Here is an 82,151-nt window from a genome sequence, read left to right on the forward strand (position 1 = left end):
CGTCGGTTATTGAGGCCATCTTGTGCACATTAACCGATTCTTGACATCCCCTCTCCCCAACCCTCTTCCCGCGAAGAACAGTATTACTACTCAAATTCCTTGCGCGGGAGAGGGAGCAGATCGAAGCAAGATTAAGTGATGTGCCTAGATGAATGCGGAAGAGAGCCTACAAAAAAAATTTAGGGACATTACCTATTGCAGGAGAGCAAAATTTTTACCGGATAGTAGTGTGCCTTCGCAGGGATGACCGCCTTTTTGACTTCGATATAGGGCGTCCATTCCTTAGGCTGGATGGATTCAAGTAACAAATGAATTCTACCTGGTTAAATTTTGTGAGGCTCTCTCAGGGACAAGCCGCGGGCCGTAGAAATAAAAGAAGTGACGATCCCTCAGCCTATTATTTTTAAATAATACTTTGTGCTGATACAGCGCGTTCACAAAGAATGCGTAATGCAGCTGCAATGTGTTTTAATTCATCATTGTGTAAATGGTATTTTTTACCTAATTGAATCGGATCAGTGAAACTTAACCACACTTGACCGCTTTGGTCTTCCGTAGCCATGACCCGCAAAGGTAAATCAAGGGCGATTGCTGCATTTTCTTGCATTAATACGGTCCCTTTTGCTGGGTTGCCTATAATAAGGACCTCGGTAGGAGGAAGTGATTGATTTACCTTTTGGGCTTCATTGCTGTGATCAATGTGAGCAAAGATTTTTCCGCCTTTTTGGGTAATCATATCAATTATTCGTTGAATTGTTTGGGAGACGGAATAAGGACTTTGAAGTGTCTCTGAACCAGAGCCGTCTGGTGCCCCCAGTTTTATATCAAAAGCCGCTGCAATTTTACGGCCTAAGATATTTAAATCAGACAAATTCTCTTTATTCGCCAAAAGGGTGACACACAAAAGTTCATTTGGTGCAGTAAATCGGCTTAAAAAAGCAGAGAAACCAGGAAGATTCCCTTTTATTTCCATTAATCCTGGATGGCCTGGGAATAACCAACCCACATTCCCAGGTATGACCGTTTCATTGTCTAAGGTAATACAATGATACAGAAAATCTCTATTCTCACTTTCTTTGACTAAAATGGTTCCAGCCAGGCTGATATCCCATAAGCTAATGTCTTCCGCTGAGGCAATGACGCCGCCGTGTGCAAAAGTAGTTGTCCACGTGATTCCCGGGGCTGTATTGTTATCCGCTGTATAACCAACAGCCATTTCCGAAGGGTCTATATAAGATGGATTATGTAAAAATTCGCTGTGCTTAAAAGGAAGGGTGTTGTTGTGAACTTCGTTATTGATTGAGGACGTGTTTTTGATAAAAAATGTACGTTTTAAACCCACACGCTCAATTTGATTTTTGGTGACATATGATTCATAACTTATACCACTGATATTTTCAATAATGATCCCGAGTAGGTAATAATTTGAAGCGCTGGGTTGCATTTTGGTGCCTGAAGGAAAAAGCAAATTGGGATCTTTGATTAAATTAAAAATCTCTTCAGGTTTATAATCTTGATGATAAGAAAAACCTTCATATTCTGAGTAATCAGGTATTCCTGAGCTATGTGTTAATAATTGTCGAATGGTAACACCTTGCCATGCTTGCGGAAGAGACGATAAAGAAGCGGAAATTACATCATCTAATTTCAATTTTCCTTCTTCTATTAATTGCATTATAGCAACTGCAGTAAATGCATGAGTTAATTGACCCACATGAAAGAGTGTGCGTGTCGAAACCAAACGTTTTTTTTCTGTATCAGCGAATCCATAACCGACTACTCGCGTAATATATGGGGCTTGAACAATCGCCAGAGATATTCCCGGAATATTATTTTCTTCCATGTACTCTATTATGAGATCATCTACAGATTGGCCTCGATAAAGAGTATGAAAATCGCCGCGGCTACTACCAGGGTGGGTGTTCATTTTGTTATTCCTTTCTATATGCCACAAACTATTTTTAGTATAGATGAGGATTGAGGTATTGCGGCAAGAGTGAGTGAAATAGGGCCTTGGATTCTAGGTGTCAATCGCTTGGTTCCGCTTCGTAGCAGATAGCTCCGCTTAATTATGTATTTGATGTTTCAAGTAAATTTACTATATTGAATAAATATAGGATTGTTTGAGTTAACTTCTTTCAATTTAATCAGTACTGTTTAATGATTAAGGAAAAACGGTTCATTTTTTCATACTGATAGATTAATAAATATGCATGTGAACAGCAGTTTCTAAAGAATATGGATTTAAAAAGGATACTTTGGTATGCATCATGCGCTTCCTCTGATCACTACAGTTGCAATGGGATTTGCTCTAGCATTAATCCTGGGATTTATTGCGGTACGATTTAAAATTCCTGCCTTGGTAGGTTATTTATTAGCTGGCGTCGCTATGGGGCCATTCACTCCAGGGTTGATGGCAGATGTTGAAATTGCTCAGGAACTTGCGGAAATTGGCGTCATGCTCCTTATGTTTGGAGTAGGCTTGCACTTCTCATTGTCTGATTTGCTGCATGTTCGGAAGATTGCCATTCCGGGAGCGATTGTGCAAATGATTGTAGCAACAATATTGGGTGGTTGTACTGCCATCATGTGGGGTTGGAACTATGGCTATGCCTTGATTTTTGGACTTTCTTTATCCGTTGCAAGTACGGTTGTATTATTGAGAGCACTTGAAGAACGAGGCATGTTGGGAACAATTAATGGGCATATTGCAGTAGGCTGGCTTCTGGTTGAAGATCTGGCTATGGTTGTTGTGTTGATATTACTCCCGCCATTATCCCAATGGTTAGGCAATAGTCCATCAGTCAGTATCCACAAGCCACTGTGGTTTGTCCTTGGTCTTACTCTCATAAAAGTTTCCACTTTTATTGCTCTGATGTTCCTAGTAGGGCGGCGATTTTTTCCCAAATTGCTTTGGCATGTTGCCCGTACAGGATCACGCGAGTTATTTACTTTGTGTGTTGTTACCGCAGCAATTAGTATTGCCTATGGAGCTGCTAAATTGTTCGGGGTTTCCTTTGCTTTAGGTGCTTTTTTTGCTGGGATGATCATGAGGGAGTCCGCCTTTAGTCATCGTGCGGCCGAAGAGTTGTTGCCACTGCGGGATGCATTTGCTGTATTGTTTTTTGTTTCGGTCGGCATGTTGTTTAACCCTGCTGTTTTAGTGGAGCAACCACTGCAAGTATTAACTGTTGTAGGTATTATTGTTATTGGAAAATCAATTGCAGCATTTATTCTCGTTCTCGCTTTTCGTTATCCATTACAATCGGCATTAGTTGTATCAGCAAGCTTGGCGCAGATCGGTGAGTTTTCTTTTATTCTCGCTGAACTTGGAACGCGCTTGGGTCTTCTTCCTATAGAAGGACGAAGTTTTATTTTAGCTGGTGCATTGATCTCAATAGCCATTAATCCGCTTATATTTAAACTAATTACCCCTATCCATATATGGGCAACAACTCAATCTAAATTGACGGAGATTTTTGAGCGTTCAAAAGATCCTTTAACTGAGTTACCTTTAACTACTACAGAAAACTATCTTGCAGGACACGTTGTTCTGATAGGATATGGACGAGTGGGAAAGCGTGTTGCTCGGTTACTTTCTGAAAAAGCGGTTCCTTATGTGGTAATCGATGATAATCGAGAGCTAATAGAACGCTTGCGAGTTTCTGGTATACCCGCGGTTTATGGCGATGCATCTAAGCCTTCTGTGCTGATTCAAAGCCATATTGCTCGTGCCAGTATGCTTATTATTGTAATATCAGATACGGTGCATGTAGGAAAGATGATTCAATATGCTAATCAACTCAATCCAGAAATTGAAATTGTTATCCGGACACATAATGAGGAAGAGGCTACGTTATTACAAAAAGAAATCAACGGAAAAGTGTTTTTTGCCGAGGGTGAAATAGCAAAAAATATGGGACTTTATGCCTTGAATCGATATGGAAAATTGCCAACTTCAAAAAATTAAAATAATAGGTGATTGGTAAAAATCAATACAAGATGTATTCTTATTCTCCTCTAAACGCTGTTTACGACTCGCTATCTTGAGCCAAAATGCTGCGATTTTAGAGTACTGAAACGGGGTCGAAGTATGTGCGCATCGGAGCACATAAAATTGCAGCATTTTGGTCAAGAGCGTAGAATTGTAAAAAATTATTGGGTATTTAAAAATGATAAGAATTGATCTTTTGCAAAATAATCTTGATGCGATCCCTGAGCTTGCCCTCATTTGGCAAGAAGGTCTTGGAAGAATTTGGTTGCCCGATGTGCCGCTAGAAGTTGTAGAACAGCGTTTTCGTGATCATGCAAACCACGACAAGTTGCCAATCACTTTTGTTGCATTTGATGAAGAAATGCCGGTAGGTATGTGCAGTTTACGTGAAAATGATGGTATCCGTCCTGATTTAATGCCCTGGCTTGGCTCTTTATCCGTAAAACCCGCATATCAACGGCAAGGACTTGGTAAACGTCTTATTGATGTAACGAAAGAGCAAGCAAAAAAAATGGGATATGAAGTGCTTTATCTTTTTGCGTTTGATCAAACAATTCCGAAGTACTACCAATCATTAGGATGGAAAATTATAGGTACAGACCGTTTTAAAGAACACCCTGTCACAGTAATGAAAATTATAATGTAAACCCCCATTAATCTATCGTAGACCTTTAGAAATCCTGCGACGAACGTTAATTTGATCGTCAAGATTTTGCCAATATCCTGAGTCTCTGAGTTAGTTTCTTTGCTTTTTCAAAAATTATTGACTAGCCTTTATTGGGGCTAATAAGAACCATGTTCAATTTTATTAGCGGAAAAAAATTATTAGGGAGAATTAAAATGAATCAGAATATTTTTCAAGGAAAATGGATGGAAATAAAAGGCCAAATGAAACAATTTTGGGGTAAGCTCACAGACGATGACTTAAAACAAATTGAAGGCAATCAACAAGAAATTTTTGGAAAACTTAGAAAACATTACGGTTACACTGAAGAACAAGCTAAAAAAGCGGTACACGATTTTCAAAAGAAAATGCATCATTAAAATTTAAAAAAGAGATTTCACATTAAAAGGAGCTTTAACATGGAAAACAGAGGAATTGTTAAATCTGGTGAGCTTACAGGTTCTAAAGTAATGAATCCAGCTCATGAAAATCTAGGTGAAATTGCTGAGGTTGTTATCGACAAACAATCTGGAAAAGTAAATTATCTTGTATTAGATTTTGGTGGTTTTCTAGGATTTGGAAATAAATATTTTGCTGTACCCTGGAATTTATTTTTGTACGACAATAAAGATGATTGTTTTATTCTCAATGTAGATAAAAAGCAGCTGAAAGATGCTCCTGGCTTTGATAAGGATCATTGGCCTAATTTTTCTACGCCTGAATTTAAAACTAAAATAACCGGTTTCTATACAGGAAGGTAAGAAAATGTCAGAGCATACTGGCTCCGCTGTCAAGCCATTTGCTTTTGCAACAAAGCATTGCTGTGGCTGCACACAAATCACATGTGATGTTAAAAAATAATCCTTTTATCTGCATTTTTTCTAAGAAATGCAGATAAAATCTCCTAAAAATCATTTTTTTTCAAATAATTAATTATTATCCTTAGTTCACCACGATGCACAAATCAGTTATTTTTAAAATTTGAAGAATGTAAAAATTCTTCCTATGCTAAAAAGAGTTTTTAGTAATTCATTTTATGCCAAGGAATGCGAATGAACATTTTAAAAACCCAAGTCTTAAAAGGACCTAATTATTGGTCGAACTACAGAAAAGAACTCATTGTTATTAAACTTGATTTAGGAAAATATGAGGAACTCCCTACGAATCTTTTAGTTGGGTTTAAAGAGCGACTGATAGAGTGTCTTCCAAGTTTACACGGCCATCGTTGTTCTTTGGGAGTTGAAGGTGGATTTTTAAAACGGATAGAAGAAGGTACTTGGTTAGGGCATGTGATCGAACACGTTGCGTTGGAGTTGCAGTGTCTCGCAGGAATGGAATGTGGTTTTGGCAGGACTTATGGGACTAAAGATCATGGTGTTTATCACGTCATTTTTGCATACCAAATTGAAGAAGCAGGTTTGTATGCAGGAGAAGTTGCGGTTAACTTCATAAACTCTATTGCAGAAGGCAAAGAATATCCTCTTGATGAGGCAATTAATCACTTAAAGGAAATTTTTAAAAAACAGGGATTAGGACCCAGTACCCAGGCGCTTGTCGATGAAGCTAAAAAAAGAAAGATTCCTTGGAAACACTATGAAAACACTTCTCTAATTGTATTAGGATATGGGCGAAATCAAAAAAAGATTTGGGCCTCCGTATCTTCGAAAACAAGCTCTATCGGTGTGGATATCGCTTCTGATAAAGAGCTTACCAAGCAGATTTTAAGCACAAATTTTATTCCAACTCCCAAAGGGATGGTTATTAGGGATGAAGAGGAACTCGAAGAAGCAATAAAACAATTGGGGTTCCCATTAGTGATTAAGCCATACAACGGGAATCATGGGAAAGGGGTAACTACAAACATTACGGATCGAGATAAAGCAAATTTTGGCTATGAACGTGCAAAAAAAATTTCCAATGAATTAATAATTGAACGTTTCATAACTGGGAAAGATTATCGATTCTTAGTGGTAAATTATAAAGTGGTCGCTGTAGCTGAAAGAACCCCTGCTCAGGTTAGAGGGGATGGGAAACTTACAATTAATCAATTAATTCAGCAGGCAAATGAAGATCCAAGTCGAGGCGATTCTCATGAAAACATGCTGACAAAAATCAAGATTGACGAATGCACATTCTCTATTTTAAAACAAAATAATCTGACTCTTGAGAGTATTTTACCCGAGAATCATATTTTATACTTAAAAGAAACTGCAAACTTAAGTTCTGGTGGAACAGCTAAAGATGTAACCGATGTGGTTCACCCTTTTAACATGTTTCTTGCAGAACGTGTAGCTCGACTTGTAAATTTGGATATTTGCGGAATCGATGTGATTTCAAATGATATAACTTCTCCTTTGAATGAGAATCATGGTGCCATTATCGAAGTAAATGCTGGACCGGGATTACGAATGCATTTATCGCCTAATGAAGGTATGCCACGTAATGTAGCTGAACCCATTTTGAATATGCTTTATCCACCTAATTTAACTTCAAGGATTCCAATCGTCGCAGTTACAGGTACCAATGGAAAAACATCAGTGGTTCGCTTGATTGCTCATCTTGCACGTTTTGCAAATCATCACACGGGTTATACTACTACAGACGGCATTTATATAAATAATAAATTGATTTATAACGGAGATTGCAGTGGCCCTGCCAGCGCACAAGCAGTTTTATATGATCCTGAAGTGGATTATGCAGTATTAGAGTGTGCGCGAGGCGGAATTTTACGTTCAGGCTTAGGATTTGATGAGTGTGATATTAGTGTGATTACTAATGTTACTGAGGATCATTTGGGTTTAAATGAGATTCATACTCTTGAGGAATTGGCTCAGGTCAAAGCAGTTGTTGCGCGTAGTACGAAAGAAACAGGATATGCTATTTTAAATGCCGATGATAATTTAACCTATGATTTAAGAAATGATTTAACCTGTAACATTGCTTTTTTTAGTATGTTTGAAAGCCCTCGTATCAGGAAACACTGCAGTTTAGGTGGGTTGGCGGCTTATCTTGATCAAGGACATGTTATCGTGCAACGAGGCTCTGAGCGAACTGTTTTGGCTGATGTAAAATCAATACCACTTAGTTTTCAAGGCACTGCAAGCGGTATGATTCTGAATATACTCGCTGCAACATTAGCGGGGGTTATCAGTCATTTCTCTTTAGAGAAAATAAAAGAAGCACTGCAAATTTTTTATCCTACTGTCGAAAACCTTCCTGGCAGAATGAATCTTTTTAAATTCCCTCATTGCCAAGTCATGGTCGATTATGCTCATAACGAAGGTGCATTTTGTGAATTAAAAAATTACCTTGATTCAATTCAGTGTGCTAAAAAAATTGGGATTATAGGGGCGGTCGGTGATCGCCGTGATGAGGACATAGAAAAGCTGGGCTATCATGCTGCTTCCATGTTTGATGAAATCGTCATCCGTCATGATAAAGATGGAAGAGGGCGAACTCATCATGAAATAAATCGTCTTATTGTTGCAGGAATACTTCGATCGAATTTTAAACCGTCTTTAAATATTATTTCAGATGAACTCGAAGCCATTGAATATGTGATGGGAGTCGCAGAACCAAATACGTTTATCTTTTGTGCGGTTGAAGATGTATTTGCAACAACTCATTTTCTCAAGCAAATGGAAAAACAACTGATAATCGCGAACGAGGTTTATAATGACACCCAAAGCTAAATTATTAATTATCGGTGGTGCTGAAGATAAGGGTTATAATGAACCATTGGATATTACGGAACAAAATAAAGAATTTACTCGCTATGAAATTTTAAATGAATTATTACCCCCATCGAATAAGAAAATAGAAATTATTACAACGGGTTCAGAAATTCAGGATGAAGTAAAACAAATCTATCAAAATGTTTTCCATAACATGGGTTATACCAACATAGGATTTATTCCTATAAAAAATAGAAGTGAAGCGCGTCATGAAGAATATTTAAAAAGAGCAAAGGATGCGGGGGCTATTTTCTTTACAGGAGGAGATCAGTTTCGTCTATCCACAATATTGGGTGGTACTCCTATAGTCGACATTATTAAAGAACGCTATATGAAAGATAGTGATTTCATTATTGCCGGAACCAGCGCTGGAGCTATGGTTATGGGTACAGTCATGATTACAGGAGGCGGTTTATCAGAAGCGTTAAGGTATCTCAATTTATTAACTTCTTCAGGATTAGGGATTTTACAATCGTGTGTTATTGATACTCATTTCATAAAAAGAGGACGATTTAGTCGCTTGGCACATGCCATTATCATGAACCCAGAACAATTGGGTATTGGTTTAGGTGAAGATACTGCTCTGGTTATTCGCAATGGAACGGATGCAGAATGTTATGGCTCAGGTATGGTTGTCATTATTGATGGTAGAAATATTAATCAAACAAATATTACGGATGTTGAAGAAGGAGAGCCTGTATTTGTTGAAAATTTAATCGTTCACCTTTTGGTAAAGGGATGTCAATTTTCAATTGCAGATCGTATTCTGGCGAATCCTGCGATCCCTCTAAGTAAATAATTTAAAAAAATGGAATACGGTAATGAATAAAATTGCAATTGCGGTACATGGTGGCGCGAGTGAGGATTATTCTTTTTTGCACGATAATCAAAAGGAATTTGAGCACGGTATGGCTCAAGCAGTTGAAATAGGTTATACAGTTCTTGATAAGGGTGGCTCTGCTTTGGATGCAGTAGAGCAGGCAGTAGCACTTCTTGAGGATAATCCTTTATTTAATGCGGGAAAAGGTTCCGCCTTAAATTGCCGAGGTGAAGTGGAGATGGATGCTTCCATTATGAGTGGCACGGATCTGCAAGCGGGTGCCGTATCTATGGTTCGTACTGTAAAAAATCCAATTCGTCTTGCCCGATTGGTGATGGAGGAAACACGTCATGTTTTTCTTTCAGGATATGGTGCCTTAGAACTGGCAAAGAAGTACGGTATGGAAATGGAGCCTGAGTCTTATTTTATAACTCCGCATCAATATGAGATGTATCAAAAGCTGAATAAAATAGAGAGCATGGAACAAATTCAGCGCAAGAAAATGAAAGGAACTGTAGGTGCTGTGGCTTTAGATTTACAAGGAAATCTTGCAGCGGCAACATCAACAGGAGGTATTAGCAATTGCCTCCCAGGCAGAATTGGAGACAGCTGTGTTATTGGGGCTGGCTGTTATGCCAATAATGCTACATGTGCGGTCTCTGGAACTGGGGAAGGTGAGTATTTAATTAGAGGGGTAGTAGGGCATACTATTTCCATGATGATAGAATTCGATATGTCATTGCAGCAAGCGTGCGATTATGTAATTCATGAACGCAATCAAAGGTTAAATGGGGAAGTGGGTGTTATTGCCCTTAATAAAAATGGCGATTTTGGTATTTCTTTTAATACTGAAATTATGAAAAGAGCTTGGAAAAGTTCATCTCAAGAAGTCCAAATTAAACTGTTCAATTAATTTTGATGAAATTGTAGAAAGTAGCTTGGGGGTGCGAAACAGAACCCCAAAATTTAACCTCCCGCTTGGCTCTGTTTCACTGTTACAATATGATTTTATACTGGAGGAGGTGGCGGACGTCGACCCAGTAATCCCATTATCAGAAATACGACAAAGATAACAAGAAATATAAAGAATAAAATTTTCGCAATTCCTGCAGCAGCCGATGCAATGCCGCCAAATCCAAATGCTGCTGCAATAATTGCAATGATGAAAAATACTAATGCCCAACTTAACATAATTACCTCCTTGTATTTATCAGTGTTCAGTTAATTATAGACTATGTGTGCGCTTACTAAGGAAACTGAAAATTTGAAAATATTCTGGAAAACCTCAGGTTTTGTGGACTTTTACATGAAGTTAAGTAGAAAGGAGCGGAACAGGCTTAAAGACTAGCTTACGATTGCGTTGAGGGTATTAGTGCATGAAGGCGATAATAAGTAACCCTGTGGCTATAAAACCAATTAAAGCAAGACTGGAATTACCTCCTGGAACCAAGTGACTTTCTGTGGTGACTAAATGCGCTTTACGTCCTTTCCAAGCCATGATTGAGGGTAGTAGCAACAATAAAATAACACAGCAAATGCCGGCATAGCTTAAGGCATGCAGATAAATTCCAGGATTTAATAAGACTACTGCGAGCGGAGGAAGAAAAGTTAAAGCTAAGGTATATTTTCCCTGGTTACCGGATTTCTCTAGTTTTAATCCATCTGCCAGAAAATCAAACAATCCCAATGAAACGCCTAAAAACGCCGTAAGCATGCATATCGAAGTAAAAAAGCCAAAAAATCCACTGATCCATTGATTTTGTACTGATTGACTTAAAGCCTCAGTTAGCCCACTCGTAGCGTGTTCTGAATTCATGAGTGCGAGTAAACCATTTTGCCCTTCGCGAGAGACAACACCCATAATGACTGCATCCCAAACAATATAGCAGACAAGAGGGATAAGCGAACCCAATAAGATGACGCGTTTTAGGGTACGTATATCATCTTCAAAATAGTCACGGAGACTCGGTATGATTGATGCATAGCCAAATGAAGTAATTAAGATCATTAAAGTGCCAGTAAATGCACGCGCTGAACCCCCGGTTAAACCCAAAGTAGAGGTATGCGGGCTAATTATAGCAACTAACAAAACATAAATGCCTAATTTACCAAACATTAAACCGCGATTGACATAATCTACGGAACGTATGCCTTTATAAACGATCAAACCGAATAAAAATGTAAACAGAATTGCTGTAGCACTGTTAGGCATATCAATATTCAATTTATGTAATAAGCTATTGAATACATCACTACCCCCAGAAATATAAGCTGATAGTAGGGTATAAAGCAAAAACAGGTAGGTGATCCAGGCAATAATTTGACCAGGTAATCCTAATGTAGATTTAGCCATGGAAATCATATTACTTCCTGCTGGAAGACGTAGATTGACCTCCAAGATGAGTAAAGCACCTGCAGTCATGACCAGCCAACAAAAAAACAGGAAGAAAATGGAATTGCTAAAGCCTACTTCTGCCGTAGAGACGGGGAGGGCAAGCATACCACCACCTATAGATGTTCCTACTATAAGTAATATTCCACCTATTAGTTTTGAATTGATCATGAGATATAATCCAAAATAGTATAAAAATAATTCAATATGATACTTTGTTATTCATTTCAAGTCAATGTATCAAATTCCAAAATTCATGCACCAATAATCCGATAGAAACAGCAACTACAGCACCTTGAGTCCATTTGCCGCCTGGAACGATAAAGACAGGGTGATGATTTCTTCTGCCAAAATAACACATTAATGCGGGTAAAAGTAGTAGCAGAATAATACAAAAGATGCCTGCATAACCTAAAGCATGTATGTATGCACCAGGATAATATATGACGATAAGAAGTGGAGGGACAAAGGTAAGTAAAAATAACCCAACACCATGACTTCCTCGCTCACGCAACTTTAAACCATCTGCAAGGAAACTATACAAGCATAAAGATACGCCAAGAAAGGCAGTGAGCATACAAATGGAAGTGAAGAAATTAAACAAAGCGCTGATTATTGTATTTTGTACTTTATTTGAGAGTAAGCTTGCTAAGGCACTCGTGGTATGTGGATTATGCATTAAGCTCTCAAGGTTTTGGCTTCCCTCGGATGGGAGGGCACCCATAATGACGGCATCCCAAGCCAAATAACAAAATAAAGGAATTAATGAACCAATAAAAATCACTTTTTTCAGTTGCTTAACGTCGTCATCAAAATAATCTCTTAGATTAGGAACAATAATGGCGAATCCAAAGGAAGTAATTAAAATCATAATGGCGCCGCCGATATAACGCATATCGCCATGACGCAGATGTTGTAGTTCAATGTGCGGAGCAATAAGCACCACTAATAATAAATAAACAGCTAATTTGCCAAACATCAATCCACGATTGACATAATCTACATATCGAATTCCACCATAAACAACCATCCCAAAAATAAGCGTAAACAATAGACTTGCTTGCCAATCTGTTAGATGCAATCCAATTTTAAAAAGAAGACTGTTTAATACGTCTGCCCCGCCAGAGATATAAGCAGACAGCAGCGTATAGAGTAAAAAGAGATAGCTGACCCAGGCAGCAAGCAAACCATAATTTCCTAAAGTGGCTTGCGCCATTGAAACCATATGTTTTCCTCTGGGTAAATAAAGATTCGCTTCAAGGATGAAAAACGCTCCTAATGTCATGAATACCCAGCAAAGAAATAGGAAAATTGAAGATTGCCAGAAACCTGTAGCTGCATTGGCAACAGGTAAGGCGAGCATTCCCCCGCCTATAGAAGTTCCAACAATTAATAGAATTCCCCCGATAAATCTTGAACGCATTAATTTGCCCTATTTTGATGCATAAACTACAGGTGATGGTACTGGAGCTGGACATGTTGCACAAGTCTTAATACCATAATTATTGAACCATTGGATCTCAATGCGTCGATTAAATGCACTGCCATGAATCAATTTATTGTCACCTACATCATTTTTATCACCATAACCCTCTGCTTTAAGAAGTTGTGCAGGAATATTATTAGCCCATAAAAAAGTAAGCATCGTTTCTGCTTGAGCCTGGGACAGTAATCGTTTATGGCGACGTGTGCCTACATTATCTGTGAATCCTGCAACATACACAGGACTGTTTGGATAAAACCGCAACAACCTTATAATATTTTCCAACCCCGGGTAACACACTTCATTAAGACGGGGGCTTTGAAACATAAAGTATTTATCAACAGGTACAATTAACGTCATGGTGTCGCCATATTGTACATATTCAATATTTTCTTTATTCAACTCTTTAATAATGCTGCGCCTACTTGCTTTGTAAAAGCCTACAATGGCTCCGGCAGTACCTCCTGCAACGGTACCTGCTAATGCACCCGCCACGGTTCCTGTTGTTGCGGCACCCACTGCAGTTCCTACAACAGCTCCAGTAACGACTCGTCTCGGCATTGGATGTACCGGTTTGAAATTATTATAAGGCGGATAAAAACAACTACTCAGTAAGCATGAACTCAATAAACAGGTGATTAAACCACAACATAGAATTCGTGCTCTAGCTAATTTGAGTGACATATTCACTCCCTTGTTTCGTGATTTTATCATTATTAAACATCTGGTTAAATTTCGCAATTGGAACATCTTCATAAATTTGGCTTATGCACTGGGTTAGAATTCTGTATTTTGCTTGCAAAAGGTATTTAAAAAACGAGCCTCGGTGCAGCGAAGCGAAACCCGGGTTTTACCTTATTTCCCAGGCTCCTCTCATGCTATATAACCGCAGACTTAAGTGGACATTATTAATTAGCAACAATAATTAATTTCTAACTCATCTTCTTCACTGTGTTGAAGGTCTTCTTTTATTGGTTGCAGCTTTGGTTTGAAGAAGGAAACTAAACTTAACTCATTAGTATATTCTGTATCGTGACGACTGAATGATTTAAATTCTGTGAAACATGACAAGGCTTTGTATGCTGCTGCAATCATTGCTCCGACAATGGTTATTCCCACCGCAACACCTAAAACAGGTTGAACAATAAGTACGGGCAGCGCAATGCCAAAAATACCCGCATATAAAGAAAATGCTGTCGCTGCGTAGAACATCAGCTCACATGCTTTGGCGAGATTATGAAATAAAACACCAATTTTTCTGGATTCACAGGAATTGCTAATTTTTTCTGATGCTTCCTTAGGATTCAGTTGTTTATTTTTTACTTTGGTTAATTGGTCTATAAATAATTCATAACTGGCAGCAATTTTTTCAGCTTTTTTTGCTGAATTTGTTTTGGTATATGAAAGGTTGTAATATTCTTGTACATCTATTATTTGTTTGTTTATTTTCTCGCCGACGTCCTGATCAGCAAACAGAGCTTGTAGTGCTTCGTCACAGGTTTCTAAACGTCGTTCTAATTTTCTCTGATTCAAAGGCATGATTCATCTCTTTTTTTATTATTAGTAGTAGGGAAACCATGGTATTAAAACCACTTCAATTGAGTTTGAGCGGTCTAAATGTCTTATATCATAATTAACGTGAGTTCGACATAAAAAGTATAAAAAGGTTTTATACTTTTTATGGCGTTAAACGAACGTTATCCCGTAAAAATGCGACGCATTTTGTACGGGATCCATTCTAAATAACTCTCGACATAAGAAGTATAAAAAGGTTTTATACGTTACTCCTCTCCTTGAAAACGACATAAATTCTGAAAATCACATTGTTGGCAAATAGTTAAATGAGCGGGTTGCGGGGCACAGTGACCCTCTTGGAATTCTTTAGCCAAATCAGTGAGTTGTTTTTGCCAAAGCTCCCTACACTGTGACCATGATTCTTCTTTCTTCAAAGAAGTTATCCCGCTGATGTTGTACTTTTCCTCACTAAGTCCTGCGCAGCTAATTTTTCCAGTTTTTAATTGTAAGAGCAAAAGGGTGTTAATGTGTTCATCCAACAGTGCATAAAGCAAGAGTTGTGATTCTTTAGGTCGTTCCTCATTCCAGGGTTTACTGGCGGGAAGGGTGCTTTTATAGTCAATAACCCATTTTTTATCTTCAACCTGATCCAAACGATCGACGCGCACTTGAAAATCGATACCCGCTAAATTAATCGCATAAGATTGCTCTATCGCTGCTACGGTAAAAGGAGGTCGTTGTTTCTCCCATTCAAGACACGTTTGTACCATTCGTTTTAAGCGGGTGTACTCCACTTCCTGCAGTGAATCTGAAAATGAGTTACCTCGTTGTTTTTTTAGAGAGGCTAAAGTGGTATGAATGGCCTCATCAATGTGCTGTTCCAAAATATCATTGGCTAAATGAAGCAGATTATGTTGATTCTCTAATTTTTGCCATAACAGTTCCATTACCTTATGAATGACTTGTCCTCGCTCTTTATTATCTAAACCATCGGTTGTTTGTAACGAAGTTTTGGCTCGGAGTCTGTGTTCGGCAAATGCTTTAAAAGGACACTTGGCTTGATTCGATAGAATTGCTGTCCCTCCATGAATATGCTCATCCGGTAATAAAGGAATATGAAAATCCTCTTCTATTGTGGCTAACTCAGACGATTTTCCTGCTTCATAATCGGTTGGCAATGGGGCAAAATTGGAAAACCCAACGATTAAAGAACAAGGTAGGTTAGGTGTGTCTGCTTGTAATTGGGCATAGCTGAATACTATAGAATCAGCACTTCTTTGAAACCGTTGCAGGATCTGGCGAGCAAACTGCAGTTCGCGAGCAGGTAAGCTATGGGGCATGCATAATTCACGTTGCAATTGAGGTGGAATAAAAGCGGATAATTGTACTTTTTGGGGCAAACATTGATCGGTTAAGCCCATGATCCATAAACTCTCGAACTCACATCCTGATGCTTCCAGTAGACCAGAAATTTGAATCGGCGCATTGGTTTTTTGCGCTTGGAAAATGGTGTTATCAGCAAGATGACGTACTATCTCAAGAGCCTCCAACTTTGTGAGGCGAGAACTTAGTAAAGAAAATTGTCTCAGCTCATCAAAGAGGGCAATAAAACGATTAAGGCACTGGTAATTCTCTGAGCTAAGAGTATAGTCTCCGGGAAAACCCAAAGTATTTAAACGCTTTTGAAACACGTGTATCCATTCTTCTACAGTAGCTTCTTGAGGGTAAGACGTAAGATTTTTTAATAGGATAGCAAGTTTTGGGGCATAAGCATGGAGTTCTTCTCTAAAATGATTGAGTTGAATTGAATGATTTTCTAATAAGCCCCCTTCGTGCAAGTACTCAGAGCGGGCTATGAATTCTTCTTTAGAACTGTCTAAATACGGTGATTGTAAAAGTAATCCTGCTTGATGCGGGTTTAAGTGGATATCATCTAAATTAAGCCAACATAAGGCATGGGCAACCAAAGGAAAATGACTCAGAGATTGGCCAAGGGAAATATTAAAGCAGGATGGCTCAAAATGATGTGCCAAGATTCTTTGTAATGAATTGGATTCTTGCTCTAAATTCGGTACAACGACACCGATACGTTGATTGCCTTCCTGTATTTTTAAATGCAACCATGCCATGAGTTGTTGATATTCTTCTTTGTTGTCTTGAGCTGCGAATACTTCAGTTTTCGATGATTTTTCCTTCAAATCATATTGGTATTGCGTGAAACCTTTTCTCATCAAATGTTCCTGCAAGAGCGCTTGCTGAGGTGTAAAGTCATCAAAACATACCCAAACAACGTCTTGGAAAAATAAAGAACTATCGGCATTGAGTAAATAGGGGATTAATTGATGCTCCGTGATTAGATGGTGTTGTTTTAATTGTTTATCAAATAATTGCCACCACTGTTGAAACTGTCGCGTTTGTGCCGTGTAGTGAAAAGCGGGATCTTCCATGTTAATTTGCCAGAGTTGGCAGCGCTCCCAAGCACTGATTATCGATTGGAGCAGTCCTTCACTATAAGTTATGTTCGCTTCAGCTTGAATTATTTTGCGCCATAAGTACTGACATTGCGTGCTGTTTAATAAGGTGGGATGGGTATTATTAGGGCTAATAAAATTGAGTTGTTCATAGGCTTTAACTAGAGCAACGCCAAAGGGCATACAACTCGGCTTCTCTATGGTATGTTTTTTACATTTTATAAAATAATATTGAAGTATTGCTTCACTGAGCCGGTTATTCGGGGTGAGAACAGTGGTTTTTTGAGTTAATAGAAGAAAAAGCTGCTCTTTATCAGTGATTGTGTGTTTCGACATAAAAATCCGCAATTGAATTGTAGTCTGGGGCGCAGCGCATCGGAACCCGAAATACTTATACCTGGGAAAACCAATATTATGCTGTGCTGTATGCAAATTACAATGCAATGAAAAGCTGAGTAGTTAGACCATCTTACTCAAATTTTTTTGCGCTGCAAAGTACGGGGTTTTTTTGCTGGTTTAGGTTTTTCTCTATCTGCAGCACCAATATATCGTGGTAAACTATGGTCTCGTCGTTTGTCTGTACGCAAGATTTGGTAAATAAATTTCCCACGTAAATAGATGGAGGCTAAACCTGAAGCAATGGCAAGTAAGAAGCCAAAAAGAATATAACTGTAACCCAGAACGATGAAGTACGCAGAAACAAAATCATTAAAGTTGATTACTTTCAATGCTTGATTTTCTGATGTGTCCATAAAAAGCAGCAAACCCAGATCAAAAAATGGTAAGGAAAGCAGAACCATAATAAAGCCCAACCAAAAAGTCTTGAGCTTGTAAGGTCTAGGACATTGAACGATGCTTTTTCCAAATAGTGCCCCCGTTAGAGAGGCTACAACCATCCCTAGAATAATTGCATAAAAAAGCGGCACAATCTCTTTAAAACCAATTGTTGTAAGAAGTCCATTGATAAGTATCGTTCCGACAACGGATAGTAATCCGTAATAAACAGCTGCCAGTAAACGTGGATTGGGAAAGTCAAGTGCAGGATCTTGTTTATTCATTTGGCACTCCATAGCTCCACCTATATATGTATCATTTTAGTATAAATATTTTACTGTGTTGTGTTTTATTTATTTTTTATTTGAACTTATACAGATAAAATTAGTCTTCGAAGAGATAGAGCTGTATCTGCATAATAATTTGTATATAATAAGAGAAATAATTATTGATTTCGATTATGAAGAAACTTGGCCACTTTATTTTAAAACTGTTTGGATGGAAAGTTGTAGGCGAATTACCGCAAGATAAAAAATATTTGGTTGTTGTAGCTCCCCATACCAGCAATTGGGATTTTGCTGTTGGCTTATTTGCTCGCTTTTCAGTCGGAGTTAAAATTAATTTTTTAGCGAAAAATCAATTATTCTTTTTTCCTTTAGGTTTGTTGCTAAAGGCTTTGGGTGGTGCTCCAGTTGATCGTTCTAAAAAAAGCAATACAGTAGAGCAAGTAGTAGAAATATTTCGTTCTCGAGATGAGTTTAAGCTTGCTATTACTCCTGAGGGAACTCGTAGTCCAGTGACCCGATGGAAAGAGGGATTTTACCATATTGCTTGTCAAGCAGGACTGCCTATAGTTATGGTTGGCCCTGATTATTCAACTAAAGAAGTTCGAATTCATGAGAAATTCCAACCATCAGGAGATATTGATAAGGACTTTCCAATGATTCTTGATTTCTTTAGAACTATAAAAGGTCGTTATCTTAAAGAAATTCCCGAATATCATTCACGGAAAAATAACTAGTTTACAAAATGTAGCCTGGGTGCAGCGCAGCGAAACCCGGGTTCCGCTGCGCTGCACCCAGGCTACTCCATATAAGTTGGTAACTTCACATAACGCACATACCTGAATAGTTCTCTTCTCGACACGGGTGTTTATAAATGCTTTATCATTTTTAACATTTTAAATCTTTTCCCGTCGGGGAGAGCAAAATATTCTGGTTCAATGATTTGATAGCCGCAAATCTCATACAGTTTTGCACCGGGCAGGGTTGCCATCATTTCCATTTTTGTAAACCCATGAAGTAAAGCTTGTTGTTCACAGTGCTCCAGGAGCATTTTTCCAAGGCCCTGCCGAGCATGGTGTGGATGGACAAAAAAAGCTCTGATCTTGGCATAATCTGTTTGCGGATTTAAAAAACCGTCCACACGAGCTCTACATTGATCTCCACCAAACAGGGTTTTTCGTTTACTCCATCCACCACAAGCAATGACATCGCCTTCTTTTTCTATAACATAGTAGGTTTGATCCTTAATAAGTTCTTTATCCACACCAAAAATAAAATGAATTGCACCTTCAATTTCTTGGCTCGTATAGTCTTCTTGGCTTAATCCACGGGTTGAATATTCAATGAGCTGGGTTAGAATATTTATTTCATCAATATGCGCCATTCTTATCACAATTGTTTCCTTTTAAGTCTTGTCAATGGATTGGAGAATTTATCATGAAATAAAAATAAATAAATTTTTAATTTAATGATATTTTATTTCATTTTATAATGTTTAATTTTGATTTTTGGGTAATATATGAAAAAAAATGGTGATAAAAGTACATTGGAAAATAAGACTGATCCGGTATATTTAGATAAAATTGATCGAAAAATTTTGAATTTATTGCAGAAAGACAATCAAATTACCAATCTAGCTCTTGCTGAAAAAGTTGGGATTTCCGCTCCTCCTTGTTTTCGTCGTGTAAAACGATTACGTGATGAGGGTATCATTGTGAAGGATGTTTCTCTGGTCGACCCTTTTAAGGCTGGCCGCGGACTCATTGTTTTTGCAAATATTACTTTGGAAAAGCAAAGAGAAGATTTATTGGCTCATTTTGAGCGCAAAATGGCGGAGCAAGAAGAGGTAAAGCAATGTTATTTTGTTTCAGGAGAAACCGATTATCTATTAATAATACATGTATCAGATATGAATCATTACAATGAATTTGCACGTAGGGTATTTGCTAATGAGCCAAATATTAAAGTGTTTCGAAGCAGTTTTTGCCTCAATCGTACTAAATACAATACCAACATCCATTTTGTGGAGGATTAAGAAAGATAGCATAGAGGAATCAGGTGAATCCAAGGAAAAAGCAGCTCTATACTGGCCTCTTCAGATCATCGTTGTCAAGCTAAGAGCATTTGTAACCAGTGATAGGATGAGTCCATATCATTGGTTACGTCTAATCATACTGTTTTGAACAGTTCTATGGACTTACGGTGCAAACTTGTCCAGAATTCTTGCCTGAGCAGCTGCTTGCTCAGCATCACTAAAAAATGCATAAGAAGACGTTTTCTTTGATGCTTTTTTATGAATAGGGAATTCTTTAGCAACTTCATTAACTACATTTTCAAGTTTTGCAAAAAATTCTGGTCCAGCAGTTTTATAATCTGCATCGGTTGTATCTTGTGATTTAGAAGTAGGATTATGAAGAGCAGAAAACCCTATTATAACCGCGTTTTTAATGATCTCCTTGTTATCATCAATTAAAATGATATCTTTTTTATCTATTTTTGGATATTGCTTCTGCCATTCGGGAAATTTCTGTTCCAGCAGTCTTGATTTTATCATATCTCTTTCAAGATAAGAATTTTCTTGCCATAATTTCTTTATATCTCTGGCATTAAAAAATTCAAATTGCCCTCTCTTTACGCGCCTTGCTATTTTTTCTTCATCTTTTTTGTAATAGAACGTGCTGAACACATTATTTAAGAACGCTATTTTATCATAGCCTCCAGCTGTCATGAATTTAACAATAATTGCTGGCTGACCATCTCTTTTAATAGCGGCTTTATTTACTTTATCTATTTTTTTAACTATTTTTTCCCATTCATTCCTGCTTAAAGCGATTATTGAATAGTCTTCTACCCGTGATAAGGGGACATTTTCTATTAACTGGGGTTTTTTTAAAAAACCATTTGTATCATTTTCTAGACTTAGAGTTTCTTTTGCAGTTTCTGTAAGATTATGCCGTTGATTTGGTCTATGCAATATCATTAAATTTTCATCTATATCAAGTACTAATATTTTGGTCATTATCATAATCCTCAGTTTAAATCGAATTTAAAAATTTTGGCCGTTTTTATCGCTTCCATAATTATTCACCATCCAAGATGGTTATTCGAACTCCAAGTGACCATTATGCGTCCATGTTGTTTATCAACACCATGATCAGTAAACGGACTGCACCTTTAATAATTTTTACGCTAAACCAAGCAAATTTTTCCATAATTTTTACTCGCATATTGAAAATGCGCGCTTATTGTATCAAATATGACCAATTGCATCAAGTTTGTACAGCCGATTGGGATGGAATAAAGATGTGATTTTATTTTTGCGACAGAAACCGACAGTTGTGTACGCAGGTGGGGATCTATCTTTATATTGGCAATGTGCTCAATTATAGATGGATTCCCACCCTTCGCAAGGAATGACAATATCCGCGTGACGACCGATTTTACACTTAACCAGGGTCCTCAATTTATCTTTTTAATATGGATTTACCTGCATAAGGTAATGCGGCCATTTCATGAATGCGTAATAATTGATTGTACTTTGCAACACGATCAGTGCGACACAATGATCCTGTTTTAATTTGACCACAACCCGTAGCAACTGCAAGATCTGCGATAAACGTATCTTCTGTTTCACCTGAGCGATGTGACATCACGCAACGATATCCATTTTGGTGGGCTAATTGAATTGTTTGTCGCGTTTCACTCAAAGTTCCAATTTGATTGACTTTAATCAGGATGGCATTAGCTACTTTTTGAGTAATACCTTCTTGCAGAATTTTGGGATTAGTAACAAATACATCATCACCTACTAATTGAATTTTTTCTCCTAATTGAGCAGTCAAATGGTTCCAGCCACTCCAATCTTTTTCATCCAAACCATCTTCAATACTTACTATAGGATAATTAGCAACAAGATTTGTATAATAATCAATAAGTTGAATTGAGGTAAATTTTTGATTTTCAGAGGCCATATGATAAACGCCTTGTTCATACAGCTCGGAAGCAGCGACATCCAAAGCAAGCACTATTTCATCGCCTAACTTAAATCCCGTTTTTTCAATTGCTTCGCAAAGCAGATCAAGCGCTTGACGGTTCGATTTTATATTGGGTGCAAAACCTCCTTCATCTCCTACCGCAGTATTCAAGCCTTGCTTTTTTAAAACGGATTTCAAGCCATGAAAAATCTCAGTACCCATTTGCAATGCTGTGGGAAAATCGACAGCTCCTGCAGGCATAATCATGAATTCTTGAATGTCCACATTATTGTCTGCATGTGCGCCTCCATTTAAAATATTCATCATGGGTACGGGCATGCACATTTTCTCACCCTGGTTTAATGCGGCATATAAGGGCAACTTATGTTCATTTGCCCGCGCTCTTGCAGCTGCAAGAGAGACAGCAAGAATGGCATTTGCTCCAAGACGTGATTTATTTTCTGTGCCGTCTAATTGACATAATTTATTATCTAAAGCGTCCTGATCTTCAACGGAAAAAAGATGTAACGCTTGATTTATTTCATGATTCACATGAGCGACTGCGTGTTGTACACCTTTGCCATTGTAACGTTTTGCATCACCATCACGAAGTTCACAGGCTTCCCGACTTCCTGTTGATGCTCCTGACGGAACACTGGCTCTTCCTTGGGTTCCATTTTTTAAAATAACGTCTGCTTCAACAGTAGGGTTACCACGAGAGTCCAGAATTTCACGAGCTTGAATTTTTGTAATGTGCATGTTGAGTCCCAATTACGATTGAAATTTTTTGTAAGTGTTCACGCACCATTCACCGAACGGCTGCATTTCGCGCAACCTGCGCTCAAATTTAACCGTTCACCAAGATTCAAACATACTCCTGAATGGTGACAATTTTTTAATTTGAAAAGCGGTAAGTCTTCTTTTCAAATTGAGGTATTGTTTTGATATGTACTTGCTTTGTCAAGAGATAGATTGTTTTCCTATTGTGACTTGCTCAAGATATTCATATTCTTTTATGGTCTGTTCTGATTGAGCGTATCCAAAAAGATAACTTATAAGTCGTTTAAACTGTTGAAACAAGGATTCATCCTTACTTTCTACATTCTTTACCTGAAGTGTATTTTGCATTTTGGTTAAGATGTCGCTCGGGAGGATTTTGTCGAGTTGATTTAGATGTCCTTTTAATTCATAAATACCTTGCGGTACAGATACTTTTTTATCGCCTTTATCAAGTTGATGGCGTGACCCAAAATAGCCCAAAGCCCATGGATTAGCATTTCCATTTAAAGCCTTCTCTATTTTTTTATCGAGATAATTATTAATTTTGAGTAACAAATTACGGATTGCTGCATTTTCTTTTTCTACAATAAAGCGTTGATCCGACTCAGCTTGAACGTGTTGTCTGAGTGCAGCAAAAATATTGGGCGTTGCAAACGTGTATTCACGTGTCGCTACAATAGAGGCTAGAGACTTAATGATTTCCACGTCTTGATGCGTCATAAGTAGCATTTGATCGTTGGAAATTTTGGCGATCAGCGTTGGATTTTTGATAATAAGAAGTGCTGAGTATTTATTTTTTAGCGCTTCCTGAACTAATTCAAGTGGGTTTAAAGAGAATAAAAATTTTAAAGATTTGATTTGAGACAATTGTAATTCTAACTTTTCCAGGTACCTGTTTTGTCTGGCAATTTCATTAGTAATGCGTTCCTGAAGAGTCCATTCTTCGTAATAATATTCGGCTTCTTTTAATTTTCCTTGATAAACAGTGATTTGTTCTCTAACTGTTACCATCATCTGCTCATGTAACTCAATAAGGGCATCATGATCATTGTTTAATTCTAACTCAGCAATTCTTCTTTCAGAATTTAATTTAAAAATTGCACATGTTTTTATATGGTTTGTGAATTTAGTTTTAAATTCAAACAAACTTAATCTAGGTGTTTCTGCAACAGGTTTTTCAATTTTTCCTTCCATTTTTTTCTCAACCCTCAGCAAAATGATAAAGAATCATAACAAAATGATCTTAATAAATACAATAATTCATCAAGGTGATGTTTGAGTATATTTCTGGAGCAATTGTAGCCTAAGTGAAGCAAAGCGGAGCGTAGGATGAATGAGATTTATTTTCCAGGTTCCGCTTTGCTTCACCTGAATTTTCTACACATCACTGAAAACCAGTCCAGCTCTACCCCCGACGCCCCGCGGCTTGTCCCTGTGAGGAACTCTCAGGGCTTGTCCGCGGGGCGTAGGCAGAGATGTGACTAAGAGTCAGTTGCTTCACCAGGGCTGCAAGGAACGGCTCAGAAACTAACTGCACCAAGTTTCATTAAAGCGCTGGATAAAGGAAGTAAAGGTAAACCTAAAATGGTATCTTCATTGCCCTGAACCTCTTTAAATAACCATTTACCTTGGCTTTCATATTGATAACCACCGCAACTATTATAAGGTTTTTCACTGTTTAAGTAAGTCTCAATGGTTTTTTCACTTAATTGGTGCAAGGTTAAGTAGGCTGTTTCATGGTGTTGCCAGAGCAGTTCGTTATTTTTTGCAATGCAAAGGCAGGCAATTTGCAGATGCTCTTTACCATTTAATAAACGCAGATGCTCCATGGCTGTATGATGGTTCAAGGGCTTATTCAGCAGGGTTTGTCCCAACAGGCACAGTTGATCTGCTGCGATAATAAAGTGTTCAGGATGGTGCTGGCTAACTTCCAATGCCTTACTTGCTGCAAGTGCATAGCCTAATTCCAATGCACTATTTGATTTGAAGGATTTTTTAATTGCCTCTTCATCACAATGTGAAGGAACCACTGAAAATTCAATACCAAGAGACTGTAATAATTTTAATCTTATTGATGAACTTGAAGCGAGGATAATGGGTTTTTGTTGTAGAAAATTAGACATACACAGCCACCAAAGCCATCAGTGTGAAGCCTATAATCACGAAGCTGAAATCTTTAAGATTACAGCAGCGCTCTACCATGACACAGCGTTCTAAACCGTGCAGAGTTCCCAGATAGAGGAATGTTCCTGCTGACGCGGCGATTAAAATGGGATCAAAAAGAGAGTTCGTTTCAACTCCATGACCAAAATACCATCCCAAATAGATACCCAAAGGGGTCATCAAGCTGAATAAAATAAAAAAAGTAAGGCTGGTGTTCATACTCATCGAACTTTTATTTAATTGAACTGCGACTGCAAAGCTTTCGGCCCATTTATGGGTGATAATTGCAAGAAAAATCATAATAATCATTGAGTTATATTGCGCCAATCCTAAGGCGGCGCCCAGCATTATAGAGTGAACTGAGAGCATTCCCCATGCTAAAAGGGCAAACGCAGGATGTTTCGTATTATGATGGTAGAGTTCTTTGCCTAAATGTTCGAACCAAAGAAAAATCAGGAATACTGCTCCAGTAATGATAAAGGCGAAAGGGTAGTTGTATCCCATTTTTTTAAATAAAGAATTTGCATCTGGAAGCATATGCAATAAACCTGCTCCCAAAAATACCCCAGTAGCCAGGGTTTCTCCCACAGGAAAATCAATATGTCGATCATCTTTAATACGTTTCTTAAAGGGATACCAGCCCGCAAGTAATATGACTACAAAGATGGAAAATGCAAAAAAAATCTTTAAACTGGTAGCTGATACCATCGTTTATCCTGTTATTTATTCTAGAGTTTTATCATTGAGATTGTTGCTTGGATTATTGTATCCTGAGTGCAGCAAAGGGAAAACCATTGGTTTAAGTGTACTTATTCAACTCGGGTTTCGCTTTATTGCGCCCAGGTTACAATAACCTAGGTCTACAACCAGACTTAATCAAATCCCGTAGTTTAGTTGTGATGCATGGCTTCATGCAAGCTAAATAAACGAACTTCTACAATATCAGACTGCAATTTTAACGCTAAAATCACTCGATTATGCAATTCTTGCCACTTAGAGAATGTTTCATCACAGATTATATCTATCCCTATTTTGCCATCCAGATAATGTAAATTCCAAAATAAAATTTGAGGGAAATCAATATGTACTTCATTTAATAATAATTCGTTTAATACCTTTCTGCTGGGTAAATGCAAGGAGGGACAAAAGCTTTCGTCATCTTCAGGATCAACATGAACTATCACATCTTTGACACTTTCTATTTGATCTGTGAGTGCATGGTGAACATGTTGTGCTATATAATGACCTTCAGACACCGATATTTTAGGTGAAACGAGTATATGTACATCAATTAATACATCTTCTCCCATGGAGCGACTACGCAATTGATGAATTTTTTCAACACCATCTACATTTTGAATTACTTCTTCAATTCGCGTCAATAGTTCTGGGCTGACTGCGGTATCTACCAACTCTTTGACACTATTCCAAGCATAGTTCCAACCCATTTTTACAATCATGAGACCGACTATAATGGCTGCTACGGCATCAAGATAGCTAAATCCTGAGATACTGCCAATTAAGCCTATTAAAACAACCAATGAGGAGGCCGCATCGGAACGATGATGCCAGGCATTTGCTGTAATTAATTTAGAATTAATACGCCTTCCAATGAACAGAGTATAGTGAAACAAAATTTCATTGCTCATGATGGAAATGCAAATTATGGGAAGGGTTAACCAATTTGGCACAAGATAATTGAAATGAAGCAAATCATATATTGAATCCCAAGCGATACCAACACCCGCGAAAATAAGTAGAAGAGAGAGTAATAAAGTCGCAGCGGTTTCGATGCGTTGATGTCCATAAGGATGACTTGCATCTGCATCAAGACTGCCATATTTAGATGCAAATAAAACCATCGCATCCGTTATGAGATCTGATAAGGAATGTACTCCATCTGCAACAAGCGCATGGGAATGAAAAAAATATCCGCCAATGAGTTTTATAATGCCGAGTAGCGCATTTGAAATAGCCCCCAAAAGGGTTACTTTTTTTGCTTGCCAATATCTGTCGTGCTGGGCCATATTGTGTTTTTAAATATTATAACCTGGGTCAAAGTGAGAGTGAGCTCTTGCTTTTCTCACAAAATCCTAGGTTCAGTTTCATCTATATTTTAGTGTTCTATTTAAACATGGTTTAGAATTTTTTTATATTAAAACTTACATTGAATGGAATTGTTCTGGGATATTCTGCTGCCCTCTAAAGAGGGGAGATTTTATAAGCTGTTTTACATCATGTTCACAGGATTATCCACAGATTTTGTGGATAAATGATTTAGACATCATAAAAATTAAATGGATGATAGTCCTTATAGATTAAGGAATTATACGAAATTTATGTGAGATTGAGCTTCTATTAAGCAATATAACAAAAGAAGTTATCCACAGGATATGTTTTTGAAGAGCAGTAAATCTGCATGACTATCTTAACAAAGAAAAAAATAAAAAACAGTCTTGACTTTGGTATTTTTAAAAAATTTTTAACGGGAAATGAATTTATTTTATGATGCCTAAAATATGCCCATTTCCCGATGAGAAAAAAAATTACAATTTAGGATGGTCTCCAAAATTAAAAACTTCAGAGAACACTTTGGAAAGTTCTGAAGCAGGTTCACATTGGGCTGATTTTATAAGGTGTTTTACATCATGTTCACAGGATTATCCACAGATTTTGTGGATAAATAAATTTAGATATCATAAGAACTAAATAGACGAAGGCTCTTATAAAATAAGGATTTTCTGCAAATTGTTCGTATGTTGGGCTTTTATGAAAGGATATGGCAAGAGAAGTTATCCACAGGATATGTTTTTGAAGAGCAGTAAATCTGCATGACTATCTTAACAAAGAAAAAAATAAAAAACAGTCTTGACTTTGGTATTTTAAAAAATATTTTTTATGTAGATCCATTCATTTTTTAATGTGTAAGATTTATCCATTTGTAGACCCCACGAAAAATAAAATTGCCAAATGCTTAAATGAAATTTTAAGCGCGCTTTGTAAAGTTATAAAGCAGCCACAAATAAGTCTGATTTTATAAGGTGTTCTACATCCTTTACACAGAATTATCCACAGATTTTGTGGATAATTGATTTTCTGATATGACAAAATTGAAGTGTAGATAAGCCTTGTAGAATTAAGAATCTTTGGGGATATGTGTGATGATTTTATTTGGGATATGAACTTAATTAGATAAAGTTATCCACAATGTGTGGTTTTGAGGAATTGAAAATCTGCCTAGCCATATTAACAAAGAAAAAAATAAAAAACAGTCTTGACTTGGCTATTTTAAAAAATATTTTTATCCTTGTAAAAATTGTTCAAAATTTCCCAGCCATCGCTGGGTGATATCACGAGCAATTTGCGGCGAGCTTTGTAAAAGCTCTTTTGCTGTAGCGGGCAAAAGAGGGAGCAGGTTGCGATCACGCTGGATATCAGCGATTTTAAATTGCCGATATCCTGTTTGTCGGGTGCCAAGTACTTCGCCTGCCCCCCTTAACTCCATATCTTTCTCAGCAATAATAAATCCATCATTGGTTGCACGCATTATTTTTAATCGTTCAGCACCTTGTTGTGAAAGGGGTGATTGATAAAGCAAAATACAATGAGATTGTGTGGTGCCTCTTCCTACTCGGCCGCGTAATTGATGAAGTTGGGATAAACCCAGACGCTCTGCATTTTCAATAATCATAAGACTGGCATTAGGGACATCCACACCAACTTCAATCACTGTTGTGGCAACCAGTAAATTTATTTCGCCACATTTAAATGCGGCCATAGTTGCTTCTTTTTCTAAAGGTTTCATCCGTCCATGCACCAAGCCTACACGAGCCTCGGGAAGTTGTTCTTGTAATGTATGTGCTGTTTCAGTAGCAGCCATACATTGCAGTTTTTCTGACTCTTCAATGAGTGTACAAACCCAATAAATTTGACGTCCGCTGGCTATGGCAACTTGTAATCGATTAATGACAGTTTCCCGTTTACTCTGGCTTAATACAGCCGTAGCTATGGGTGTGCGTCCGGGTGGTAATTCATCGATAATCGAGATATCCAAATGGGCAAAGTGAGTCATGGATAGTGTTCTTGGGATAGGGGTGGCGGTCATTAATAATTGATGAGGAATGAGTTGATCCTGTTGTCCTTTTTGTTGCAAAAGCAACCTTTGTTCTACTCCAAATCGATGTTGTTCATCAATAATGACTAGACCTAAGCGAGCAAAGCTCACTGATTCTTGAAATAAAGCATGAGTGCCAACAATCAACTGGCAGCTGTGATCCGCCAGTGCAGCAAATGCCATACGCCGTTCGCTAAGTTTCATTTTTCCGCTGAGTCGTATTGTTTTGATTCCCAAGGGTTCAAGCCAATGGATAAGATTATTAGCATGTTGCTCGCTCAATAAATCAGTTGGTGCCATAAAGGCAACTTGTTGTCCATTAGCAATCGCTTGTAATGCTGCCAGAGCCGCAATAATGGTTTTTCCTGCTCCTACATCGCCTTGTACCAAGCGCAACATGGGTTTCATTTGCATTAAATCTTGGCTGATTTCCTGGGCAACCCTATGCTGGGCATTAGTGAGGGTAAATGGAAGCGAGTCTAAAAAACGTTGGTTCAAGTTTTGATCTGCCGGCAATGCGACAGCGTGTAACGCATTTCGTGATTCCCTGGCGAATTGCATACTGAGGCGCTGTGCTAACAATTCATCAAAAACCAACCGTTTTAGGGCAGGATGTTGACCTTCTTCGAGCGATTGCACCGAGATATCCGGAGGGGGATTATGCAATAATTGAATTGCTTCTCCCAGCGGAAAAAAATTATTGGTCTGCAATTGTTCTGGATTCATCCATTCCAATTGCTGAAGTTCCTGTTTACAACTTTTTAAGGCAACAAGTACCAACTGTCTTAAGCGTGTTTGACTTAAGCCTTGTGTACTTGGGTAAATTGGAGTAAGTGTTTCATTAACCTGACATTCATTTTCATCATCGAGTAACTGATATTCAGGATGAGTCATAATCAGAGTATTATTGAATTCGCGTACTTCTCCAAATGCATGAATCATTGTGCTGTTATTTAGATTATTGATTTGATTTTTATTAAAATGAAAAAACTGCAGTTTTATTATGCCTGTTTTATCTTCAATGTAACAATGTAACATGGCACGCTTACCGGTTTTAATTTCTGTTTTACATACTCGCCCGGCAATGACACACCAATCATTGGGACGTAAATCTTGAATAGGTGTTATTCGGGTTCTGTCTTGATAACGGTATGGCAGGTGGAACAGTAAGTCTCGCACTGAGTGAATTCCACATTTGGCAAGTTTTGCTGCAAGTGTTGGTCCGATACCCGTTAGTGATTCGCAAGAGTTAGATAACACAGTATTTAATAATTTGGAATGATGGTATTTTAAGTGTAACTCATAGTTAGGACGGTAACAATTTGCTGTTTTAGCAAGACAGTAAATTGTGCTGTATTGAGGATATAAAACCTTTTCATATGGCACAAAAAAGCGCATAATAGCATCATTTTTGATGGAAACCGAGTCCATGAAACAAACTGTAGAGCAGCTTTTAAAACACGCTTTAATGTCATTACAAAAGTCAGGTGATGTTCCTCCTGATTTGGACATTGAGATTAAGGTTGACCGTGCAAAAGATTCCGCTCATGGTGATTATGCCAGTAATTTGGCCTTAATTTTAGCAAAACCGTGCCGTCAAGCACCGCGCAAAATAGCAGAACTTTTAGTCCAGGCTCTCCCTGTTGAGCCTGCTGTGGAAAAAGTAGAAATTGCTGGGGCTGGATTTATTAATTTCTTTATACGCAGCAGTTCGCGCTCACAAATTATTGGCGAAATACTGGATAAGGAAGAGCAGTTTGGACGTAGCGCGATTGGCCAAAATCAAAAAGTATTGATTGAATTTGTTTCTGCTAACCCAACAGGTCCTTTGCATGTAGGCCATGGGAGAGGTGCTGCTTTTGGCGCTACTTTGGGAAATGTCCTAAAAGCTGCAGGTTATGACGTGACATTAGAATATTATGTCAACGACGCTGGAAGACAAATGAACATTCTTGCAGCCAGTGTGTGGTTACGTTATCTGGAGCTTGCTGGTGAACCTGTTGTTATTCCTGCCAATGCGTATAAAGGTGATTATGTTTCCGAAATAGCGCAGGAATTTTGGGCAAAGCATGGTAAGGAATATGTACATCCATGGACTACTGTGGCAGAAGACTTACCCCTTGATGAGCCTCATGGTGGCGATAAAGAAGTTTATATTGATGCTTTGGTCTCTCGTGCGAAACAACTTTTGGGTATGGATGTTTTTGCTCTGTTTCATCAACATGCGTTAAATACTGTTCTTGATGATATTAAAGATGATCTTGCGGAGTTTGGCGTGGCCTACGAGAACTGGTTCTCAGAACAATCTTTATTTGAAGATGGCTCAATTCAAAAAGGCATTCAGGCGCTTAAAGACAGTGGTCATACTTTTGAAAAAGAAGGGGCACTTTGGTTTAAAGCAACCGATTTTGGCGATGAAAAAGATCGAGTACTGGTGCGTGCCAATGGCCAAACCACATATTTTGCTTCAGATGTTGCCTATCATTGGAATAAATATGATAGAGGATATGATCGGGTAATTGATATTTTTGGGGCGGATCATCATGGTTATATCACGCGGTTGCGTGCCGTAGTTAAGGCTTTGGGACATGATGAAAGCGCACTGGATGTATTATTAGTTCAATTTGCCATTTTATATCGTGGTTCTGAACGGGTCCAAATGTCGACGCGCAGTGGTTCTTTTGTCACTTTAAGAGAACTGCGCCATGAAGTAGGAAATGATGCGGCGCGTTACTTTTATGTGGCACGTAAATCAGAGCAACATATGGATTTTGATTTGGACTTGGCAAAATCAGAGTCAAGTGATAATCCGGTCTATTATATTCAGTATGCTCATGCCAGAATATGCTCTGTATTAAGACAATTAAAGGAACGCGGTTTGCTTTGGGATAAAGCAATTGGACTACAGAATATTGATTTGTTGGATCAACCACATGAGGCTCATTTGATTTCTTTAATCAGTCGATATCCGGAAATTGTGGAATTAGCGGCTGCGTATTGTGAGCCTCATCAAGTAGCGTATTATTTACGTGAAGTAGCCAATGGCTTACATAGTTATTATAATGCCGTTCAGCTTTTGTGTGAGCAAGAGCAATTACGATGCGCACGCCTATGCTTACTAGAGGCGGTACGTCAGGTATTAAAGAATGGTTTGGACTTATTGGGCGTTTCAGCACCTGAGAGTATGTGATGACAAGAGAATATGGAAATAGGCGTTCTTCGCGGTCGCGGAGTAGTGCACCGCATCAACTTCTAGTGAGTACGTTTACTTTTTTATTGGGTTATTTGACTGCTTCTTTTTTCGATATTGAAACCATAAGCCACTGGGTAAATTCCCAAGTTTTGGCTCATCAAGAAATAAAAAAAGAATCGGTTAAACCAGAGGCACAGCGCGCAGTAATACCGCCGAAACCAAAATTTGAGTTTTATACTCTTCTGGCTAATGAAAAAGTTCCTAGTTCACAAGCCAATGCAAATTCTACGGCATCAGTTCAACCTTCTGCCAATGCAGCTGCATCCGTAACTACCTCTACAATACCAACAGCTTCTACATCAACGCTTAAGACAACATCTGTCAATGTCGCTAGTGCAGCAACTACAGCGGTAGCCTCAGCAAGAACAAATACTTCTAAAGCCCAACAATACCCTGGAGCGATTAATAAAACACTTACAGCAAAACCTGCTTCTTCAACAGAAAGAGGAAAGTTTTTGGTGCAAGTTGCCTCTTTTAAAGCACGCAAAGATGCAGAACAAATGAAAGGTACATTGATACTTAAAGGGTTTAGTGTATACATTGTTCCTGTAAGTCATGCTACAAAAGGTAATTGGTTCCGGGTAGTAGTAGGACCTTATCCTAATCGAGCACTTGCCCAACAGGCTCAAATGATTTTAGCCAGAAATGAGCATCTGAATGGGATGGTTACCAGCGCTGGCTAAGTTTAGGGCTTGTTTCCATGGAACAAGGTCATGAAGGATCGTTCACATTAGGCTGAATCCTATACACAACTCACCGAAAAGCCATATTTGGCGCTCAAATCTGACTTTTCCCCAAGAATTTTAACTTGTGACTAAGAGACAGCACATTAGAGATGCATTGTAGCCTGGGTGCAGCGCAGCGGAACTCGGGATCATTAATGCTGCAATTCCCTGGTTCCGCTGCGCTGCACCCAGGCTACAATATACTGATACAACGAAGTGCAGCAGCCAGGATTTGTTTAACGACGAACAACCACCTGAATGTTTCCTGCATTTTTGATTGCATGAGGTTTACTAATTCCCACTGTAATTTGGGGGGCTTTGAATTGTTTTTTGATTAAATCTGCGACTTCATTAGCTACTGTTTCAATGAGTTGAAATGATTTTGATTCAACATACAGAGTCACACTGTTACAAAGTGCTTCGTAATCTATGGTTTGAGTCAAATCTTCCTGACATGTACTGAAATCAGTTTCAACACTAATATCAATTAATAATTGTTGATTAATGCGTTGCTCCCATTCGTAAACGCCAATTTTAGTACTTACATTAAGGGCTTTTATAATTAAAGTATCCAATGTTATCTCTGCCTGCCAAAAAACGATTTATTGATTTTATCGAAATAGTTACTCCTATGTAACCCCAATTCGATGCTTAGTCTCGAGCCTTAGTCGAGTTAATGTTTATGTATGGGGTTGCAAAATGCGGGTGAGATCATGTTTTTCAATGCGCTTCAGAGTCATTTTTGCATTAATTTAGAGTGGATATTAGTGTAAGTATGTTAGCATTAGAGCATTTTGATGATGTTGGGATAACATGATGTATGATCTGAATCAATCTCTGTTCCTCCGTGCTTTAAGAAGACAACCTGTGGAGCGAACTCCAGTATGGATGATGCGCCAAGCAGGACGATATTTACCTGAGTATCGAAAAACTAGGGAGCAGGCGGGTGATTTTTTAAGCCTTTGCAAGAATCCTGAACTTGCTTGCGAGGTTACTTTACAGCCTTTGCGTCGTTATGCTCTTGATGCAGCTATTTTATTTTCTGATATTCTGACAATTCCTGATGCAATGGGACTAGGTTTATATTTTTCTGAAGGTGAGGGGCCTTGTTTTCATCGCCCCATACACGATGCGCAGGCCATTACTCACTTACAACTCCCCGAGACAGAGTCCTTAGCTTATGTAATGAATGCAGTGCGGCTTATTCGTCGAGAAATGCCAAAAGAGCTTCCTTTAATTGGTTTTGCAGGTAGTCCATGGACTTTGGCGTGTTATATGGTTGAAGGTAAAAGCACTAGAGACTTTAAGCGTATTTTGCATTTGATCTATACCGAAAGTGAAGCCGCTCATATATTGTTGCATAAATTGGCACTATCAGTAGCGACTTACCTTATTGAGCAAATTAAGGCGGGTGTGAATTCGGTCATGCTTTTTGATACCTGGGGCGGAATTTTAACACCAGAAAATTATCAAAAATTTTCCCTAGATTATATGCAGAAGATTGTCCATCAAATTAAAGCACATTATCCCGACATACCTGTTATTTTATTTACCAAAGGTGGCGGTCAATGGTTAGAAAAAATGCTGATTACGGGGTGTGATGCTTTGGGAGTTGATTGGACATGTGATTTGGGTGAGGCTCGGCAAAGAGTGGGTAATCATGTCGCGTTGCAGGGAAACCTTGACCCTTCTGTATTGTTGACTTCGAAGCAATGTATTCGGGAACATGTAAAAAAAGTATTGGCATCCTTCGGCTCAGGTTCAGGACATATCTTCAATCTTGGCCATGGTATAACTCCTGATGTACCCCCAGAACATGTTGCTGCCATGATTGAAGCTGTTCATGAGTTTAGCCCTTATTATCATCAAAAATGATCTTAATTGTAGCCTGGGTGCAGCGAAGCGGAACCCGGGTTACGGCTTTGCCTGTACCCAGGCTACATTACTACGAGCCGGGCTATCATACTTGAATTAAGTCCCTCGGATCCTATGAATATTCTTACCTTAATATACGGCGTAGCAAAAAAAGTCACGACTCGTTTTATACCTTTCATTTGGTAACTATGATGACTATCGTACAATAAGCCATTCTATTATTAATTTATTACTACACTGATTAGCCTGCATATAAGTCCAAATTCTGTTCCGAATTTTTTTGACCCCACCACTATGTTAAATGGAATAGTTTATGTCATAATAATTTCCAAGTAATTGATTTTTAATCAAAGAAAAGGATGTCGTCCATTATGACCCGCTCTCAAAAAAATGCTGATGACATTCTTATTGATTTGGCTCTGCAAGGCGGTGGAGCTCATGGTGCTTTTACATGGGGCGTATTAGATCGTTTGTTAGAAGAAAAAAAGCTGCAAATCGATGGTATTTCGGGTACATCTGCTGGTGCTATGAATGCTGTAGCGCTTGTTCATGGTTATGCCAAAGACGGTCCTGAAGGAGCACGCAATTCACTTGAATTGTTCTGGAAGAGCGTCTCTGAAGCAGCACGTTTTAGCCTCTTACAACGCAGTCCTCTCGATATTCTTCTGGGACAATGGTCGCTTGATCATTCTCCTTTTTTCATCACCATGGACATCATGTCGCGATTGTTTTCTCCATACGATCTTAACCCATTAGGGATAAATCCACTCCGCGATATTTTAGCAAAAACCATTGATTTTAAACGATTATCGCGAAGTTCAATTAAATTATTCGTTACTGCGACAAATGTGAGTACTGGCAAAGGAAGAGTATTTCGCAATAACGAAATCACGCCTGAGGTACTTCTTGCATCGGCATGCCTACCTACCATGTTCAAGGCGGTTGAGATCAATGGAGAGCACTACTGGGACGGCGGGTACTCAGGAAATCCCACAATTACACCGCTTGTACGAGAATGTAAATCGCAAGATACGATTTTAGTACAAATTAATCCTGTAACACGGCCAGGTTTTCCTCAATCAGCAAAAGATATCCTCAATCGATTGAACGAAGTATCGTTCAACGCAGTGTTACTCAAAGAACTTCGTATGATTGCTTTATTACGACAATTGGCACATCCAGATAACTCCGAAGGGGCAAAATGGGCAGGCATGCGAATACACCGGGTAAGTAGCGACATCATGCTTGAACTCGGTTCTTCCTCCAAGCTCAATGCTGAATGGGACTTTTTGCTCATGCTTCGAGATGAAGGGCGTCGGGCTGCTGAAGCTTTTCTTAAGGAGCATGCGAATAACCTTGGCCGACGTTCATCACTTGATCTCGATGTATTGCTTGAAGGAGTTTAGTTCATGGGAATCCTCGGGATTTTACTTGGACTATTATTACTTATCGCTTTGGCATTTCATAGCTGGAGTATATTGCTTCTCGCACCTGCCGCCGCATTAGTTTCTGCGCTTTTTTCTGGTGAGCCTTTGCTTGCCAGCTGGACACAAACATTCATGGGGGGTACCGCTCATTTTCTTGCTCAATACTTTCCATTATTTTTGTTGGGTGCACTGTTCGGTAAATTAATGGATGACAGTGGTTCTGTTTCGGCAATTGCAGATTTTATGACACAGAGGTTTGGGACAAAACATGCCATATTGGCTGTTGTATTAGCCGGAGCATTAGTGACTTATGGAGGGGTAAGCTTGTTTGTTGCATTTTTCGTGCTTGCACCAATGAGCCAATCTTTATTTCAAGCTGCTGCTATTCCACGCAGGCTTATGCCCGCTGCGATTGTGCTAGGAACTTCTACATTCACGATGTCCGCTTTACCAGGAACACCATCGATACAAAATGCTATCCCCATGCCTTTTTTAGGCACAACGCCATTTGCAGCACCAGGTCTTGGAATCATTGCCTCAGCTGTGATGCTCTTATTTGGAATGTGGTGGCTCAAAAGAGCTGAGAGACTGCTGCCAAATCCAAAAGCGAACAATTTGGTAATGGTGCTCTCACTGAAGTCGACAATATTGTCAATAATCAACTTATTCGCGAGCGAGCTACCACAGCTCATGAATTTGATACGGCAGAGATTATGCATGGATTTCATAGTAAGAATTCGCCTTCCATTATTCTTGCTGTTTTACCAATTATCATTGTTGTTAGTGTCAATTTCTTAATGGCCTTCATCATACTCCCACGTCTTGATTTTTCATTTTTGTCTGAGGAAAAATGGGGGGCGACCTCTCTTTCAGCAGTTGCTGGCGTATGGTCTGTTGTTACCGCTCTAACTGCAGCAATTTTGGTTGTGATCATCATCAATCGCAAACGGCTCCCCAAATTGCGAGAGACAATCGATGCGGGTGCGAATGCATCTGTCTTACCTGCTTTAAGCGTTGCAAGCTTAGTTGGTTTTGGTGCAGTGATTGCATCACTTCCTGTATTTGGCATGGTGCGTGATTGGGTTTTGGGAATAGGCGGTGGACCATTGGTGTCAATTGCAACAGCAACCAACCTACTCGCTGCGGTCACAGGTTCTGCATCTGGTGGACTTTCTATCGCGCTTGATTCGCTTGGCAGTACTTATTTGACCTTGGCACAGGAATACGGAATTGATCTTGCATTATTGCATCGCGTCGCTGTGATTTCATCAGGCACACTGGATAGCCTTCCGCATAATGGAGCTGTTGTAACGCTTCTAGCAGTATGCCAATCAACGCATCGCGAAAGTTATCTTGATATTCTGGTAGTGGGAATTATTGGAGCAATTATTGCGCTTGGTTTCGTGATCGTTCTGGGTTCGCTATTTGGTTCATTTTGAAGCGAACGTCATTTGTCAATTACGGCAAGCCCTTTGAGATTTTTATATTTTTGCATCATGACTTTCAAAAGGATAATATCCATGAATTTTAAAGAGATGCATTTAAGAGCGTAAAGTGTTTTGTACAGCTTCATCCCGACCTTATAATTAAGTCTTTCTGTCAGTTTTAAACATACATATTGCCAAAAACCAAAAACATTCCAATCATATTGATAGTTATTTTCAATAAATAATAATTTGTATTCTTTTTCTGAAAGTAAGCCGCTACGAATCGTAACTAATCTATAGCCAACATCGAAATTACTCATCAGGGATACATTGAGGTTATATTTGACAAGGATTGATTTTAATTCACGCAGGAATATGCTTCGATTATATAATGTATCTATGCTCTTTTCCTTCCGGGTTAGAGAATTATTATTATCTTGGGAATAGTGGTAATATGCTTGTGGCAAAAAACTTATTTTTGGCTCATTCAAGAGCAGCTCCACCAAAGCTAAAATATCTTCCCCACAGTAAACTGTTCGAGAAAAAGAAATATTATATCCGAAATACACCTTGTGTTTTATCAAAACGCCCCATACAGAACCCGGTGCTTTAAAACGCAGTATATCTTCTGCAAGAGCTATTGTTTTCAATGAAGAAGAGCAACGTGGGATGTACTTGTTATCTAAATAATAATCTGTTATTAAAATATCACTGTCTTCTGTTGTTATTTTTTCATACATATCCAATAACATATTAGGCTCAATCCAAGCATCACTGTCTACATGAGTGGAGTAAACTCCTTTAGCTTCTGTAAGGCCCAATTGCCGCGCACTTCCAACGCCTTCATTTTCTTTATGAAACACCTTTATCCTACTATCCTTTTTCGCATATTCATCACATATTTTTCTGCTATTATCTGTGGAACCATCATTAATCAATAATACTTCAAAATCAGTAAATGTTTGAGACAAAATACTGCGCAATGCTCTTGGAAGAAGTTTTTCCGTATTATATACAGGTACTATAACTGATATTTTAGGTGTATTCATTGCTCAATTTCCTAAAACTTACTTTACTAAAAACTATTCTTCGTACTTGTTGCCTCATTTCCTGATTTAACATAATAAAGTATCCCGAGACAGCGATTGAGACGATAGAGATTACCACCACAATAATAAATCGCAACCATCCCTCTACAAAACAATAGTGCAGATAAATTGGAAATACGGAGGCTACCAGCATCGTTGCAAAACAAATAAAAACAGCTTTAAATACAAACCGACTGAGGGAAAATTGAGGGATTAATAAATGAGTCATAATTAAAGATGCAGCAAAGTAGAATACAAATAAAATAGTATTCGCTATAAATGGTACTATTGGCGAATATCCTGCTTTCAATAAAAAATATGAAATGGGTATCACTGATAAATAAATACTACCCGAGATAAAACTAAATGATCTTATTTTTCCTGTTGCATGAATAGCAAATATAAGAACAAAAAATATAGATGCTTGCAAACTATTTATGAAGTTTAATTGGCAAAATGATACAGTGTAATCAGGTACATTTTTTAACCAAAAATGAAGTATAAAGTGATTCTCAATGATAAGGGGAAGGGATATAAAAAAAAGAAGAAAGAATGATATTTTAGCTGAATTAATTATCAAGTGCTCCATTCTCGCTATTTCATTTGCAGCATAATATTTCACGAGTCGCGGACGAACCGCTGCTAGAAAGTTTCCTGAAAAATTTATTATTGCACTATCTACCAGAGTAGCTATGCTATAGGCGGAATTTACTGCCACACCAAAGAATATGTTGAAAAGTATATTTATACCCTGTAATTTTGCTACAACAGCCATATTGCCGTATAAATCCCAAACAGAAAACTTTAATATTGGATAGATAATTTCCTTCTCCCAGCTAAATTTATATTTACACTCTGAGAAGTTTTTTACACAATAAAACTTATATACCAATGTAATAAAGAATGATACGCCTAAGAGCATAGCGGCATATAAAATTAATTTATCAAAACTACCAATCGCTGACAAAAGGTAAACCGCTATTAATTGCAATGTATAATTTAATATTTCTATGTATGCATACACATTCATTCTTTCATGTGCAATAATCATGGCACTGTAGGGTACTTGAATTACAGAAACCATTGAACTGATCATAGATAATTGGAATACCCAATTTGCGGCAGACATGCGCTCTATAGGAATAACAATTTTATTTTCCAGCCCCCATAATCCCAGCGTTTCAGTTAATATAAATATAATACCTGCAATCAATACATGAATAGTTAATGCAGCGGAGAAATTTTTTTTCAATTTTTCTGAATTATTACATCCTAATTCAAAGGTCAAAAAACGCGAAGTGGCACCACTTATCGAGTTCTTGAGAAAAGAAAAAAATACAGTTATCGCTGAAACTATCCCATAAATACCATAATCAGAAATACCTAATGTATTCAATACAATACGCAAAGTATACAAATTAACCGCCATACAAAATAGCATCCTAAAATATAGGAAAAACGTATTCTTTGTAATTATTTTTGAGTCAGAAGTGAAGCTCATTGTTAAAAGAGCCCTCCTTAATGAATGTGGTAGATGGGCATTGTTTTAAAACGCCACTATATCTTGCGGGTACTATTTTATAATCTTCTCTATGAAAATGACACCATTTGAAACTACAGGATTTTTTAACTCGGGAAAACATAGGTAAATTCAGCTATGCTTTTATTTTGGCAGCGCTAGGGCCTGTTTACATTTCACTAGATTGAGTCAAAATGGCCTGATTTTCGAGCATCGAAGCGCGGCATACATGGAGTATTTGCGCATACCAGCGCAGAAAATCAGGTCATTTTGGCCAAGATAGTAGAAATGTAAACAGACCCTAATATTCTTGGTAAATAGAGCGTTATTCACTCCTAAACTGCCTGCTCAACTGAATGGCCATTTCTATTGACTGTTCGTAGTTGAGTCGGGGATCAACCAGGCTATGATAGGCTTTTTTCAGATCATCGGCTGCTAACCCGCGTGCACCGCCAATACATTCAGTAACATTATCGCCAGTCAGTTCAAAATGAACACCACCAAGATAACTACCCATATTGCGATGAATTTCCAAGGCTTGTTTGAGTTCTAAAAGGATATTATCAAAGTGACGTGTTTTGATGCCATGTTCTGTAGTTTCTGTATTACCATGCATGGGATCACAGGACCAGGTGACTGGGATTTTTGTTTTTCTCACTGCTTCAATAAGCGGGGGAAGCAGTTTATCTATGTGTCGTGCGCCGAGGCGGGTAAACAACAAAAGCCGTCCCTCTTCGCGCTGGGGATTCGCTCTGTTCAATACTTCTTCCAGCCATTCAGGAGTAGCTCCAGGTCCGATTTTGATGCCAATTGGATTTTCTACGCCACGTAAAAATTCCAAATGCGCGCTATCAATTTGTGCAGTACGCATACCAATCCAGGGGAGGTGGGTAGAAAGGTTATACCATAAACCATCTTCCATTTGACGAGTTAATGCTTGTTCGTAATGCAAATGCAGTGCCTCATGAGAGGTATAAAAATCGACCTTGGATAAATTACTGGATTGTATTCCGTCAATGGTATCTAAAAAGTCCAAGGCATCACCAATTGATTTAACCAGAGTTTGGTATTCTTCTTTTTGCTTTGAATGTTCAACAAAACCTAAATCCCATTGTTGGGGATGATTCAGGCTAGCAAATCCACTGTCAAGTAAACTACGAATAAAATTTAAGGTAATCGCTGAGCAGTTATAGGCTTGCAACAATAATTGAGGATTGGGTTCTCGAGCTTCCTGAGTAAATTCTGGAGAATTAACTAGATCACCACGATAACTGGGTAAGGTAACGCCTTCAATCGTTTCGTAATCTGAAGAACGAGGTTTTGCATATTGTCCAGCGATGCGTCCCACACGAATAATGGGTTTGCGTAAGCCATGCAATAAAATCAAGCTCATCTGTAAAATGATTTTTAATTTATTGCTGATAATTTCTGAACGACAATCATTAAATGATTCAGCACAGTCACCGCCTTGAAGAATAAAGGCTTCTCCACGTCCAGCACGTGCAATTTCTTTTCTTAAATTTTTTACTTCACTACTCGTAACGAGTGGAGGTAAAAGGCTCAGTTGCTCTACAATTTTATTTAACTGTTCGTTATCAGCATAAGCTGCAGCTTGTAAATACGAGTACTGGAGCCAAGACGTAGGCGACCATTTTTGCATAAAAAAACCATGTGACTTTTTTGAGTCTAAGTATGGAATAAATGAACACATACTGCAAGTGAACTATATATTATGTCAATAACTTTTGTCTAAAATAGGTAATGTTGATGAATCACCAATTGTTTTGGATTTTATTTCCTGCGTATCCTAAGTTTGGTTCTCTCAAAAAAACTGAAAGCCTACTGGACTGCATCAAATGAAAACTCATTTGAATGAAAGGCTCTTTGGACTAGAATCCAGGAAAAGTTCAATTATCGGGATTTATGTTCTCTATTAATATTATATGCTTTAAAATAAATTGACATGTTTCATTTTTTGCTTAAAATTTGCAAAGTGTTCTGGTCAATAAAAAACACGTATTGAGCTTTCTTTTACCAAAAAAGTTTAAGCAAGCATACGAACAAGGCAATGAATGCTTTTTTTTTCACATAAGTATCCTGCAGGAAGCAAAAAAAAAAAGAAAAATTAACGTGCTTCCTACACCACTAAAAGCTCGCTAATGGTTACTCATCAACTAATTAGAGTATGAATTATGACTAAGGAAATACTAGCAAGTGAATTTTCTAAGATATTTTGGTTTGAAACACAAAGATTAAGCGATGAAGAGCAATATAGGTATCATCTTTATAACATCTATCACTATTCCAATAATTTTGATATCCAGCGAGTTAAGAATGCATTGCAACTGACTGTGAATTCTAATTATAACCTAAGAAGTAATTTTATCTATGATGGAAACGATTTAAAGCAAATTATTCACCAAAATATAAGCGCTAACCTCATTGTATGTCAAGCTCACACACCAGAAGAATCCCAAAAATATTTACACGAAGCAATCGTTCGTCCATTTAATCTTGAGTCAGATCCATTATATCGTTTTGTTATTGTTGAAAATCAGTTTAATGCTACTTATTCCCTTTTGCTTAATTTCCACCACATTATTTTAGATGGAACACAATTTGATGTGATAGTAAAAGAAATTGAGTCAAATTACATTAATCCCAAATCCTTTAATGCCTCAGATAAAGCCGATATAGTTCAGTTAGAACACTATTTAAATTGGGAAAGAGAACAAATAAACAAAGCGGATATTCAACCCGTATTAGATACATTAATGAAGCATCCCTTATCGCTTACATTGCCTTATCATGCACCAACATCACAAAAATCAATTACTAAGTCATTTATTTTAGATGAGCAATCCTACCAAAAGCTTAAAAAATTCAGTAGGGAAACCGGTTTTTCAATTTTCAACATTCTTAAATCAGCATGGGCGACATTACTTGCAAAGTACACCAATCAAGATGAAATTATCATTAGCTACCCATTTAATACGCGAAAAGCACCCTTCAAAGAGATAAAAGGCTGCTTCGTCAATACGTTATATGCTGCTTATACGATAAGAGAAGAAACATTTAAATCCACACTCGATTTAGTGAGGCAAAATATTAATCTTATGCGTGACTCAAAGGCGTATTTAATTAGCCCGATGTCATTACGTAGATCATTGGATATTTCTCAAGTAAATGTTTCAATCTCAATGATTTCCACACGATATCAAGGCCCCTCACTCGGTACTCTGATTGAACAAGAGGAAGTAGTCTATCCAATGAGTGGTTCAGAGCTTGTTCTATATTTTGATGATAATGGACAGGATTTATTTTTACAGTTTCGAATGCTCGACCATGTCCTTAGTCCTACTCTTGTAAATAACATCGGTTTTCATATAGAAAATTGTTTGATGTCCTTAATAGACAACTATGAATCAATCCCTATCGCAAATACCAATCTTTTATCACAAGAAGAATACAACCATGTTGTTCATTCTAATAATCAAACCGATTCTATATATTCTAAAGATAAAACGATTCATCAATTATTCGAAGAGCAAGTTATTCGTACACCAAATAATATCGCTGTAATCTATGAAGAAGTAGCACTGACTTATCAACAACTCAATGAGCGAGCTAACTGCTTAGCAAATTACCTCAAAGAGGTTTACCACATCGTCCCTGATACTTTAGTTGCTTTATGCTTGGAACGAAGCGAGCACATGCTCATTGCTATTCTTGCGGTATTAAAAGCAGGAGGCGCCTATGTGCCCATGGAGCCTAGTTTTCCTGAAGAGCGCCTTCAATACTTATTTGAAGATACTTGTGCTCAGTTAATACTGACTAATGAAAAATTCGAACAACGACTCGTGAACCTGACTGCATCAATGAATCACATATGTTCTATTTTGCCAGTTGATAGTGAAAAAACTCGTTCATCGCTTTTATCCTCACCAAGCACCAATCCCAATACAATCATGACAAGCCAAAATCTTGCCTACGTGATTTACACCTCCGGTACCACAGGCAAGCCTAAAGGTGCTATGTTGAATCATACAGGGATCGTGAACCGTATTGAGTGGATGCAAAATGAATATTTATTAAATACAACCGATGTTGTGTTGCAAAAAACTCCTTATACCTTTGATGTTTCTGTCTGGGAATTATTCTGGGCTAATTGGTATGGTGGAACTATTGTATTTGCTCAACCAGAGAGTCATAAAGATAGTGATTATTTAAGTCGCATAATAGAGAAAGAACGTATTTCTATTATGCATTTTGTGCCTTCGATGTTAGATATTTACCTAGAGTCTCTATTTTTATCTAAGCAGGCCCTTTCATCTAATTTAAAATATATTTTCTGTAGCGGCGAAGCCCTTACTGTTGATCAAGTTAATAAATTTGAGAGTGCTAAAAAAATAAATCCTGAAGTAAAAGTGGTGTTACACAATTTATATGGTCCTACCGAAGCTTCAGTTGATGTAACTTATTATGCATGTCTGAATTCTCAAGACAAAATTCCAATTGGAAAACCAATTCAAAATATAAAAACTTATATTCTTGATAAATCATTTACTCCTGTGCCCAATGGGGTTGTCGGGGAATTATATATTAGTGGTATTGGTTTGGCTCGCGGATATTTAAATAGACCTGAGCTGACAGAAGAGCGTTTTATTGCAAATCCTTTTGCGAAAGATCTTGATGCACCTGGCTATAATCGAATGTATAAAACAGGTGACCTTGTACGGTGGATGCCGGATGGTAATATCGAATATTTAGGCCGTAATGATTCCCAAATAAAACTGCGGGCACTGAGAATTGAGCTTGGTGAAATTGAAAGCACGCTCTGCAAATATAACGAGGTCAAACAATCCGTTATTCTAGTAAAAGATAGAAATAAAGGCACCCAAAATGATAAATACTTAGCAGCCTATTATCTTTCAGCAACCCCGATTGATGAAGATAATTTACGTCAGCATTTATCTCAATTTTTACCTGAGTACATGATACCGAGCGTTTTTATCCATATGGATCGATTCCCATTATCAAATAATGGAAAACTGGATAGAAAAGCATTGCCTGAACCGATGTTTACGTCTGCTGAAGAAAATTATGTTCCGCCTCGAACTCCTTTGGAAGAACAATTATGTAGTATCTGGCAGGATGTATTTAAAATCGAAAAAATAGGAATTAGAGATAATTTTTTCCAATTAGGTGGTGATTCTATTTTAAGTATCCGTATTGTTTCTGAAATGAAGCAATTAGGCTTTAATATTTCAGTTCGAGATATTTTTCAGCATAATACGATTGAACATATTGTACCGATTATCTCGAAGCAAAATATAAAGGAAAATGCATCTTACCAACCGTTTAGCTTGATTTCTTCGGATAAATTGAAGCAACGAAATGATGCGGATATGGCGCAATTAGAGGATATGTATCCCGTATGTTATTTGCAAGCAGGAATGCTCCTGGAAGGTGAGTTAACTGATGATGGAAGTTATCACGATGTATTTTGTTATACCATCCAAAAACCATTTAATAAAAAACTGTTCTTATCAGTATGGGATCAATTGATTACAAAGCATGCCATGCTGAGAACGTCTTTTGCTGTGGATTCAAATAATGGATACATCGCACTGCAATATAAAAATGGATCGAGTGACAAATGTTTTGTTTTAGAAGACACGCGTTCAATTGAAGCCATTTTAAACGATGAAAAACTTGAAAAATTTAACTATTCTGAACCAGGATTATTTCGATTTCTAATTGCTCATCAAGAAAGTACTCAATTTAACTTAATCTTTTCTTTTCATCATGTCATAGGAGATGGTTGGAGCATTGCATCGCTTATCTCAGAGTTTGTTGATTTATATGTTCATGAAAACTCGCTTAAAGTAGAGAGCACTTTACCTTTTTATGGGGAATTTGTTGCTCAAGAAAAAGCAGGTATTGAAAATCAAGAAATTCAACAATTTTGGTATAGTTATTTAAATGATTATCAATATGTTAAGCGTGATTTACGCTTCAATAAAGAAGCCGAATTGCTGCACGATGTATATACAACCACAGACATTTTAAGCAAGGAGAGCTCTGCTCAGTTAGTTGCTTTAGCACACGAGCTAAGCATCTCTGTAGATATTTTATTCCTAAGCGCCTATCAGTTTTTATTGTCAACGTTCTTTAATAATGACGATTTAATTATTGGTCTCGTAGTAAACAATAGGCTTGAAAAAACCAGCGGTGATCAATTATTTGGTTTGTTTTTAAATACCATTCCTTTCAGAGTAAAAGTTGATAAAAATAATATTTATCAACTAATTAAAAAAAATTACGATGAAAAAATTAAATTATATCAATATAAAATCTACCCTTACGGTAAAATAAAAGCTGATCTTGGCTTGCAAGACGATGTGTACCAATGTGCATTTAATTATATTCATTTTCACGTTGCTGAAAATAATTATAGTGATGGTAGTCTGCAATTTACGGATCGTTTTGAAAAAACCAATATTCCGTTATTTCTAAATGTCCTACGGCAAAATGATCAATTCGAATTTTCGATAACAGGAAGTGCTCATTTTGTAGATAGGCAAACCGTAGAAAAATTAGTCCATTATCTTCATTACTATCTAAGCCAAATTAGTGCAGGGAAAGAAAAATTAGTAAACCTCATGGAGGAAGAGTATCAACATTTGGTTTACGATCTGAATCAAACAGAAGGGTTTTATCAGAAAGGTAAATCGCTTCATCAATTATTTGAAGAACAGGTTGCTAAAACGCCGAATAACATTGCTCTTGTTTTTAATGAGCAGATGCTGAGCTATCAATATCTGAATGAACAATCCAATAAGCTGGCACGTTACGTTCAAGAAATATATCAAAATTGTACTCAGACTTCCGTTAAGGCAGATACATTGATTCCTATATGTGTCGATAGAAGTCTTGATATGATTATCGGCATTTTAGGTATTTTAAAAGCGGGCGCAGCATATGTTCCCATCGATCCTGTGTATCCCAAGGAGCGAATTCAGTTTATCTTAAATGATATAAATGCACCCTTAATCCTAACACAGAGTCATTTACAAGAGGTTTTATCTGACCATTTTATTTCGCTAATTGAGCTTGATAAAAAAATCTATGACAAGAATGATGGCTCTAATTTGGACATGAAGAGCAGCAATTCTGATCTCGCTTATGTGATATACACTTCTGGAACCACTGGTAATCCTAAAGGGGTTATGGTTGAACATAATTCCGTAGTTAACACGATTAGTGGTTTACAAAATATTTATCCAATCGATAATCAAAACAAAAAAATTAGTTGCTTTACCTCTTTTGTTTTTGATGTTTCTGTATCTGAAATATTTTCTAGTTTGTTACGTGGCGGAGAACTGCATCTGTTTAGTGAGGAGGTTAAACGTTCACCTGAATTACTGGCTGAATACATTAACCAAAAACAATTGAGTTTTGTTTATCTGCCGCCAGCCATACTCAGCGTATTGCCTAAAATCGATTATCCCTCAGTGAAGTGTATTATTTTTGCAGGAGAACCTTGTGAAAAAAATGTGGGTTTGTATTGGCTTACGAAGCATCCTTTATTTAATTATTATGGGCCAACTGAAACCACCATTTATGCAACAGGAAAACAAGTTGAACAAAGAAATATTAATGAGATTGGTAAGCCTTTGCAAAATCTTCAAGCCTACATTCTAGATAAAGAATTAAGTCCTGTACCTACAGGGGTTATTGCTGAGCTTTATATCGGTGGGGTGGGCCTGGCAAGAGGTTATTTCAATAGACCTGATTTGACAGCAGAGCGTTTCATTAACAATCCCTTTGGTGCTGGCCGACTTTATAAAACGGGAGATTTAGCACGAATATTGCCCGATGGTCATATTGAATATATTGGCCGTAATGATTCCCAAGTTAAGATTCGTGGATTTCGAATTGAGTTAGGGGAGGTCGAAAATGGGATCTCCAAGCTGGATGGCATTATCCAATCTTGTGTCTTAGCCAATGAGGTTAATGGAGCAAAAGAGTTGGTTTGTTACTACACAAGCACTGACTCTGATGTAAATGATCGTTTTTTAAAACAAAAACTTAAAGAGCATTTACCAGACTATATGATTCCAACTTATTGGAAACGAATGACCAACATGCCGTTAACCGTCAATGGCAAGCTCGATTTAAAAAAACTTGCAACGCTTCCATTAGAACAGAGGAAATCAGAACCTCAGATAGAAAATGCAAATCAATTACAAAAAGATGTTCTATCTCTTTGGCAAGAAGTACTGGCACATGATGATATTAGCTTAGATGATAATTTTTTTGATGTGGGTGGGCACTCCTTAAAAATGATTCATCTTAAAGTGAAGTTAGAAGAAAAACTTGCCTTAGCGGAAACATCTATGGCAACTTTATTTAAATATCCTACTATTCGCTCTTATTGTGATTATTTGTTAGGAAATAGCAAAACCATTCCACCTATCTATAATTCCTTCGTAAAAAATTCTGATGAAACAGAAGAAATTGCGATTATTGGCATCTCAGGTGCTTTTTCAGGTTCAAATTCGGTTGAAGAATATTGGGAGAATATTGTCTCCGGCAAGGAGTGTATCGAGTTTCTCTCTATGGAGCAATGTGAGGAAATGGGCATTGATCCAGCAATTTATAACCATGAACATTATATTCCCGCTGCAGGGCATGTTGCTGATATTGATAAATTTGATCCATCTTTCTGGGGATTATCACCTAAAGAATCAGGCATCCTTGATCCTCAAATTCGTAAATTTTTAGAACACAGTTGGACTGTTTTGGAAACAGCTGGCTACATTAAAATCAGAAAACAACACAACATCGGTGTCTTTTGTGGCGCTAGTCCAAGTTATTACATGAATAAGAATATTTTGAATTCTGAAGATATTAATCTATGGGAAGCAAATAGCATGCAAGGAAATAGCTATTTAGCAACCCGAACCAGTTATTTATTAGGTTTAACTGGGCCCGCCATGAACATTAGTACCGCATGTTCTACGTCACTAGTCTCCATTGTAGAAGCATGTGAGAAATTAGCTTCCGGTAAATGTGATCTTGCTTTGGCGGGAGGAGTGAGTTTTCTATCAACCGAACAACATGGACATATTTACGAGGAGGGCATGATCTTTTCAAAAGATGGACATTGCCGTCCATTTGATCAAGAAGCTTCAGGAACAACGGGAGGTTCGGGAATTGGTGTGTTGCTTCTAAAACGATTGAGCGATGCACGACGTGATGGTGATCTTATTATTGCGACCATTAAAGGATACGCCATAAATAATGATGGTCAACGTAAAGTAGGTTATACAGCACCAAGTATTGTTGGCCAAACGGAATGTATTTTAGCCGCGCAAAGGCAAGGGGGGCTGACTGCAGACACTATTAGTTACGTTGAGTGTCACGGAACAGGAACCAAGTTAGGGGATCCAATTGAAATAGCCGCATTGAACGATGCGTTTGAGGCCAATCTTCCTAATGATAAACAGATTGATTGTATTTTGGGATCAGTAAAAGCAAACATTGGTCATTCAGATTCTGCGGCTGGTGTCGCAGGAGTGATTAAAGTTTGTAAGATGTTGGAACATAAGATCATTCCGCCGCAGATCAACTTTAACGCACTGAATGATGAAATCAACATGGACGAAGAGTGTTTCAAAATTGTTACGGATAAACAACCTTGGACGCAAAAAAACCATCCGAGACGAGCTGCCATAAGTTCTTTTGGAATCGGTGGGACTAATGCACATGTTATTTTACAAGAATATTCAGAGAGTTTGTAAGACGGGGATATGTATGGACCAAATAAATCAATTAGTTGACGACAATGTTTTTATTTTACCTTTATCAGCAAAAACAAAAAATTCATTAGGACAATATCAAAAAAAGTTGGCTGATTATTTACCCCAGCTGCCTAATCATTCATTAGCAGATATTGCTTATACGTTACAAGAAAAAAGAGAGTTTTATTCTCATAGAAATTATATTGTTTGTAAAACAATTGAAGATGCCATTCAACAACTTCATCAATTAGGCACACCTTCACATCTAACTAAAGAAATGCAACATGCCGAACATAAGTTAATATTTATGTTTTCTGGTCAAGGCTCTCAATATTCCGGAATGAGTTCATTTTTGTATAAAAATGAAGAAATTTTTAGGAACTGTATTGATTACTGCTGCAATATACTCTCAAGCGATAATTCTATAGATTTTAAAGCTTTATTATTTTCTGAAAATAACCAAGCGATTAATCAAACCCAATATGCGCAACCTCTTTTATTTGTCGTATCTTACGCGTTAGCTAAGTTATTTGAATCTTGGGGAGTAAAATCGGATGCTTATATTGGACATAGTTTGGGTGAGTATGTTGCTGCCACTTTAGCGAATGTATTTAGTCTAGAAGATGCTCTAAAAATTGTTGCAATGCGTGGTAAACTCATGCAGTCAATGCCATCCGGGGCTATGCTTGCCATTCAAAAGCCGGCATCAGAGGTGAGCGCTTACTTAACCGCAACTACTGAAATTGCAGTAGTTAATTCACCTGAATATTGTGTTGTCTCGGGGGCTACTGCAGAGATTCATCAACTCAAAAAACAATTAGAGAAACAAGCCATTCCTTGTAGCCTTCTGCGCACATCTCATGCGTTTCACTCGGCAATGATGGAGGATGCGGCTCATGCATTTACTCAATTTTTAGCCGATATAATCTTAAATCCTCCCAGTGCTCCTTTTATTTCAAATACAACGGGACAGTTCATCACGGACATACAAGCAACATCGCCAAATTATTGGGGTGAGCACATCAGAAATCCAGTGCTCTTTTCAGAAGGTGTTAACACGTTAATGCAGAAATATCCCCATGCGCTTTATTGTGAAATAGGCCCTGGCAACACCTTGTCAACCTTTGTCAAACAACACAAAGATCAAAATGATAAAAACCTATTAGCAATTCATACCCTTTTGCCTGCTAAAATTTACAAAGAATTACCTTCAGATAAAGAGGACCTGCAGATTTTTCACGCTGTTGGAAAATTGTGGAGTTATAATTATCCATTGAATTTTAAAGCGATTTCAAAAAATCAATTTGGCAAGTTGACCTTATTACCCTCATATCAATTTGAAAAGCAAACCTGTTGGATTAATAAATCTACAACTTCAGGACATGCAAATAGAGATGTTGTCATGAATCCAAAATCCAAATGGTTTTATAAGCCAACATGGAAACGTTTGTCATCGATTCCCAAACATCATGAGCTCATCAGCTCATCGCAAGATACTTGGTTAATCTTTGCTGATGATACGGGTTTGTCAGATAAGCTCGCGCTACGTTTAAAAGAGCTGCAACAAAAACATCTTGTTGTAAAAATAAATAAAAGCATTCAGTCTTTTGTCATCAGTCATGATCACGTTCAAATCAATCCATTTTCAGAACAAAGTTATGCAAAATTATTTTCATATTTAAATGAACATCATTATAAACCTACATTAATTATTCATGCCTGGACCGTGACGAATGACCATGTTTCATACGTTAATGAGTTTACAGAGTCAAAAATATTTTATGGTTTTTATAGTTTGTTTTTATTACAAAAATATTTGTTAAATCACTATAATCATCCACTAAAACTCTCTGTATTGACTAATGGTATTGGCCAAATAACTGGTGAAGATATTATTCATCCGGAGAAAGGAACTGTACTCGGTGCCGTAAGAGCTATTCCGCATGAACTTCCTCAAGTACAAACACTGTGCTTGGATCTTGGGTTTAAGACCTCAATTAATCCAGATTATTTAATCCAATTTGCCCAGCAGGACGATCATTATGAAGCTGAGCCAAGCTATGCGTTAAAAATGAATGCATTATGGCGTGAAGATATTGAATTGATTTCAACCCCCATTCACAATCAAACCCTGATACAGGATAATGAAGTGATTCTCATCACCGGTGGCTTAGGTGGCATTGCATTATCTATCGCTAATGAAATAGCTAAAAAGCATCAAGTAACTTTTGTGTTGACCAGCAGGAAACCTTTTGTTGTTGACGTGCCTGAAAAAGAACAATCGGATTTATATAAATTCCAGAAATCCACTATAAAACAGATTCAAGACAATGGTTCACAGGTTGATATTGATTGCATTGATATCGCAGAACCTCTTGATACACTCAGATTAATCGAGCGTATTAAACAAAAATATGGAACGCTCAGCGGCATAATTCATGCTGCTGGTGTTGAGCCATTGGGCTTAGTCGATAAGTCGCTAGACCAGTTATCTTCGGTACTCTCCGCTAAAGTTTTTGGTACAGAGAATTTATTTAATGCGCTAAAAAATGAAAAGCTTAAATATTTTATTATGACTTCCTCAATCACTAGCTTTATGGGAACGGTTGGGACGATTGAATATTGCGCGGCAAACAGTTATCTCGATATTTTGAGTGGCTCCATGTTCCATCCTATTGTAGAACATTTTCTCTCTATAAACTGGCCTGCTTGGTCTGATGTGGGGATGGCACATAAGTTTAATACCTTAAATAAATCCTCTCAATCTTTGGAACAACTAAATGCATTAAACAGTAAACAAGGTGCGGAGGTATTTTATACACTTATGAACCAAACCGAGCATCATCAGGTTGCTGTTTCTAAATTTGATATCCAAAATTTGAAAAAGAAAATATTTGGTAAATACAGGAAAAATAAAAATTCCATTGCCCTAGTGCATGAGAATAAAAGACAACTTCTAACTGATACGGACATAACGGGATTGGAAGAAAAAGTGGCGCAAATATTCCATGAAATTCTGGGTGTCGAGCAATTTTCTAAGCATGATAATTTCTTCGATCTCGGTGGATCCTCATTAAGTGTTGTACAGCTAGTGAGCAAATTGAAAGCGATTGATTTATTTCCTTCGATTACAGATATAATGAAAAATAATTCTGTGTTTTTGTTAAGTAACTTCAATACGGTATCCACAACGGAAAAAATTGTTGTTCCTTTAAAAATAAATCCAAATTCATCCAAAAATGTATTTTTTATTCACCCTGTTGGCGGAACATTAATTCTTTATACCAATATGATTAAACAACTGGATAATTCATATAATTATTACGGCATACAAAATATTAATATCGCTAACAAAGTGATTATAGAAACGGATAGTTTAAAGAAACTTGCAGAAAAATATGTCTACGAAATACAAAAAATTCAATCTGATGGTCCGTATGTATTGATGGGAGCCTCATTAGGAGGAACTCTTGCTTATGAAATGGGCAGACAATTATTAAATTTAGGAAAACAAGTAAGCTTTGTCGCTATGTTTGATTCATGGGCCACTTTTTCTGAAAAAAGCCATGATGAAGATATTTTCCGAGATTACATGTATTCCCAGATGAAATCTGAGTTTGATGAATTTGCAAGTAAATTATCGGAGCTTGCTGTAGAAAACGAAGAGATCATCAAGAATATTTGTGATGCGCGTTGGAAGCTGATGACTTTGCTACTCAATTACAGCATTCAAAGTGGTGATGTAAATATTAAGATTCATCAATTTAAAGCAAAACAACTCGATAGTTTTCATATTAACAATATTAATACTCCTGATAATGGTTGGAAAAAATATACTAACTTGCCGGTCAGTAGTTATGAAATAGATGGTGATCATATTTCTATCCTCGAGCAACCAGGAGTAAATCAAATCATTACTGAGCTTAATAGTTTGTTATCACAGATGAAAAGTAAAACTGGAATCGATTTGAAGGCTACAGCAAACTCAATAGAGTTTAATTACTCTAAGGCAATTTAAAACAAGGTTGGGTCTTGGCCCAACCATTTAATTTTTTTATGGAAATAGTATGAATAGCATGATTAAAATGAACCAATCCAAGCAGTCTCTAATTAAGTTTGCCTTATTTTTGATTTTATTTTTAGATGGTTTTGGGCAAAGTTTAATTTTTCCGATTTTGACTAAAACAATTTTATCAACTGACAATCATAGCTTAATTAATAGTCTTTCTTTACATCACCGAGAAGTTATTTATGGTCTTATCGTGGGACTTTTTTATTTTTTCTGGATGTTTGGAACAGCCATATTAGGCGACTTCTCTGACTCTTATGGACGTAAAAAAGGTCTGCTTATTTGCATCATGGGAATGATAATTGGGAACCTCCTCACCGTATTTGCTTTTGCCATGAGCAATGTTTGGCTCGTTGTGATTGGCCGTACCCTTATTGGTTTTACAGCGGGAAGCCAAGCGATTGCCCAAGCTTCAATAGCAGATATGAGCACCCCGGAAAATCAAGCACGTAATACGGGATTGATTATATTGGCCGTGACATTAGGTGCTATTTTTGGTCCTGCGTACGGACAGGTCTTTAGTGACAGTCAAGTATGTTCTTTTTTTAATAATCAAACGCCTTTTATTGGTGTTATCGTGTTATCGATACTCAGTTTACTAATCCTATCCTTTTTCTATCATGATACGTCAAAGCCAAATAACAAACCTATTCAGTTAACACGTGTTATTAATATTTTCAAAGATGCATTTGTTCATCCCAAAATACGTATTTTACTGTTTTCTATGATTAGTATTTTTGGATGCTGGTCTATTTATTACACTTACATGACGATTTATTTAGTGAAAACGCTTCATGCAAGCAGTGGACAAATTAGTATTTACATGTCTATGTATGGCGTAGGGGCCTCAATTTCCATGGCTCTATTAGGTAGCATTGTAGAAAAAAAATTCAGCACCAAAAATGCTGTAATTATGGGATGGTCTTTGCTTGCATTAGCCACCTTATTAACGCAATTAAGTTCTTCACTAATTTTGGATTACCTATGGGCTATTTTTGCAGGTATCGGGGTAGCTATAGGAATGCTGTTTTCCATGAAAGCATTCTCTGTGCAAGTTCCAGCGGATAGACAAGGTTGGATTATGGGAGTATTTAATGCCAGTTGGGTTGGCGTAATGGGTATCTCCGTAATGCTTATGGGATATATTGCAAATTTTGGCATTATTGTACCACTTATGATTGGCTACATGCTGTATTTAGTCGGCGTCACTTTATTTATAAGATGTCCTGAACACTCATAAATTTGAAGATTTAGTCCCTCAACTCACTCTAACGGTTTCTATTTCCCGCGTTTTCTCCGCGGGAACCCTATTGGATTTTCCTACAGTACACTAGGCGACAATAAATAAAAAAATTTAAGGACTTGAAATCTTCTCCGGCGCCCCCATCTCTGGTGTTCACATGGCTAGGCTGTAGAGAGGAGTAATTGCATGAGTAAAAAAGATAAGAATTGGCATCAATTTAAAGAAGAGCATGAATCTAAAAAATCCCCAAAAGTTGAACATTCTGAGGACGCTGTAGACTTGCCTGAAGAGATAGAACACCTGGAACCTTCTTTAGATCATCCAAGTTACGTAGAATTGAGTGAAAAACTCACTCTTGCGGAACAGCAATCTCATGAAAATTGGGAAAAAGCAGTCCGTGCACAAGCGGAATTGGATAATGTACGGCGCCGTGCTGAGCGTGAGATCGAAAATGCTCTTCGTTATGGTGTAAAAGAGAAGTTGATTACTGATTTATTGCCGGTAATTGACAGCCTAGAGCAAGCCCTGCAACTGGCTGCTAAAGCAGAAGATGCATCAATGCATGAAGGTTTAGAATTAACTCTGAAGCTTTTTATGGATGTATTGAAGAAATTCGAGGTTCAGCAAATTGACCCCACTGGCGCGCCCTTTGATCCACAGCTTCATGAAGCAATGTCGATGCAAGTTGCACCCGATGCAGAACCCAATACAGTATTAGCAGTATTCCAAAAAGGATACAAACTGAGTGATCGCGTGATTAGACCAGCGCGTGTTGTCGTATCAAAAAAATAAAAATGTGCTCTTTGTGGGTTGAAATTGGCAAATTATACCCCATATAAGAATCATCGCATTAGAAATTATTACTTTGGAGCAAGAATAGAATGGCTAAAATTATAGGAATCGACTTAGGTACTACCAACTCATGCGTTGCTGTAATGGAGGGTGATAAACCTAAGGTTATTGAAAACAGTGAAGGTCACCGCACTACACCTTCCATCGTCGCTTTTACAGATGACGGTGAAGTATTGGTTGGACAATCTGCAAAACGTCAAGCAGTAACTAACCCGGATAATACTTTATTTGCAATTAAGCGATTGATTGGTCGTCGTTTTGATGATGCGATTGTGCAAAAAGATATCAAGATGGTACCTTACAAGATTGTTAAAGCAGACAATGGAGATGCTTGGGTTCGTGTGAAAAATCAAGACAAAGCACCACCACAGATTTCTGCTGAAGTACTACGTAAAATGAAAAAAACCGCAGAAGATTATCTCGGTGAAGAAGTGAAAGAAGCGGTGATTACCGTACCTGCTTATTTCAACGATTCTCAACGTCAGGCAACCAAAGATGCTGGCCGTATTGCAGGTCTTGAAGTAAAACGTATCATCAACGAGCCTACCGCTGCAGCTCTTGCCTACGGTATGGACAAAAAACGCGGTGATTCAATCATTGCCGTGTATGACCTTGGTGGCGGTACTTTTGATATCTCAATTATTGAAATTGCAGAAGTTGATGGAGAGCATCAATTCGAAGTACTCGCAACAAATGGTGATACCTTCCTGGGTGGTGAAGATTTTGACTTGGCTTTGATTGAATATCTGGCTTCTGAATTCAAAAAAGATGCAGGTATCGATTTACACAATGATCCATTGGCGTTACAACGACTGAAAGATGCTGCTGAAAAAGCAAAAATTGAACTTTCTTCAGCACAACAAACAGATGTTAATTTACCTTACATTACAGCGGATGCTTCTGGGCCAAAACACTTAAATATCAAATTGACTCGCGCCAAACTTGAGTCTTTGGTTGAGAAGCTGGTTGAGCGTACAGTAGAGCCTTGCAAAATCGCATTGAAAGATGCTGGCCTGACTGTATCACAAATTAATGAAGTCATTTTGGTGGGCGGTCAAACCCGTATGCCTTTAGTCCAAAAAACAGTAGAAGAATTTTTTGGTAAAGAACCACGTAAAGACGTTAACCCTGATGAAGCAGTTGCTGTAGGTGCTGCCATTCAAGCTGCAGTTTTATCTGGTGAAGTGAAAGATATTTTGTTACTGGACGTAACTCCTTTATCTTTAGGTATCGAAACCATGGGTGGTGTGATGACCAAACTCATTGAGAAAAATACCACAATCCCCACTAAAGCCAATCAAGTGTTCTCTACCGCAGATGATAATCAAACAGCGGTTACTGTGCATGTATTGCAAGGTGAGCGAGATCAAGCGTCAGCGAATAAATCTTTGGGTCGATTCGATTTAGGTGATATTCCTCCTGCACCACGTGGCGTACCACAAATTGAGGTAACTTTTGATATCGATGCAAACGGTATCTTAAATGTTTCTGCTAAAGATAAAGCGACAGGTAAGGCTCAATCAATTGTCATTAAAGCATCCAGTGGTTTGAGTGATGAAGAAGTGGAAGCAATGGTCAAAGATGCTAAATCTCATGCTGATGAAGATAAGAAATTTAAGGAAATGGCAGAGCTGCGCAATCAGGCAGACAGTTTGATTCATAGCTGTGAAAAATCGATGAAAGATCTGGCAACTGAACTCAATGAAGATGAGAAAAAAGGAATTGAAACTGCTATTGCCGAATTAAAAGAAGCAGTTCAAGGTAGTGATAAAGCACAAATCGAAGACAAATTAAAAGTGCTAAGCGATGCTTCTGCAAAAATGGCTGAGCGAGTTTATGCTAAAAAAGCATCAGAAGGACAAGCAGGACAAGAGCAGGCACACCAAGAACAAGCGCAATCCCAAGAATCACCTAAAGCGGATGAAGGTGTTGTGGATGCTGAGTTTGAGGAAGTTAAAGACGATAAGAAATAATTGGTTACATGGTGATTTAGTAGCCTAGGTTAATGTAGCCTGGGTGCAGCAAAGCGGAACCCGGGTTTAAGAAGTTCATTTCATATCTAGAAACCCGGGTTCCGCTTTGCTGCACCCAGGCTACATTACATGGTCATTTTAATTTTTAATATTGTGAGTAGTTATGGAACAGCGGGATTATTATGAACTTTTAGAAGTAAGTCGAACTGCAAGTGATGCTGAAATTAAAAAAGCATATCGCAGATTGGCAATGAAATATCACCCTGATCGTAATCCTGGTGATTCTGCTGCAGAAGAAAAATTTAAAGAAATTCAATACGCTTATAGTATTCTTTCCGATCCACAAAAACGTTCCGCTTACGATCAATTTGGTCATGCAGGTGTTGATCCTTCCATGCGCGGCGGCCCCGGAGGTTTTGGTGGCTTCGGCGGTTTTGGTGACGTCTTTGAGGATATTTTTGAAAATATCTTTTCGGGTGGACGAGGGGCAGGACGACAATCTCGTGGTCAACGTGGTGCTGACTTACAGTTTAATGTGCAATTAACACTTGAAGAGGCGGCGCAGGGTAAAGAAGTACAAATTACAGTTCCTAGACATGGTGCGTGTTCTACCTGTAGTGGTAGTGGTGCCAAAAAAGGAACCCAGCCAAAAACGTGTGAAACTTGTAGTGGTATGGGACAAGTTAGAATTCAGCAAGGTTTTTTCTCTATTCAGCAAACCTGCCCTAGTTGTCATGGTGAAGGAAAAATTATTTCTGATCCTTGCCCAGACTGCCATGGTCAAGGCCGGGTACGTGAAAGTAAAAAACTTACAGTTAAAATTCCTGCGGGTGTTGATAATGGCGATCGAGTTCGTTTAAGCGGTGAAGGAGAAGCGGGGACACATGGTGGGGGTCCTGGTGATCTTTATGTGCAAATCAACATAAAAAAACATGCTATATTTGAGCGTCATGAAAATGACTTACATTGTGAAGTGCCAATAAGTTTCATCATTGCGACTATGGGGGGGGCTATCGAAGTGCCAACCCTTGAAGGACGCGTCACTTTAAAGATCCCTGAAGAAACGCAAACCGGTAAAGTGTTTCGTTTAAGAGGTAAGGGGATGAAGTCTGTACGTGGGCATGGCCAAGGGGATTTATTATGTAAAGTGGTAATAGAAACTCCTGTGAATTTATCGCGAGAGCAAAAAGAATTATTAACTAAATTTCAAGAATCACTGGAACATTCTAAAGGAAAACACTCTCCACGCTCCAATTCTTGGTTTGCAGGTGTGAAAAAATTCTTCGAAGACATGAAATTTTGAAATAAGTAAGTTACAATTGCACATTTATCTAAATGTGCACTTTTTGAACTTGATGGCCAAGGGATTTGTAATCATCATCATTGTAGCCTGGGTGAGGCGAAGCGTAACCGGTTTGAGTGTATCAGAACATTTCCCCGGGTTACGCTTCGCCTCACCCAGGCTACAAGTTCGTAGAAAAGACACATTGAATAACTAACAGAGTAGATCCATGATGAACCAACCAGCAATTTTAGTATTAGCCGATGGTACCGTTTATGAGGGTATTTCGGTCGGAGCAACAGGCGATTGTGTCGGAGAGTTGGTTTTTAATACTTCTTTAACCGGTTATCAGGAAATGCTCACCGATCCTTCCTATGCACGACAAATCATTACCTTGACTACAGCACATGTGGGAAATACTGGATGTACGCATGAAGATATGGAGTCAAATAAAGTTTGGGCTGCGGGTTTGGTGCTTCGTAACTCTTCAATAATCCATAGTAATTATCGTGCGGAACACTCTCTTCCTGATTGGCTCAAAAAAAATGGGGTAGTTGCTATTGCTGGAGTTGATACTCGAGATTTGACCTTACGTTTACGAGAGCAGGGTGCTTTGGGTGCTTGCATTAGTACTGATGTAGAGAATCCTGAGCGGGTTTTGGCAAAAGCGCGATCGTTTTCTGGTTTGCAGGGTGTTGATTTGGCTCTGGAAGTTTCTAGAAAAACCATAGAGCGTTGGCATGATGGTCAAGGCGAATGGGGGAGTGCTTCTCAACCGCAACAATTTCATGTCGTTGCTTATGATTTTGGAGTAAAGCACAATATTCTGCGTATTTTGCATGATAAAGGGTGTCATTTAACTTTAGTTCCGGCAAAAACTTCTGCTGCGGAAGTTTTAGCGATGAATCCCAATGGGGTATTTTTATCAAATGGCCCAGGAGATCCACAGGCTTGCGATTATGCTATTCGTGCAACGCAAGAATTTTTAGCCCATGGTATTCCTCTATTAGGTATTTGTCTCGGTTTTCAGATTTTAGCTTTAGCTTGCGGTGGAATGACCAAAAAAATGAAATTCGGTCACCACGGCGCGAATCATCCGGTGATTGAAACTGAAGGGAAAAAACGCGTTTTTATAACCAGTCAAAATCATGGGTTTGCGGTTGATGAAGAGAGCTTGCCTGAGTGTCTTTCGGTTACCCACCGTTCTTTATTTGATAATACCCTACAGGGTATCAGACATAAGGAAAAACCAGCATTGGGTTTTCAAGGGCATCCGGAAGCCAGTCCCGGACCCCATGATATAGAAATAATATTTAATGAATTTATACAATTGATGAAATAGGAAATATACCCAAGTACTTCAAAATACTAGGTTTTGCGCGTTATGATTTTTTTGACCAAGCAAAGCCAAAAGATGAGTAATAGCAAGCTCTATTGCGAATTTTTTGGCTTTGCTTGGTCGGGAAAAGCATCAGTGCAAAAATAGTATTTTTGAAGTATCTTGGGTATCTAATATTTAAGAGGATTAATTAATGAATGAAAGTCACGTTTTTACGTCTGAGTCGGTTTCTGAAGGACATCCTGACAAAATAGCAGATCAAATTTCTGATGCAATTCTAGATGCTATTTTAATGCAGGATCCTGCTGCTCGTGTTGCTTGTGAGGTATTTGTTAAAACAGGTATGGTATTAGTCGGTGGGGAAATTACCACTAAAGCTTGGGTAGACGTGGAAGCAGTAACGCGACAAGTAGTTAAAGAAATAGGTTACAATAGTTCGCAGATGGGTTTTGATTGGGAGTCTTGTGCAGTACTTTCTGCTATAGGCAAGCAATCTCCTGATATTGCTCAAGGTGTAGATAATAAAGAAACGAGAATTCTTGGTGCTGGAGATCAAGGTTTAATGTTCGGTTATGCCAGCCGTGAGACAGATGTTTACATGCCAGCTCCTATTGCCTATGCACATCGTTTGATGGAAAAACAAGCTCATTTACGTAAATCAGGAGCATTGCCCTGGTTGCGGCCTGATGCCAAATGTCAAATAACCTTAAAGTATGAAAAGGGTATCCCTGTTGAAGTAGATACAGTTGTTTTCTCAACGCAACATGCAGCTGAAATCGGACACAATGATTTAGTCGAGGCGGTGCGCGAAGAAATCATTAAAACAACATTACCAGGCGAATGGTTAACTCATAAAACACGTTACTATATCAACCCAACAGGTCGGTTTGTTATTGGTGGTCCTTTAGGCGATTGCGGGCTAACGGGTCGTAAAATTATCGTAGATACTTATGGTGGTATGGCGCGGCATGGAGGAGGATGTTTCTCAGGTAAGGATCCTTCCAAAGTAGATCGTTCAGCAGCATATGCAGCGCGACATGTTGCAAAAAATATAGTTGCTGCAGGACTCGCTGATAAGTGTGAGCTACAAATTTCTTACGCAATTGGTGTTGCTGAACCCACTTCAATTTTTGTTGAAACTTTTGGTACAGGTCGTTTGCAGAATAGCGAAATTATTGAATTAATTAATGCTCACTTTGACTTAACACCTCAAGGTATTATTGAATATCATGATTTGCTTCGCCCAATTTACAGACCAACAGCTACTTATGGCCATTATGGACGCGAGAATTTCCCATGGGAACGGTTGGATAAAGTAACGGAGTTACGTAAAGCTTTATAAGGAGCTATGATCAACAGTTTCTAAAGGAAACTCTAATGGAATTGGCCAATAAAGTAGGAAGAGGGAACAAAATGACGGAAGATTATAAAGTAGCTGACATGTCGCTGGCTTCTTGGGGACGCAAGGAAATTGCAATTGCCGAAACTGAAATGCCAGGTTTAATGGCTTTGCGTGAAGAACTTGCTGCAACAAAGCCGTTAAAAGGCGCTCGAATTGCAGGTTGCTTGCACATGACAATCCAAACTGCAGTGCTGATTGAAACATTGATTGCTTTGGGTGCTGAAGTTCGCTGGTCTTCTTGTAACATATTTTCCACTCAGGATCATGCCGCTGCTGCTATAGCTGCTAAGGGCATTCCTGTCTTTGCCTGGAAAGGTGAAACTGAAGAAGAGTACTGGTGGTGTGTTGAGCAAACCCTTACTGGACCGAATCATTGGACTCCTAATTTATTGCTGGATGATGGTGGCGATTTGACACAAATCATTCATCAAAAGTTCCCAGAATTACTAGCTGGAATCAAAGGAGTTTCTGAGGAAACAACAACAGGTGTTGCTCGCTTGTATGAAATGGCCAAAAAAGGTGATTTAAAAATCCCTGCGATTAACGTGAATGACTCAGTAACTAAATCCAAGTTTGATAACATGTATGGTTGTCGTGAGTCTTTATTGGATGGAATAAAACGAGCTACAGATGTGATGATTGCAGGAAAGGTCGCACTTATTTTAGGCTATGGTGATGTAGGTAAGGGTTGTGCACAGGCATTGCGTGGTCAAGGTGCTGTTGTTCTTATTGCAGAAATTGATCCTATTTGTGCACTTCAGGCTGCAATGGAAGGGTATCGTGTAGTGACTTTAGATGATGTTGCCGAGCAGGTAGATATTGTTGTTACTGCTACGGGCAACTACCATGTAGTAACTCATGATCATATGAAGCGTATGCGTAATCAGGCTATTTTATGCAACATTGGCCATTTTGATTCTGAAATCGATGTACAGAGTTTAAAGAAATACCAATGGGAGAATATTAAGCCACAAGTCGATCATGTAATTTTTCCTGATGGGAAGCGCTTAATTCTTTTAGCTGAAGGGCGGTTGGTTAATTTAGGTTGCGCTACTGGCCATCCAAGCTTTGTCATGTCAGCATCTTTTTCCAATCAAATTCTTGCGCAAATCGAATTATTTAAAAATGCGACTCAGTATGAGAGACAAGTGTATGTTCTTCCCAAATTATTGGATGAAAAAGTAGCACGGTTGCATTTGGGGCGCATCGGAGCGAAATTGACGCAACTCACTAAAGAACAAGCGGACTATTTAGGTGTAGCGATCAGTGGTCCTTATAAATCGGATCAGTATCGTTATTAATTCTAAGGGACATAACTCGCGTATTTACAAATAAACGCGTAGGTTGGGTCATTTGACCCAACAAACAATCTCTCAATTCTCTAATGATGTTGGGTCAAAATGCCCCAACCTACTGTTCACCCAGGTGATACGCTACGGGCTTTTATTTTACCATCTATCTGATTTTGTATTTTGAGCAAAATACTCATCAAGCCTGCGTTTTGTTCCTGGGCTCACCATATCCGGTAATTTGTGGTAATCATACCAAGCCATTTGTTCAATTTCAGGAGAATAGGCTTTTGCTGAGGTAAAGTTTTTAATAATAAAGATGATTGGATAGTCATATACTCCCATATATGTATGGAAATAAATCCCAAATAGCTGGGGCTCTTCAGTTGGGATGATGCCTACTTCTTCTTTTAATTCACGTATTATTGCCTCTTTAGCGGACTCACCTTTTTTTACACCCCCACCTGGGAGGTACCAATGCGGCTGATAAGTGTGTTTTACCAGAAGGATCTGATGGTTATGATTTAAAATAATGGCCCGAGAACCAAGAGTTTTTAAACCAAGTAAAGATTGTAATTTTCGTATGCAGCGCGTGGCGTTTTTATAAAAAAAATATCGCAGGTTCATCATAAATTTTTTTTAATACAAACAAAGGGATAGATGCAGTATATCGTTCATGCGAAGAATTTCAACATGCTGCTTTTTAAGATTAATACATTACGTATAGGAGAGTAACATTTTGGGACAAGTTTGATCTTGTTTTGCCCTGTTTCTTATTGCATACTGAATTGCGACTTATTTTATAAGGAGATTGTTGCATGTTTAAATCAGGGATTTTGGGTTTAGGTCTATTATCAATTGCACAGGGTGCTTTTGCTTCACCCGATGAAGATACCGTTCGCGTCATAATCAAATATAAAGAACAAATAACCAGTGTTTCTTCTTTAAAGTCACAAATAAAACAGGTAACCCGGCTACCTGTGAAAGAATTGAATCCTATGGCAAATGGTGCTTTTTTATTAATTTTAGACGCAACAAACAGTACTTTAGCTAAAGAAGATAATCAGGATGCTTCATCTTTGATTTTGGAACGTTTGCGTAAAAATCCCCAAGTTTTATACGCGGTCAAAGACAGAATTAGTTATTTTAAACCCGTTCCTGATCCTGAAATTTTGGGTACAGGTGATTTATTATCGCACGAAAGTCAGTGGGATGAGTTTTCCCGCCCTGCAGGGATTATGTTGGAATCCAAGCCTGGAGTTAGAGATGGTGCCTGGGCCTATACTACTGGTTTTTCTAAAAAGCCAATCGTCGTTGCAGTCTTAGATACCGGGATTGCTTTAAATGATAGTTTGATCAATAACCTGGTAAAAGATAGTGCGGGTAATCTATGGGGTTGGAATTTTGCAGGAAATAATAATAACTTAATCGATGAAACCCGATCCTACCATGGTACTCATGTTGCTGGAACTATTGCGGGTTATGGCAACGTTATGAGCGGCATGGGTGAAGATTTAAAAATTCTTCCTTTAAAAATTCCTGCCGCTAATGGTATGTTCTATGAAAGCTCAGTCATCAACGCCATTTATTGGTCTGTAGGGGGAGATGTTCCTGGAGTACCTACCAACATTCATCCTGCTAAAATATTGAATATGAGCTTTGGCGTGGACAAGGGACCGAAGGAAGAAATTGATTATTGTGATCAAGCGTTACAAGAAGCAGTCTCTTTTGCACGCAAAAAAGGTGCGGTACTCGCTATTGCAGCAGGAAATGATAATGTTTGGGAACATTTTAATGCACCTGCAATTTGTAATGGAACCATTAAAGTTGCCTCTACTGGGCCTGAGGGGCTAAGGTCCTATTTTTCGAACTATGGACCAAGCGTTACTTTAGCTGCTCCAGGCGGAGACAAGCGCTACGGTACTTGGGGAGGAATTTTATCCACAGTGAATCCCGGGGGTGGTTACAATGGATCAGGTTTTGATTTTTATCAAGGAACCAGTATGGCTACCCCCCATGTTGCTGGTGTTGCTGGATTGATTATTGCAGCAAGTGAAAAGGTACTTAGTCCAGAACAAGTGGAACAATTACTCTATACAACGACACATGATTTTGGAGTAAGTAATGATGCAAACAAATCGTGTGTTGGCAAAAAACCTTGCGGCCATGGAATTTTGGATGCTGAAAATGCAGTCAAGGCAGCAGCGGCCGGTTACGATCTCCTCCTTTCCGCGCCCAAAATGGAGCGTTTGCCAATTCAAGACTGTGGAAAGAATGCACTAACCCCTAACAAGACTCGTGTTATTTCAGAAGGGGCTGTTTGGATACAAAACCATATCACGTGTGAGGCTGTAGCAAACATTCAAAAACCTCATGTAGAGCAAACTAAAAATGGAGCGATTATTGCCAATTATGGTTCTGTAAGTTACCGGCTTGATCAAAGTGCCTACACGTCATGTCATGTAATTGGTTATGATGGAGTAGGGTGTTATTTATAGTTGCGTCTTTACCTCGATAGAGCACACTGCCATTAAGCTCATGGCTCTTAACCTATCCTATGTCCCGCCCCACGACTTGTTCGCGGGGTTATCTGCGGGATCCAGATGCTTTCTTTAAAAAGAATAACATTATGAAAAATGATAAGAAGTTTGCATGCTTTAATGAGTTTATCCTTTTTATCTGAGCGAACATAAAACAGTGATGTGTCGGCGTTTGCATGTTTTGGGAACTTTTTTAGCATGCTTGAGTTTTCTTTTTTTCCTTTGCACTTGGAATTACTTATGGCTTATTCTGATGCTTGTTGTTGGTTATGGATTTGCCTGGATGGGGCATTGGGTTTATGAAAAAAATAAACCCGCTACATTTCGTTATCCTTTGTATAGTCTGATGGGCGATTTTGTCATGCTTTGGCAGATTTTAAGAGGAAAATTAAAAATATAATCCTGGAAATTCTAAACAAACGCCTGTATTTTTGTTTTAAAATAGTCTAAATTGCAAATAAATGTCTCATTACAAGGAGTGTGCAATGATACTAGAGAGCCCTGCGTTTGCTCATAATGCGCCTATTCCTAAAGAATATACCTGCAATGGTGACGATCATTCCCCGCCATTAATATGGAAAAATGCACCTAAAAACAGTCAATCTTTTGTTTTAATCATGGACGATCCTGATGCGCCAATGGGATTGTGGGTGCACTGGATTTTATTTAATCTGCCTGCTGATTGTCACGAGCTTAAAACAGGAAGTATCCCGTTGAATGCGATCAGTGCGCGCAATAGTTGGAACAGAACAGGTTATGGTGGACCTTGTCCGGCAAGTGGCACGCATCGTTATTTCTTTAAACTCTATGCTTTAGATACTTTATTAAATCTAGGAGAGCATGCGACGAAAAAAGAAATAGAGACTGCCATGCAAAATCACATTATTGAGCAGGCTGAATTAATGGGTAGATACAGCAAACCGTCTTAAAAATAAACGCATCTAATTTTGAACATAAAAACAGCTCTTTTTCCCCTACTTCCCGCGGCTTATTACTGAGCAATCCCCAAGAAATAGCTGGAAATTTGTGGGGATCGCTCAGGCATAAAGCGCGGAACGTGGGCTTTTTTGATTTTCGAAAATGGTAGGCTCAATTTGGATTCCACTTTACTAAGGAATTAAAACCGACCACTCTAAGCACAGCAACATGATTTAGTTACTGCGTCTATATGTTCAACAACAGTGCTTAGTGCGCGGGTAAGCAAATATATGGGATTAAAAACAATAGCAGCAACTGCAGCACAACTTGCAACAATACCCATCGTCGCATCTATAACGGCTTCTGCTAAACACGTTGTAAATGCAGAACATGTACTCTTGCTGACATTTGAATTAGGTGAAAAAATTGCGCATAAGCAAGCTGGTACAACGAGTAATAAACTCGCTACAAGATAAATAAAGCTTTTTAAAAACAGCAATAATGCATTCACTCCTAACCAGATAGGGCAATAAATGGGGCGAACAATTAAGTCAGCACAGTCCTCTGTAAAGTCTTTTCTAAAGTTATTCTTTTCATGAATTGGCTTAAAATAGGATGGATTTGGAATTGGAATTAACTCAGCGTATTTGCTTCGCAAATTAGAATATTGATCCCAAGTCGATCCTAACTTTGAAAAAAAACCGGGCATAACATCTCTCTTATTATTATTATTATTTAAACAGACTCTAGTATCATTCGGATACAGACTCTGCTGCATCCGCAGCAAAAGTATACTTTTTTAATTAAGAAGGAATTTTTCCACACGCAATACGGTCGCCACCGCCACCTAAAGTAGGATTATCACTATAATTATCTCCTCCTGCGTGAATCATAATGGCGCGTCCCTTAATATCTTTAGTTTTTAAACGAGGTGCTAATGTAGGAGTATTTGCTTCACCATTACTATCAACAACCAACACAGGTAAATCACCTAAATGCCCCGTGCCATATGGCCCAAGATGTTTATTGGTTTTGGCGGGATCTAAATGGGCACCCGCGTTTTTAGCATGATCACCACAATCGGGATGTTGGTGGATGTGGAAGCCGCGCGCACCTGCAGGAAGTCCGGTCAATTGGGGCTTAATCAGTAAACCGTATTTGCTGTCCTCAAAAACGACTTTTCCTACTGAAGTTCCATCGGTGGTGGAAACATCACTCGTTACAGTTCCTGCAGTGGCTATTGACGCGATAAACAACATCATTGCCCCCATAATAATTTGTTCTTTTTGTTTGATTTTATTCATGGCTAAATCCTTTTTAGTGACAATTTTTTCATTCTAACATAGCATATCACTTATATAAGTTATTTAAATGTTGAATTTAAAAGAACGTGAGGAATTTATTAGAAATTAATTACGTCTTTAAGGCTTTTATTATGATTAAAAATTTAACGCCCAATATCAGAACAGCTACATTAGATGATGCTGGAGCCATTGCGCAAATTCATATCTGTTCCTGGCAAAAGATGTATCGAGATTTTATTCCAGAAATTATATTACAAAACTTATCCTTAGAAGAGCGAACTCTGCAGTGGCGCAATTTGATAGAGCAGGAAGTTAAAGTATTAATCATGGAAATCAACAATCAAATTGTTGGCTTTGCCAGCATTTGTCCTTTTCGTGATTTTAGTGCAGACAGATCAATGGGTGAGATCAGTGCGATTTATTTACATCCCGATTACTGGCGTATGGGATTAGGAACCCAATTATGTATGGCTGCGATTTCTGCACTCGCAAATCAGGGATATAAGAAAATACTTCTATGGGTATTCGAAGACAATATTCAAGCACGCAAATTCTATGATGCCTTGGGTTTTGAAGCCACAAGTTCAACCAAATTAGAAGAATTTTATGAGGGCGGGGCTTTATTAAAAGAAGTTCTTTATCAGAAAATTCTTTAAGCCTTGATACTCGAATATCAAAGATTTGAAAACTAAAGAATATGTAGCCTGGGTGCAGCGAAGCGGAACCCGGGAATGTTACATATTCTCAAATTTCCCCGGGTTTCGCTTCGCTGCACTCAGGCTACATATTGAATAAACTAAGTTCCGCAGAACGTTTGGTATACTCGTTCGTGTGGCATAGGCAAGCATTGTAAGTTTTCAGTGCCTTTTTGCTGTTGATAAGGATTTTTCAATACAGTCAAAAGGGTATCCATTAAAGTACGGTCATTGTTTTCAACAAAATCTTGAATTGCATTTTCAACTAAGTGGTTTCTGGGGATATAGACTGGGTTTACCTGATTCATTTTGGTTTTTATTGTGTTGACCTCAACATTTTGGTGTTTCATACACACTAACCAGTCAGAAACCCACTGCTCGCTGTTAGGTTGATTTCCTAGTGCGTTGATTAAATCATTCTGCGAGCGTTCACAATCAATGGCTCGACTCATGAGCCTAAAAGTATTTGTAAAATCCGGCTTATGTTGCTGTAATAATACGAAAAAATTGTTAATAAGTTCTCTAGTATGAGTATTATCTTTAGAGAGGCCTAACTTTTCTCTTATCTTTTTGTTCCAGTATTGAGAAAAGCGCTCTGTGAATGAGTTGAGGGCTTCGAGTATTTGTTGGGGCGCTTCCTTATCTTTAAATAAAGGCAGCAAGCTTAGACTAAATTGTGCCAAATTCCACTTTGCTATAGCGGCTTGATTTCCAAATGCATAACGACCGGCATGATCAATAGAGCTAAATACAGTACCAAAGTCAAATTCATCCATAAACGCACAGGGACCATAATCGATGGTTTCGCCAGATATGGTCATATTATCTGTGTTCATGACTCCATGAATAAAGCCGACACCCATCCATTCAGCAATAAGGCTTGCTTGCCTATCCACAACTTTTTTAAACAGTTCGAGATAGGGGTGTGCGCTGGGTAAAAGTTCGGGATAGTGTCTTTCAAGAGCATAGTTCGCAAGAGACTGGAGTAAGTCGTTATCTTTTTGAGCAGCGGCATATTCAAAAGAGCCTACCCGCAGGCTACTGGATGCAACTCGGGTTAATACACCTAATGGCACGGGACCATCTTGGCGATAGATCGTTTCTTGGCTTGCAATGGCAGCGAGGCAACGGGTGGTTGGAATATTTAAACCATGCATTGCTTCGCTGATTAGATATTCTCTTAATACCGCGGAAAGGGGAGCTCTACCATCGCCCATTCGCGAAAACATTGTTTTTCCCGACCCTTTGAGTTGAATGTCCCATCGCCTCCCATCTTGACTACATAACTCACCAAGTAACACAGCACGACCATCTCCCAAAAGGGGGACATAGTATCCGAATTGATGTCCTGCATAAGCTAATGCAATACTTTTAAGATGTGCAGGCACTCGATTTCCGGCATAAAAAGAGAGCGTTTCTTTTTCATTGGCAGAAGAGGAGTTCGGAGCACAAAGATATGAGGCAAGTTCATGATTGAATTGAACTAAATAAGGATTTGCAATCGGTGTTGGCTCGATCACCTCGTAAAAATTAGCAGGTAATTTGAGATAAGAGCTCGGGTAAATGTAAGGAATCAAATCAAGCCAATCCATAAAAAATTGTATGTTAAATGTTTAACAAAATTCCTTCAATTGAATACAGTGAGAATTTTAAAAAATTAAATAACTCTACGAAAGGTTATTACTGAATTAATTAAAAGAAACCTCTTAATGATATTATAGTGCCTTGTGTTAGAAACAGCTAAAGCTAAAGCTAAGGATGAGGATGAGAAATAAATTTTTAACCAAATCTTCATGATCATGAGTTAATTAATCGATAAATCAATAGGGATGCGCGTTGCGTTTGTGTTAAAAGAGAAGGGATATCTAAAGTTTCCTTAAGAGAATGTGCGCCAGTACCTACTGGTCCTAAACCTGCTAATGCCCCGTTCACTAAAGAGGCAATGTGTGACACATCACCTGCACCTCTTGCTCCTGGGTCAAGCGGATGTACTACTCCTTGTACTAAGTCTTCACTGACTTCACTATATTGTCTTAATAAAGCCTCATTGGCAGAAGTAGGCGGCATACTCGGGATCCCGTCTTGAAATAGAACGGAAGCTGTAGTGCCAGGCAAATGATGGGAAACAATATCCGTGATTTTTTTCTCTGCTGTATTTTTTTGTTGTTCGCTAATAAAACGTAAATCACCATTTGCCATAGCAACTTTTGCGATGACATTTCCCTTGCCAAAAGTCTCACCCTGAATGTTATTTTTACTATTAATTGTGGTTCCCCCTAAAACAAGGCCTGGACTAAATGTTAAAAAGCGCTCCCCACGTAGCTGGGTACGCATTGTATTTAGGATTCGTACTAACTCGTAAATAGCACCATAGCCCGCTTGTTTTTGAAAAATTTCTGAGGAGTGTGCTTCATTGCCATGAGTTTCTACTGTCCAGTGTGCTATGCCTCTACGCGCAATGGTTGCTGTATCGGGTGTAATTGCCCACTCAAAATCCAAGGCAATATCACTATTTTTTGCTGCATCGATTAAAGGTTTTCTTGAAATCGAGGTGGGTTTCCCAGAATCTTCTTCATCGCCTGTTAAAATAACCGTTATGTTTGCATTGTCGAGAGCATGCATTTCGTGTAAGGCTTTTAAGGCATAAAGGATAACAACCACTCCTCCTTTGTCATCGATGACTCCTGGCCCTGTTGCGACAGCTCCTTTATGTTTAAAATGTTGAAATGGACTATCTGCAGGAAACACCGTGTCTAGATGGCCAATTAAAAGCAATTTTTTGCCTTTATTGCCAATGCGCTGAGCAACCAAGGTGCCTGCTCGATGCATAGCTCGTGGTTCAGCAACCCAAAACGTTTTAAATCCAAGTTGGTCTAATTGTTGACGTACTATGTTTCCAACCTTATAAATTCCTGTAAGATTTGTAGTACCGCTGTTGGTATTGACTAATTGTTCCAATAATGAAAGTTGTTCTTGAGATTGGGTTGTAATGTACTGGGTTATCTGTTTTTCTACTGAAGTGAGGTTGTTTGCATTTGCGGTTTGAATACCTAGATTTAAAAATAGAAAAAGGATGCCAGCGAACTTTCTCATTATATTTTATTTCCAATAATTTAAGTGATTTTATGAAGCAATCATACACTTTTGCAAGAAAGAAAAAACAGGACCACAAAATTTTTAATTTGTTCTAGGGGGTGTGGCAATTTATTTTCACTGCCAACGTTCCGCGACTTGTTCGGCGTTGTTGCAAATCAATACATGTAGCCTGGGTGCAGCGAAGCTTAACCCGGGTTACGCTTCGCTGCACCCAGGCTACATTTTCTGTTCCTGCACAAAATCAAGAGTACGCTTACAGGAAGGATAACCTTGTTTTGCGGTTTCGTGTAGAATTCGATCACAACGCTGTGCAAGAGCAGCAAAATCCTGAGATGCGTCTCCTTGGTGCTCAAGAAATGAAGCTGCTTCTCGGAATAAGGTGAGGCTTGACACCAGTTTTTTAGTATCAGTATCTCCATTCATAAGGATTAGAACAGGGATTTTTCTTTTTAGTTGCTGTTCTACGAGTTGTGTGATTGCGTCATAGTTTTGAAAAAGTTCTTCATTTTGCAAATAGTCGCACGCTTCTTTGAAATCAACAATGCCAAAATGTTGGGCTATAGAACTGAACCCAAGCTGTTTTAACTGAGGAAAGATATACCATATCCAGTGGCTTTGTTTGCTTCCTGCTTTAAGTTCATCATATGCCTGTTGGAATGAGATATATGCGTCTTGACCTTGCTGTGCTTTGATAAAGCGTTGAATAGTACTCATCGAAAGTCCCTTAGATTAATACTCTGTATTTGTACATTATACTAAGGGCTGTTTACAATTCTACTATCTTGACCTCAAGACCTTGATTTTCTGTGCTCCGATGCTCACATACTTTTATGGATGCTGCGCTTTGGTGCTCGAAAATCAAGGCCTTGCGACTCAATCTAGCGAATTTTAAACAGCCTCTGGTTAAAGTAGGATGGCATGACAAATCTGACTTCCTATTGGACTTATCTATAATAGCAGATAGTGGATCTGAAAAAGGAGTAGCACCCATTTTCCAGGGTGCTTTTATTTCCAAAGTTTAAGCGTTCTTATTTTGGGTTAGCTCGTCTGTACTCTGCTTCTTGCAGGCGCATAGCAAACTCTTCATCCGATTCGGTAACGCCATGCTCATTTTTAGCAGCCTTTTCTTTATCAAGGCTTTCCTTATCCAGGTTTTCAATTCTGTTTTTAACATGAGCGAACAAGCCCTGAGTTGATGCAGCTTGAATGAGTGCGTTAATGTGTGTTTGATACTTTACTACTGGAGCTTGAGTGTCTACAGGTACAATCACGGGTGTTGTTTCTTTATTTTTAGAAGATGTATGAGTTTTTTCTATTGGTTTTGAGTTCTCAACACGTTCTTTTTCAATAGGTTTAGCTTTCGGCTTAGGTAATTCCTCTACAGTGGTTGTCCAATGGATCGAGTCACCTTCATTATTTAAAACAACAGTAGACCAACCATCCATCAGTGCTCCATTCAATTGATTGGTCACATAGAGATTTACGTCAAGTTGATCGGCAATTTCTTTCAAGTCGTCGTGGGTTGCCCATCTTCCTTTTTCCTTAATTTTTTCTACGCCTTTTAAAATGACGGAACGAGGATTTTCTTTACTACCAGATAATACGTCTGCCAGTAATGCCTGTTTAACATGCGAATTTTCTATTTTTTGGATTTCCTCAAAGGAGGATTTACCTTTAAGCTTTGGCTCCAATGACTTAGCAGTTTTTTGAGCTAAATCAAGAACTTCAGGTGATGAAGCCAACTCGTTGAACTGTTTTACTTTATCCAGCGCACCCTCTTTTTTATCGTCTTCTTTTAAATAAAAATGCACTAATTCCATAAACTTATGATACACAGGAGAGCTTTCAACTTGAGTGCTTCCATTACTTCTTGCTTCTGCTATTTTCTTAAGAAGATCATTTTTATATGAGGTGGCAGAAATACTTCTTAAAGACAGTTGTAATTTAAGCAAGGTTTCTTTTTTATAAGTATAGGGGGATTCGTAGAGCTGATTTAAATCAATGTCCAGAATTTCTTGCAAGCCGACATTATTAAGACCTTTCTTTTGCCATTGAGTAAAAGTTTTGCTTTTGCCGTTTTCTGCGTATTCTTTTTGAATGATAGCTATTAAACCTATTCCCAATGCATAAAATCCGCAATCACCGCCACCAGGATTATCTATTCTATAAGGCATTTTATACTCGCTTTTCGGTTCAATTTATATATATATTACACAAATTATACAATGAAAATATTAAGTAATTATTATATGATCAAAATTTACTGATGATCCATTAATGGACAGTATGGTTTTTATAAAATAAAATATGATTTCATTTTATGCAAAAAATAGTGAAGAAACTCAAAAGGAGGTAAGGAATATGAGTTTAATTGATAACAGGATTGTGAAAGCTTCCTTTAGAGAAAACCCAGTAGAAGAAAGAAAACGGTTTCCTCAATCTTCTTGTCTGATGCCCATTAGTGTTGGACAACCCATCCATGAGGGCGAAAAATTTGCAGCAGTGATTAAACTCATTAATGGGGCATTTAAACAGTGTACCATCCTTGTTGATGATAGTGTTCAACGTCATACGATGGGCATTATGCATCATGCGACACCGGATGAGTTATATCAGCTCGCTGTAAAAGAAGGTGATGATTGGTTGCTGCGAAATGAAATGGCTTACAATCAATTAACTATTCCCTTTGAAATTATGCGCTGGGATGATTGGTACAACAGTCAGAATTACATTGACAGTCATGTGCGCGTGCAAAAAGAATATGACGCCAATGAATCATTTCGTCGGGCTATCCATGCCAATATTGATGATTTTTTAACACGATACTTGAGCCGATTTTCTGCTGTGCATGTCGATCATGAGCGGGCATTCGGACTGTGTCTTGATTATTTGCTTGAAGAGTGTTCGGTGATGTGCCTATGGACAGAAAAAGCATATGATTTTGAAGTTTATCCTAGCGGCAGAAACAAGGCGATGGCAGCCACTTATGATTATTTAATCAAGCCTCATTATCCAAATTATTTAAGACCTGTTGCACTTCGATTTAAAAAATATCCTGGAAAGGTAACAGGAGATGAGTTTCAAATGATTCAGGAAGCTGCTTTGGAAAGTGAATCAGTGGTTGGCGATTTTTAAGCATTTCTTTAAAATTGTAGCCTGGGTGCAGCGCAGCGAAACCCGGGTTTTCACCTAATGAGGTGTTTTTGCCTTTATCCATTTTTGAATTTCAGAGGTTGTTTCATCAATCACTTGAATAATTTGCTGATATAATTTCTCCAATAAATCACGTTGACCTGATTTCCAGTAACGTTCAAGATATTGGCAAGCGATTTTCAAACGGATGGCACCGACATACACCACACCTCCCTTAATTTTATGGGCAAATTGCTGGGTTTTTTCCCAGTCACCTTGAGCATGTGCTTTTTTGAGTAGGGTAATATCTTCAACAAGAGAATGATTCAGCATTAACTTGAGCATCTTGCAGAGCATATCTTCTGTACCTGTAGTTTTAATTCCTTCTTCAATATCAAGTAGGGGAAATCTTGAAAGCTCAAAAAATTGTTCTTCTGTTGCGGGTAAATCTAAAACATCAAGTTTAGAAGAGATGCCTTTTTCTTTTTGAATGGAGGGAATAAATGAATTTAAAATATCACAACAATTTTTGTGAGTTAGTGGTTTACTGAGTACCGCATTTATTCCTGACTCAATACATCGTTGTTTGTTTTCTTCACCGACATGGGCTGTTAGTGCAATGATGGGCGTGTGATGGTTTTTAGCGATTTCTTGTACCCGAATGTGATGGGTCACTTGATAACCATCCATATCAGGTAAACCGATATCCATAAAAATTAAATCGTACTGGTTTTTCTTCCAGAATTGTAAGGCAGATTGTCCATCAGCTGCTACATCAACGTGACAATTACATTGATTCAACATTTCTTTTGCGATTGTTTGGGCAATGGTATTGTCTTCAACTAATAAGATACGATGTTTGAAGGGTTTTGCAGATGAATCTGGGGCTTGAGTGATTGCAGTATTTTGTGAAAAACTTGGGATATTGGGCTCAACAAAATCGTTATCAATGCCCGTTTGATCTTCTAAAAGTGCTGTTTTTAAGGGAATGATGCAGGTGAAGAGCGTTCCTTTGGCAACCGTACTCTCAACATATATTTCCCCATCTAACTCATCAATAAACTGTTTGATTACCGCAAGACCTAGGCCCGCTCCTTTATAAATTCCTTTGTAGGAAGGTGTTAAGCGCTTAAATTGCAGAAAAATTTCCTGTTGCTTGTCTTTGGGAATGCCCATTCCACTATCTTCTACGACAAATTGAATAATGATTTCGCGATTTTCTTGTTTTGCCAGTTTAGCGGTTAATGTTACAAAGCCTGTATCTGTGAAATTCAATGAGTTAGCAATCAGCTCCAGTAAAATTCGATGGATGCGCACAGGATCACCAATAAGGTATTTGGGAATATTTGGATCAAAATTCAACGATAAACGCAGGTGTTTTGCCGATGCTTTGGCTTTATTAAGATCAATAACATGTTGAACGATTCGTTGTAAGACGAATTTCTTTCGAACTTTGGGCACCTCGCCTGAACTGACGTGGATTGCTTCAAGAACCTCATCCATAAAATCAAGCAAGGCATGGCTGGATGCGACCAAGTTATCAGCATATTCTTCAATCTGAGTACTTTTTGCTGCAGATTTGATGAGATCTGCAAATCCAACAATGCCGGTGAGGGGGGTGCGGATGTCATGACGCATATTTTCAAGAAACTCTGTTTTTGCATGGCTTGCTGCTTCGGCTTTTTCTTTCGCGATCTTGAGTTCGGCTTCAATTTTTTTGCGGTCCGTGATGTTAATTGAAATACCAAGTACCCCAGTAATTTCTCCCTTCTTATTGCGCATCGGGGATTTATGACTTAGAAAAATGGCATTTTTACCTTCGATCAGGGCGTTTTCTTCAATAATTTCAGTTTCACCCGTTTGCATAATATAAAGATCATTTTGACGAAATAACTCTGCTTGGTTTTCACCCCAAGGTAAATCAAAATCGGTTTTTCCTATAAGTTCATAGCCAAATTGAAATCCTACACTTCGTGCTTGTCGGTTATTGCATCCCAAATACACCCCATTTTTGTCTTTCCAATAAACATGTCCTGGCATATTGGCAAGAATATTTTCTAAAGTTGATTGCGTTTTTTCCTGGCGTGAACGTAAATCCGCTTCTTGCTTTTTACGATGGGTAATGTTCAGTGATATGCCTAGAATACCCACCACATTTCCTTGTTCATCACGTAGAGGGGTTTTTCTAGTTAATACAACTGCTTGTTGCCCATCGGCTAATGTTCCAGTTTCTTCCAGCTCTAATGAAGAATTAAGCGCCATTACTTTTAAATCATTATTGCGAATTGTTTCTGCAGATGCTGCCCACGGCATATCAAAATCTGTTTTCCCAATTACGGATTTCATTCCGCTCATTTCAAGCATGGTGTCATTGCAACCTAAATACACCCCATTTTTGTCTTTCCAATAAATACTGCCTGGCAATTCTTTAATGATGCTTGCAAGAATAGAAGGATTTGCTTCAACAGAAGGTGGAGCAGGAGATTCCTTGGAATTACTGATTTTAATTTTAGCTTTCTTTTCTGACATAAGTGCTCTCTTTCATTCTTAAAGTTATAGACCCAATATTGGCAGCGTACAAGATAAGGAAGCATATTTAAAAATGAATTAAGATAACTGAATCAAATTCTAAAAGCACACTATTTCTTCTTGCTTAATTAGCTCTCAGCATTTTTAATAAAGATAGCTTAATTTATTTGGAGCAAGGAATTCCCAGTGAGTAAAGAATGTATTAATTAGTGCGAAATTTGGTGGATAAATACGGACAAGAAGGGAAAAATCCTACACCATAAACGTTTTTATGGAAGCAAAAGCCGTTACACTTGTTTTGAGGATGAAAACAATCAGAAGCATTAACTTATCCTAAAAGTGCTTGGATTATCTTCTGTTTCCATTGACTGTATGGCCTATATTTAATAGGTAACTCAAACCAAAAATTCCTTTTCAAAATACTTTTGAAGTGGCTAAACGTTTTAAAACCTGCTTCACCGTGGTAACTCCCCATACCACTTTCTCCAACACCACCAAATGGAAGATGGGAATTACAAATATGCATAATCACATCATTAATACAGCCACCGCCAAAGGAAACCTCACGCAAAATTTGTTTTTGCACAGTCGAATCTTTTCCAAAAATATAAAGTGATAAAGGACGCGGACGTAGTTTTATTTCCTGGAGCACAGAGTGCAGATCGGTAAAAGGAATAACGGGTAAAATTGGGCCAAAAATTTCTTCTTTCATAATTTCATCAGCAAAACTGACATCTTTAAGAATTGTTGGCTCAATATAATTTTCTGTTTCGATGACCTGCCCCCCTGTAAATAATTTTTGAGGGTCGATGAGTTTTTTTAAGCGTTGTACATGTTTTTGATTGATAATCCGTACATAGCTTTCGCTCATAAGAGGATTAGAACCAATAACTTCGTTGATTTGGTTTTTGAGTTCTTCCAATAAGGGTTGATAAATTGATTCTTCAACTAAAAGATAATCCGGTGCAATACAGGTTTGGCCTGCGTTTAAAAACTTGCCCCAAACAATGCGTTGGGCTGAAATTTTGAGATCGGCATCAGAAAAAACAAGGCAAGGACTTTTTCCACCTAATTCCAAGGTGACGGGAGTTAAGTGCTCTGCTGCCGCTTTGGCTACGATTTTTCCTACGGCAGTACTGCCGGTAAAAAAGAGCTTATCAAAACGGAAACTAAGAAGCTCCTGAGTTACCTCGGGACCACCTTCTGCGACATAAAGATAAGCCGGATCAAAATTTTGATTTATTATTTTTGCCATAGCTGATGAAGTATTTTGTGGTAGCTCGCTGGGTTTGATAATGCTGGTGTTTCCTGCCGCCATAGCTGCGATTAAAGGGCTTAACGTCAGCTGATAGGGATAATTCCATGCACCGATAATGAGCGTCGTGCCAAACGGTTCAGGTAAGATAAAACTCCTTCCTGGTTGAAGTACTAATTCCGTTCTTTTAGCTTTAGGCTTAGCCCATTTATGTACTGATTTTATTGCTTGATCAAGCTCATGATAAATCATGGCAAGCTCAGTTAGATAGGTTTCAAACTGAGATTTTTTTATATCTGCATAAAGCGCTTCGTAGAGGAGCTGCTCATTTTGTTTGACAATCGTCTTCAATTTTTGCAATTGCTGTTTACGAAAATCAATATTTTTAGCTTGTCCGGCAGCAGCAAATTTTCTCTGCTCTTCAACAACAGTGTGGATATTCATGAATTGACACCAGTGTAAAAAGTTTTTATTTATCAGCAGCTAAACTGTATTCTAGTCAAATCTATCAGGCATAGCTAGAGGCAGTTCCTTTTATTTGACCTCCGGTTTTCCTTAGTCAGCCAAGTAATGCATTTGGCATTAAATTAAAAACCAGTTCTAAGTGATGGAAAATCCATTGCTTTTCGTATGTAAAATTTCGTTTTGTAACTCCGTAATTTTATTGAGGTATACTTTTTCTTTACTGCACTCATCTTTGCAGGATGCTTTTTCTTCGGGTGTCATTCTAAGTAACAGTTGGATGTACGCATCATTTGCGGTTTGTGTTTGAGGTAAATAGGTAGTGGATAGGGACCCAGTTCTTACAAGCTCAATCAGCTTTGGTGTAATCGGTCGTTGTTTGATTAAGGGATGCTGGGATAAGCCAGGTTTGCTTTTATTTTCAGCATCTTCTTTAAGATCCTTTAAAACAGTACTCATTATTTGCAAAAACTGAGTTAATCCGGTAATTGGATTTATTGTTCCAAGTGAAACTTCGCGAAGAATAGTCAAACTTTTTTCTCTTAATGCATTTTCTAACAGATCATCCAGATCATTGACAAAAGGAGGTAACTCGACAGTGGAGTTCAGACTATCCATAAAATGTGTGTCGGACAGTAAACTTTTATGTTTTTCTCCTGTTTGTTTATTTTGATAAATGGTTGTATCCACTAATGAAGGAGTCAGGCTGCTATGACATGCTTCAGAGATGCTTGTATTACTGCGTGTGGTTCGTCCTCTACCATGTTGTAATGTTGTATGTCCATTGGTTGGTAGAATCTCCGTTTTATAATAAGCAATTAATGTATAAAAAAATAAATCAACACGTCGATTTGCATGTTCAATAATATTTTGTTGCGACATACTAAGAAGCGCATTGTGATCATGGTACTTTATCGCTAATTGATAGTTTGAAAAAGGCAAGTTGAGTGCTGCGCTGTAATTGTCTTTGTATTCAGAGCGATGCCGTTTTTTAGACGTAAACTGTTTGTGTTCCTCTGCTTTTAATTGTGTAAAAAAAAGCGGATTGAGTGCTTTCGTCACAGGAGGGGCTGTTGTTGCTTTTTTTTGAGCTGCGAACAATGGTTTTTCTATTTTTTTTGGCGGACGTATTGTTTGTGATTGAGACGTTTTAAATACAGAGTTCACTTGTCTTATGACTTTATCAATTTTAAATATTTGTCTCATTTTAGGATCCCTCCGAGATTGCTGCTATAACACTAGAACTTTTCCGAAATTCTATTGCAGACTTTCTCGCATTTCGCTCTGCGGCGAATTTCGAAAGAGGTCTATGACACTTATTCTCAAGATGTCTCAAGTTATATTTACATAAAGTGACATAATTTGACAAGAGTGTAGTTTATGGGACAGATTGATTGTTCTCTTGATTTATGAGCTCTTTTTCTTATTTGGCTTTTCTGCAGATTTTTTCTTTTTCATGCTTTCTTTTAAAAGCGAAATAAAGTCGACCACATCTGCAGAACTTTCCTTGTCAATCTCGGAGTCCTCCTCTTCTTTGATTACTGGTTGTTTTGCTATTTGTTGATCAAGCCATTTTTTCAATGCCTCACGATATTCATTATGGTATTTTTCGGGCTGCCATTTAGTCGTCATTTCATTGATTAAAGTAACAGCCATTTTTATTTCTGATTGGGAAATTTTATAATTTTTAACATCCTCTTTGGGAACATCCATTTCTTTTTCTTCACGTATCTCATCTTTAAAATGAATTAAGTACAAAAGTAGGGCATGATGATGAGGAAGGATTAAACAAATAGATTCTTTTGTCCGAATAATGACTTTGGCAACGCCTGCCTTATTTGTTTTTTTTAATGATTCTCGCAATAATACATATGCTTTTTTATTTTTACTTTCTGGAATAAGGTAATAAGGCTTCATCAAGTAAAGACTATCAATTTCCTGAAAATCAACAAATTCTTCAATGTTAATTGCTTTAAATAAATCTGGACTCGCCTTTTCGAACTTTTTTTCATCGACAACAATGTAACGATCTTTTTCAAATTCAAATCCCTTCACCACTTGGTCCCAAGGAACTTCTTTGCTGGTTTTTTCACTAATTCGTTGATAATGCACTCTGGATTTCGTTTTTTTATCAAGCAAATGAAATTTAAGCTCATCTTGCTCCTCAATGGAATACAATGAAACCGGTATAGAAACAAGACCAAAGGAAATCTCGCCTTTCCAGATTGATTTAGGCATTCTCTTAATCCTTAATACATTTCTTATTCAAAGAGTAGACTATTTTTAAAAGTCGTAGAGGAATAGTCTATTTACGATCGATGCACGGCGAATCTCTTTATCCAATTACCTACGTGCCGCGGCTTGTCAGCGGCATCCATAAATGGCCATTGGATCTGGATCCTGCGGACAAGCCCTGAGAGATCCTCACAAAATTTAACCAGGAAACCTATTCTATAGTTTACGGTGATGTTTAAAAGGCTGTCATC

60 protein-coding genes are annotated in these 82,151 nt (G+C 38.1%); 29 read left to right on the forward strand and 31 right to left on the reverse strand.

What is annotated here, in order from left to right; genetic code table 11:
- Positions 1-403: 403 nt before the first annotated feature.
- On the reverse strand, positions 404-1,927 hold the full coding sequence (locus Lani_RS13735; protein WP_019234294.1) for a serine hydrolase: 1,524 nt from the start codon (positions 1,925-1,927) through the stop codon (positions 404-406).
- 336 nt (positions 1,928-2,263) lie between these two features.
- On the opposite strand from Lani_RS13735, the gene Lani_RS13740 reads away from it, so the two are divergent.
- The 7 genes from Lani_RS13740 (at position 2,264) to Lani_RS13770 (ending at position 10,125) form a co-directional block, all read left to right on the forward strand.
- Entirely contained in the window at positions 2,264-3,970 is a 1,707-nt protein-coding gene (locus tag Lani_RS13740) for a cation:proton antiporter domain-containing protein (protein ID WP_019234295.1), read from the forward strand.
- 202 nt (positions 3,971-4,172) lie between these two features.
- Positions 4,173-4,640 carry a GNAT family N-acetyltransferase gene (locus tag Lani_RS13745; RefSeq protein ID WP_019234297.1) on the forward strand — a complete coding sequence of 156 codons (468 nt, stop codon included), beginning with the start codon at positions 4,173-4,175 and terminating at the stop codon, positions 4,638-4,640.
- A 194-nt stretch (positions 4,641-4,834) separates the two neighbouring features.
- Positions 4,835-5,038 (forward strand): CsbD family protein, encoded by a 204-nt coding sequence (locus tag Lani_RS13750; protein ID WP_040522865.1) that lies wholly within the window; start codon positions 4,835-4,837, stop codon positions 5,036-5,038.
- Positions 5,039-5,077: 39 nt separating this feature from the next.
- Positions 5,078-5,419, forward strand: a complete 342-nt coding sequence (locus Lani_RS13755; protein WP_019234299.1) for a PRC-barrel domain-containing protein — start codon at positions 5,078-5,080, stop codon at positions 5,417-5,419.
- A gap of 291 nt (positions 5,420-5,710) precedes the next feature.
- On the forward strand, positions 5,711-8,350 hold the full coding sequence (gene cphA / locus Lani_RS13760) for a cyanophycin synthetase (RefSeq protein WP_019234300.1): 2,640 nt from the start codon (positions 5,711-5,713) through the stop codon (positions 8,348-8,350).
- On the forward strand, positions 8,334-9,191 hold the full coding sequence (locus Lani_RS13765) for a cyanophycinase (RefSeq protein ID WP_019234301.1): 858 nt from the start codon (positions 8,334-8,336) through the stop codon (positions 9,189-9,191). Before cphA ends, Lani_RS13765 begins: the two co-directional genes overlap by 17 nt.
- 22 nt (positions 9,192-9,213) lie before the next feature.
- Positions 9,214-10,125 (forward strand): isoaspartyl peptidase/L-asparaginase family protein, encoded by a 912-nt coding sequence (locus Lani_RS13770; RefSeq protein WP_019234302.1) that lies wholly within the window; start codon positions 9,214-9,216, stop codon positions 10,123-10,125.
- Between the two features lie 95 nt (positions 10,126-10,220).
- Here Lani_RS13770 and Lani_RS13775 read toward each other — a convergent pair whose 3' ends face one another.
- The 7 genes from Lani_RS13775 to Lani_RS13805 all read right to left on the reverse strand — a co-directional run bounded on the left by Lani_RS13775 (position 10,221) and on the right by Lani_RS13805 (position 18,131).
- Positions 10,221-10,403, reverse strand: a complete 183-nt coding sequence (locus Lani_RS13775; RefSeq protein ID WP_019234303.1) for a DUF1328 family protein — start codon at positions 10,401-10,403, stop codon at positions 10,221-10,223.
- Between the two features lie 178 nt (positions 10,404-10,581).
- Positions 10,582-11,775, reverse strand: coding sequence for an amino acid permease (locus Lani_RS13780; protein ID WP_019234304.1), 1,194 nt, complete (start codon positions 11,773-11,775; stop codon positions 10,582-10,584).
- Between the two features lie 61 nt (positions 11,776-11,836).
- Positions 11,837-13,027 (reverse strand): amino acid permease, encoded by a 1,191-nt coding sequence (locus Lani_RS13785; RefSeq protein ID WP_040522869.1) that lies wholly within the window; start codon positions 13,025-13,027, stop codon positions 11,837-11,839.
- Positions 13,028-13,036: 9 nt separating this feature from the next.
- Complete coding sequence (cmpA, locus tag Lani_RS13790; protein WP_019234307.1) at positions 13,037-13,771, reverse strand: C-OmpA-like family protein CmpA; 735 nt, start codon at positions 13,769-13,771, stop codon at positions 13,037-13,039.
- 228 nt (positions 13,772-13,999) lie between these two features.
- Positions 14,000-14,626 carry a DUF5638 domain-containing protein gene (locus tag Lani_RS13795; RefSeq protein ID WP_019234308.1) on the reverse strand — a complete coding sequence of 209 codons (627 nt, stop codon included), beginning with the start codon at positions 14,624-14,626 and terminating at the stop codon, positions 14,000-14,002.
- Positions 14,627-14,868: 242 nt separating this feature from the next.
- Positions 14,869-17,409: a PD-(D/E)XK nuclease family protein gene (locus Lani_RS13800; RefSeq protein ID WP_019234309.1), complete on the reverse strand. Its 2,541-nt coding sequence runs from the start codon at positions 17,407-17,409 to the stop codon at positions 14,869-14,871.
- A 137-nt stretch (positions 17,410-17,546) separates the two neighbouring features.
- Positions 17,547-18,131, reverse strand: coding sequence for a hypothetical protein (locus tag Lani_RS13805; RefSeq protein WP_019234310.1), 585 nt, complete (start codon positions 18,129-18,131; stop codon positions 17,547-17,549).
- A 176-nt stretch (positions 18,132-18,307) separates the two neighbouring features.
- Here Lani_RS13805 and Lani_RS13810 point away from each other — a divergent pair, with 176 nt between their 5' ends.
- Positions 18,308-18,868 carry a 1-acyl-sn-glycerol-3-phosphate acyltransferase gene (locus Lani_RS13810; protein ID WP_019234311.1) on the forward strand — a complete coding sequence of 187 codons (561 nt, stop codon included), beginning with the start codon at positions 18,308-18,310 and terminating at the stop codon, positions 18,866-18,868.
- Between the two features lie 131 nt (positions 18,869-18,999).
- Here the strand turns inward: Lani_RS13810 and Lani_RS13815 are convergent, their stop codons facing one another.
- Complete coding sequence (locus tag Lani_RS13815) at positions 19,000-19,515, reverse strand: GNAT family N-acetyltransferase (protein WP_019234312.1); 516 nt, start codon at positions 19,513-19,515, stop codon at positions 19,000-19,002.
- Between the two features lie 135 nt (positions 19,516-19,650).
- On the opposite strand from Lani_RS13815, the gene Lani_RS13820 reads away from it, so the two are divergent.
- Positions 19,651-20,166, forward strand: coding sequence for an Lrp/AsnC family transcriptional regulator (locus Lani_RS13820; RefSeq protein WP_019234313.1), 516 nt, complete (start codon positions 19,651-19,653; stop codon positions 20,164-20,166).
- A 162-nt stretch (positions 20,167-20,328) separates the two neighbouring features.
- Here the strand turns inward: Lani_RS13820 and Lani_RS13825 are convergent, their stop codons facing one another.
- From Lani_RS13825 to recG, 7 genes are all read right to left on the reverse strand, one after another.
- Positions 20,329-21,150 carry a hypothetical protein gene (locus Lani_RS13825; protein ID WP_019234314.1) on the reverse strand — a complete coding sequence of 274 codons (822 nt, stop codon included), beginning with the start codon at positions 21,148-21,150 and terminating at the stop codon, positions 20,329-20,331.
- 445 nt (positions 21,151-21,595) lie between these two features.
- Complete coding sequence (gene eno / locus Lani_RS13830) at positions 21,596-22,864, reverse strand: phosphopyruvate hydratase (RefSeq protein ID WP_019234315.1); 1,269 nt, start codon at positions 22,862-22,864, stop codon at positions 21,596-21,598.
- A 201-nt stretch (positions 22,865-23,065) separates the two neighbouring features.
- Positions 23,066-24,079: a hypothetical protein gene (locus Lani_RS13835; RefSeq protein ID WP_019234316.1), complete on the reverse strand. Its 1,014-nt coding sequence runs from the start codon at positions 24,077-24,079 to the stop codon at positions 23,066-23,068.
- 326 nt (positions 24,080-24,405) lie between these two features.
- On the reverse strand, positions 24,406-25,008 hold the full coding sequence (locus Lani_RS13840) for a Maf family protein (protein ID WP_019234317.1): 603 nt from the start codon (positions 25,006-25,008) through the stop codon (positions 24,406-24,408).
- Positions 25,001-25,756, reverse strand: coding sequence for a ZIP family metal transporter (locus Lani_RS13845; protein WP_019234318.1), 756 nt, complete (start codon positions 25,754-25,756; stop codon positions 25,001-25,003). Before Lani_RS13845 ends, Lani_RS13840 begins: the two co-directional genes overlap by 8 nt.
- 182 nt (positions 25,757-25,938) lie before the next feature.
- Positions 25,939-27,075 carry a cation diffusion facilitator family transporter gene (locus Lani_RS13855; protein WP_019234320.1) on the reverse strand — a complete coding sequence of 379 codons (1,137 nt, stop codon included), beginning with the start codon at positions 27,073-27,075 and terminating at the stop codon, positions 25,939-25,941.
- Positions 27,076-28,349: 1,274 nt separating this feature from the next.
- On the reverse strand, positions 28,350-30,422 hold the full coding sequence (gene recG, locus Lani_RS13865; protein ID WP_040522910.1) for an ATP-dependent DNA helicase RecG: 2,073 nt from the start codon (positions 30,420-30,422) through the stop codon (positions 28,350-28,352).
- 169 nt (positions 30,423-30,591) lie between these two features.
- Here recG and argS point away from each other — a divergent pair, with 169 nt between their 5' ends.
- On the forward strand, positions 30,592-32,352 hold the full coding sequence (gene argS / locus Lani_RS13870; RefSeq protein ID WP_019234324.1) for an arginine--tRNA ligase: 1,761 nt from the start codon (positions 30,592-30,594) through the stop codon (positions 32,350-32,352).
- On the forward strand, positions 32,352-33,098 hold the full coding sequence (locus Lani_RS13875) for an SPOR domain-containing protein (protein ID WP_019234325.1): 747 nt from the start codon (positions 32,352-32,354) through the stop codon (positions 33,096-33,098). The genes argS and Lani_RS13875 overlap by 1 nt, the downstream gene beginning before the upstream one ends.
- A 278-nt stretch (positions 33,099-33,376) precedes the next feature.
- On the opposite strand, the gene folB is transcribed toward Lani_RS13875, so the two are convergent.
- Positions 33,377-33,715 (reverse strand): dihydroneopterin aldolase, encoded by a 339-nt coding sequence (folB, locus tag Lani_RS13880; protein ID WP_019234326.1) that lies wholly within the window; start codon positions 33,713-33,715, stop codon positions 33,377-33,379.
- 241 nt (positions 33,716-33,956) lie between these two features.
- Between folB and hemE the strand changes: the two genes are divergently transcribed.
- From hemE to Lani_RS20650, 4 genes are all read left to right on the forward strand, one after another.
- Positions 33,957-35,015, forward strand: a complete 1,059-nt coding sequence (gene hemE, locus Lani_RS13885) for a uroporphyrinogen decarboxylase (RefSeq protein WP_019234327.1) — start codon at positions 33,957-33,959, stop codon at positions 35,013-35,015.
- A gap of 371 nt (positions 35,016-35,386) precedes the next feature.
- On the forward strand, positions 35,387-36,421 hold the full coding sequence (locus tag Lani_RS13890) for a patatin-like phospholipase family protein (RefSeq protein ID WP_019234328.1): 1,035 nt from the start codon (positions 35,387-35,389) through the stop codon (positions 36,419-36,421).
- 3 nt (positions 36,422-36,424) lie between these two features.
- Positions 36,425-37,240 carry a GntP family permease gene (locus Lani_RS20645; protein ID WP_202803974.1) on the forward strand — a complete coding sequence of 272 codons (816 nt, stop codon included), beginning with the start codon at positions 36,425-36,427 and terminating at the stop codon, positions 37,238-37,240.
- The gene (locus Lani_RS20650) at positions 37,240-37,881 is read left to right on the forward strand and encodes a GntP family permease (protein ID WP_202803975.1); all 642 of its coding nucleotides are present in this window, start codon (positions 37,240-37,242) and stop codon (positions 37,879-37,881) included. The genes Lani_RS20645 and Lani_RS20650 overlap by 1 nt, the downstream gene beginning before the upstream one ends.
- A gap of 8 nt (positions 37,882-37,889) precedes the next feature.
- Here Lani_RS20650 and Lani_RS13900 read toward each other — a convergent pair whose 3' ends face one another.
- The 3 genes from Lani_RS13900 to Lani_RS13910 form a co-directional block, all read right to left on the reverse strand.
- Positions 37,890-38,918 (reverse strand): glycosyltransferase family 2 protein, encoded by a 1,029-nt coding sequence (locus Lani_RS13900; protein ID WP_019234329.1) that lies wholly within the window; start codon positions 38,916-38,918, stop codon positions 37,890-37,892.
- Positions 38,905-40,374 carry an MATE family efflux transporter gene (locus Lani_RS13905; RefSeq protein WP_152414832.1) on the reverse strand — a complete coding sequence of 490 codons (1,470 nt, stop codon included), beginning with the start codon at positions 40,372-40,374 and terminating at the stop codon, positions 38,905-38,907. Before Lani_RS13905 ends, Lani_RS13900 begins: the two co-directional genes overlap by 14 nt.
- Before the next feature lie 427 nt (positions 40,375-40,801).
- Entirely contained in the window at positions 40,802-42,136 is a 1,335-nt protein-coding gene (locus Lani_RS13910) for a 3-deoxy-7-phosphoheptulonate synthase class II (RefSeq protein WP_019234331.1), read from the reverse strand.
- Between the two features lie 532 nt (positions 42,137-42,668).
- Here Lani_RS13910 and Lani_RS13915 point away from each other — a divergent pair.
- From Lani_RS13915 to ahcY, 9 genes are all read left to right on the forward strand, one after another.
- The gene (locus Lani_RS13915; protein WP_019234332.1) at positions 42,669-50,285 is read left to right on the forward strand and encodes a non-ribosomal peptide synthetase; all 7,617 of its coding nucleotides are present in this window, start codon (positions 42,669-42,671) and stop codon (positions 50,283-50,285) included.
- A gap of 13 nt (positions 50,286-50,298) precedes the next feature.
- Entirely contained in the window at positions 50,299-54,303 is a 4,005-nt protein-coding gene (locus Lani_RS13920) for an SDR family NAD(P)-dependent oxidoreductase (RefSeq protein WP_019234333.1), read from the forward strand.
- A gap of 49 nt (positions 54,304-54,352) precedes the next feature.
- Positions 54,353-55,594 (forward strand): MFS transporter, encoded by a 1,242-nt coding sequence (locus Lani_RS13925; RefSeq protein ID WP_019234334.1) that lies wholly within the window; start codon positions 54,353-54,355, stop codon positions 55,592-55,594.
- Between the two features lie 189 nt (positions 55,595-55,783).
- The gene (gene grpE, locus Lani_RS13930; protein ID WP_019234335.1) at positions 55,784-56,389 is read left to right on the forward strand and encodes a nucleotide exchange factor GrpE; all 606 of its coding nucleotides are present in this window, start codon (positions 55,784-55,786) and stop codon (positions 56,387-56,389) included.
- Between the two features lie 89 nt (positions 56,390-56,478).
- A complete protein-coding gene (gene dnaK / locus Lani_RS13935) occupies positions 56,479-58,422 on the forward strand; it encodes a molecular chaperone DnaK (RefSeq protein ID WP_019234336.1) in 1,944 nt (647 codons plus the stop codon).
- 163 nt (positions 58,423-58,585) lie between these two features.
- Positions 58,586-59,725, forward strand: a complete 1,140-nt coding sequence (dnaJ, locus tag Lani_RS13940; protein WP_019234337.1) for a molecular chaperone DnaJ — start codon at positions 58,586-58,588, stop codon at positions 59,723-59,725.
- Positions 59,726-59,933: 208 nt separating this feature from the next.
- Positions 59,934-61,046, forward strand: a complete 1,113-nt coding sequence (gene carA, locus Lani_RS13945; RefSeq protein ID WP_019234338.1) for a glutamine-hydrolyzing carbamoyl-phosphate synthase small subunit — start codon at positions 59,934-59,936, stop codon at positions 61,044-61,046.
- Positions 61,047-61,236: 190 nt separating this feature from the next.
- On the forward strand, positions 61,237-62,385 hold the full coding sequence (gene metK, locus Lani_RS13950; RefSeq protein ID WP_019234339.1) for a methionine adenosyltransferase: 1,149 nt from the start codon (positions 61,237-61,239) through the stop codon (positions 62,383-62,385).
- Between the two features lie 35 nt (positions 62,386-62,420).
- A complete protein-coding gene (ahcY, locus tag Lani_RS13955) occupies positions 62,421-63,746 on the forward strand; it encodes an adenosylhomocysteinase (RefSeq protein ID WP_019234340.1) in 1,326 nt (441 codons plus the stop codon).
- Between the two features lie 147 nt (positions 63,747-63,893).
- Here ahcY and Lani_RS13960 read toward each other — a convergent pair whose 3' ends face one another.
- Positions 63,894-64,364, reverse strand: coding sequence for an NUDIX domain-containing protein (locus tag Lani_RS13960; RefSeq protein WP_223499485.1), 471 nt, complete (start codon positions 64,362-64,364; stop codon positions 63,894-63,896).
- Between the two features lie 188 nt (positions 64,365-64,552).
- Between Lani_RS13960 and Lani_RS13965 the strand changes: the two genes are divergently transcribed.
- The 3 genes from Lani_RS13965 to Lani_RS13975 all read left to right on the forward strand — a co-directional run bounded on the left by Lani_RS13965 (position 64,553) and on the right by Lani_RS13975 (position 67,203).
- Entirely contained in the window at positions 64,553-66,232 is a 1,680-nt protein-coding gene (locus Lani_RS13965) for a S8 family serine peptidase (protein WP_019234342.1), read from the forward strand.
- 202 nt (positions 66,233-66,434) lie between these two features.
- Positions 66,435-66,674, forward strand: coding sequence for an Mpo1-like protein (locus Lani_RS13970; protein WP_085956455.1), 240 nt, complete (start codon positions 66,435-66,437; stop codon positions 66,672-66,674).
- An 85-nt stretch (positions 66,675-66,759) separates the two neighbouring features.
- On the forward strand, positions 66,760-67,203 hold the full coding sequence (locus Lani_RS13975) for a YbhB/YbcL family Raf kinase inhibitor-like protein (RefSeq protein ID WP_019234345.1): 444 nt from the start codon (positions 66,760-66,762) through the stop codon (positions 67,201-67,203).
- Between the two features lie 203 nt (positions 67,204-67,406).
- Here Lani_RS13975 and Lani_RS13980 read toward each other — a convergent pair whose 3' ends face one another.
- On the reverse strand, positions 67,407-67,901 hold the full coding sequence (locus Lani_RS13980; protein WP_019234346.1) for a hypothetical protein: 495 nt from the start codon (positions 67,899-67,901) through the stop codon (positions 67,407-67,409).
- Positions 67,902-67,995: 94 nt separating this feature from the next.
- A complete protein-coding gene (locus Lani_RS13985) occupies positions 67,996-68,496 on the reverse strand; it encodes a superoxide dismutase family protein (RefSeq protein ID WP_019234347.1) in 501 nt (166 codons plus the stop codon).
- A 131-nt stretch (positions 68,497-68,627) separates the two neighbouring features.
- Here Lani_RS13985 and Lani_RS13990 point away from each other — a divergent pair, with 131 nt between their 5' ends.
- A complete protein-coding gene (locus Lani_RS13990; protein WP_019234348.1) occupies positions 68,628-69,152 on the forward strand; it encodes a GNAT family N-acetyltransferase in 525 nt (174 codons plus the stop codon).
- A gap of 140 nt (positions 69,153-69,292) precedes the next feature.
- Here Lani_RS13990 and Lani_RS13995 read toward each other — a convergent pair whose 3' ends face one another.
- The 4 genes from Lani_RS13995 to Lani_RS14015 form a co-directional block, all read right to left on the reverse strand.
- Positions 69,293-70,783 (reverse strand): protein adenylyltransferase SelO, encoded by a 1,491-nt coding sequence (locus tag Lani_RS13995; RefSeq protein WP_019234349.1) that lies wholly within the window; start codon positions 70,781-70,783, stop codon positions 69,293-69,295.
- A gap of 205 nt (positions 70,784-70,988) precedes the next feature.
- On the reverse strand, positions 70,989-72,284 hold the full coding sequence (locus Lani_RS14000; protein WP_019234350.1) for a M20/M25/M40 family metallo-hydrolase: 1,296 nt from the start codon (positions 72,282-72,284) through the stop codon (positions 70,989-70,991).
- A 219-nt stretch (positions 72,285-72,503) separates the two neighbouring features.
- On the reverse strand, positions 72,504-73,001 hold the full coding sequence (locus tag Lani_RS14005; protein WP_019234351.1) for a DUF1810 family protein: 498 nt from the start codon (positions 72,999-73,001) through the stop codon (positions 72,504-72,506).
- A 314-nt stretch (positions 73,002-73,315) separates the two neighbouring features.
- Positions 73,316-74,410, reverse strand: a complete 1,095-nt coding sequence (locus tag Lani_RS14015) for a hypothetical protein (RefSeq protein WP_223499484.1) — start codon at positions 74,408-74,410, stop codon at positions 73,316-73,318.
- A 238-nt stretch (positions 74,411-74,648) separates the two neighbouring features.
- Here Lani_RS14015 and Lani_RS14020 point away from each other — a divergent pair, with 238 nt between their 5' ends.
- Positions 74,649-75,422: a hypothetical protein gene (locus Lani_RS14020; RefSeq protein ID WP_019234354.1), complete on the forward strand. Its 774-nt coding sequence runs from the start codon at positions 74,649-74,651 to the stop codon at positions 75,420-75,422.
- A gap of 54 nt (positions 75,423-75,476) precedes the next feature.
- Here the strand turns inward: Lani_RS14020 and Lani_RS14025 are convergent, their stop codons facing one another.
- From Lani_RS14025 to ku, 4 genes are all read right to left on the reverse strand, one after another.
- A complete protein-coding gene (locus tag Lani_RS14025; RefSeq protein ID WP_019234355.1) occupies positions 75,477-77,948 on the reverse strand; it encodes a PAS domain-containing sensor histidine kinase in 2,472 nt (823 codons plus the stop codon).
- A gap of 328 nt (positions 77,949-78,276) precedes the next feature.
- Positions 78,277-79,647, reverse strand: a complete 1,371-nt coding sequence (locus Lani_RS14030) for an aldehyde dehydrogenase (RefSeq protein ID WP_019234356.1) — start codon at positions 79,645-79,647, stop codon at positions 78,277-78,279.
- A 156-nt stretch (positions 79,648-79,803) separates the two neighbouring features.
- On the reverse strand, positions 79,804-80,871 hold the full coding sequence (locus tag Lani_RS14035) for a hypothetical protein (RefSeq protein WP_019234357.1): 1,068 nt from the start codon (positions 80,869-80,871) through the stop codon (positions 79,804-79,806).
- A 201-nt stretch (positions 80,872-81,072) separates the two neighbouring features.
- Positions 81,073-81,903, reverse strand: a complete 831-nt coding sequence (gene ku, locus Lani_RS14040) for a non-homologous end joining protein Ku (protein ID WP_019234358.1) — start codon at positions 81,901-81,903, stop codon at positions 81,073-81,075.
- Positions 81,904-82,151: the final 248 nt, after the last annotated feature.

This window comes from Legionella anisa (assembly GCF_001467525.1).
GTDB classification, from domain to species: Bacteria; Pseudomonadota; Gammaproteobacteria; order Legionellales; family Legionellaceae; genus Legionella; species Legionella anisa.

What these genes read in the sequence shown, in the direction of transcription:
- Lani_RS13735 (WP_019234294.1), bottom strand. Translation starts at nt 1,927, where the DNA reads ATGAACACCCACCCTGGTAGTAGCCGCGGCGATTTTCATACTCTTTAT.
- Lani_RS13740 (WP_019234295.1), top strand. Translation starts at nt 2,264, where the DNA reads ATGCATCATGCGCTTCCTCTGATCACTACAGTTGCAATGGGATTTGCT.
- Lani_RS13745 (WP_019234297.1), top strand. Translation starts at nt 4,173, where the DNA reads ATGATAAGAATTGATCTTTTGCAAAATAATCTTGATGCGATCCCTGAG.
- Lani_RS13750 (WP_040522865.1), top strand. Translation starts at nt 4,835, where the DNA reads ATGAATCAGAATATTTTTCAAGGAAAATGGATGGAAATAAAAGGCCAA.
- Lani_RS13755 (WP_019234299.1), top strand. Translation starts at nt 5,078, where the DNA reads ATGGAAAACAGAGGAATTGTTAAATCTGGTGAGCTTACAGGTTCTAAA.
- cphA (WP_019234300.1), top strand. Translation starts at nt 5,711, where the DNA reads ATGAACATTTTAAAAACCCAAGTCTTAAAAGGACCTAATTATTGGTCG.
- Lani_RS13765 (WP_019234301.1), top strand. Translation starts at nt 8,334, where the DNA reads ATGACACCCAAAGCTAAATTATTAATTATCGGTGGTGCTGAAGATAAG.
- Lani_RS13770 (WP_019234302.1), top strand. Translation starts at nt 9,214, where the DNA reads ATGAATAAAATTGCAATTGCGGTACATGGTGGCGCGAGTGAGGATTAT.
- Lani_RS13775 (WP_019234303.1), bottom strand. Translation starts at nt 10,403, where the DNA reads ATGTTAAGTTGGGCATTAGTATTTTTCATCATTGCAATTATTGCAGCA.
- Lani_RS13780 (WP_019234304.1), bottom strand. Translation starts at nt 11,775, where the DNA reads ATGATCAATTCAAAACTAATAGGTGGAATATTACTTATAGTAGGAACA.
- Lani_RS13785 (WP_040522869.1), bottom strand. Translation starts at nt 13,027, where the DNA reads ATGCGTTCAAGATTTATCGGGGGAATTCTATTAATTGTTGGAACTTCT.
- cmpA (WP_019234307.1), bottom strand. Translation starts at nt 13,771, where the DNA reads ATGTCACTCAAATTAGCTAGAGCACGAATTCTATGTTGTGGTTTAATC.
- Lani_RS13795 (WP_019234308.1), bottom strand. Translation starts at nt 14,626, where the DNA reads ATGCCTTTGAATCAGAGAAAATTAGAACGACGTTTAGAAACCTGTGAC.
- Lani_RS13800 (WP_019234309.1), bottom strand. Translation starts at nt 17,409, where the DNA reads ATGTCGAAACACACAATCACTGATAAAGAGCAGCTTTTTCTTCTATTA.
- Lani_RS13805 (WP_019234310.1), bottom strand. Translation starts at nt 18,131, where the DNA reads ATGAATAAACAAGATCCTGCACTTGACTTTCCCAATCCACGTTTACTG.
- Lani_RS13810 (WP_019234311.1), top strand. Translation starts at nt 18,308, where the DNA reads ATGAAGAAACTTGGCCACTTTATTTTAAAACTGTTTGGATGGAAAGTT.
- Lani_RS13815 (WP_019234312.1), bottom strand. Translation starts at nt 19,515, where the DNA reads ATGGCGCATATTGATGAAATAAATATTCTAACCCAGCTCATTGAATAT.
- Lani_RS13820 (WP_019234313.1), top strand. Translation starts at nt 19,651, where the DNA reads ATGAAAAAAAATGGTGATAAAAGTACATTGGAAAATAAGACTGATCCG.
- Lani_RS13825 (WP_019234314.1), bottom strand. Translation starts at nt 21,150, where the DNA reads ATGACCAAAATATTAGTACTTGATATAGATGAAAATTTAATGATATTG.
- eno (WP_019234315.1), bottom strand. Translation starts at nt 22,864, where the DNA reads ATGCACATTACAAAAATTCAAGCTCGTGAAATTCTGGACTCTCGTGGT.
- Lani_RS13835 (WP_019234316.1), bottom strand. Translation starts at nt 24,079, where the DNA reads ATGGAAGGAAAAATTGAAAAACCTGTTGCAGAAACACCTAGATTAAGT.
- Lani_RS13840 (WP_019234317.1), bottom strand. Translation starts at nt 25,008, where the DNA reads ATGTCTAATTTTCTACAACAAAAACCCATTATCCTCGCTTCAAGTTCA.
- Lani_RS13845 (WP_019234318.1), bottom strand. Translation starts at nt 25,756, where the DNA reads ATGGTATCAGCTACCAGTTTAAAGATTTTTTTTGCATTTTCCATCTTT.
- Lani_RS13855 (WP_019234320.1), bottom strand. Translation starts at nt 27,075, where the DNA reads ATGGCCCAGCACGACAGATATTGGCAAGCAAAAAAAGTAACCCTTTTG.
- argS (WP_019234324.1), top strand. Translation starts at nt 30,592, where the DNA reads ATGAAACAAACTGTAGAGCAGCTTTTAAAACACGCTTTAATGTCATTA.
- Lani_RS13875 (WP_019234325.1), top strand. Translation starts at nt 32,352, where the DNA reads ATGACAAGAGAATATGGAAATAGGCGTTCTTCGCGGTCGCGGAGTAGT.
- hemE (WP_019234327.1), top strand. Translation starts at nt 33,957, where the DNA reads ATGTATGATCTGAATCAATCTCTGTTCCTCCGTGCTTTAAGAAGACAA.
- Lani_RS13890 (WP_019234328.1), top strand. Translation starts at nt 35,387, where the DNA reads ATGACCCGCTCTCAAAAAAATGCTGATGACATTCTTATTGATTTGGCT.
- Lani_RS20645 (WP_202803974.1), top strand. Translation starts at nt 36,425, where the DNA reads ATGGGAATCCTCGGGATTTTACTTGGACTATTATTACTTATCGCTTTG.
- Lani_RS20650 (WP_202803975.1), top strand. Translation starts at nt 37,240, where the DNA reads ATGGCCTTCATCATACTCCCACGTCTTGATTTTTCATTTTTGTCTGAG.
- Lani_RS13900 (WP_019234329.1), bottom strand. Translation starts at nt 38,918, where the DNA reads ATGAATACACCTAAAATATCAGTTATAGTACCTGTATATAATACGGAA.
- Lani_RS13910 (WP_019234331.1), bottom strand. Translation starts at nt 42,136, where the DNA reads ATGCAAAAATGGTCGCCTACGTCTTGGCTCCAGTACTCGTATTTACAA.
- Lani_RS13915 (WP_019234332.1), top strand. Translation starts at nt 42,669, where the DNA reads ATGACTAAGGAAATACTAGCAAGTGAATTTTCTAAGATATTTTGGTTT.
- Lani_RS13920 (WP_019234333.1), top strand. Translation starts at nt 50,299, where the DNA reads ATGGACCAAATAAATCAATTAGTTGACGACAATGTTTTTATTTTACCT.
- Lani_RS13925 (WP_019234334.1), top strand. Translation starts at nt 54,353, where the DNA reads ATGAATAGCATGATTAAAATGAACCAATCCAAGCAGTCTCTAATTAAG.
- grpE (WP_019234335.1), top strand. Translation starts at nt 55,784, where the DNA reads ATGAGTAAAAAAGATAAGAATTGGCATCAATTTAAAGAAGAGCATGAA.
- dnaK (WP_019234336.1), top strand. Translation starts at nt 56,479, where the DNA reads ATGGCTAAAATTATAGGAATCGACTTAGGTACTACCAACTCATGCGTT.
- dnaJ (WP_019234337.1), top strand. Translation starts at nt 58,586, where the DNA reads ATGGAACAGCGGGATTATTATGAACTTTTAGAAGTAAGTCGAACTGCA.
- carA (WP_019234338.1), top strand. Translation starts at nt 59,934, where the DNA reads ATGATGAACCAACCAGCAATTTTAGTATTAGCCGATGGTACCGTTTAT.
- metK (WP_019234339.1), top strand. Translation starts at nt 61,237, where the DNA reads ATGAATGAAAGTCACGTTTTTACGTCTGAGTCGGTTTCTGAAGGACAT.
- ahcY (WP_019234340.1), top strand. Translation starts at nt 62,421, where the DNA reads ATGGAATTGGCCAATAAAGTAGGAAGAGGGAACAAAATGACGGAAGAT.
- Lani_RS13960 (WP_223499485.1), bottom strand. Translation starts at nt 64,364, where the DNA reads ATGATGAACCTGCGATATTTTTTTTATAAAAACGCCACGCGCTGCATA.
- Lani_RS13965 (WP_019234342.1), top strand. Translation starts at nt 64,553, where the DNA reads ATGTTTAAATCAGGGATTTTGGGTTTAGGTCTATTATCAATTGCACAG.
- Lani_RS13970 (WP_085956455.1), top strand. Translation starts at nt 66,435, where the DNA reads ATGTGTCGGCGTTTGCATGTTTTGGGAACTTTTTTAGCATGCTTGAGT.
- Lani_RS13975 (WP_019234345.1), top strand. Translation starts at nt 66,760, where the DNA reads ATGATACTAGAGAGCCCTGCGTTTGCTCATAATGCGCCTATTCCTAAA.
- Lani_RS13980 (WP_019234346.1), bottom strand. Translation starts at nt 67,901, where the DNA reads ATGCCCGGTTTTTTTTCAAAGTTAGGATCGACTTGGGATCAATATTCT.
- Lani_RS13985 (WP_019234347.1), bottom strand. Translation starts at nt 68,496, where the DNA reads ATGAATAAAATCAAACAAAAAGAACAAATTATTATGGGGGCAATGATG.
- Lani_RS13990 (WP_019234348.1), top strand. Translation starts at nt 68,628, where the DNA reads ATGATTAAAAATTTAACGCCCAATATCAGAACAGCTACATTAGATGAT.
- Lani_RS13995 (WP_019234349.1), bottom strand. Translation starts at nt 70,783, where the DNA reads ATGGATTGGCTTGATTTGATTCCTTACATTTACCCGAGCTCTTATCTC.
- Lani_RS14000 (WP_019234350.1), bottom strand. Translation starts at nt 72,284, where the DNA reads ATGAGAAAGTTCGCTGGCATCCTTTTTCTATTTTTAAATCTAGGTATT.
- Lani_RS14005 (WP_019234351.1), bottom strand. Translation starts at nt 73,001, where the DNA reads ATGAGTACTATTCAACGCTTTATCAAAGCACAGCAAGGTCAAGACGCA.
- Lani_RS14020 (WP_019234354.1), top strand. Translation starts at nt 74,649, where the DNA reads ATGAGTTTAATTGATAACAGGATTGTGAAAGCTTCCTTTAGAGAAAAC.
- Lani_RS14025 (WP_019234355.1), bottom strand. Translation starts at nt 77,948, where the DNA reads ATGTCAGAAAAGAAAGCTAAAATTAAAATCAGTAATTCCAAGGAATCT.
- Lani_RS14030 (WP_019234356.1), bottom strand. Translation starts at nt 79,647, where the DNA reads ATGAATATCCACACTGTTGTTGAAGAGCAGAGAAAATTTGCTGCTGCC.
- Lani_RS14035 (WP_019234357.1), bottom strand. Translation starts at nt 80,871, where the DNA reads ATGAGACAAATATTTAAAATTGATAAAGTCATAAGACAAGTGAACTCT.
- ku (WP_019234358.1), bottom strand. Translation starts at nt 81,903, where the DNA reads ATGCCTAAATCAATCTGGAAAGGCGAGATTTCCTTTGGTCTTGTTTCT.